The sequence below is a fragment of the Mesorhizobium sp. LNJC394B00 genome (assembly GCF_000502555.1).
In the GTDB taxonomy this organism is placed as follows: domain Bacteria; phylum Pseudomonadota; class Alphaproteobacteria; order Rhizobiales; family Rhizobiaceae; genus Mesorhizobium.
In genome coordinates, this window is the sequence record NZ_AYWH01000002.1 from 120,001 (window position 1) to 234,937 (window position 114,937).

At 63.2% G+C, this 114,937-nt stretch carries 102 protein-coding genes, 1 tRNA gene and 2 rRNA genes (2 of these 105 running past the window's edge); 46 read left to right on the forward strand and 59 right to left on the reverse strand.

Annotated features, from left to right (window positions below; genetic code table 11):
* The 3 genes from X751_RS158495 to X751_RS158485 form a co-directional block, all read left to right on the forward strand.
* Nucleotides 1-2,135 (forward strand): 23S ribosomal RNA (locus X751_RS158495); it begins 667 nt to the left of the window's first position.
* A 202-nt stretch (nt 2,136-2,337) separates the two neighbouring features.
* A 5S ribosomal RNA gene (gene rrf / locus X751_RS158490) occupies nt 2,338-2,452 on the forward strand.
* A 257-nt stretch (nt 2,453-2,709) separates the two neighbouring features.
* Nucleotides 2,710-2,786: transfer RNA gene (locus tag X751_RS158485), tRNA-Met, on the forward strand.
* Between the two features lie 539 nt (nt 2,787-3,325).
* Here the strand turns inward: X751_RS158485 and X751_RS158470 are convergent.
* Entirely contained in the window at nt 3,326-4,120 is a 795-nt protein-coding gene (locus X751_RS158470) for a SapC family protein (RefSeq protein ID WP_023685704.1), read from the reverse strand.
* Between the two features lie 238 nt (nt 4,121-4,358).
* Between X751_RS158470 and X751_RS158465 the strand changes: the two genes are divergently transcribed.
* Both X751_RS158465 and X751_RS158460 read left to right on the forward strand, forming a co-directional pair.
* On the forward strand, nt 4,359-4,628 hold the full coding sequence (locus X751_RS158465) for a hypothetical protein (protein ID WP_023672960.1): 270 nt from the start codon (nt 4,359-4,361) through the stop codon (nt 4,626-4,628).
* A gap of 72 nt (nt 4,629-4,700) precedes the next feature.
* Nucleotides 4,701-5,279 carry a 2OG-Fe(II) oxygenase gene (locus X751_RS158460; protein WP_023744038.1) on the forward strand — a complete coding sequence of 193 codons (579 nt, stop codon included), beginning with the start codon at nt 4,701-4,703 and terminating at the stop codon, nt 5,277-5,279.
* A 16-nt stretch (nt 5,280-5,295) separates the two neighbouring features.
* Here the strand turns inward: X751_RS158460 and X751_RS158455 are convergent, their stop codons facing one another.
* From X751_RS158455 to X751_RS1000000167810, 5 genes are all read right to left on the reverse strand, one after another.
* Entirely contained in the window at nt 5,296-5,739 is a 444-nt protein-coding gene (locus tag X751_RS158455) for a GNAT family N-acetyltransferase (protein WP_032892665.1), read from the reverse strand.
* Between the two features lie 94 nt (nt 5,740-5,833).
* On the reverse strand, nt 5,834-6,361 hold the full coding sequence (locus tag X751_RS158450) for a tail fiber protein (protein WP_023672957.1): 528 nt from the start codon (nt 6,359-6,361) through the stop codon (nt 5,834-5,836).
* A 9-nt stretch (nt 6,362-6,370) separates the two neighbouring features.
* On the reverse strand, nt 6,371-6,892 hold the full coding sequence (locus X751_RS158445; RefSeq protein WP_023744040.1) for a tail fiber protein: 522 nt from the start codon (nt 6,890-6,892) through the stop codon (nt 6,371-6,373).
* A 12-nt stretch (nt 6,893-6,904) separates the two neighbouring features.
* On the reverse strand, nt 6,905-7,411 hold the full coding sequence (locus X751_RS158440) for a tail fiber protein (RefSeq protein WP_023672955.1): 507 nt from the start codon (nt 7,409-7,411) through the stop codon (nt 6,905-6,907).
* A 118-nt stretch (nt 7,412-7,529) separates the two neighbouring features.
* Nucleotides 7,530-19,799, reverse strand: a complete 12,270-nt coding sequence (locus X751_RS1000000167810) for a hypothetical protein (protein ID WP_155923609.1) — start codon at nt 19,797-19,799, stop codon at nt 7,530-7,532.
* Between the two features lie 261 nt (nt 19,800-20,060).
* On the opposite strand from X751_RS1000000167810, the gene X751_RS158435 reads away from it, so the two are divergent.
* The gene (locus X751_RS158435; protein WP_031196023.1) at nt 20,061-20,609 is read left to right on the forward strand and encodes an invasion associated locus B family protein; all 549 of its coding nucleotides are present in this window, start codon (nt 20,061-20,063) and stop codon (nt 20,607-20,609) included.
* 55 nt (nt 20,610-20,664) lie between these two features.
* On the opposite strand, the gene X751_RS158430 is transcribed toward X751_RS158435, so the two are convergent.
* From X751_RS158430 to X751_RS158390, 9 genes are all read right to left on the reverse strand, one after another.
* Complete coding sequence (locus tag X751_RS158430) at nt 20,665-22,173, reverse strand: aldehyde dehydrogenase family protein (RefSeq protein ID WP_023726406.1); 1,509 nt, start codon at nt 22,171-22,173, stop codon at nt 20,665-20,667.
* A gap of 20 nt (nt 22,174-22,193) precedes the next feature.
* A complete protein-coding gene (locus X751_RS158425) occupies nt 22,194-22,538 on the reverse strand; it encodes a cupin domain-containing protein (protein ID WP_023672951.1) in 345 nt (114 codons plus the stop codon).
* 23 nt (nt 22,539-22,561) lie between these two features.
* Nucleotides 22,562-22,903, reverse strand: coding sequence for a cupin domain-containing protein (locus X751_RS158420; protein ID WP_023672950.1), 342 nt, complete (start codon nt 22,901-22,903; stop codon nt 22,562-22,564).
* Nucleotides 22,904-22,924: 21 nt separating this feature from the next.
* The gene (locus X751_RS158415) at nt 22,925-23,275 is read right to left on the reverse strand and encodes a cupin domain-containing protein (protein WP_023744042.1); all 351 of its coding nucleotides are present in this window, start codon (nt 23,273-23,275) and stop codon (nt 22,925-22,927) included.
* Nucleotides 23,272-24,546 carry a glycosyltransferase gene (locus X751_RS158410; protein WP_023744043.1) on the reverse strand — a complete coding sequence of 425 codons (1,275 nt, stop codon included), beginning with the start codon at nt 24,544-24,546 and terminating at the stop codon, nt 23,272-23,274. The genes X751_RS158415 and X751_RS158410 overlap by 4 nt, the downstream gene beginning before the upstream one ends.
* A 10-nt stretch (nt 24,547-24,556) precedes the next feature.
* Complete coding sequence (locus tag X751_RS158405) at nt 24,557-25,630, reverse strand: ABC transporter ATP-binding protein (protein WP_023744044.1); 1,074 nt, start codon at nt 25,628-25,630, stop codon at nt 24,557-24,559.
* Nucleotides 25,627-26,418 (reverse strand): ABC transporter permease, encoded by a 792-nt coding sequence (locus tag X751_RS158400; RefSeq protein WP_023744045.1) that lies wholly within the window; start codon nt 26,416-26,418, stop codon nt 25,627-25,629. Before X751_RS158400 ends, X751_RS158405 begins: the two co-directional genes overlap by 4 nt.
* A 186-nt stretch (nt 26,419-26,604) precedes the next feature.
* Entirely contained in the window at nt 26,605-27,447 is an 843-nt protein-coding gene (locus tag X751_RS158395; RefSeq protein ID WP_031246953.1) for an ABC transporter permease, read from the reverse strand.
* 235 nt (nt 27,448-27,682) lie between these two features.
* A complete protein-coding gene (locus X751_RS158390; protein WP_023685711.1) occupies nt 27,683-28,747 on the reverse strand; it encodes a spermidine/putrescine ABC transporter substrate-binding protein in 1,065 nt (354 codons plus the stop codon).
* A gap of 233 nt (nt 28,748-28,980) precedes the next feature.
* On the opposite strand from X751_RS158390, the gene X751_RS158385 reads away from it, so the two are divergent.
* The 5 genes from X751_RS158385 to ggt are packed head-to-tail and all read left to right on the forward strand — an operon-like array spanning nt 28,981 to nt 35,533.
* The gene (locus tag X751_RS158385) at nt 28,981-29,919 is read left to right on the forward strand and encodes a GntR family transcriptional regulator (RefSeq protein ID WP_023698838.1); all 939 of its coding nucleotides are present in this window, start codon (nt 28,981-28,983) and stop codon (nt 29,917-29,919) included.
* Between the two features lie 10 nt (nt 29,920-29,929).
* The gene (locus tag X751_RS158380) at nt 29,930-31,213 is read left to right on the forward strand and encodes a glycosyltransferase (protein WP_023698837.1); all 1,284 of its coding nucleotides are present in this window, start codon (nt 29,930-29,932) and stop codon (nt 31,211-31,213) included.
* A 6-nt stretch (nt 31,214-31,219) separates the two neighbouring features.
* Entirely contained in the window at nt 31,220-32,602 is a 1,383-nt protein-coding gene (locus X751_RS158375) for a glutamine synthetase family protein (RefSeq protein WP_023744047.1), read from the forward strand.
* Between the two features lie 2 nt (nt 32,603-32,604).
* Complete coding sequence (locus X751_RS158370; RefSeq protein ID WP_023744048.1) at nt 32,605-33,906, forward strand: FAD-binding oxidoreductase; 1,302 nt, start codon at nt 32,605-32,607, stop codon at nt 33,904-33,906.
* Nucleotides 33,907-33,946: 40 nt separating this feature from the next.
* On the forward strand, nt 33,947-35,533 hold the full coding sequence (ggt, locus tag X751_RS158365; protein WP_023744049.1) for a gamma-glutamyltransferase: 1,587 nt from the start codon (nt 33,947-33,949) through the stop codon (nt 35,531-35,533).
* A 22-nt stretch (nt 35,534-35,555) separates the two neighbouring features.
* Here ggt and X751_RS1000000166795 read toward each other — a convergent pair whose 3' ends face one another.
* The 5 genes from X751_RS1000000166795 to X751_RS158350 all read right to left on the reverse strand — a co-directional run bounded on the left by X751_RS1000000166795 (nt 35,556) and on the right by X751_RS158350 (nt 39,942).
* Nucleotides 35,556-35,720 carry a hypothetical protein gene (locus tag X751_RS1000000166795; protein WP_023701459.1) on the reverse strand — a complete coding sequence of 55 codons (165 nt, stop codon included), beginning with the start codon at nt 35,718-35,720 and terminating at the stop codon, nt 35,556-35,558.
* Entirely contained in the window at nt 35,717-36,772 is a 1,056-nt protein-coding gene (locus X751_RS158360; RefSeq protein ID WP_023685718.1) for an ABC transporter ATP-binding protein, read from the reverse strand. The genes X751_RS1000000166795 and X751_RS158360 overlap by 4 nt, the downstream gene beginning before the upstream one ends.
* A gap of 11 nt (nt 36,773-36,783) precedes the next feature.
* Complete coding sequence (locus X751_RS01000000163560; protein WP_050588581.1) at nt 36,784-37,380, reverse strand: carbohydrate ABC transporter permease; 597 nt, start codon at nt 37,378-37,380, stop codon at nt 36,784-36,786.
* 251 nt (nt 37,381-37,631) lie between these two features.
* Nucleotides 37,632-38,561, reverse strand: a complete 930-nt coding sequence (locus X751_RS158355; protein WP_155923309.1) for a sugar ABC transporter permease — start codon at nt 38,559-38,561, stop codon at nt 37,632-37,634.
* Between the two features lie 67 nt (nt 38,562-38,628).
* Nucleotides 38,629-39,942 (reverse strand): sugar ABC transporter substrate-binding protein, encoded by a 1,314-nt coding sequence (locus tag X751_RS158350; RefSeq protein WP_023672935.1) that lies wholly within the window; start codon nt 39,940-39,942, stop codon nt 38,629-38,631.
* A gap of 237 nt (nt 39,943-40,179) precedes the next feature.
* Here X751_RS158350 and X751_RS158345 point away from each other — a divergent pair, with 237 nt between their 5' ends.
* The 5 genes from X751_RS158345 to X751_RS158325 are packed head-to-tail and all read left to right on the forward strand — an operon-like array spanning nt 40,180 to nt 45,217.
* Nucleotides 40,180-40,857, forward strand: coding sequence for a 4-hydroxythreonine-4-phosphate dehydrogenase (locus X751_RS158345; RefSeq protein WP_023672934.1), 678 nt, complete (start codon nt 40,180-40,182; stop codon nt 40,855-40,857).
* Complete coding sequence (locus X751_RS158340; RefSeq protein ID WP_023714147.1) at nt 40,857-42,314, forward strand: FGGY family carbohydrate kinase; 1,458 nt, start codon at nt 40,857-40,859, stop codon at nt 42,312-42,314. Before X751_RS158345 ends, X751_RS158340 begins: the two co-directional genes overlap by 1 nt.
* Before the next feature lie 14 nt (nt 42,315-42,328).
* Nucleotides 42,329-43,621, forward strand: coding sequence for an iron-containing alcohol dehydrogenase (locus X751_RS158335; RefSeq protein WP_084013567.1), 1,293 nt, complete (start codon nt 42,329-42,331; stop codon nt 43,619-43,621).
* Between the two features lie 7 nt (nt 43,622-43,628).
* Nucleotides 43,629-44,432, forward strand: a complete 804-nt coding sequence (locus X751_RS158330) for an HAD-IIB family hydrolase (protein WP_023692036.1) — start codon at nt 43,629-43,631, stop codon at nt 44,430-44,432.
* Nucleotides 44,433-44,434: 2 nt separating this feature from the next.
* The gene (locus tag X751_RS158325) at nt 44,435-45,217 is read left to right on the forward strand and encodes a DeoR/GlpR family DNA-binding transcription regulator (RefSeq protein ID WP_023744050.1); all 783 of its coding nucleotides are present in this window, start codon (nt 44,435-44,437) and stop codon (nt 45,215-45,217) included.
* 10 nt (nt 45,218-45,227) lie between these two features.
* Here the strand turns inward: X751_RS158325 and X751_RS158320 are convergent, their stop codons facing one another.
* From X751_RS158320 to X751_RS158295, 6 genes are all read right to left on the reverse strand, one after another.
* Complete coding sequence (locus X751_RS158320; protein ID WP_023744051.1) at nt 45,228-45,740, reverse strand: L-2-amino-thiazoline-4-carboxylic acid hydrolase; 513 nt, start codon at nt 45,738-45,740, stop codon at nt 45,228-45,230.
* A 58-nt stretch (nt 45,741-45,798) separates the two neighbouring features.
* The gene (locus X751_RS158315) at nt 45,799-46,575 is read right to left on the reverse strand and encodes an ATP-binding cassette domain-containing protein (RefSeq protein ID WP_023744052.1); all 777 of its coding nucleotides are present in this window, start codon (nt 46,573-46,575) and stop codon (nt 45,799-45,801) included.
* Nucleotides 46,572-47,573 (reverse strand): ABC transporter ATP-binding protein, encoded by a 1,002-nt coding sequence (locus tag X751_RS158310; RefSeq protein ID WP_031246955.1) that lies wholly within the window; start codon nt 47,571-47,573, stop codon nt 46,572-46,574. Before X751_RS158310 ends, X751_RS158315 begins: the two co-directional genes overlap by 4 nt.
* Entirely contained in the window at nt 47,570-48,400 is an 831-nt protein-coding gene (locus tag X751_RS158305) for an ABC transporter permease (RefSeq protein ID WP_023726421.1), read from the reverse strand. Before X751_RS158305 ends, X751_RS158310 begins: the two co-directional genes overlap by 4 nt.
* Complete coding sequence (locus X751_RS158300) at nt 48,397-49,383, reverse strand: ABC transporter permease (RefSeq protein ID WP_023726422.1); 987 nt, start codon at nt 49,381-49,383, stop codon at nt 48,397-48,399. The genes X751_RS158305 and X751_RS158300 overlap by 4 nt, the downstream gene beginning before the upstream one ends.
* Before the next feature lie 249 nt (nt 49,384-49,632).
* Entirely contained in the window at nt 49,633-51,237 is a 1,605-nt protein-coding gene (locus tag X751_RS158295) for an ABC transporter substrate-binding protein (RefSeq protein ID WP_031246956.1), read from the reverse strand.
* Between the two features lie 363 nt (nt 51,238-51,600).
* Between X751_RS158295 and X751_RS158290 the strand changes: the two genes are divergently transcribed.
* Nucleotides 51,601-52,791, forward strand: coding sequence for a Xaa-Pro peptidase family protein (locus X751_RS158290; protein WP_023744055.1), 1,191 nt, complete (start codon nt 51,601-51,603; stop codon nt 52,789-52,791).
* A 169-nt stretch (nt 52,792-52,960) separates the two neighbouring features.
* Here X751_RS158290 and X751_RS158285 read toward each other — a convergent pair whose 3' ends face one another.
* Genes X751_RS158285 through X751_RS158275 form a run of 3 tightly spaced genes read right to left on the reverse strand, consistent with a single transcriptional unit; the run spans nt 52,961 to nt 55,443 of the window.
* Nucleotides 52,961-53,377 (reverse strand): cupin domain-containing protein, encoded by a 417-nt coding sequence (locus tag X751_RS158285; RefSeq protein ID WP_023737504.1) that lies wholly within the window; start codon nt 53,375-53,377, stop codon nt 52,961-52,963.
* Nucleotides 53,378-53,381: 4 nt separating this feature from the next.
* Entirely contained in the window at nt 53,382-54,236 is an 855-nt protein-coding gene (locus X751_RS158280; RefSeq protein ID WP_023737505.1) for a phosphoenolpyruvate hydrolase family protein, read from the reverse strand.
* Between the two features lie 13 nt (nt 54,237-54,249).
* The gene (locus X751_RS158275) at nt 54,250-55,443 is read right to left on the reverse strand and encodes a Tm-1-like ATP-binding domain-containing protein (protein WP_023744056.1); all 1,194 of its coding nucleotides are present in this window, start codon (nt 55,441-55,443) and stop codon (nt 54,250-54,252) included.
* Between the two features lie 111 nt (nt 55,444-55,554).
* On the opposite strand from X751_RS158275, the gene X751_RS158270 reads away from it, so the two are divergent.
* The 8 genes from X751_RS158270 to X751_RS158240 all read left to right on the forward strand — a co-directional run bounded on the left by X751_RS158270 (nt 55,555) and on the right by X751_RS158240 (nt 63,616).
* Entirely contained in the window at nt 55,555-56,238 is a 684-nt protein-coding gene (locus tag X751_RS158270) for a TetR/AcrR family transcriptional regulator (protein ID WP_023744057.1), read from the forward strand.
* Nucleotides 56,239-56,540: 302 nt separating this feature from the next.
* Nucleotides 56,541-57,653: an ABC transporter ATP-binding protein gene (locus tag X751_RS158265; protein ID WP_031205525.1), complete on the forward strand. Its 1,113-nt coding sequence runs from the start codon at nt 56,541-56,543 to the stop codon at nt 57,651-57,653.
* 46 nt (nt 57,654-57,699) lie between these two features.
* Entirely contained in the window at nt 57,700-59,133 is a 1,434-nt protein-coding gene (locus tag X751_RS158260) for an ABC transporter substrate-binding protein (protein WP_023728574.1), read from the forward strand.
* A gap of 80 nt (nt 59,134-59,213) precedes the next feature.
* Entirely contained in the window at nt 59,214-60,275 is a 1,062-nt protein-coding gene (locus X751_RS0132785) for a sugar ABC transporter permease (protein ID WP_023835039.1), read from the forward strand.
* Between the two features lie 3 nt (nt 60,276-60,278).
* Entirely contained in the window at nt 60,279-61,217 is a 939-nt protein-coding gene (locus X751_RS158255; RefSeq protein WP_023728572.1) for a carbohydrate ABC transporter permease, read from the forward strand.
* 1 nt (nt 61,218) lies between these two features.
* Nucleotides 61,219-62,307 carry an ABC transporter ATP-binding protein gene (locus X751_RS158250; RefSeq protein WP_023733630.1) on the forward strand — a complete coding sequence of 363 codons (1,089 nt, stop codon included), beginning with the start codon at nt 61,219-61,221 and terminating at the stop codon, nt 62,305-62,307.
* Complete coding sequence (locus X751_RS158245) at nt 62,304-62,744, forward strand: hypothetical protein (protein WP_023728570.1); 441 nt, start codon at nt 62,304-62,306, stop codon at nt 62,742-62,744. The genes X751_RS158250 and X751_RS158245 overlap by 4 nt, the downstream gene beginning before the upstream one ends.
* A gap of 80 nt (nt 62,745-62,824) precedes the next feature.
* Entirely contained in the window at nt 62,825-63,616 is a 792-nt protein-coding gene (locus tag X751_RS158240; RefSeq protein WP_348524262.1) for an ABC transporter ATP-binding protein, read from the forward strand.
* A 27-nt stretch (nt 63,617-63,643) separates the two neighbouring features.
* Here the strand turns inward: X751_RS158240 and X751_RS0132790 are convergent, their stop codons facing one another.
* A complete protein-coding gene (locus tag X751_RS0132790; protein WP_027048960.1) occupies nt 63,644-64,054 on the reverse strand; it encodes a DUF4437 domain-containing protein in 411 nt (136 codons plus the stop codon).
* A gap of 217 nt (nt 64,055-64,271) precedes the next feature.
* Nucleotides 64,272-64,619: a GFA family protein gene (locus tag X751_RS158235; RefSeq protein WP_023669842.1), complete on the reverse strand. Its 348-nt coding sequence runs from the start codon at nt 64,617-64,619 to the stop codon at nt 64,272-64,274.
* A 116-nt stretch (nt 64,620-64,735) separates the two neighbouring features.
* Here X751_RS158235 and X751_RS158230 point away from each other — a divergent pair, with 116 nt between their 5' ends.
* Nucleotides 64,736-66,031 (forward strand): amidase, encoded by a 1,296-nt coding sequence (locus X751_RS158230; RefSeq protein WP_023737510.1) that lies wholly within the window; start codon nt 64,736-64,738, stop codon nt 66,029-66,031.
* Nucleotides 66,032-66,053: 22 nt separating this feature from the next.
* On the opposite strand, the gene X751_RS158225 is transcribed toward X751_RS158230, so the two are convergent.
* The 5 genes from X751_RS158225 to X751_RS158205 all read right to left on the reverse strand — a co-directional run bounded on the left by X751_RS158225 (nt 66,054) and on the right by X751_RS158205 (nt 70,286).
* On the reverse strand, nt 66,054-66,431 hold the full coding sequence (locus X751_RS158225; RefSeq protein WP_023692018.1) for a hypothetical protein: 378 nt from the start codon (nt 66,429-66,431) through the stop codon (nt 66,054-66,056).
* Between the two features lie 3 nt (nt 66,432-66,434).
* The gene (locus tag X751_RS158220) at nt 66,435-67,415 is read right to left on the reverse strand and encodes an NAD(P)-dependent oxidoreductase (protein ID WP_023744060.1); all 981 of its coding nucleotides are present in this window, start codon (nt 67,413-67,415) and stop codon (nt 66,435-66,437) included.
* 85 nt (nt 67,416-67,500) lie between these two features.
* Nucleotides 67,501-68,217: a FadR/GntR family transcriptional regulator gene (locus tag X751_RS158215; RefSeq protein WP_023740800.1), complete on the reverse strand. Its 717-nt coding sequence runs from the start codon at nt 68,215-68,217 to the stop codon at nt 67,501-67,503.
* Between the two features lie 2 nt (nt 68,218-68,219).
* A complete protein-coding gene (locus X751_RS158210; protein WP_023700157.1) occupies nt 68,220-69,389 on the reverse strand; it encodes a mandelate racemase/muconate lactonizing enzyme family protein in 1,170 nt (389 codons plus the stop codon).
* A gap of 9 nt (nt 69,390-69,398) precedes the next feature.
* Nucleotides 69,399-70,286, reverse strand: a complete 888-nt coding sequence (locus X751_RS158205) for a sugar phosphate isomerase/epimerase (protein ID WP_023669836.1) — start codon at nt 70,284-70,286, stop codon at nt 69,399-69,401.
* Nucleotides 70,287-70,685: 399 nt separating this feature from the next.
* Between X751_RS158205 and X751_RS158200 the strand changes: the two genes are divergently transcribed.
* The 3 genes from X751_RS158200 to X751_RS158190 all read left to right on the forward strand — a co-directional run bounded on the left by X751_RS158200 (nt 70,686) and on the right by X751_RS158190 (nt 73,924).
* The gene (locus X751_RS158200) at nt 70,686-71,741 is read left to right on the forward strand and encodes a sugar phosphate isomerase/epimerase (protein ID WP_023744061.1); all 1,056 of its coding nucleotides are present in this window, start codon (nt 70,686-70,688) and stop codon (nt 71,739-71,741) included.
* A gap of 18 nt (nt 71,742-71,759) precedes the next feature.
* Nucleotides 71,760-72,947, forward strand: a complete 1,188-nt coding sequence (locus X751_RS158195; protein ID WP_023744062.1) for a Gfo/Idh/MocA family oxidoreductase — start codon at nt 71,760-71,762, stop codon at nt 72,945-72,947.
* Nucleotides 72,948-73,072: 125 nt separating this feature from the next.
* On the forward strand, nt 73,073-73,924 hold the full coding sequence (locus X751_RS158190) for a sugar phosphate isomerase/epimerase (protein ID WP_023683013.1): 852 nt from the start codon (nt 73,073-73,075) through the stop codon (nt 73,922-73,924).
* 80 nt (nt 73,925-74,004) lie between these two features.
* On the opposite strand, the gene phnE (X751_RS158185) is transcribed toward X751_RS158190, so the two are convergent.
* From phnE (X751_RS158185) to X751_RS158150, 8 genes are all read right to left on the reverse strand, one after another.
* Complete coding sequence (gene phnE, locus X751_RS158185) at nt 74,005-75,372, reverse strand: phosphonate ABC transporter, permease protein PhnE (protein WP_023669832.1); 1,368 nt, start codon at nt 75,370-75,372, stop codon at nt 74,005-74,007.
* A complete protein-coding gene (gene phnE / locus X751_RS158180) occupies nt 75,373-76,329 on the reverse strand; it encodes a phosphonate ABC transporter, permease protein PhnE (RefSeq protein WP_023669831.1) in 957 nt (318 codons plus the stop codon). It lies immediately after the preceding gene.
* Nucleotides 76,330-76,385: 56 nt separating this feature from the next.
* On the reverse strand, nt 76,386-77,294 hold the full coding sequence (gene phnD, locus X751_RS158175; RefSeq protein WP_023669830.1) for a phosphonate ABC transporter substrate-binding protein: 909 nt from the start codon (nt 77,292-77,294) through the stop codon (nt 76,386-76,388).
* 148 nt (nt 77,295-77,442) lie between these two features.
* On the reverse strand, nt 77,443-78,300 hold the full coding sequence (phnC, locus tag X751_RS158170) for a phosphonate ABC transporter ATP-binding protein (protein WP_023669829.1): 858 nt from the start codon (nt 78,298-78,300) through the stop codon (nt 77,443-77,445).
* A gap of 130 nt (nt 78,301-78,430) precedes the next feature.
* Nucleotides 78,431-79,048, reverse strand: a complete 618-nt coding sequence (locus X751_RS158165) for a DapH/DapD/GlmU-related protein (RefSeq protein ID WP_023744063.1) — start codon at nt 79,046-79,048, stop codon at nt 78,431-78,433.
* Entirely contained in the window at nt 79,045-79,752 is a 708-nt protein-coding gene (gene phnL / locus X751_RS158160; RefSeq protein WP_023669827.1) for a phosphonate C-P lyase system protein PhnL, read from the reverse strand. Before phnL ends, X751_RS158165 begins: the two co-directional genes overlap by 4 nt.
* A 208-nt stretch (nt 79,753-79,960) precedes the next feature.
* The gene (gene phnK, locus X751_RS158155; protein ID WP_023744064.1) at nt 79,961-80,737 is read right to left on the reverse strand and encodes a phosphonate C-P lyase system protein PhnK; all 777 of its coding nucleotides are present in this window, start codon (nt 80,735-80,737) and stop codon (nt 79,961-79,963) included.
* Nucleotides 80,734-81,633, reverse strand: a complete 900-nt coding sequence (locus tag X751_RS158150) for an alpha-D-ribose 1-methylphosphonate 5-phosphate C-P-lyase PhnJ (RefSeq protein ID WP_023726432.1) — start codon at nt 81,631-81,633, stop codon at nt 80,734-80,736. The genes phnK and X751_RS158150 overlap by 4 nt, the downstream gene beginning before the upstream one ends.
* A 65-nt stretch (nt 81,634-81,698) precedes the next feature.
* Here X751_RS158150 and X751_RS158145 point away from each other — a divergent pair, with 65 nt between their 5' ends.
* Nucleotides 81,699-81,917: a hypothetical protein gene (locus X751_RS158145; RefSeq protein WP_023699000.1), complete on the forward strand. Its 219-nt coding sequence runs from the start codon at nt 81,699-81,701 to the stop codon at nt 81,915-81,917.
* A 2-nt stretch (nt 81,918-81,919) separates the two neighbouring features.
* Here X751_RS158145 and X751_RS158140 read toward each other — a convergent pair whose 3' ends face one another.
* From X751_RS158140 to phnG, 3 genes are read right to left on the reverse strand one after another with little or no spacing between them, the layout of a single operon-like run.
* The gene (locus X751_RS158140; protein ID WP_023744065.1) at nt 81,920-83,032 is read right to left on the reverse strand and encodes a carbon-phosphorus lyase complex subunit PhnI; all 1,113 of its coding nucleotides are present in this window, start codon (nt 83,030-83,032) and stop codon (nt 81,920-81,922) included.
* On the reverse strand, nt 83,033-83,644 hold the full coding sequence (gene phnH, locus X751_RS158135) for a phosphonate C-P lyase system protein PhnH (RefSeq protein WP_023744066.1): 612 nt from the start codon (nt 83,642-83,644) through the stop codon (nt 83,033-83,035). It abuts the gene before it with no gap.
* Complete coding sequence (gene phnG / locus X751_RS158130; protein ID WP_023744067.1) at nt 83,644-84,105, reverse strand: phosphonate C-P lyase system protein PhnG; 462 nt, start codon at nt 84,103-84,105, stop codon at nt 83,644-83,646. The genes phnH and phnG overlap by 1 nt, the downstream gene beginning before the upstream one ends.
* Before the next feature lie 97 nt (nt 84,106-84,202).
* Between phnG and phnF the strand changes: the two genes are divergently transcribed.
* Nucleotides 84,203-84,973, forward strand: a complete 771-nt coding sequence (gene phnF / locus X751_RS158125; RefSeq protein WP_245261350.1) for a phosphonate metabolism transcriptional regulator PhnF — start codon at nt 84,203-84,205, stop codon at nt 84,971-84,973.
* A gap of 99 nt (nt 84,974-85,072) precedes the next feature.
* Here phnF and X751_RS158120 read toward each other — a convergent pair whose 3' ends face one another.
* The 7 genes from X751_RS158120 to X751_RS158090 all read right to left on the reverse strand — a co-directional run bounded on the left by X751_RS158120 (nt 85,073) and on the right by X751_RS158090 (nt 92,677).
* Nucleotides 85,073-86,092 (reverse strand): zinc-binding alcohol dehydrogenase family protein, encoded by a 1,020-nt coding sequence (locus X751_RS158120; RefSeq protein WP_023744069.1) that lies wholly within the window; start codon nt 86,090-86,092, stop codon nt 85,073-85,075.
* Nucleotides 86,093-86,166: 74 nt separating this feature from the next.
* On the reverse strand, nt 86,167-87,132 hold the full coding sequence (locus X751_RS158115; protein ID WP_023683015.1) for an ABC transporter permease: 966 nt from the start codon (nt 87,130-87,132) through the stop codon (nt 86,167-86,169).
* A gap of 23 nt (nt 87,133-87,155) precedes the next feature.
* A complete protein-coding gene (locus tag X751_RS158110; RefSeq protein WP_023744070.1) occupies nt 87,156-88,679 on the reverse strand; it encodes a sugar ABC transporter ATP-binding protein in 1,524 nt (507 codons plus the stop codon).
* Nucleotides 88,680-88,826: 147 nt separating this feature from the next.
* Nucleotides 88,827-89,819, reverse strand: a complete 993-nt coding sequence (locus tag X751_RS158105) for an ABC transporter substrate-binding protein (RefSeq protein ID WP_023744071.1) — start codon at nt 89,817-89,819, stop codon at nt 88,827-88,829.
* A gap of 12 nt (nt 89,820-89,831) precedes the next feature.
* On the reverse strand, nt 89,832-90,047 hold the full coding sequence (locus tag X751_RS158100) for a hypothetical protein (protein WP_023669815.1): 216 nt from the start codon (nt 90,045-90,047) through the stop codon (nt 89,832-89,834).
* Nucleotides 90,048-90,120: 73 nt separating this feature from the next.
* On the reverse strand, nt 90,121-91,119 hold the full coding sequence (locus tag X751_RS158095) for an aldo/keto reductase (protein ID WP_023744072.1): 999 nt from the start codon (nt 91,117-91,119) through the stop codon (nt 90,121-90,123).
* 52 nt (nt 91,120-91,171) lie between these two features.
* On the reverse strand, nt 91,172-92,677 hold the full coding sequence (locus X751_RS158090) for an altronate dehydratase family protein (RefSeq protein ID WP_023744073.1): 1,506 nt from the start codon (nt 92,675-92,677) through the stop codon (nt 91,172-91,174).
* A gap of 254 nt (nt 92,678-92,931) precedes the next feature.
* Here X751_RS158090 and X751_RS158085 point away from each other — a divergent pair, with 254 nt between their 5' ends.
* The 5 genes from X751_RS158085 to X751_RS158065 all read left to right on the forward strand — a co-directional run bounded on the left by X751_RS158085 (nt 92,932) and on the right by X751_RS158065 (nt 97,189).
* Nucleotides 92,932-93,831: a GntR family transcriptional regulator gene (locus tag X751_RS158085; protein WP_023735133.1), complete on the forward strand. Its 900-nt coding sequence runs from the start codon at nt 92,932-92,934 to the stop codon at nt 93,829-93,831.
* Nucleotides 93,832-93,950: 119 nt separating this feature from the next.
* Complete coding sequence (locus tag X751_RS158080; protein WP_023713447.1) at nt 93,951-94,307, forward strand: DUF2946 family protein; 357 nt, start codon at nt 93,951-93,953, stop codon at nt 94,305-94,307.
* A 105-nt stretch (nt 94,308-94,412) separates the two neighbouring features.
* A complete protein-coding gene (locus X751_RS158075; RefSeq protein ID WP_023712310.1) occupies nt 94,413-94,952 on the forward strand; it encodes a copper chaperone PCu(A)C in 540 nt (179 codons plus the stop codon).
* Between the two features lie 39 nt (nt 94,953-94,991).
* Entirely contained in the window at nt 94,992-95,510 is a 519-nt protein-coding gene (locus X751_RS158070; protein WP_023683022.1) for a YcnI family protein, read from the forward strand.
* A 53-nt stretch (nt 95,511-95,563) separates the two neighbouring features.
* Nucleotides 95,564-97,189, forward strand: coding sequence for a copper resistance CopC/CopD family protein (locus X751_RS158065; protein ID WP_023686611.1), 1,626 nt, complete (start codon nt 95,564-95,566; stop codon nt 97,187-97,189).
* Between the two features lie 25 nt (nt 97,190-97,214).
* On the opposite strand, the gene X751_RS158060 is transcribed toward X751_RS158065, so the two are convergent.
* The gene (locus tag X751_RS158060; protein WP_023692002.1) at nt 97,215-97,652 is read right to left on the reverse strand and encodes a VOC family protein; all 438 of its coding nucleotides are present in this window, start codon (nt 97,650-97,652) and stop codon (nt 97,215-97,217) included.
* 206 nt (nt 97,653-97,858) lie between these two features.
* Here X751_RS158060 and gndA point away from each other — a divergent pair, with 206 nt between their 5' ends.
* Nucleotides 97,859-99,286 carry an NADP-dependent phosphogluconate dehydrogenase gene (gene gndA, locus X751_RS158055; RefSeq protein ID WP_023692001.1) on the forward strand — a complete coding sequence of 476 codons (1,428 nt, stop codon included), beginning with the start codon at nt 97,859-97,861 and terminating at the stop codon, nt 99,284-99,286.
* 33 nt (nt 99,287-99,319) lie between these two features.
* On the opposite strand, the gene X751_RS158050 is transcribed toward gndA, so the two are convergent.
* A complete protein-coding gene (locus X751_RS158050) occupies nt 99,320-100,363 on the reverse strand; it encodes a LacI family transcriptional regulator (RefSeq protein ID WP_023683027.1) in 1,044 nt (347 codons plus the stop codon).
* A gap of 392 nt (nt 100,364-100,755) precedes the next feature.
* Between X751_RS158050 and X751_RS158045 the strand changes: the two genes are divergently transcribed.
* The 7 genes from X751_RS158045 to mgrA all read left to right on the forward strand — a co-directional run bounded on the left by X751_RS158045 (nt 100,756) and on the right by mgrA (nt 108,126).
* Nucleotides 100,756-101,994 (forward strand): ABC transporter substrate-binding protein, encoded by a 1,239-nt coding sequence (locus X751_RS158045; protein ID WP_023683028.1) that lies wholly within the window; start codon nt 100,756-100,758, stop codon nt 101,992-101,994.
* Nucleotides 101,995-102,075: 81 nt separating this feature from the next.
* Nucleotides 102,076-102,969 (forward strand): sugar ABC transporter permease, encoded by an 894-nt coding sequence (locus X751_RS158040; RefSeq protein ID WP_023683029.1) that lies wholly within the window; start codon nt 102,076-102,078, stop codon nt 102,967-102,969.
* The gene (locus tag X751_RS158035) at nt 102,962-103,897 is read left to right on the forward strand and encodes a carbohydrate ABC transporter permease (protein WP_023669802.1); all 936 of its coding nucleotides are present in this window, start codon (nt 102,962-102,964) and stop codon (nt 103,895-103,897) included. Before X751_RS158040 ends, X751_RS158035 begins: the two co-directional genes overlap by 8 nt.
* A 5-nt stretch (nt 103,898-103,902) precedes the next feature.
* On the forward strand, nt 103,903-105,003 hold the full coding sequence (locus tag X751_RS158030; RefSeq protein WP_023744074.1) for an ABC transporter ATP-binding protein: 1,101 nt from the start codon (nt 103,903-103,905) through the stop codon (nt 105,001-105,003).
* 118 nt (nt 105,004-105,121) lie between these two features.
* Nucleotides 105,122-105,868 (forward strand): sugar phosphate isomerase/epimerase, encoded by a 747-nt coding sequence (locus X751_RS158025; protein ID WP_023683031.1) that lies wholly within the window; start codon nt 105,122-105,124, stop codon nt 105,866-105,868.
* A gap of 11 nt (nt 105,869-105,879) precedes the next feature.
* Nucleotides 105,880-107,022 carry a Gfo/Idh/MocA family oxidoreductase gene (locus X751_RS158020; RefSeq protein WP_023744075.1) on the forward strand — a complete coding sequence of 381 codons (1,143 nt, stop codon included), beginning with the start codon at nt 105,880-105,882 and terminating at the stop codon, nt 107,020-107,022.
* Nucleotides 107,023-107,079: 57 nt separating this feature from the next.
* Complete coding sequence (mgrA, locus tag X751_RS158015; RefSeq protein ID WP_023669798.1) at nt 107,080-108,126, forward strand: L-glyceraldehyde 3-phosphate reductase; 1,047 nt, start codon at nt 107,080-107,082, stop codon at nt 108,124-108,126.
* Nucleotides 108,127-108,206: 80 nt separating this feature from the next.
* Here mgrA and X751_RS158010 read toward each other — a convergent pair whose 3' ends face one another.
* Entirely contained in the window at nt 108,207-109,298 is a 1,092-nt protein-coding gene (locus X751_RS158010; RefSeq protein ID WP_023744076.1) for a trypsin-like serine protease, read from the reverse strand.
* A gap of 402 nt (nt 109,299-109,700) precedes the next feature.
* Between X751_RS158010 and X751_RS158005 the strand changes: the two genes are divergently transcribed.
* Complete coding sequence (locus tag X751_RS158005) at nt 109,701-110,780, forward strand: serine protease (protein ID WP_023733608.1); 1,080 nt, start codon at nt 109,701-109,703, stop codon at nt 110,778-110,780.
* A 188-nt stretch (nt 110,781-110,968) separates the two neighbouring features.
* Nucleotides 110,969-112,771, forward strand: coding sequence for a hypothetical protein (locus X751_RS158000; protein ID WP_245260787.1), 1,803 nt, complete (start codon nt 110,969-110,971; stop codon nt 112,769-112,771).
* A gap of 29 nt (nt 112,772-112,800) precedes the next feature.
* Here the strand turns inward: X751_RS158000 and amrB are convergent, their stop codons facing one another.
* Together amrB and X751_RS157990 are read right to left on the reverse strand one after the other, a co-directional pair.
* Nucleotides 112,801-114,519 carry an AmmeMemoRadiSam system protein B gene (amrB, locus tag X751_RS157995; protein ID WP_023733606.1) on the reverse strand — a complete coding sequence of 573 codons (1,719 nt, stop codon included), beginning with the start codon at nt 114,517-114,519 and terminating at the stop codon, nt 112,801-112,803.
* A 149-nt stretch (nt 114,520-114,668) separates the two neighbouring features.
* A protein-coding gene (locus tag X751_RS157990) for a caspase family protein (RefSeq protein WP_023744077.1) crosses the window boundary here: on the reverse strand, nt 114,669-114,937 show its 3' portion. It continues 2,755 nt past the right edge of the window; the window shows 269 of its 3,024 coding nt (coding positions 2,756-3,024); its start codon lies beyond the right edge, outside the window; it ends in the stop codon at nt 114,669-114,671.

Consider the following 114,937-nt stretch of genomic DNA (forward strand, 5'->3'; position numbering starts at 1 on the left):
GCGAAAGCGAGTCTGAACAGGGCGTTCAGTTCGTCGCATTAGACCCGAAACCGAGTGATCTAGCCATGAGCAGGTTGAAGGTAAGGTAACACTTACTGGAGGACCGAACCCATAACTGTTGCAATAGTTCGGGATGACTTGTGGCTAGGGGTGAAAGGCCAATCAAACTCGGAAATAGCTGGTTCTCCGCGAAATCTATTTAGGTAGAGCGTCGACCGAATACCCCAGGGGGTAGAGCACTGGATGGGCTAGGGGTCCTCACCGGATTACCAAACCTAACCAAACTCCGAATACCTGGGAGTACTAGTCGGCAGACACACGGCGGGTGCTAACGTCCGTCGTGAAAAGGGAAACAACCCTGACCTACAGCTAAGGTCCCCAAGTTATGGCTAAGTGGGAAAGGATGTGAGGATCCCAAAACAACCAGGATGTTGGCTTAGAAGCAGCCATCATTTAAAGAAAGCGTAACAGCTCACTGGTCTAAATAAGGGTCTTTGCGCCGAAAATGTAACGGGGCTAAAGCCATACACCGAAGCTTAGGGTTTGGTCCGCAAGGGCCAAGCGGTAGCGGAGCGTTCTGTAAGCTGACGAAGCCATACCCGTGAGGGGTGGTGGAGGTATCAGAAGTGCGAATGCTGACATGAGTAACGTAAGGGGAGTGAGAGACTCCCCCGCCGAAAGACCAAGGGTTCCTGCTTAAAGCTAATCTGAGCAGGGTTAGCCGGCCCCTAAGACGAGGCGGAAACGCGTAGTCGATGGGAACCACGTTAATATTCGTGGGCTTGGAGGTAGTGACGGATCGCACAAGTTGTCCAATCTTATCGGATTGAACGGGCAGCGGAGCGGTTCCAGGAAATAGCTCCTCCTTATAAACCGTACCCGAAACCGACACTGGTGGTCAGGTAGAGTATACCAAGGCGCTTGAGAGAACTATGCTGAAGGAACTCGGCAAATTGCACGCGTAACTTCGGAAGAAGCGTGACCCTTTTCTACGCAAGTAGAGGAGGGTGGCACAGACCAGGGGGTAGCGACTGTTTATCAAAAACACAGGGCTCTGCGAAGTCGCAAGACGACGTATAGGGTCTGACGCCTGCCCGGTGCTGGAAGGTTAAGAGGAGGGGTGCAAGCTCTGAATCGAAGCCCCAGTAAACGGCGGCCGTAACTATAACGGTCCTAAGGTAGCGAAATTCCTTGTCGGGTAAGTTCCGACCTGCACGAATGGCGTAACGACTTCCCCGCTGTCTCCAGCATAGACTCAGTGAAATTGAATTCCCCGTGAAGATGCGGGGTTCCTGCGGTTAGACGGAAAGACCCCGTGCACCTTTACTATAGCTTTACATTGGCATTCGTAGTGGCATGTGTAGGATAGGTGGTAGGCTTTGAAACCTGGGCGCCAGCTCAGGTGGAGCCACCCTTGAAATACCACCCTTATTACTATGGATGTCTAACCGCGGCCCGTTATCCGGGTCCGGGACAATGTATGGTGGGTAGTTTGACTGGGGCGGTCGCCTCCTAAAGAGTAACGGAGGCGCGCGATGGTGGGCTCAGAACGGTCGGAAATCGTTCGCTGAGTGCAATGGCATAAGCCTGCCTGACTGCGAGACTGACAAGTCGAGCAGAGACGAAAGTCGGTCATAGTGATCCGGTGGTCCCGCGTGGAAGGGCCATCGCTCAACGGATAAAAGGTACGCCGGGGATAACAGGCTGATGACCCCCAAGAGTCCATATCGACGGGGTTGTTTGGCACCTCGATGTCGACTCATCGCATCCTGGGGCTGGAGCAGGTCCCAAGGGTATGGCTGTTCGCCATTTAAAGCGGTACGTGAGTTGGGTTCAGAACGTCGTGAGACAGTTCGGTCCCTATCTGCCGTGGGTGTAGGAATATTGAAAGGATCTGTCCCTAGTACGAGAGGACCGGGATGGACGGATCTCTGGTGGACCTGTTGTGGCGCCAGCCGCATAGCAGGGTAGCTATATCCGGACGGGATAACCGCTGAAGGCATCTAAGCGGGAAACCCACCTTAAAACGAGTATTCCCTGAGAACCGTGGAAGACGACCACGTTGATAGGCCGGGTGTGGAAGAGCGGCAACGCTTGAAGCTTACCGGTACTAATAGTTCGATCGGCTTGATCGTTCTCATTCCTTATGCTCATCGTGAAACACGATGATCTGACCAGCGCTCACGCATGAGCGGCCCTTACAGGGCCTATGCTCCGCGAGGGCGCCGGAAAACCGGCGACGCGCAGTCGCGCTTGCGGGCTTACGCCCGTAAGCAAAACACAAACGTCGCCTTGGCACGAAAAAACAGCTTCTCGATATAACGTGCGTTTTGCCGACCTGGTGGTTATGGCGGAGCGGCTGCACCCGATCCCATTCCGAACTCGGCCGTGAAACGCTCCAGCGCTGATGGTACTTCGTCTCAAGACGCGGGAGAGTAGGTCGCTGCCAGGTCTGCAAAACGCACGTTGAACTCTCATCCGCAAACCGGATGAAACTGAATCTTCTCTCTACGAAAAGGCCCGCCAAGGGATCACGGGCCGCGCAAGCGGCCCTTTCATTTGGTCAGCCATATACCTATCTGTAAGCCATCCTGTTCATAGGCCCAGGCTTACATCCAGATAAGCAAGCAAACGCTTGCTTCAGATCCGGAGCAGGCAAGAGCTTGCCCTGGAAAGTCCGGAGCAAGCAAGAGCTTGCCCTGGAGGTGACGCGGGGTGGAGCAGCCCGGTAGCTCGTCAGGCTCATAACCTGAAGGTCACAGGTTCAAATCCTGTCCCCGCAACCAACAAAAAAAGGGTCCATTCCGGACACATAGGTTACGGTTTATATCGGAGACATGGGTAACACTTTTGGCCCGAAGGGGTTTTTGGAGTGGTTCGAGCCTGCATGTCTCATCATCGAAGTAGCCCAAATCATAATCCATGAAGGAAGCCAGCCAGNCAGCCCGGTAGCTCGTCAGGCTCATAACCTGAAGGTCACAGGTTCAAATCCTGTCCCCGCAACCAACAAAAAAAGCCCGCTTCACGCGGGCTTTTTGCGTTCGGACCGTGATCGATGGCCGCGACCGGATATTCAACGATCGAGGAGGGCAGCAAGGCTGGCGTGCTCGACTTTATTGACAGGTCCGCGAACCGGGGGGTGATGCCGCCTCGGCGCATTTCGGCGAGAGCTACACGTCGAGCATTGGGAGTTCGCCAGCCCGTCATGGCAAGCGATCTGCACGACAACAGCATGATTCGAGCGGCGGAGAGATCGTCGTACGAAGGCGCGAACCGTTGATTTAAACAACCCGCGCCTTGCCGAAGCTTTTCGTCGCGGGCCGCGTCAGCCAGCTCGCCGCAATGACGCCTGGAAGACCAGCGAGGTCCAGCTGTTGCTCGAGGCGAGATGGCAATAGAGCAGCGCAAGCGCGCCGGATTTCCTGAGATCGAGAAACGCCTCGTCGCTCAATTTGTTGAAGGCCGGCTCGTCGATCACCTGAAAGTCGGTGAGGTTGAGGGTCTCGCCGCCCTCCAGCGTCACCTTGCTCTGCCGCGGCGCGAACAGGCCGTGCGCGTCGATCTTGTCGATCATGGCGCGAGTCGCATTGAAGTCGGTCTGGAACTGGCTGCAGAAGGCGAGCGCCTGCTTCGAGGCCTCGGCCGGCTCGTTGCCGTCGAAGAAGGGCGCGATCTCGTCGCTGTCCTTGGACGAAGGCATCTGCTCGACGACGCGTTCGCTGGCACGGTCGATGCACAACGTCAGGCGGCCGGTCGTTTTCGATTCATCGGCGAGGATGAAGGGGTAACGGCGGACATAGGCGGGAATGTAATGCGGCTCCGCCCATTTGCCGTCGGCGCCTACGAACAGGTTCTGGTCCTGGCGCAGACCGGTGATGATGACAGGCGCCTTGGCGTCGCCAATGAAAACGATCGGATAGGAGCGCATCGCCGCCGGCATTTCCGATGCGACGACGGGGATGGCGTGCGCGGTGCGGGCAAAGGAGAAATCGGCCCGCGCCGTAAGGCCGAGTGAGCCGTGCCGCAGCGGATTGAGCGCCTCGGGTTTTTTGTAGAACAGCGGCAGCGCGTTTGTCGCGGTGCTTCCGGCCGGGGCCGTGTCTGTTTTCGCGTCAGTCATCCCTAGTGTTCTCCTCTTATACCATTCCGGTTTATGCCAGTGGCTGCCGGTGCGCAACGCGTTGACGGCTGCTTCACCCTACGTGGCCAAGATAAATCTATCTGTTTGTTTGATCGTGCTCTTTTGTACTTCTGGAGATCGAGCTCTATAGACAGCACGCCATGAAGCGGCGAGATTGGCTGACGGGATAGACATCTCAAGAGAGCCGTCTGAAAGACAGACGAACCAGGGCAGGCGCATGGCATCGCTTTCGGATTTCGAGCAGGGGCAGAGCTTTTCCGTCGAAGCCGGCGGTCAGACGCTCACGATGGAACTGAGCGCGGTGCAGCCCATTGCCAACAGCCCGCGCGACGGCGGTGGCTTCACGCTGCTGTTCAGGGGGCCGCGCGACGCGGCGCTGCCGCAGGCTATCTATCGGTTCAACGGCAAAAGCGGCGCCCATGAGATCTTCATCGTGCCGATCGCTGCCGATGAGGCAGGGCGGCTTTACGAGGCGGTATTCAACTGATTTTTTTCGACCGGATCGGCCACGGGGACGCTCCGGCCATCAGGACGATTTGGCAGCGCGGCGGCTCGACATATGATCGACTATATCGAGATTGCGGACGTATTTGACGGAGCGGCGTGTAGCGCACTGTGCGCGGAAATTCGGGCGGCCGTGGGCCGTCCGGCCGGCCTGCTGGGGCGTGCCGACCAGAAGATGGCATGGCCGGAGATCCGCAAGACCGTGCGCGCCGAGGTTTCGCAGGCCACTGAAGAGCGGGTGAGTGCCCTGTTGGCGCAGCAGAAGGCGGCTCTGGAGCGGCATTTCGGGCTGCTGCTGGGCCAGGTCGAGAAACCTCAGTTCCTTCACTATCGGGAAGGCGATTTCTTTGTGCCGCACCAGGATGGCAACACGCCGCTCATTCACGACGAGTCGCGGTTCCGAAAGATCTCGGTGGTGATCTTTCTCAACCGCCAATCGGACAACCCTTCGCCAGAAACCTATGCAGGCGGCTCGCTGGTCCTGCATGGGCCTTACAGCGGCCCGGACCTGCGCATTGCCATGCCGGCATTGCCGGGCTCTCTCGTCGCCTTTCGCTCGGAAACGACGCATGAAGTCACCCCGGTCACGTGCAACGAACGTTTCACCATCGTATCCTGGTATCGCGGCGCGTGACGACCAACACGGCCCCTTACGGCGAACGGATCATCAGGTCGTAGACGCCCTTGTCCTCGGCAACGGTGAAGCCGAGGCGTTTGTAGAGCCGCCGCGCTGGATTGTTCTTCTCGACATGGATCGAGACCGACTTGCCGACGGCGGCGGCCTCATCGATGAGATCGGCGAGCAACGCACCGCCAGACCCCTTGCCGCGATGCGCCGGCAGGAAGGCCATATCTATGATGCAATGCTCGCTCGCCGAGCGCTCGATATACAGGCGACCGATATCTTGCCTTGCCTGCTCGATCACCAGCCAGTCGGCGTTGGGATAGTATTTCTGGTAATGCGCGTGCTGCGCTTGAAACTGCATGTCGAGGAACGCCGTTTTCTGCGCATCGCTCCACGGCGTGACGGCAAGTTCTTCGGCGCGGGTCGAGGCGTAGAGCGCCGACAGGAACGGCAGATCGGCGTCCGCCATCGGGCGGAACGTCAGATCAATCCGCGCCGCGCGCACCCAGCAAAATATAACAGGCCCGTTGTCCACAATCGGAAGCTGGATCATGGAGTGGCGTTTACGGACGCGCCGGATAAACGCCTTGCATGGCAATGATGAACGTCATCGCCAGATAGGGAGGCAGGTTGTTGTGAGGCAACGTACTGCCCGTCATGCTCAGTGCCTGGGGGTCCATCTGGACCAGATTTTGCGAAGTGTTGTTCTGATACAGCGTTCCGCCCCCCGACTTCCCCAGAACAACCGCATCGGTAAGAGTTCCCTGGGCGCCACTCTCGGTGGATATCGCGACAAAATGATTATGTTGCGGCATTTCCGTTTGCAGAAGGGTGATGGACGTTTCGCCACCCGTCTCGCCGAGAAACCGCTCCGACAAGCCATTGCCCTGTCCTTGCCCCATGGGCGCGGAGCCAGCCATATTCGGCAACGCGAAGGTCGACTTGCCGTCGCCGCCGTAAACTGTGCCCAGCAGCGAAAACAGCGCCGTATTCTGCGAGATTGGCAAGAGCTGGCCATCGCAGGTCGCCCACCCCGTCGGGGCGAAATCTCCGGCAAAAATTCGAATTTCGGCGACGAACGGATTGGTCATGGCAAGTCTCTAGCTTTGCTGGGGGAAGATGCCAAATAGCGAGATGATGAAACTGACGGCGAGGAACGGCACCATATTGTCGTGAGGCTGGCTGCCGCCGGCCGGCGAAATGGCTCCGGCGGCCATGTTGCCATCAGGTGCGATACCCACATAGGGCGTCAGCAGGCTCGATGTCGCCAGGACACCGCCGGACGGACCCGGATTCTTGGCGATATTCGACGAACCGGTCCAGGTATGGGAATGGTTCGGCATTTGTTGGGTTGAAACAGTGACGGATTCGACCCCGCCCAGTTCTCCGATGATATAGGTCTGGCTGACCAGCGGGCCCTTGCCAGCATGGACGGGGATGCGGGATGCGAGGTTGGGCAGGGCGAATGTTTTCTCCCCGTCGCCGCCATAGGTCGTACCGATCAGATTGAACAAGGTTTCGTTCTCGGAGATCGGCATCAACTGGCCTTGGCAGAACGCCCAGCCATTCGGAGGGAAATTGCCACCGAACATCCTGATCTCGCCGACAAAAGGTTGGCTCATCGAAGCGTCCTCTTAATTTCGCGACGGGAATATGCCTTGCAGGGCAATGATGAAATTCAAGACGAGATAGGGCGATCTGTTCTCATGCGGCTGGCCGCCACCGACGAAAGTGATGTTTTCCTTCGCCATAGCCACCGCGCTGCCAGGCGGCTGATAGATCGGGCTGGCGTTCGCCCCCAACAGCGCGCCGGATGGATTGTTGACGTTGCCGGCAGTGTTCGATGCGTTGACGAAATGGTTGTGTGTCGGCATTTCGCCGAGCGTGAGCGTGTGAAACTCTTCGCCGCCCTGGCCGCCGACAATTGCACCGATAGGGCCGCCCGTATGAACCGGCGCACGTCCCCTCATATCCGGAAGGGCAAAATTTGTCTGGCCGTTGCCGCCGTACCTGGTGCCAAGAAGTGAGAACAATGGCTGGTTCTGGTTAAGCGGCAACAACTGGCCGTTACAAAATGCCCAGCCGCGCGGTGCATAGTTCCAGGAAATGATCTTGACTTCACCTAAATAAGGCTCGCTCATCCCCGTTCCCTTCGTTGGCGGCTTACTGTCTGAATTCTTGTATTATGCCTAAGTAAGACAACAAGTCGATATCAGATTCATAAAATATATTTCCTAGGACGAAATCCAAGGTTGCTGACTACGGTGTCGCGGCAGGCAGCAGTGGCAGCGGCTGGTTGAAGAACGTCCGGGTGTCCGTCAGTGCCGTTGCCCCGCCATTGACGGTTTCGATACCGGCCTCGCTCGCCTGCGGTACGTTGATCGTGCCGTCGGCGCCGCCGAGGCCGTCCGCGAGGAAGCGGATGGCATTGGCGTTGTTGACGTTGGTGATGGTGTTGGCATGAACGTCGGCATTGATGATAGCGCCGGCAAATGTGGCGGTGACCGTGATGCCGCGGCTGTCGGCATTGTCGCGAATGGTGTTGTTGGTGACCGCCGCGTGCACGGTGCCCGGCTGCACGAGCTGCGTGATCGAGACGCTGTCGCCACCGCTTATGCCGTTGACGCCGATGCTCTGGATAATGTTGTTGTCGATCAGCACCTTGGCGACGCCGAGGCTTTCATGCCCAACCCTGATGCCGTTGCCGGTTCGCGATCCCGAGGTTGCTACGCCTTGCGTACCGATGACGTTGTTGGCGATTGTGCCGTCAAGCGTCCGTGCGAGGTCGCCGCTGCTGAACACGTTGATGGCCGTCGAGTCGCTGTTGGTGACGGTGTTGTTCCGGACGGTGAAATTCAGATTGCCGCCCGTGCCGGCGCCGGAATTGCTGCTCTGGGTGAGGTTGATGCCGTTGTTCAGATTGTTGAATAGATTTCCCGTGGTCTCGCCGATGTGAGCGTTGACGGTGCCGTCATTGGCAATGACGAACAGACCGGTTCCAGGGATGACTCCCGGTCCGGGATAGGCGTTGTTGCCGGTGAAGGTTGCGCCGTCGACGGTCAGCGTCATCGTCGGCGCGCCGGCGACACCGGCGCCGTCCGCCTCGAAGATGAAGTCGCTGCCGGCATTGTTTGAGGCGCCGTTGTTCGAGAACGTGCCGCCGCTCACCACCAGGTTCGCCAACGTGCCGCCGGAATTGATGACCTGCACGTTATGGGTGAATGAGTTGGAGACCGTGAGGTTGGTGAACGTGGTGACGTGCGAGGCGTTGCCGGTAAGTTCGTTGAACAGGATTCCGGACTCGGTGTTGGCATCGGCATTGCTGTTCAGGGTCAGACCGTTGAGCACCACACCGTTGACGCGCAGGCCCTTTATGCCGTTGCCCGCATTGTCGCTGATAATCATGTTGCTCAGGCTGACATCCTGAGTGTCGGTCAGGCTGACGCCATCGCCGGTCGAGTTCTGGATCGTGCCGCCGCTGCCCCCCGTCGCGCCGGTGCCGGTCACCACCAGATTGCCGCTGGTGCCGGTGTTGTTGAGCACGATGCCGTTGGCTGCACCATTGGACGCAATGCTCCTGAACGTCACGTCGCCGGCGCCGATCGTCGTGTTGGCGACATTAAGCGCCGTGCCCGTGCCGGACGCGATGGTGTTGCCGGTGCCCTGCACCGTCACCGTGCCGCCGCCGGTGGCATTGAAACCGGCGCCGCTGGTGGTGGCGATGACCAGCCCGCCATTGGTGAAGTTGATCGTCGCACCGGTATTGTCGCTCAGGCTGACGCCAGCCGCCGTGGTCGAGGTGATCGACTTCGACGCGCCGGAGAAGGTGATGATGCCGGCGACATTGTCGTCCAGCAGGAGGCCGATCTGGCCCGCCGCATTATGCGTGATGTTGCCCGACAGGGTGATGTTGCCGGCGGTCAGGGCGCGATCCTGGATGTTGACCGCCTGGCCGGTGCTGCCGCTGGTGATCGCGCCGGCATAGGTGAAGGCCGCCGTGCCGCCGCTGTTGGCGGTGCCTAGGCCATCGCCGATACGGATCACGGCGCTTGTTCCGCCCACCAGCGCGCCGGTGCCGAGGTCGATCGCTCCCGAACCGGTGACGGTATCGAGGATGACGGCGCTGGTGCCGCCGGCGCCTTTGTTCGTGGAAGCGAAGGTCACGCCGCCCGCCGCGATGGCAACGCTGTCAAGGTTGACCGCGACGCCGCTGCCGGTCGAAATCGTGTTGCCCGAGCCGATAACGGTCACGGTGCCAGTACCGTTGCTCGTGGCGTTGAAGCCGGTGCCGGAGGTGGTGGTGATGGCCAGGCCGCCGCCGGTGAAGTTGACCGCGGTGTTGGTGTTCGCCGTCAGGTCGACGGCATTGTTGGCTCCGGTGGTCAGTATCTTGCTGGCGCCGGAGAAGTTGATCGTGCCGCCGGTGTTGGCGTTGACGAGGATCCCGTTGGCCACGCCGCCGGTGGCGCTGAGAGTGCCCGACAATGTCGTGGTGCCGGCGGTGCGGGTGGAGATGCTGACGACGTTTCCGGCCGTGGTCTTGGTGACCGAGCCGGCATAGCTGACATTGGCCGAGCCGCCGGTGACCAGGAAGGCCGCGCCGGTCGCGCCGCCGAGCGCACCGGAGCCGAGGCTGACAGTGCCGGCGCCGGTGACATTGGTCAGCGACACGTTGTTGGTTCCGCCGGTCGAATTGGTCGAGGTGAAATTGATGCCGGTGGTGGTGGCGATGCCGTTGAGGTTGACCGCCTGCGCGGAAGTGGAGCTCACCGTGCCGGTCGTCACATTGACCGTGCCGCCATTGATGGCGCTGAATCCGGTGGTGCNCGCGGAAGTGGAGCTCACCGTGCCGGTCGTCACATTGACCGTGCCGCCATTGATGGCGCTGAATCCGGTGGTGCCGTTGGTGACGATGTCGAGGTTTGCGAAGCTGACGGTCGAGGCCGTGGCGCCGTTGTTGATTGCGACTGCGGTGCCGGTCATCGGCGTCGTGGTGCCGAGATCGACCGTACCGGTGAAGCTCACCGTATTGGCCGCCGTCGCGCCGGAAATACTAATGCCGCTGGCAGCGCCATTGGCGATCACCGAGCCGGCGAAGGTGAAACTGCCGCCAGCGCGGGTCGAGATCGTGGCCGCCGCGCCCGACGTGCTGATGATAGAGCTGGCGCCGTCGAAGCTGATCACCGCGTTGCCGCCGGTCACCGAAAGGCCGCTGCCGCCCGATATGTCGACATTGGTACCGGCAATCGTGCCGCCAGCGCCCGACGCGCCACCGAAGGCGATGCCGGTTCCGGTCGCCGCCGTGGTGATGTTGACGTTGGTCAGCGTCGTCGTGCCGGTGGTGTTGTCGAGTTTGAAAGCAATGCCGGTGGCGCCGGTGCTGGTGACGTTGGTGATGGTGGTGTTGGACGCGTTCAGCCACACATCGCTGGCGTTGCCGGAGAAAGTAACGTTGTTGATCGTCGTGCTGTTTGACGGCGTGATCTCGATACCCTGCGTGGCGAAATTGCTGATGGTCATGTTGCTGATGACGGTATTCGCAGCACCCGCGCCATTGTCCTTGACGCCACGCGCGGCACCCGCCGGGCTGCCATTCAGGATGAAGCCGTCGATGATGTTGCCGCTGGCGCCGAGCGTGATGACATTGTTGCCGGCGCTCGTCGTCAGCGTCGCGGCGCCATTGGGCGTCTGGTCGATGATCGAGATGCTGTTGCTGGCGAGCTGGATGGTGGAGGGCACCGTCAGCGCCAGATTGATGTTGCCGTTGCCGAAGCCGCGCACCTGCTCGCCGGTGGCGAGAGCCAGCGTGTCGTTGCCATTGCTGCCTGCCGCGGTGATGGTGCCGCCATCGTTGACGAGAACCAGAATGTCCGTCGCCACGGCTGCTGCTTCGGCGGTGGCCAGCGTCGCGAGATTGTTCTGGTCGCGACCGCTGCCGTCACCGGTCGCGGACGCGCCGACGAAATAGACCTTGCCGACTCCGAAGCCCAGGCCGGGAGCCGACTGGAAGTTCACATCCTGGAAATTGTAGGTGCCGGCAACCGGCGCACTGGATGCGTCGATGCCTACATTGGCGCCGATGGTCGAGAGCTGGTCGGTCGCCGATTCGCCGTCGCCATAGGTGAAAGCGAGGTTGGTGGCGCTGTTGAGGAACACGCCGGTGTTGACGCCGGCAATGCTGGAGCTGGCGCCGCCGACAACGGCATCGCCGAGGCGTACCGTCTGGCCGCCAGTGGTGCCACGCAGGTCGACGCCTATCGAGGTGCCGGCGGCGGCGGCATTGGTGACATCGAAGTCATTGGCCGTCACCGCCGCATTGATGGTGGCACCGTTGAGGTCGAAGGCCACGCCCGTGGTGCTGTTCAGGCCGATGTCGAGATCGTTGAAGGACAGCGCCGCGCCAAGCGTGCCGGAAACATCGACACCACGCGTGGTGATGCCTTGCAGGTTGACCGTGCCGAGAATGATGGCCCCGCCGCCGGACGAGGCGATATTGGTCAGCGAGATGCCGGTTGCGGCGGCAGTGGCCGAAACACTGTCGAAATTCATGCCCGCAGCGCCAATCGTAACGCCATTGAGGTTCAACGCGGTGCCGCCGGCCGTCGTGGTGATGCTGTTGTCGCTGAGGAGCGCGCCGACGCTGACCGTGCCACCGCCGCTGGCGTTGAAGCCCGTGCCGGAGGTGGTGGTAATCACCAGGCCACCCGTATCGAAGTTGATCGTCGCGCCGGTGTTGGTCGTCAAGTCGACCGCCGTATTGGCGCCAGTGGTCAGCGTCTTCGTGCCACCGCTGAGAGTGATGGTCCCGCCGGAGTTGCCGTGGACATAAATACCATTGTCGAAACCGCCGGTGGCGCTGAGCGCGCCGGACAGTGTGACCGTGCCGCCGGTGACGCCGGAGATGTCGACGATCTTGCCGGCGGTGGTCTTGGTGACCGAGCCGGCATAGCTGACGGTCGCAGCGCCGCCATTGACCAGGAACGCAGCACCGGTCGCGCCGGTGAGCGATCCGGACCCGAGGCCGACTGTGCCGGTGACATTGGCCAGGCTGACATTGTTGGTGCCGCCGGCCGACGAGGTCGAGTCGATCGCGATGGTGGCGGTGACGCCGGTCAGGCTGATCGCCGGGCCGAGGGTCGAATTCACCGTCTCGCTGCCGCCGGTGGCGGTGATGCCCATCGTGCCGCCGGTGCCGAAAATGGCGGTGCCGAACGTGGTGTCGATGGTCAGGCCGCCGGTGAAGCTGGTGGTGCCACCGCTCTGCGAAAGGCCGATGCCGTTCGTCGTATCGATGTTGGCGAGGCCGGTGACGTTGACCGTGCCTGATACCACATGGATGCCGCCGCCGGCCGTGGCGGTGTTGTTGACCGTCACCGCGCCGAAGGTGAACGTACCGGTGTTGGCGCCGGTGACGTCTATGCCGAAGCTGCTGGTTCCGGTGATGCTGGTCGCGCCGGAGACATTCACCGCCCCGGTGACGCCGTTGAGGATGATGCCGCTGGTGGCGCCGCTCGAGGTGATGCTGTCGAAATTGACACCGCCGGCGCCGAGTGTGCCTTGCAGCGACAGCGCTGTCTGGCCCGTCGCGTCGATCGTCGTCGAACCGGCATTGGCGACGGTCAGGACATTCAGCCCCGAAAGGCTGAGGCCCGTGGCGAGCGATGTCGTGATGTCGAGGCCGCCATTGAAGTTGACCGCAGCTGCCGCGCTGCCGCCCGAAATCGAAACGCCATTGCCCCCGGTGATCGTCACCTGGTCGGTGAAGGTCACCGCGCCGCCGGTGCGGTTGGCGATATTGATGCCGCCGCCGGTCAGTGTTCCGGCCGGCCCGCCATTGGGCAGGAAGCCGCGCGACACCGAGAGGGTGCCGGTGCCGCCATTGACGTCGAGCAGCGTGCCGGCAACGTTGATGTTGTTGTTGATGACCGACAGGTTGCCATTGAGGCCGGTAACCTGGATGGCGGTCTGGCCGGCGGCGACGTTGCTGATCGTCACACCTTCGATGGTGATGCCGCTGGCATTGCTGAAGCCGACCGCGCTCTGGTCGACGAGGAAGGCGGCGCCGGTTGCGCCGGTGAAGTCGAAGGTGGTGTGGCGCACGGCATTGTCGCCGAGCAGATGCATGAAGTCGCCGGTGCCGCTGACCACGGCCTCGTCGCCGGTGATGTTGCCACCGGTGGCGCCGAGATTGCCCTGGACATTGGCCGGCTGGATCGTGCCGGTCGAAACCACATTGCTGTTGCCGAAACCGGTGATCGTCTGGCCGGAATCGAGCGTGAAGGCGGTGGCGCCGAGATTGATCGTGCCGACGAAGGCAAAGGTCTGCGCCCCGGTCAGCGCATCGGCGGCGGCAAGCGAAATGGTGTTGACGCCCTGGCTGAGATTGCCGGTCGTCCCGCCTGCGATGAACCCGCCCGACTGCGAGACCATCGTGACCGAGCCAGGCGCTACGGGCAGGTTGGCGCTGCCGGTGAAGAACACGTCGTCGAAATCGTAATTGCCGAGCGTCGGATCGAGACCGACCGTGTTGACGGTGAAGCCGCCGGGCGCGGTGATGGTGATCTTGGATTGCAGCCCGTTGACCGAGGTGCCGTCGCCGAAGGTGAAGTTGGCGTTGGCCGAGGTCGCGGTGGTGCCGCCGGACGACAAGTCGACGCCGATGCCGACAGTCTTGATCTCGGAGCCCGCCAGGAAGGTGACGACCTTGTTGCCGGTGGTCGACGACAGGTCGATGCCGCGCGAGGTCAGGTCATTCGTGCCGGTGATCGTCGTCAGGCGGAAATCGGCCGTCGTCGAGGAGCCGCTGAAGTCGATGCCCGTCTGGTTGGCGCCGACGTCGTCGATGGTGGTCGTGCCGAAGCTGACATCGTTGTTGGTGCCGGCGAAGTTGATGCCGGCAGTGCCGCTCGTGGTGCCCAGCGTGACCTGGGTCGTGCCGAAGGTCACCGGGCCGGCATTGCCGACAATGTTGATGCCGATGCCGCCGGCGCCCGTCACGGTCACCGCCCCGAAGGTTGCCGATGCGGTGCTCGCGACACCGGAGATGGACAGGCCGGTGCCCAAGGCATTGGTGATCGATAGCGGGATGGTAACATTCAACGTTGCGGTGCCGATCAGGCCACCGACCACCGCGCCGCCGCCACCGCTCGCCGACAGGGTCGGGCCGGTGAAGCTGAACGCACCGCCTGCCGGGGGCAATGTCGAGCCGATGGCGAACAGATTTCCGGTGCCGGTTGACGTGACGCTGCCGCTGAACTGGGCCGAGCCGCCGATGGTGCCGTCGATCTTGACCGCCGTTCCTGGTGCTGTTGCCGAGCTGGAGATGTTGGCCGAGACCGTGATCGCGGCGCTGCCGCCAAAAACCACGACGCCGTTGCCGGTGCCGGAATTGGTGATGGTGCCGCCGATGTTGATCGTGCCGGTGTTGTTGGTCAGGCTGACGTCGTCGCCCGAAACCAGCGTCGTCACCAGATTGTTGACATTAACCGTCGCGGCGCTGCCTTGCACCACGAAGCCGGGGCCACCGCCAACAACCGTGTCGATCGTCGTCGTGCCATTGAAGGTAACGGCGTTGGCCACGTTGGTGAGGCGGATGGCGTCGCCATCGACGCGATTGATGTCGACAGCGCCGAAGGTGACGCTGCCGCCGCTGGTGTTTTCGATGAGGATGCCGGTCTGCACGGCGCCGCCTGAGCCGTCGACGGTGATGCTGTCGAAAATGACGCCGCCTGCGCCGATGGTCAAACCGCCGGCGCCACCGAGATGGATGCCGTTTTCGACAGGGCCGAGCCCAGATGCGGTCGTGTTGGTGCCGGTGACGGTGAGCGTGCCGCCATTGATGGCGCTGAAGGCAAGGCCGCCATCGGTGGTGAGGTCGAGCCCGCCGGTGAAATTGATCGTGCCGCCGGCATTGCCGGTCAGGTCGATGGCGTTGGCCGCGCCGGTGCTGGCGGTGATTTGGCCGGCGAAGGTGGCCGACCCGCCGGTCATGCCGCTGATCATGACAGCGCTCGCGGCACTCGTCTGATTGATGGTGCCGTTGTAGGTGAGGTTAGGCGTTGCTCCAAGAATGCTGAGCGCCGTGCCCGTCGTGCCGGCGATCGAACTCGCATTGTCGAAGGTCAGCGTGCCCGTGGAACCGCCCGTGACGCTGACGCCGATACCGGCGCCGGTGATGTCCAAATTGTTGAAGGTGCCGGTGCCGCCGAAGTTGCTGGCCAGCAGGCCAGTGCCGCTGACGCCGCCCATCGTCGTGTTGGTGATGTTGATCGCACCCGTTGCGCCGGTCAGGTCGATGCCGGTTACGGCGCTGCTGATCGTCACCCCGGTGATGGTGGCCGCGTTTACATTCGATCCGTTGATCGCCGAGCCCGAACCTGCATTGCTGACGCTGAGGTCGGCGACGCGGTTGCCGTTGGCGAGATCGATGGTGCTGCCGGCCGAGTTGTTGAGAGTGGCGGCGCCATTGCCGAACGGATCGACCTGGGTGCCCGACGTAACCACCTCGGCGCCGGTGACGTTGGCGGGCGGCCCGCCGAGAGCGACGGTGTTGCCGTTGGCGAAGGAGACGATCTGCTGGCCGTCGGCAAGCGTGAAGCCGTCGGCATCGGTGTTGATGGTTCCAGCGCCGTTGTTGACAAGGACGAAGATGGTGTTGGCGTCGGTCGTCAGACCGTCGGCGGCGTCGGCGTTGATAAGGTCGCCAACGCTCGCGCCGGAGCCCGTTCCGGTGTCTGCGGCGCCAACGAAGACGATGTTGGCGGCATCGAACAGCTGCGGTCCGACCAGATGAGTGGCGTTGAAGGCATAGGTGCCGCTGCCGGCCATCAGGCCGCGCATGTCGAGCGAAGCGGTGGTGCCGGTGATCGTGCCGCCGCCGAACGAGAAGGTGGTGTTGGCGGTGGTGCCGGCTGCGCCATGTGTGCCCATCTGCACGCCGGTGTCGGCCGTAATGGTGCCGGTGCCGATGGTGACCGAGCCGCCAGTAGTGCCCGACAGGTCGATACCGGTCGACGTGGCGCCACCGAAGACGGTGAGCGAATTGGCGCTAAAGGCCGACTGGCTGCCCGACAGGTCGAGGCCGGTGGCCTCGACGCCGCCAATATAGATTGAGTCGAAGCTGATCGTGCCGTTGACGCCTTGAACGTCGATGCCATTGAGGCCCGGCGCACCGATTTCCGCATAGCCGAAGCTGACGGCGCCGGTGTTGCCGTTGAGCGCGATGCCATTGCCAAGCACCTGGCTGATGAGCACGTCGCCGCTGAAGCCGACCGTTGCCGTGCTGCCGCTGATCGAGATGCCGTCGCCGGTGGTGCTGCCGATCGTCGTCGGGCCGGTAACGCTGACGCTGCCGCTGACGCCCGAAAGGCTGACGCCGGTTGTGCCGCCGACGTGGCCGATGTTGGAGAGCGTGACACCGAGCCCGATATTCGACGCCGTAAAGGCGGATGTGGTGTTGTTGTTGACGGTACCGCCGTCGATCGAAAGCGAGCCGGTGCCAGTTGACGTGGCCTGGACGCCGCTGCCGCCATTGCTGGTCGCGTTGAGCGTCTGGAAGCTGGTGATGGCATTGCTGTTGATCAGCAAGCCGTCGCCGGCATTATCCGACACCGTCGTCGTGCCGGTGAAATTGTAGGTGCCGTCGCCCTGGATCGACAGCCCAGCGCCGCCATTACCGGTCGAGCTCAGATTGCTGCCGGAAACGTCGTTGGCGCCATCGAACAGCACGCCATTGAGGGCGGCCCCCGACACGGTCATGCCGGTCAGCACGACGCCGGTAACGCCGCTGCCATGGATGCCGTTGGCGGTACCGCCGGAGATGTTGAAGTCCTGGAGCGAGGTATTGTTGGCCAGCGTGACGACGTCGCCGCTGCCCGAAGCGGTCAGCGTTGCGGCGCCGGCCGCATCCGAGATGGTGCTGCCGTGATCGACGTTGTCGCCGGTCACATTGATCGGCAGGCCGCCGAGCGAGAAGGTGCGGCCGTTGCCGAAAGAGGCCAGGGTCTGCCCCGCTTCGAGCGTAAAGCCGTCGGTGTCGTCGATGACACCGCGATTGACCAGCACGAAAATCGCGGTGCCGTCGGTATTGTTGTCGGCGTCGGTGATCGAAGCCAGGTCCGAAAGCGAGGTACCGTCGCCTGTGCCGCCTGCGGCGACAAAGATCAGCTGCGTCTGGTCGAACAGTTGCGGCCCGTTGAACGTCGTCGTGCCGAATGCGTATTGGCCCGAACCGGAATTGAGGCCGCGTGCGTCGAGCGAGGCGAGGTTGCCGCCGATCGAGCCGCCACCGAAGGTGAATTGGGCGTTGGCGGTGTCGGCCGGCGAGCCGGCAATGCCGAGCCGCACGCCGGTGCCGACATTGGCGATGGTGCCGCCATTGGTGATGATGATCGTGCCGCCGTTGGTCTGGACAAGGTCGATGCCGATGGACGTCGTGCCGCCGGTGCCGTTTATGTTCAGGGACTGCGCGGTGAAATTCGTCTGGCTGCCGGAGAAGTCGAGGCCGATGCTGGAGCCGAGCCCCGAGATGATGATGTTGCCGGCGATGACGGACGCATTGACGCCGGTAAACACCATGCCGTCGGTGCCGGGATCGGTGATGTTGATGTCGCCGAAGCGGATCGCGGCCGGCGAATCCGTGATCGCGATGCCCGGTCCGGTCGTGTTCGAGATCGTCGTCGAGCCGTTGACGGTGAAGCTGCCCGAAAGATTCTCGAGCACGACGCCCGATGCGCCGCCCGTCTGGGTGATCGAATCCAGCACGATATGGGCGGTGATCGGATCGATGAAGACACCGACGCCGTCGTCGCCGAGCGCCTTGTTGGCCGACACCTGGCCGCCGCTGATGGTGATCGAGCCGGCGACCCCGGTGCCCTTCACGGTAATGCCGGCATCGTTGTTGTCGAGCGAGTTGAGGGTGGCGAAAGTGTAGGTGCCGTGGCCGGTTATATCCAGGCCGTCGTCGCCATTGCCCTGCAGTAGCGTCGTGCCGGTGAAGTTATAGGTGCCGTCGCCTTCGATGTGCAGTCCGTCGAGGCCGTTGCCGGTCGCGGTGAAGTTCGAGCCATTGACGCCGGTCGATGTACCGGTGAAGTCGGCGCCGTGGCCGCCGGTGCCGGTGACCGTGACGTTGGTCAACGTGGCGCCGGTGATGTTGTTGCCGAAGATGCCGTCCTTGCCGCCTGTGATGATGATGCCGCTCAGCGTGTTGCCGTTGGCGAGCGTCAGGACGTTGTTGGCGGGGTTGGTGCCCTGGAGGGTGCCGTTGGATCCGCCGAAATTGTAGGTGCCGATGCTGCCGTCGACGAGCCGCGCCTGGACGCCCCCGCCACCGCCGATGACGGTCTGGCCGTTGGCGAGCGTCACACCGGCTGTCGTAATGTTGCCCTTGCCGCCGAGCGCGACGACGACGGCGTTCGCGCCGGCGCCGGCGACCGCATTGTCGAGCGTGGTCGGGTCGCCGATCGTGCCGAGGCCGAGCGCGTCGTTGTCACCATCGGCAAAGAAGAACTGGCCGAATGCCGTGTTGGTGGCGGCATTGATCGCCACCCGCGTCGACGTGCCGGTAACTTTGTCCTGGCTCTCGATGCGAACGCCGATGTCGCCACGCACGCGCTCGTTGACGCGTTTGCGCAGGCCGGGGCTGACCGGATAGACCGGCTCGGCGCCGTCATCGGCCGAAGACGAGCCCTTGTCGAAAGCGTTGAGCGGCACCGTCAGCCGGATGCTGCCGGCGAACTGGGTGTCATCGCGGTTGTCGTTGCGCACCTCGCCGGTGAAGGTCAGCGACGTGCCTTTGCCGATGACGTCGCCGATCGAATATTCCAGGCCGGCCTTGGCGCCGGTGATGCTGCCGTCGTCGCCGTCGGGATCGCCGAAATGGTAGGCGCCGAGATCGAAACGCAGTGAATGGTTCTCGGGCAGGTTGAGCGGCACCTGAACGCCGACCTCGCCCTCGATGCCCCAGGCCGCGTAATCGCGGTGGGCGATGGCCGATATCTGCTCGATCAGCTGATGACCGACCAGCGACAGGCTCGACTCTTGCCCGGCCGTGCTGCGGTCGCCGCTGATCGGCAGATAGACGTTTACGTGCGCATCGTATTTTGAGGTGATGGCCTCGAGGCCGAGCGTCGAGGCGACGAACTGGTGACTGTCGTGGTTCTGGATGTTGAGATAGGCGTAGCCGCCGATCATCAGATCCGGATTCACGATGCGGCGAACGCCGAGGCCGACGTCCTGGCCGAAGCCGTCGTCGAAATCGTATTTCGAGCGCACATCGAGAAAGAGAACGGATTCGAGGTTCTGCTTCAGCGGCAGGAAACCCTCGATCGCCGTGTTGCCGCCATTGTTGTTGGCGCCGATGATGGCGCGGACCTGCGGCTGCCACAGTCCGGTGTCGCCGGCATGGGCGGCTATGCCGGAAAGGGCAAGTGCCAGAGTGGACAGCGCAGTCGTCTTCCAGAGATGCCTGGAAAAACCTGACCGGCGATACTTGCTATTCGCCCGGAAGCTTCTTCCGTGCGTCGCCATGTCATTGATCTGCCGAGTTTTCTCGGTCGTCTCCATCCCTTGCGAACCCCGACGAGTACACGCTCCGTCGCTAATACTATCCGAATCCCAGTGTATAGCGAGCATGATTGTTTGCTTTACACGTACAAGATTTCAAAGTTGTTTATTGTGACAATTCAGCAACAGTAATTTAGCCTGAGCTCATGTACCGTATTGGCTTCCCCGCCAGGCTCGGCTGTTGTATCAACGCGCTCGGCGAAACCCTGACACGACGAGGATCGGGTGGCTTCATTGCTGAGAACCGTTTGTGGCCGGGCCGCCTGGGTCGGCGCGCTATGGCTGGTCGTGACGGCAGGGTCGGCGCTTGCCGAAGAGCCGAAGTCAACCACATCTGCCGAGACCAAGCCTGCAGAAGGCAATCCGTGGGCGCTAAACTGCGCCAGCGGATCGGCCGGCATCGAGCTTCAATGCCAGGTCTCCCAAAACCTTACCGAGGCCAAGACGGGGCAGCGCGTTCTTACCGTTACGGTTCGCCGCGACAACGGCAATGGCAACCTCGCCATGCTGCTGGCCTTGCCGCACGGGCTGTTCCTGCCTTCCGGCGCCTCGTACCAGATCGACCAGGGGCAGAAGACGACCATTGCCATCCAGACCAGCGACCAGAACGGCGCCTATGCCGCGACCCCTTTGTCGGCGGACCTCGTCAAGGCGATGAAATCGGGAACCAACCTGAACATCGGCATGGAGTCGGTGACGCGCAAGCCGGTGACCATTCCGGTCTCGCTTGCCGGATTCACTGCCGCGATCGACAAGCTTCAAGCGTTGAAATAGCCGGCCTATCTCGGCAGATGCGTAAGCATCAGCTTACGTTATGGACTGGCCGGGCTCACACGTGCTTGCGGCCGCCTGTCTCGCGGAACCAGCTGTCGGGGTAAGGATACCACCAGTCCTGGATCGCCGGTCTGTGGTCGATGATGACCATCTTGGAGCGTCGGAAGGCGTCGAGTCCCTGGCGTCCCAGCTCGCGGCCAAGGCCTGATGCCTTCCAGCCGCCGAAGGGCAAGGCGTCATTGTCGATCAGCGGGTTGTTGACCCAGACCATGCCGGCCTCGAGCCGCTCGGCCGCCTCATGCGCCTCGGCGAGGTCGGTGGTGAACACCGAGGCGCCGAGGCCGAACGGGCTGTCATTGGCAAGCCGGATCGCCTCGTCGAAATCCTTGACGCGGCAGATCGCGGCGACCGGTCCGAAACACTCTTCGCGCACGATCGCCATATCGGGGGTGACGCCGGTCAGGATCGTTGGCTCGTAGAACCAGCCAGTGTTGTGCGCCGGCGGAATGCGCCCGCCGGCAACGGCTATAGCGCCGTTGCTGATAGCATCATCGACCAGCCGCATCACTTTCGCCCGGGCGGCTTCGCTGACCAGCGGGCCGATCTCGGTCTTGTCCATGCCATTGCCGATGCGCAGCGCCCGCGTCTTCTCGGCGAACAGCTCGACGAAGCGATCGTGAACCGAGTCGACGACAAAGAAGCGTTCGGCCGAGGTGCAGACCTGGCCGGTCAGGTGGAAGGCGGCGGTGACGCTGCCGGCTGCCGCCACGTCGAGCGGCGCGTGCTCGCTGATGATCAGCGGATCGCTGCCGCCGGCTTCGATGACGCAAGGCTTCATGCGCTCGGCGCAGGCGACTGCCACGGCTTTGCCGGCGGCGACCGAGCCGGTGAAGGCGACAGCGTGGGTGCGCTCGGAGGCGATCAGCGCCTGCGCGGTGGCGGCCGTGCCGGGCAGGCAGGAGACCAGCCCTTCGGGCAGCGAGCGGAACACGGTCATGTAATCGAGTGTCGACAGCGTCGTGGCTTCGGCCGGCTTGATGATGCAGCCATTGCCGGCGGCAAGCGAGGCCGCAACGGTCCAGCACATCAGCAGGATCGGGAAGTTGTAAGGCATGATGTGCACGGAGACGCCATACGGCTCGTAGCGCGCATACTGGAACGACCCGGCCTGCGTCGTACCGGCGATCTTGCCGGCGTCGTCGCGCGCCATCTCGGCATAGTAGCGGAAGATCGGCGCGCAATTGGCGATCTCGCCGATCGCTTCGGGATAGGGCTTGCCCATCTCGCGCACCATCAGCTCGGCGCAGCGCGTGAAGTCCGCCGCCTCGATGGCGTTGGCGACCGCATGCAGATGCTTTGCCCGGCTCTTGGCATCGAGCTGCTTCCAGGCGGCTTGTGCCGTGGTTGCGGCACACAGCACCGCATCGACCTCACCGTCCGTTGCGGCGGAGATCGAGCCGACGGTCTCCAGCGTCGCCGGATCGATCACCGGTTTTGCCGTGCCGGTCATCGGCCGGTAGTCCGGATTGACGAAGAAAGCCGGCCGTTCAGCGGAGAATTGCATGGTCGTCCTTTCAGGTCCGCTCAGCGGATCATGTAGACCTTCTTGATGGTCTCATGGACGGTGCAGACGCCTTTCCAATTCTGAGGAAAGAACGCCGCCGTGTCCGGCTCGATCTGGATGACCTCGCCCGATTCGTGCACATAGGTGCAGCGGCCCTCAAGGAAGTGGCAGAACTCGTCGCGGGTGACATGGCAGTGCCATTTGCCGGGGGTGCAGACCCACAGGCCGCATTCCGAACGGCCCTCCGGCCCCTTGTAGAGCAGCTTGCCCGAGGTGTGGGACACGCCCTCGATCATGGTCGGGATGACGCCCCAGTCGACGAGGTCGGTGATGGCAAGCGGGGATTGCATGATGGGCGTGGTCATGGCGATTTCCTTTAAAAAAGTGCTCAGCGGCACATGAAGGCCTTGGTCAGTGTTTGCGTGATGGTGGAGGTGCCGGCCCAGCCGGCGGGGAAGAACACCAGCATGCCGGCCTCGACCGGGATCTCTTCGCCATTCTCGCGGACATAGGTCCCGCGGCCCGACAGGAAATGGCAGAACTCGTCGGCGGCAAAGGTAACCTTGCGGCTGCCTGGCGTGCACGACCACAGGCCGCATTCGCTTGAGCCGTCCGGGTTCTGCGAGAGGATCCTGCCCGAGGCGCGCGGCGAGCCGGCAAGCGTGTTGCTGCCCCCGCCCCAGTCCTCCAGTTTCACGGTCGAGGCCTTTGGCCAGTGCGGTGTCGGCATATTGGGAAGCTCCGTTGCTGTTCAAGCCAGCATGTAGACGTTGCGCATGGTCTCATGCACGGTGTATTCGCCTGTCCAGCCGGCAGGGAACATGACCACGGTCCCGGCTGCGACTTCTACCACCTCCCCGGCATCCGACCGGTACGTCGCGCGGCCGGCGACGAAATGGCACAATTCGTCGCGCGGAATCGAGAGCCGCCAGCGGCCGGGCGTGCACACCCAGATGCCGGATTCCGGCTGGTTGTTGGGCCCCTTGTGCACCAGCCTGCCGGTCGAGTGCGACGCGCCGTCCAGCGCGTCGGACTGGGCGCCCCAGTCGACGAGGTCGGTGCGGGTGGAGGCTTGGTAGAGGTGTGGGGCGGAGGAGGTCACAGCAGCGCCTCCAGCAGCCCGGCTGCCTTCTCAGGCCCGTTCTGGGCCTGCATCTGCGCCGAGGTCTTCGCCAGCCTGATCTTCATCTTGGGGTCAGTCAGGCAGGCTTCGATCCTGCTGATCAGCTGGGCGTCGCTCCAGTCGTAGCGCGGCATGCCGAAGCCGTGGCCGGTTTCCTGGACGCGGGTGGCGTTGTCGTGGCCGTCCCAGACATAGGGCATGATGATGGCCGGCTTGCCGAAATAGAGGCACTCTGTGAACGAGTTGTTGCCGCCATGGTGGATGACCGCATCGACTTGCGGAATGACCGAAGGCTGCGGAAACCAGCTCTCGACGATGACGTTGCCCGGCACATCCGTGTACTGGTCCTTGTAGCCGCCGACATTGACCAGCGCGCGGTAACGGGTCTTGCCCAGTGTTGCGATTATGCGCTTCAACAAATCGACATCGCCAGCGCCGAGGCTGCCGAAGGAGACATAGAGCAGCGGCCCGTCATTGTTCTCGGCGAAGGTCGGCACGGCGTATGGCTTTTCCTGCCGCACGCAGCCTTCGAGATACTGGAATTTCGTCGTATCAAGCGGATGGCGGCGTTTGAACTTTGCCGCTTCGGGATAGAGCAGCAGATTGAGATAGGGCGAGGCCTCGAAGAACTGACCGACCGGGTATGGCGCTTCATTGTTTGCGGTGAGGAAGGCGTTGAAGTCGTCGTGGATGGGCTTGATCACCGCATTGAAATGATCGCGATAGCGCTGGTGGCCGACATGGTCGTTCTCGCCGCAACCGGAGAGATGCGGCGGGATGTCCTCATCCTCGATCTCGTTTTCCGAGCAGGAGATGACGCGCACCCAGGGCTTGCCGAACTGCTTGATGGCCGGGAAGAGGATGACGTTGTCGACGCAGATCACGTCCGGCTCGATGGCGGCCAGAACGCGCGGCAGATCCTTCTGCGCCCACTTGGCGCTGTCGACGATCGCCGTCCAGCAATCCTTCACATAATTGTCGACCTGGTCGTAGGGCGATTTGCGGAAGTTCGGGATGTGGCCGTTGATGAAATCCTCCCAGAATTTGGCCATCTGCTCGGGTGGCATCGGTTCCGACAGGTTCACCGGATGCGCCTCGAAGCCGTAGCCCTTGTAGACATCGACGAAGCCGGGGTCGGACAGGAACACAGCCTTGTGGCCGCGCGCCTCAACCGCTTGCGCGATGCCGACGGAATTGAGCGCCGGGCCGTAGGCTGCCTCCGGAAAAAACGCGATCGTCCTCTGCGCCATAAGGCTTCTCCTATTCTGCAAAAATTCTGACATCGGCGGCGTCCCAGCCGAGTTCGACCTGGTCGCCCGACGAGGCCGGCCGGCGGTCGGCGGCATCGGCGGTGACGCGCACCAGGAACGGTTTTGGCGACAAGGGCGTGCGGACATGCAGCTGCAAATCGAGCCCGTGATAGGCCAGTGCCTCGACAGCGCCGGTGGTGCGGTTCGCGGTCTCGGGTGACGGGAACAGCCGGATGCGTTCGGGCCGCACCGAGGCCACGGCGGAAGCGCCGGGTGTGAGCGCGGCGGGAACCTTGCCGGCAATGCGCGCGCCGTTCGCGGCGATCACGCCATCCGCAGACACCTTGCCCGGTACGAAATTCATCACGCCGATGAAGTCGGCGACGAAACGGTCGGCGGGATGCTCGTAGATCGCATGCGGCGCGTCGCATTGCAGCAGTCTGCCGTCCTTGAGCACCGCCATGCGGTCGGCCATGACGAGTGACTCTTCCTGGTCGTGGGTGACGATGACGAAGGTGATGCCGACTTCGTGCTGCAGGCGCTTCAACTCCAACTGCATGGCGCCGCGCAGTTTCTTGTCGAGCGCTCCGAGCGGTTCGTCGAGCAGCAGCAACCGAGGCCGTTTGACCAGCGCGCGGGCGAGCGCGACGCGCTGCTTCTGGCCACCCGACAATTGCTCAGGCTTACGGTCGGCGAAGGGGACAAGCTCGGTGGTGGCCAGAATGGCGTCGACGCGGGAACGGATTTCAGCTTTCGGCAAGCGCTCCATCTCCAGCCCGTAGGAGACATTGGCGCGCACGCTCATATGCGGGAACAGCGCGTAGGACTGGAACATCAGATTGACCGGCCGCTTGTTGGGCGGGGTGCGGGCGATGTCCTTGCCATCGAGCAGTATGCGGCCGTCGGTTGGCGTCTCGAAGCCGGCCAGCATGCGCAGCAGCGTGGTCTTGCCGCAGCCGGAGGGTCCAAGCAGCGCGAAGAACTCGTTTTCGCGGATGTCGAGCGAGATGCCGTCGACGGCGGTGACCCGGCCGAACTTCTTCGAAACGTTATCAATGGCCAGCAGCGTGCGCGGTTGGCTCATTGGCCGATTATCCCACGGTTGAGCCGCTGCGACAGGGTCAGCGCGGTGATCGATACCGCCATGACGATGGTCGCCAGCGCGTTGATCTCCGGCGTGATGCCGAAGCGGATCATGGCGTAGATCTGCATCGGCAGCGTGGTCGAGGCGCGGCCGGCACCGGCGGTGAAGAAGGCGATGATGAACTCGTCGACCGAGAGCGTGAAGGCAAGCAGAGCGCCGGCAATCACTGCCGGCGCGATCACCGGCAATGTCACACGCCGGAAGGTGGTCAGAGCCGAGGCGCCGAGGTCGGCGGAGGCCTCGACGATCGACCAGTCGAAACTCTTTAGCCTTGCGCGCACCACCGAGCAGACGAAGGCGAGGTTGAAGACGACATGGGCGAGGATGATGGTGTGCAGGCCCATGGTCAGGTTTAGCATGGAGAAGAACGACAGCAGAGCGATCGCCAGGACGATGTCGGGGATGATCATCGGTGCGAAGACCAGCGCCTCGAGACCCCTGCCGTATTGCCGGCGCATCTCGATGCCGATGGCCAGCAGCGTGCCGAGCAGCGTGGCGATGGCCGTGGAGACCAACGCCACGATCAGCGTGTTGAGCGCAGCGGAAAGGATGGCGGAGTTGCCGGCCAGCGAGGCATACCATTTCAGCGAAAAGCCCGACCATGCCGTCGGCAATCCGCCTTCGTTGAAGGACAGCGCCACCAGCACGGCGATCGGGATGTAGAGGAAGGCGAAGACGAGGGTGAGGATCGTCCGCATGCCGAGCGTACGGGTGAAGGAATGGGTCATCGCCGGCCTCCGACAATTGGAAGGCAAGCGAACGACCAGAGTCCTTCTCCCTGTTCACGGGTAGAAGATACCGGCAGGCAGATGAGGGGCAGCGCTGAGCGTCGCAAAGGTTGACGCCGCCCCTCATCCGCCCCTTCGGGGCACCTTCTCCCGGTGAACGGGGAGAAGGCAAGAATTGCGCAGCGCTCAGCCATCGGCGTCACCCTTTGCCTCAGCCGCACGCCCCGCGGCGCGGTCGGCGGCGAGCGCCTGCGCGATCAGCACCAGAAGCATGATGGCGATCAGCGCCATCGCCAATGCCGCGCCAAACGGCCAGTCATTGGCGGTCAGGAACTGGTCGTAGACGAGGTTGCCGATCATCTGGAAGCGGCCGCCGCCAAGCAGCGCCGGGGTGACGAAATTGCCGATCGACAGCACGAAGACGAAGACGGCGCCCGCAGCGATGCCGGGCACGGTCAGCGGCAGGATGACACGTCGGAAGGTGGTGGCGGCCGAAGCGCCGAGATCGCGCGATGCTTCGGCCAGTTCCGGGTTGAGGCGCGACAGCGGCGCGTAGCAGGCGAGGATGACGAAGGGCAGATAGTTGTAGACGAGGCCTGCGATGACCGAGCCTTCGGTATAGAGCATCGAGGGCGGTTCGCCGGTGTAGCCGAACCAGCGCAAGAGCTGGGTGATCAGCCCTTCGCGGTTCAGCAGCACGATCCAGGCATAGGTGCGGATCAGATAGTTGGACCAGAACGGCAGCACGGCGAAGAACAGGAAAATTGGCTGCCACCGGCGCGGTGCGGCCGCGATCGCATAGGCTGCGGCATAGCCGATCACCACCGCAATCAAGGTCGCGGTGCCGGCGATACGTGCTGAGTTGAGGAAGATGCCGGCATAGAGCGGGTCGAAGACCAACCCGAAATTTTCCAGCGTCAAAGTGTAGTCGATGCCGCCATAGACGCCGCGCCGGAAGAAGGCGAGCGCCAGCACCAGGGCGCATGGAATAACCATCAGCGCGGTCAGCCAGACCAGCGCCGGGGCCATCAGCTGAGAGGAACGGGAGGTCCGCGTCACGCCGCACCCCCCTCTGCCCTGCCGGGCATCTCCCCCTCAAGGGGGGAGATTAGCAGTTCCAACCTCTCGCTTGCTTTCAAACATCGAAGATCGGCGAAAGCGACGCCACAGCCGATCTCCCCCCTTGAGTGGGAGATGACCGGCAGGCCAGAGGGGGGCGTGAAGGAACGCAAGCTTGCTTCCAGCAATCGAAGTGGCAGGCCGCTTACTGCGCGGCCTTGATCTCGCTGACGATCTTGGAATAATCGCGCTGGGCTTCGCCGACGTCACGCAACTGCTCGAACTTGACGAGATCGGCCACCGGCATCGCCATGTTGGGGAATTTGGCCAGGAAGTCGGCCGGCAGGCTTTCCATCGCCGGCTTGTTCGGCACCTTGTAGTCGATGTTCTGCGCCGCCCAGGCGTGGTTCTTGGCGTCGAGCATGAAGTTGATGAACTTGAAGGCGTCGTCCTTGTGCTCGGACGCCTTCATCACCACCATCGTGTCGACCCACAGGTCCGAACCTTCTTTAGGGATGACGTATTTGATCTCCGGCTTGTCAGCGATGCCGTAATTGCACCAGCCGTCCCAGGCCTGCACCATCAGCGCCTCGCCGGAAACCAGCTTGGAATAGAAGGTGGTGTCGTCATAGGCGAGCAGGGTCTTCTTGGCGGAGATCAAGAGGTCCTTGACCTCGGCCATCTTGGCCGGGTCGGTCTCGTTGACCGAATAGCCCTTGTCGAGCTGCCCGGCGGCCAGCAGCCAGCGATCGGTCGCCAGCATGGTGGTCTTGCCCTTCATCTCGTCGGAAGGGGCGAGCAGGTCGCTCCAGCTCGTGGGCGCCGTCTTGACAAGGTCAGAGCGGTAGCAGAGGCCCGTCGTGCCCCAGGTGTAAGGCACGGAGAAAGCGTTGCCGACATCGTGCGGCAGCTTGGTCGCTTCGGGATAGAGGTTGGCGAGGTTGGGGATCTTGGCATGGTCGATCGGCTCGGTCAGGCCAAGCTTGTTTAATACTTCGGCGAAGGGCGAGGAGACGAAGACCACGTCATAGCCCTTGCCGCCGGCGGCAATCAGCTTGCCCATGATCTCTTCATTGGTGGCGTGCACCACCACTTCGCCGGCAACGCCGGTGGCGGTCTTGAAAGCGGCCATGGCGTCGGGTGCCATGTACCCATCCCAGTTCGAAATAACGAGGTCGGCTGCGGCGGCCGGCACCGAGAGCGTCAGAGCGAGACCGAGAGCGATTGAGGATGTATTGAGCGCACGGCGCCGCAGGCTGGTAGCGGTCATGGCAGTCTCCCATTCGGTTTGATCGTCGAAATCATTTGCCGGACCAAGGCCGGCGACGCGCGCCTGCCTCGATCCTGTTCCCTCGGTCTTTTCTTGCCGATTGTGCCGACAGTACTATTGCAGAAAAAAGTACGTCAATCCATAATCTGTCAACCGACGGAGGAATTTGGCCGATTGTGCCTGTTCCGGCGATCAGCCAGACCAATGCGCCACATTCGCATTCGAGAAAAGTCATGCAAGCCGTAGCCAGACGACCTCGCACCAACCATCTCGATCTGGCGCAACGCATCCTGGATGTGGCGCGGCAGCGTGGCTTCGAGCCTGGCGCCCGCCTGCCCGAACAGCAGATCGCCTCGCTGTGCAATGTCTCGCGCACGCCCGTACGCGCGGCACTCGGCCTGCTCGCGGAACGGGGCGTGGTGCGCTGGGAGGCCGACAGCGGTTATCATCTGACGGTCGACCTCGCCGCCCAGCCCGCCATTGCCGCCGAACTACCCAGTGCGGAGGAAGACGAGCTCGCCGAAGCCATCCTGCGCGACCGCTCGGCGCGACGGTTGGACCAGACGGTGACCATCGCGGGGCTGATGCGACGCTACGACGCTGATCGCAAGACGGTACTAAAAGCACTTAACAAACTGACCGACGAGAATCTTCTGGATCGTGCGCCTGGGCAATCCTGGTTGTTTCGCCGCGCGCCGGACGATCCGGAGGCGCAAGGCGAAAGCTACGAGTTCCGCCTGGTGCTAGAGCCGGCGGCCATCCTGACGCCAGGCTTTCGGCTGGACGGGGCGCGGGCAGCAATGTTGCGGCAAGGCATGGAAGCGCTTGCAGCGCTGCCGGACGAGACATTCGACACGCGCGAGTTCCAGCGGCTGGACATGGATTTTCATGGCATGATCGCCGAGGGCTGCGCCAACCGTTTTGTGTCGGATGCATTGGCCGATCATCTCCGCCTGCGCCGGCTGCCGGGCATCTATTCCGGCGTCAACGTGTTTCGGCTGCGGCAATCGTTGCGCGAACACTCGGGCATACTCGACTATCTTGAAAGCCGGCAGTATGAGGTGGCTGCCGATCTGCTTCGCATCCACCTGCGGCTCTCCCGCAGCCAGCGACCGCAAGCAGCCAGCCGCGGAGCTCCCGCACTGTTCAGCATGATCAGCCGGCCGGATTGAAGAGGAATAATTGACGCGTAAAGCCAGCCCGACCATCGCGCTGTTTCCCGAAGCCAGTTTCGGCGCCGCGTTGAATTGCGTCGGTATCGCACAGGCATTGCGCGCACGGGGCGCTCGCCCCGTCTTCATCTGCCATGCCGGCTTCTCCGGCGTCTTTACCGACTATGGCTTCCAGGAATACCATCTGCCGACGGATGAGCCGCTGAGCGACAGCGACCGCCAGAGCTATTGGCAGGCCTTCGTGCGCCGGCACCTGCCGCATTTCCGGCTGAGCCCGATCGACCAGCTCGAGACCTATGTCGCGCCGACCTGGCAAGCGATCGTCGACACCGCCGTCAACGCCGAGGCGCCGCTGCGCCAATTGCTGGCGCGGCTGAAGCCGGACGCGGTGGTGCTCGACAACGTCATCATGTTCCCGGCGATCGCCGCCGCCGGCTGCCCGTGGGTGCGCGTCGTCTCCTGTGCCGAGACGGAACTGCCGGATGCCGAGGTGCCGCCCTATCTCTCGGGGATGGGTGCCGACGACCCGCAACGTGCGGCGTTCGAAGCGCGCTATCTCGCGGCCTCCGCACCCGCGCATGAGCGCTTCAACCGTTTTCGTGCGGATGCCGGCCTGGCGCCGTTGCCCAAGGGCCTGTTCCTCGAGACATCACCCGACCTCAATCTGCTGCTGACGCCAGCGATCGTACGGCGTGAGCGGGCCGAGCCGCTCGACCCCAAACGCTTTGTCTATCTCGAAGGCTGCGTGCGTTCGGAAGGGCCATTCGAGGTGCCGGTGTTTCCGCGCAATGGCGGCCCGCTGGTCTATGTCAGCTTCGGCAGCCTCGGCGCGATGGATGTCGGGCTGATCGAGCGCATGCTCGCCGTCTTCGACAGGCTGCCGGCGCGCTTCATCGTCAATGCCGGCGGCCTGCGCGACGCCTATCGCGCGGTGCCGGACAATGTCTATCTCGACGCCTGGTTTCCGCAGCCTTCGGTGGTGGCGAAGTCGGACCTGTTCATCCACCATGGCGGCAACAACAGCTTTTGCGAGGCGCTGCGCTTCGGCGTGCCGTCGCTGATCATGCCCTATTGCTGGGACGGTCACGACAATGCGCAACGCGCGGGAGAGACAGGTGTCGGCGACCATATCGGCCGCGACGCCTGGACGGAAGGGGGATTGGAGAGAGCCATTCTCGGCCTGCTGGCCGACGATGCGATGCGCGCCCGCCTCAGGGACAATGCTGCCAAGATGGCGCTGACCCCTGGAACGGATGTGGCCGCGCAAGCCATACTCTCTCTCATAGGTACGTGAACCAAAATGCAGGACAAAAATACCAACACCGCTCTCTTCACCGGCAACGATCCCAAGGCCTGGCTCGCCCAGCACGGCATCACGGAGGTCGAGTGCCTGGTGCCCGACATGAATGGCGTGCTGCGCGGCAAGGCGCTGCCGACAGCAAAATTCCTCAAGGCGCTGGAAGACCGCGCACTTTACCTGCCGAGCAGCGCTTTCCTGGTCAGCATCGATGGCCGCTACTCCGGTTCGATCGACGAAGGCTTTGCCTATCAAGACCCGGATATGCGCATGGTGCTTGATATGTCGACGCTGTGCCTGGCGCCGGGCGGTGGCGCTGGCAAAGCCTATGTCTTCGCCGACGCCTTCCACATGGAAGGCAAGCCCTGGATGGCCTCGCCACGACATGTGCTGCGCGCCGTGCTCGATCTCTACCGGAAGCGCGGTTGGCGCGCGGTGGTGGCGCCGGAAGTCGAATTCTATCTGACCGCGCCCAATCCGAATCCCGACCAGCCGCTGACGGCACCGGTTGGCGCCAATGGCCGCGCCGAGGGCTCGCAGCATCCCTATGACATGGTGGCGCTGGAAGAATTCGAGCCGGTGATAAGGCGCGTCTATGATTATGCCGCAGCCGCCGGCCTGCCGCTCGACACGCTGATCCATGAATCGGGCACCGCGCAGCTGGAGATCAATCTGCTGCACGGCGACGCGGTGCCACTCGCCGACCAGGTGCTGCTGTTCAAGCGGCTGACGCGCCAGGCAGCGCAGCAGAGCGGCATGCACGCCACCTTCATGGCCAAGCCGATCGCCGCGCAGGCCGGCAGCTCGATGCATCTGCACATGTCTGTCGTCGATGAAACGACAGGCGCCGCGCTGTTTTCCGACAGAGATGATGCAGATACCGAAATGTTCGGCCATTTCATCGGCGGCCTGCAGAAATATGTGCCCGAGATCATGCCGCTATTCGCACCCAACGTGAACTCGTTCCGCCGCATCCGGCCGAACCACAGCGCGCCGGCCAACATCGAATGGTCGCATGACAACCGCTCCTGCGGCCTGCGCGTGCCGGCAGGTGGCCGCGCCGCCCGGCGGGTAGAGAACCGCTTGCCGGGTGCGGATTGCAATCCCTATCTGGCGATCGCCGGTTCGCTGCTTGCCGGCTATCTCGGCGTCGAGCAGAAGCTGGCGCGCTCGGCTGAGGCCTCGGGCAATGCCTACAGGATCAAAAGCACGCTGCCGAAAACGATGGAGGAGGCGCTTGATCGTTTCACTGCTTGCGAGCCGGTGCGGGCATTGCTCGGCGAGGATTTTTTCCAGACCTATCTGCGCGTCAAGAGCGTCGAACTCGACCTGTTCCAAAGCGTGGTGACGAGTTGGGAACGCGACCATTTGCTGCTGAAGGTGTGATCATGGCCTCCGGCTCAACGGGTTTCAATTCGGGCCTCGATATCGGCAAATCCTACTATGTCGCCACCGCCAATCCGGCGCCGGACCATCCGGCGCTGGTGGGAGATGTCGGCGCCGATCTGGTGGTGGTCGGCGGCGGCTGCACCGGCCTGTCGGCCGCCCTTCATGCCGCCGAGCGCGGCCTGAAGGTGGTGCTGCTCGAAGGCGGCAAGATCGGCTGGGGCGCGTCGGGCCGCAATGGCGGCCAGATGATCCCCGGCCTGCGCAAAGGCGCCAAGGGGCTGGTCAAGCTCTACGGCCCCGAGCGGGCGAAGGCGCTGTTCGACCTCGCCTTCGAGGCGCGGGGCCTGGTGCTCGACATCATCGAGCGCCACACCATCGACTGCGATCTGCGGCTGACCGGCCATCTCGTCGGTGCCGTTAATGGCTCCGACCTCAGGGATCTCGAAGACGAGGCCAAATGCCTCGAGAGCGTGATGAAGTTCCACGACGTCGAGATCCTGTCGGCGGCGCAGGCACGCGGCAAGGTGGACACGCCCTATCATGGCGCCATGTATGAGCCGCTTGGCGGCCATATGCATCCGCTGAACTACACGCTCGGCCTTGCCCGTGCCGCCGTGGCGGCCGGTGTCGTCATCCATGAAAATTCCGTCGCGGTAAAGCTGGAGCGCGAGCCTTCGATCCGGGTCTCGACGGCGCAGGGGTCGGTAAGGGCCAAACATGTCGTGCTGGCCGGCGACGCGTTGCTGCATGGGCTGGAGCCGCGCGTCAACAGCCGCATCATGCCGGTCGGCAACTACATCGTCGCCACCGAACCGCTGGAGGGCAAACACAATGTCATCCCGGCCAATGTCGCGGTGTCCGACACGCGCTTCGTCGTCAACTACTACCGCATGTCGGCGGACGGTCGGCTGCTATTCGGCGGCGGCGAGCGCTACACGCCATCGCCGCCGGCCGACATCGCCGGCTTCGTGCGGCCGCACATGGAGGCCACCTTCCCGCAACTGAAGGGCTGCCGCATCGATCATGCCTGGGGCGGTCTGGTGTCGGTGACCACGTCGCGGCTGCCGCATGTCGGGCACTATGGCGAGGTCTATTTCGCGCATGGCTATTCCGGCAAGGGCGTCATCCTGTCAACGCTGTCGGGCAAGCTCTTGGCCGAAGCGATTACGGGCGACGCCTCGCGGCTGGACCTGTTCTCGACGCTGACGCCGATGCCGTTCCCGGGCGGTACGGCGCTGCGGGGCTTGCTCTATGTGCTGGGGATGTTGTGGTACGCCATGCGCGACCGCATCAAGCATTGAGGCTGCTGCCGGCGGGCGCGAAATCATTGGAGGCGATTTCATGCGTGATTTTCAGTTCCCCGGACGCTCGCCGGTTCGCGCGACAGAAGCGATGGCGGCGACATCGCATTCGCTGGCGACGCTGGCCGCCATCGACATGCTGCGCTCCGGCGGCAATGCCATGGATGCCGCTGTCTGCGCTGCGGCGGTGCAAGGCGTCGTCGAGCCGCAATCGACCGGCATCGGCGGCGACTGTTTTGTGCTCTACAGCCCCAAAGGCGAGGGCGAGGTGCTGGCCTTCAACGGCTCGGGGCGATCGCCTGCTGCTGCAAATGCCGATTGGTTTCTGGAGCGGGGCCATGGCGAACTGCCTGGAACCGGACCGCATGCCGTCACCGTTCCGGGCGCCATCGACGCGTGGTGCCGGCTGCTTGAAGATCACGGCAGGAAGGGCATCGACGCCGCGCTGGCTCCGGCCATTCGCTATGCCGAACAAGGCTATGTCGTTCATGATCGCGTCGCCTTCGATTGGGCTGACGAGGTCGCCCTGCTCGCCGCCGACGAACATGCGGCGCGGATCTTCCTGCCGAACGGCCGGGCACCACAGGCCGGTGATGTGCATCGGCAGCCGGAACTCGCGGAAACCTTGCGCATAATCTCAAAGCAAGGTCGCGCCGGCTTCTATGAGGGCGAGGTCGCCGGTGATCTGGTGGCGCGTCTCGGCGCGCTGGGCGGGCTGCATGCGCTGGACGATTTCGCTGCAACCAAGGGCGACTACGTCACGTCGGTGAATACGTCCTATCGCGGCTACGATATCCATCAGATGCCACCGAACAATCAGGGCATGACGGCGCTGATCATGCTGAATGTGCTTTCGGGCTTCAGCCTTGGTTCGTTGGAGCCGAACAGTGCCCAGCGGCTGCATCTCGAGATCGAAGCCGGCCGGCTTGCCTACCAGGACCGCGATACTTTCATCGGCGACCAGGATTTCGTCCAGGTCCCCGTCGAACAACTGCTGTCGGCAGCCTATGCGGAGCGGCTGCGCGCCGCCATCGATCCGGCCCTCGCCATGACGCATCTGCCGCGGCTTGAGCTGCCGCGCAGCGACACCGTCTATATCTCCGTGGTCGACCGCGACCGCAATGCAGTCAGCTTCATCAACTCGACCTTCGGTTCCTTCGGCAGCGGCGTCGTCGGTCCCAAGACAGGCGTCGTGCTGCAGAATCGCGGCAGCAGTTTTCGCCTCACGGAAGGCCATCCAAATCGTATCGCGCCGCGAAAGCGACCGATGCACACCATCATGCCTGGCATGGCGACGCGAGGGGGTAAGGTGGTGATGCCGTTCGGGGTGATGGGCGGCGGCTACCAGCCGTTCGGCCATGTCCATCTGTTGACCAACATGATCGATTTCGGGATGGACCCGCAGCAGGCACTGGATGCGCCACGGGTGTTCTACAAGGACAATGCCGTGCTGGCCGAGCGCGGGATTCCGGCTGAGGCGATCGCCGGCCTGCGTCAGCGCGGTCATCAGGTTTCGATCGCCGAGGAGCCGCATGGCGGCGGCCAGCTGGTGCTGATCGATTGGGAAAAGGGCACGCTCACCGGTGCCTCCGATCCTCGCAAGGACGGTTGTGCGCTGGGCTACTGATCTGCGTTGCTGGAATGCGCATTCAGAACCAGATCAGCCAGACAAGCTGCAGGGTTACCAGTGCAATGGCGTCCCAGAAGATGAGTTCGCCTGTCGAGAACCAGCGCCGCGACCGGTTGAAGCTGTAGAACAGCCACCAGACCAAGGCTGCGGCGGCCAGCGGCACCAAAGCGAGCAGCGTGCTCACGGCAGCCGCGCTCCCGACACAGCATCGAACGTGTGCAGCGCTGCCGGCGGAAAGCGTAGATAAAGCGGCTGGCCGGGATCGAAAGCGCGATCGTCATTCACAGTCCTGACGATCAGCGCGTTGGCCTCGCTATTGGCGAAGATCAGCACGTCCGGCTCGACCGGTTCGACGACGTCGACGGCAAACAGGATGGCGTCGCCGGCAGTCGCGTCGACAAGCTGGATCTGCTCCGGGCGAATGCCGAGCACGATGGGACCATCAGGCTTTCCCGGAAGCGGGCAAGTGAAACCGCTGGCGTGGAAGACGCCGGCGCGGACATCGCCATCGAACGTGTTCATCGCTGGACGGCCGATGAATTCGGCGATGAAGCGATTGGCAGGCCGCCGATAGATCTCGCGCGGGTCGTCGTACTGGATCAGTGCGCCTTCGCGCAACACCGCGACCCTGGTCGCCAGCGTCATCGCCTCTTCCTGGTCGTGGGTGACGAAGACGAAGGTCTTTTTCAGCTCGCGATGCAGACGCTTCAGCTCGGTGCGCATGTGGAGCCGCAACAAGGCGTCGAGATTGGACAGCGGCTCGTCCATCAGACAGAGGCTCGGCTGCCAGACGAGTGCGCGGGCCACAGCCACGCGCTGCGCCTGGCCGCCCGACAATTGCGAAGGGCGGCGGTCGAGGTAACGGGTGATTTCGAGCAGCTCGGCCATGGCGCGGACGCAGCGGTCAAGCTCGGCGGCCGGCATCTTTCGGATGCGCAAGGGATAGGCGATGTTCTCGTAGACGCTCTTATGGCTGTAGAGCGCATAGTTCTGGAACACCATGCCCATGCCGCGCAGGCGCGGCGGCAGGTCGGTGACATCGAGGCCCTCGACCATGATGCGCCCGGCGGTCGGCCGCTCCAGCCCGGCGAGCAGCCGGCAGGCTGTCGTCTTGCCGGAACCGGACGGGCCGAGCAGAACCAGGAATTCGCCGGGCTCGAAAGCAAGATCGAGCGCCTGCAGCGCCACCGTCCCGTCCGGGAAGGCCTTGGTGACGCCGTCGAAAACAATTGCCATACAAGATCCCTTCAACCCTTGACCGCGCCGAAGGTGAGGCCGCGGACGAGCTGTTTCTGGACAAGGAACGTGAAAAGCACGATCGGCAGCGTTGCCACGATCGCGACTGCCGCGACCTGTCCCCAGAGCGTGCCATGCGGCGTCACCAGCCCCGGTATGCCGACGGTCAGCGGCCGCCCGTCGAAAGCGACGAGGATGAAGGCATAGAGGAACTCGTTCCACGACAGGATGAAGCAGAGCACCGCTGTGGCGCCGATGCCGGGTGCGGCCAGCGGCGCGACGACGAAGAAGAATGCGCCGAGCCGCGAGCGGCCGTCCATCATCGCGGCCTCGTCGATCTCCCTGGGGATTTCGGCGAAGAAGCCGCGCATCATCCAGACGACGAGCGACAGGTTGAAGGAGGTGTGGGCGATCACAACGGCGTAGATGGTGTCGATCAGGCCCAGCGAGGTGAAGAACAGGAACAGCGGCACGGCGATTGAGATCGGCGGCGCCATGCGCGTGGTCAGGAAGAAGAAGAACAGGTCTTCCTTGCCGGGAAAATCCGAGCGGGCAAAGCCATAGGCCGCTGGCGCGCCGATGACGATGCAGAGTATGGTCGACGACACCGNCCGAGATCAGCACCGAATTGATCGCCAGCGGCCAGTATCCCTTGTCGATGAAGACGGCGGGATAGTTGGCAAGCGTCGGCGAAAAAATCCATTTCGGCACAGAAGACAGAAGATCGACGCGGTTCTTGAACGACGCCAGCACCATCCAGACATAAGGCGTCAGCGCCACCACGACGGCGACGAGCAACACCGCCCAGGCAAAGCTTTTCCAGGCGCGGTTGGTGGACTGATCGATCATCGCAGCGCCCTCAAAACGCCCCCACCTGCTTGCGGCTCGACCAGTAGACGGCCTTGTAGAAGACCGAGCACAGGATCAGCACGACGAGATAGATCATGAAGGCGACCGCGGCGCCGTAGCCGAGGTCCCAGTTACGGAAATTGACGCGGTAGGCGTAGATCGAGACCAGCTCGGTCAGCGTTCCCGGTCCGCCGCCGGTCATCAGGAAAACCTTGTCGAACTCCTTGAAGGCGTCGATGCCGCGCAGCAGCAGCACGAGCGCGATGACCGGCCGCAGCAGCGGCAGCATGACGTTTCGGAAAATCTGGAACGGTTTGGCGCCATCCATCATCGCCGCCTCGAACGGCGCGCGCGGCAGGCTCATCATCCCGGCGAGCATGATCAGGGTGACGAAAGGCGTCCACTGCCAGACATCGATGGCGACGATGGTCGGAAACACCAGGTCGGGTGCCGAAAGCACCGCCGAATTCTGCGCCAGCAGGCCGACCTTGCGCATGTAGAAGGTGAGCATGCCGAAATCGCCCTGCAACAGCAGCCGCCAGATCAGCCCGACGGCGACCGGCGCGATCATCATCGGGATGAGCAGCAGTGTGGTGAGAAGCCGCTGGCTGGCGACGAAGCGGAAGATCAGGAAGGCCAGCGCAAAGCCGAGCAGGAATTCCAGGCCGACGGCGATGATGACGAATTTCAGCGTCAGCAGGAACGATGCCCAGAAGAATGGGTCGTTGCGCATCAGCTTGCGGAAATTGTCGAAACCGACGAAGGCGCCGGCATGGCTGGCGTCGGCGAAGCTGAGGTCGGTCAGCGCGGTGTAGACCATGTAGTAGAACGGGCCGACCAGGAAGACGACGACGAGCAGCGTCGCCGGCAGCATCAAGAGCGGCCCCACCCCACGGTCGAGAAGCGGCATTCCGCGCGGCGATGGAGTGCGGTTCGTCACGGGCGTTTCCTGCGGACAAGAACGGCTACCCGCTTGTGCGGGTAGCCTCTGCGCGACATCTCAAGGCCTATCGTGCCGGATAGGTCATGGGTGCGCAAGAACCGAGCAGTGTCGAGATGTCGGTGGCGGCGGTGTCGAGGGCGGCCTGCGCCTCCTTTTCGCCGGCGAGGTAGGATGACAGTTCGCGCACTAGTATGTCGGTCATCTCGGCCGATTGCGGCAGCGTCGCCTTCGGCACCGCATGCTCGTTGGCCTCCATCGAAGCCTTGGCATAGGGCAGCTTCTGCACCTCGGCGGAGGCATAGACATCCGGCCGACCTGAAGCGCCGCCATTGAGATGCTGTTCGAGCTGGCGGTCATAGCCCATCATCCACTGGACGAAGAGGAAGGCGGCCTGCTGGTTCTTCGAATAGACCGGGATGAGATAGGTCCAGCCCTCGACCTGGCCGATCTTCCCGCCGTCGCCTTGCGGCACGAGATCGAAGCCAACCTTGCCGACCACGGTGGAGGCCGTGGTGTCGACCGACACGGCATAGGTTGCGTCGTTCCACATGATCAGCTCGGCGACCTTGGCTTGCTGCATCAGCGCCATGACATCATCCCAGAAATAGTTGAGGCTGTCCGGCGGCGAGAATTGCAGCAGGCTCTTGTAATATTCGAGCGAGGCGACGGCCTTGGGGCTGTTGACGATGACCGGGCCGCAGGCCGAGCCGCTCTTCACGTCGAGCACGTCGCCGCCGAAGGAATAAAGGAAATTGAGCCACTCATACCACAGTGCCTCATGGCGCTTGCCCTGCAGGGCGGTGCCGTAAAAACCCTGGTCGGGGCGATAGAACCATTCGGCGATATCGCGGTATTGCTTCCAGTCCTTGGCGGGAGCGAGGCCGTAGCCATACTTGGCCTTGAAGCCTGCCTGCTCCTTGGGATCGGCGAGCAGGTCCGAGCGATACCACATGAACATGTTGAGCACTGTGAAGGGGAAGCCGTACTCCTTGCCGTCATACCAGGAGATTTCGTGCCAGGCGGTCTGGTAGAGCTGCTTCTCCGGCTCGAAGCTCGGATCGCGCAAAGCCGGGTCGGCCATCATCTTGGCGATTTCGACCAGATGGTTGTTGGTGGCGAACTTGCCGAGTTCGCGATGCGGCTGGATGATGACGTCGTAGCGGCCGCGGTGCGAGTTGAGATCGAGCTGCACCTTGTTGACGGCTTCCGAGTGCTCGTACATCTCGACTTCGACATGGATGCCGGTCTGTTTTTCAAACTCCGGCGCCATCTTCTTCAGCGCTTCGAGCGGCGGCAGCGCCTCGCCGACCATGCGGATGGTCTGGCCGCTATAGGGTTTCGACGCCTCTTTCAGATCCCACGCGTCCGCTTGTGTCACTTGCCACGTCAGGGGCCACACAAATACGACTGCGACGAGCAGTCTGGACGCGGTACGTCTCAGCGGCTTGAGCATTCTTCCCTCTCCCTAGAAGTCGTGCCTGGCGGGCCGGCGCCCGTTTTGTCATAAAATGTGTGGTACTGCAAATCAAAATGTGGCACCTTGCAACAAATGGTTGGGAGGTGTTAACAGACCGGCAGCAAACCGGCTTTCCCGACCAGGCGAGGGACCTTTCGGATGGACTTCATCTTCATGCTGACGCGCAACGATCGCACGGTCGAGGACTGTCTCGACCTGGTCGATTTGATTGAGCCGGTCGGCCTGAAGCATGTCGGCTTCAAGGATATTGGCGTCGCGCCGGATGTGCTGCGCAAGCTCGCTGTCGCCATTGGCCGGACAGGCGCCACCACTTACATGGAAGTTGTCTCGACGACGGCTGAGGCCTGCCTTAATTCCGCGCGCATCGCCAGGGATCTCGGCATCCAGCGCCTGCTCGGTGGTACCCAGGTCGACGAGATCATGGCGTTGCTGGAGGGGAGCGGCACCGAATACTACCCTTTTCCCGGGCGGCCGGTCGGCCATCCGACCAAGCTCGGCGGTTCGGCCGAGGATGTCGAGGCCGACTGCCGGGCCTTCGCCGAGAAGGGTTGTGCGGGATGCGACATCCTCGCCTATCGCGCCACCGAGGCCGACCCGGCCGAACTGGTGCGCGCAGCCCGGCGCGGGCTTGGTCCGTCGCGGCATCTGATCGTCGCCGGCGCTGTGGCATCAGCCGATCGGATCAAGGCAATCAAGCTGGCCGGCGCCAACGCTTTTACCATTGGCACAGCGGTTTTCGATGGCTCCTATTCGCCGACGAAAGGTTCTATCCTCTCGCAACTGCGGGATGTCCTCGCGGATTGCGAGCGTGTCTAATGCCAGTCATCGGCATCGATCTCGGCACACAAAGCCTAAAGGCGATCGTTGTCGATGACGAATTGCGGCTGCGTGGCGAGGCCGCTGTGTTGTACCAGCCGGCCTTCCCGGCGCCCGGCTGGGCCGAACAGAACCCGGCGCTGTGGCTGGCGGCGCTCAAGCCGGCCATTGCCGGCGCGCTCGACAAGGCTGGGCTTGCGCCGTCCGACATCAAGGGTATTGCCATTGCCGGCCAGCTCGACGGCTGCGTCGCGGTCGATCGCAATGGTGAGGCGCTGGCTCCGTGCATCATCTGGATGGACCGGCGGGCGGCAGGAGAGATCGCCGCCATCGACCCGGACTTCATCCGTGAGCGCACCGGTCTCGTTCTGGACGCCACCCATATGGCGGCGAAAATCCGCTGGGCCGCGCGCAACCTGCCCGAAGCGCGCCGAGTGGCGCTCTGGCATCAACCGGTATCATTCGTGGTCGCAGCGTTGTGCGGTCGTGCCGTCATCGATCACGCGCTGGCCTCGACGACCATGCTCTATGGGCTGAAGGAGCACAATTATGCCGGCGATCTGCTGGCGGCCTTCGACATCGATGCACATAAATTGCCCGGCATCGACGATGCATCTGAGATCGCCGGCGCCTTGACCCACGCCGGCGCCGAGCTCACCGGTCTTCCTGTGGGCACGCCGCTGGCGGTCGGCACCGGCGATGATTTTTCGGCCGCCATAGGCGCCGGGGTTGTCGTGCCCGGTGTCGTCGCCTGCAATCTCGGCACGGCCGAAGTGGTCGGCGCGGTGTCCGGCACGCTTCGCCTCGACCCCGGCGGCCTGGTCGAGACCCATGGCTTTCTCGGCGACGGCTATTTCATCTCCAATCCCGGATGGCTCTCGGGCGGCGCGGTGACGTGGTTTCTAACAACCTTCGGCGTCGATTCGCCGGCGGCGATGTCGGAACTGGCGGCGACGGTGGTTGCCGGCAGCGACGATTTGCTGTTCTTGCCCGCGTTGTCCGGTGCCATGGCGCCGCGCTGGATCGCCGAAGCGCGTGCCGCTTTCTACGGCCTGACATCCTTCCACGGCAAAGCCGCTTGTGCCCGTGCCGTGCTGGAGGGCTGTGCCTTTGCCATGCGCGACGTGGTCGACCGGCTGGACGATCTCGATATCGCGACGGATCGCATCCGGCTCTCAGGCGGTGGCGCGCGCAGCCGGGTATGGGCGCAAATCCGTGCCGATGTCAGCGGCAGGCCGGTCGAGATCGCGGGTGCGGCCGATGCCTCGCCGATCGGTGCGGCAATCCTTGCCGCCGCAGCCATCGGCCTTACCTCCTCAGTGCAGCAGGCGGCTGAAAGGCTGGCCGGCCACATCGAGACGATCGACCCTGATCCTTCCGCCAAGGCCGCCTACGACAGAAGTTACCGCCGGTATCGCACCTTGTTCGATGCCCTGACCCCGCTTCATGCTGATTGACCGGACTGCATCCTATGTCCAGACAAATGCTCGATCGCCTTATTGCCGGCACGCTGCCTGACCCGGACAGCCAGGGAATGCTGTCGGTGCCGCTGAAGACCATCGTCATAGGGCGCGGTCTCGGCGACGAGGCCGATGCGCTGGTCAAGCCGCTGCCGCTCGGCCGCAAGCTCGCCGTGGTCATGGATCCCGACACAAGGCTGGCGCTGGGTGAGAGGGTGTCGATCGGACTGCGTGGCAGCAGCGATGTCGACAAGATCATCCTGCCGCGCCATCCGCATCCGGACATGGACGCGGTGCGATCGGTGATCGCACGCACGAAAGACGCCAGCGGCCTGGTCGCGGTCGGATCTGGCTCGATCAACGACATCACCAAATATGCTGCCCATCTCACCCAAAAACCTTATGCGGTGTTCGGCACCGCGCCATCGATGAACGGCTACACCTCGGTGTCGGCGGCAATCACCGAGGACGGCCTGAAGAAATCGCTGACGGCCAGCCTGCCGGTCGGCGTCTTCCTCGATCTCGATGTCATGGCGCGGGCGCCGCACCGGCTGATCGCTGCCGGCTTCGGCGATTCGATGGCGCGGCCGACCGCGCAGACCGATTGGCTGATGGCGCATCTATTGCTCGGCACGCCCTACAGGCAGGCGCCGTTCATGCTTCTGGCCGAGGACGAGAAGGCGCTCATCGCCAAGGCCGGCGAACTCGGGACCGGCGACCTTGAGGCGATGGAAGTGCTGGTGCGCACGCTGGTCATGTCCGGTCTCGGCATGACACTGTGCGGCGGCTCTTATCCGGCCAGCCAGGGCGAACATCTGATCGCCCACTATATCGACATGCGGGGCCAGGGATTGCCTGAGGCGCATCACGGCGAACACGTAGCGGTGACGACGTTGACGATGGCGCGGCTGCAGGAGCGCGTGCTGGCACTGCCGGAGCTGCAGCTCGCGCCGTCCGCGGATACGCCAGAACGCTTCATCGAGATCTTCGGCGAAACGCTCGGACGTTCCTGCTGGGCGGCATTCAAGCCCAAGCTGCTGGACCGCGAACGGGCAAACGCCATCAACACCATGCTGGCCAAGCAATGGCGCTCGCATCGTGAAAGGCTGGTGCGGGTGGCACGCCCGGCGCGCGAGATCGCGGCAGCACTGCGCGCCGCCGGCGCGCCGACCACGCCGCAGGAGGTTGCCATACCGGCTGGCTTCTACGACGAGGCGGTCGCCAATGCCCGGCTGATCCGCGACAGGTTCACCATGCTCGACGTCGCGGCTGCCTCGCTCGAAACGGTTGCGGCGGGAGCCTGAGCGGGTGCTGCGTCCGCTTGCCGACTTCACCGCGCTAGACCGGCGCAACATCGCCGTCGTTCTGACCGATATCGACGACACCTTGACCGACAAGGGACGGCTGCCGGCAAAAGCCTATGCGGCGCTCGAGCGGCTGAAGCAGGCCGGCTTCCTTGTCGCGCCGGTGACCGGCCGCCCTGCCGGCTGGTGCGACCTGATCGCGCGGCAATGGCCGGTCGATGGCGTGATCGGCGAGAACGGCGCTTTCTATTTCCGCTATGACGGCACTGCCAAGCGCATCGTTCGTCACTATGCCAGGAGTGCCGGGGAAAGGCAGGCTGACGCGGCGCGCCTGCGCGAGATCGAACGCGCCGTGCTCGCGGAAATTCCGGGTGCGGCGGTCGCCGCTGACCAGGCCTATCGCGAAGCCGATTTGGCGATCGATTTTCGCGAGGATGTCGCGCCGCTGCCCAAATCTGAAGTGCTGAAGATCGTCGCTATCTTTCAGCGCTATGGAGCGGCGGCGAAAATCTCGTCCATCCATGTCAATGGCTGGTTCGGCAAATACGACAAACTGTCAACAAGCCGGCTATTCTTGCGCGACTGTTTTGGTATAGACATAGACCACGACAAGGACAGCATTGTCTTCGTCGGCGATAGTCCAAACGATGCGCCAATGTTCGGCTTCTTCCCCAACAGCGTCGGTGTCGCTAATGTGCTGGACTTCGCCGGCGAACTTCCGGCATCTCCTGCCTTCGTCACAAGCGGGCGCGGCGCGCAAGGGTTTGCCGAGCTTGCCGACGCACTGATTGCTGCAAAGGGAATGGAATAATCATGGATCAGGGCCGACTGACGAAGAAGGAGCGGCACGCGCTTATCCTTTCGGAAGTGCGCCGGTCGGCGTCCATCCGCATCTCCAAACTTGCACGGCGCATCGGCGTCGCCGGCGAGACCATCCGCCGCGATCTCATCGAACTCGGCGATGCCGGGCTGATCAACCGCACCTATGGCGGTGCGACGATCTCGCTGGTGACATCAGAGCCGGTGATTTCGGAGCGCGGCCTGACCCTGGTCGAGGAGCGCGCCCGCATCGGCCGCGGCGCAGCGGGCCTGGTCCAGAAGGGCCAGATCGTGATGATCGATGGCGGTTCGACCACTTATGAGGTGGCGCGCAACCTTTCGCAGCTGAAGCGCGACCTGACCATCATCACCAATTCCACCGGCGTGGCCTCGGTGGCCGGCGCCAATCCGACCTTCCGCGTGCTGCTTTGCCCCGGGACCTATGACAGCCGCGAAGGCAGCGTGCTTGGCGAAGACACCGTCGAGTTCCTGCGCCGCTACAATGCCGACGTCGCCATTATCGGGGCATCGGGGATAAGCGCCGATGGTCCGAGCGACATGATCTCGGGCGCCGCAGCCGTTAAACGCGCAATGATATCGCGTTCACTGTCGGCGGTGCTGGTGGTGACCCACGACAAGTTTGGCCGCAGCAGTCTGGAACGCATCTGCGGGCTCGATGACATTGCCGATATCGTCACCGACAGCGAACCGAAGGCCGACCTGCGCACTGCTGCCGAACAGGCGGGCACGGAGCTGCATGTGTTTGCCGCCGACTGATCAGCATTGGCTATCCGGCGGCATCCCGGTTGGTCAGCGCGATGTGGCAGCAGCCGGGGCCGTGGCCCGGCGTCCAGGTGACATTGTCGAAGCGCACGCCCGTTGCCTTGAACAGACCACGGTCGAAAGCGCCGGCGATGCGGCAGAGCGTGGCGAGTTTTTCATCACCGACACCGGCCTCGACCCAGGCGTCCTTCAGCGGACAACGCTTCACCTTGAAGGCGATGTGGTCCGGCCCGCGCTCGACATCGGTCGGATACATCAGGCCGCCATCCGGGCTGACGGCCAAAAATGCCTCGCCGATGGCCGGCGCGTCGTTAGGTCCGAAACGGGCGAAGGCGGCCGCCGCCACCTCCTTGCCGCGCTGCTCGATGGTGCGGATCATGATCGCCTCGGCCTTTTCCGCGCCGAGTTCGCCGGTCAGCTCGTCGAGAAACAGGCGGTAGAGATCGGCGCGGTTGCGGAAGGCGGAATCGAGTTCGCGCGAGAGTTTTTCGGCTCTGGGTGCTTCGGGATCGGTCATGATGTGTCCTTGCCTTTGACCATGATCTTGTCCGCAAACGGGTTTGCACTTTGCGGGATCATGGCCGGATCCTGTTCAATCTTGGCGCGGCCGCCACCAGCGCCTTGCCGACCGCCGATTGCGGCCCGTCGATGATGGTGCGGGCGTCGCCGCTCTCGGCGATCCGCCCGGCGTCGAGAAGGACGACGCGGTGAGCGATCGCACGGACCACGCCGAGATCGTGCGAAATGAAGAGATAGGCGATCCGTTCCCTGGCTTGCAGGTCGAGCAGCAGTTCGAGGATCTGTCCGCGCACCGAAACATCGAGCGCCGACACTGCCTCGTCGAGCACGATCAGCGACGGGTTTGTCGCAATGGCGCGGGCGATGGCGACGCGCTGGCGCTGGCCGCCGGAGATTTCGTGAATGGCGCGCGGGGCGAGATCGGCTGCCAGCCCGACGCGATCCAGCAAGGCAGCAATGCGGGCCGGCCTCTCGGCGCGGGAAGCGATGGCATGGATGCGCAAGGGATCGTCAAGCACGCGAGCCACCGTGGCGCGCGGGTTGAACGCGGCGAGCGGATCCTGGAACACCATTTGCAGGCGCGCGCGCTTGGTGCGCAGGGCCGCACCCTTCAAGAGCAGAAAGTCATCGCCTTCGAACTGGACGGTGCCGGCGTCCGGCTCGATCAACCTAAGCACCAGCCGCGCGATCGTCGACTTGCCGCCGCCGGAGGGCCCGGCCAGCGCCAGCGTCTCGCCGGGTTCGATGGCGAAGGAGACACCGTCGACGTGCGCGATGGCCTTGCCGCCACGACGGTATCGCTTGGTAAGACCGGAGACGGTGAGCAAGTTCATGCCGGCGCCCGTCGTAGCAGCGGATCGGCGTCGAGGCCGAGATGGGCGTCGAGCAGCGTTCGTGTATAGGCATGGCGCGGGGCGTTTATGATTTGCTCCGTCGGGCCGAGTTCGATCAGTTCGGCGTTCCGGAATACAGCGATACGCTCTGCGAGTTCGGCGGCCAGCGCGATGTCGTGGCTGATGAACAGCAGCGTCATGCCGTCCTCCGCCACCAGTTGCCGAATGAGGCTGACGATTTCGGCTTGCACAATGGTGTCCAGCGCGCTGGTCGCCTCATCGGCGATCAGCAGTTTCGGACCGGCTGCAATGGCCGCGGCAACAGCAACGCGCTGCTTCTGGCCGCCGGAGAGCTGGTGCGGGAAAGCACGCATGGCGGTTTGTGGGTCGGGCAGCCGGACACGTTGGAGCAGGGTTTTGGCTTTGGCGTAAGCTTGTGGCCAGTCGAGGCCGAGGTGGGTGCGGGCGACTTCGGCGATCTGTTTGCCGACGGTCATGACGGGGTCGAGGCTGGCGGAGGGGTCCTGGAAGACGAAACCAATGTCGCGACCGGGAAGGGGGAGCGTACTGGGTTCGGTTAATTTGAGAGGTCGGCGTTCCGTCACACCCCCCTCTGTCCTGCCGGACATCTCCCCCGCAAGGGGGGAGATTGCTCTCTCATCTCCGCCTTCGCCAACCACGAACGTTGCAGAAGGGAAGCCGTCGGCAAAGCTGCTGATCTCCCCCCTTGCGGGGGAGATGTCCGGCAGGACAGAAGGGGGTGGGAAGGATCGCGGCGCCTGAAATTGCCACTTGAAATGCCCTTCAATCTTGGCGCTCGCCGGCAGCAGTCCAGCCACCGCCAGCGCCAGCGTGCTCTTCCCCGACCCGCTTTCGCCAATGATCGCCAGCCGCTCGCCGGCAATAACATCCAGGCTGACCCCCTTCAGCGCCGTCACCTCGCTGCCATCTCGCCGATAGCGCACTGACAGATCGCGTATCTCAGCCAGTGCGGTCACGACAGGCTCCTCCGCACCGCCGTCGTTTCGACCACGCCTTCGCCGGTGAGATAGACGCCAAGCACGGTCAGCACCAAGGCGATGCCCGGAACGATCGACAGAAAGGGCGCGGTGCGCAGCACAGTGCGGCCCTCGGCGATCATGCCGCCCCAAGTGACGCGATTGGGGTCGCCGAGACCGAGGAAGGACAGCGCTGCCTCGGTGAGGATCGCGGCGGCCACGATCACCGAGGACAAGGCCAGCACCGGCGGCAACGCGTTGGGCAACACCTCGCGAAAAGCGATCTCAAGCGGATGCATGCCGATGACGCGAGCGCCGGCGACGTAATCGCGCTCGCGGATCGACAGCACTTCGGCGCGCGCTACACGCGCCGGTCCGGTCCAGGCGCCAAGCGCTATTGCCGTGACGACGACGCCGAGCGACGGCCCGACGACGCTGACGAAGGCCAGCGCCAGGAGAAAACTCGGCACGGTCTGGAAGGCATCGGTGATGCGCATCAGCCCCTCGTCCACAAGGCCGCCGGCAAAGCCGGCCAGCGTGCCGACGACCGCGCCGATGAAGAGTGCCGCCGCTGCCGCCGCCAGGCCGACCGCCAGCGAGGTGCGGGCGCCGTGGAACAGTTCGGACAGCACGTCACGGCCGAGCCGGTCGGTGCCGAGCGGCAGCGACCAGTCCTGGAACGGCGGCAGCAGTGCTGGTCCGGCAATGGCCTGCGGGTCGCCGGGGAAGAGCAGCGACGCAAACAGCGCCATGGCGAACAGAAGCGCCAGGATGATCGCGCCGGCGACCGCTTCCGGCCGGCGCAGGAACCGCGGCAGCGCGCTCACGCGCTGGCCTCGCTGGCGCCGACGCGCGGGTCGAGGAAGGCGTAGGCGATGTCGACTGCAAGGTTGACGGCAATGACGAGGACGGCGCTGGTGAGGATGATGCCGAGCAGCAGCGGCGTGTCGCGCGAAGCGACCGCTTCCTGCGCCAGCCGGCCGAGCCCGGGCACGGCAAAGACGCTTTCGATGACGACGCTGCCGCCCAGCATCTGCGCCGATTGCAGGCCGAGCATGGTGACCAGCGGCAAGAGCGCGTTGCGGGCGACATGGGCGAGCACGATGCGGCGGCGTGACAGCCCCCTGGCGCGGGCGGCGAGTACAAAATCCTGCCGCCACGCCTCGGCCATGCCGGCGCGCATCATGCGCAGATAGAGCGCGAGATAGATGAAGCCGAGCGCGGAAACCGGCAGGACGAGGTGGACGGCGATGTCGGTGGCGCGGTCAAAACCGGTCTTGTCCGAGGCCAGGCTCTCGATGCCGCCGATCGGCAGCCAGCGCAGGTCGACGGCAAAGACGACGATCAGCACCAGGCCGAGCCAGAAGCCCGGCACCGCATAAAGCGCCAGCGAGCCGATCGACAGGAAGCGGTCGCGAAAGCTGCCGGGTCTGGCGCCGGCGTAGATGCCGAGCGCCGAGCCGAGCCCGAAGGAGAGCGCGGTGGCGGTGACCATCAGGAGCAGTGTCGTCGGCAGGCGTTCCAGGATAACATCGCGAATTGGCCGCGAGAAGGTAACGGACTGGCCGAGGTCGAAATGCAGCAGCGCCCAGAGATAGTTGGCGAGCCGTGTCAGCTCGGACTGGTCGAGGCCCCAGCGATGACGCAGCAATTCGATCATGCCGGCGTCGCCGCCGGTCGAGACGATGTAGGCGTCGACCGCGTCACCGGGGGCGGCTTCCAGGAGGAGGAATGTGCCGATGATGACGATCAGCAGCACGAAGATGCTGCCGACGAGGCGACGGCGAATGAGGGTGAGGGCACGGGTCATGGCTGCCTTACCCTCCCCCTTGTGGGGAGGGTCGATCCGCGAAGCGGAGCGGGGTGGGGGTTCTCGTAGGGCGCTACCCCCACCCCGTCGAGCGGCTGCCGCTGCGCAGCAACCGCTCGCCGACCCTCCCCACAAGGGGGAGGGTGAAGGTTGGCGCTATCCGGCAGGACAGAACAGAGGCGTGAAGGAACTCTCATCCCTGATGATGAGCATTCGTCCAACCGATGCGCAAGCATGCCGGGCTGATCGCTAGCCAGCCAGATAGGTGTCCGCCCAGTTCGACACCGCCCATCGCGGGTTGTTGGCGATGTTGCCCACGGTATCGCGCGCGACGCTGATGAAGCTCCATTCGGCGACGTTGATCAGCGGCAGGTCCGCCGCGACCTGTTTCTGGAATTCCTTGTAGAGGTCGGTGCGCGCTGACGTATCCAGCGTCTCCGAAGCCTTGGCGATCAGCGCGTCGAGCGCGGCGTTCTTGTAGCCGCCCTGGTTGGAGAACGGCACGCCGTCGGGAATGCCGCTCTGCACCAGGATGGTGGTCGAGATCGCCGGGTCGCCGCGGAACACCGGCGGGCCGACGGCGAGGTCGAAGGCGTGGTCGGTGTAGACGGCCTTGATGTGCGCGGCCGAGTCGTTGTTGACGATCACGGCGTCGATGCCGATTGCCGCCAGCGCCTGGCGCAGATAGTCGCCGAACTGCTTCGTCTCGTTGAAATAGGGTGCCGGCAGGAGTTTCAGCGCAAAACGCTTGCCGTCATCGGCGCGCTTGTACCCCGCGTCGTCGAGCAAGGCGTTGGCCTTGGCGACGTCGAATGGATAGATCGGCACGTCGGCAGTGTAGAATTGCGGATCGTTCTTCGGCACCGGGCCGGTGGCGGTGGCGGCATAGCCGAGGAACACCGTCTTGACGACGAAGTCCTTGTCGATGGCATGCGCGATCGCCTGGCGGACCTTCACGTCGGCCAGTTCCTTGCGGCGATGGTTGATCTCGACGACGAGCTGATAGGTCAGCCCCTCATAGCCCTTGGAGATGACCTTCAGGCCCGGCACCTTGGAGATGCGGTCGAGATCGGCGAGCGGCACGGCGGAGAAGGCGGCGAGCTGGATCTCTTCGGCCTCGAGCGCCGCTGCAGCCGACGTGCGGTCGGGCAGCACCTGGTAGATGATCTCGTCGAGATACGGCTCGTCCTTGGCCCAGTAATCCGCATTCCTGGTCAGCTTGTAATACTGGCCGGCCTTGTATTCGCCGAACTTGAACGGTCCGGTGCCGATGGGTGCATTGTTGGCCGGGTTGTCCTCGATCTTGCCGACCTCGTAGATGTGCTTCGGCACCACGCTTGACAGCGCCGGCAGCGCGTTGCGGATCAGCTGGAACGGCGTTGGCTTGGCGAATTTGAAGACGGCGGTCAGATCGTCAGGGGTGTCGACGCTGGCCAGATCCTTGAACACGGTGCGGCCGAGATTTTGCAGCGGCTTCCAGATCTGCAGCGCCGAGAAGGCGACGTCGGCCGAGGTGAACGGCTTGCCGTCATGCCACTTGACGCCGTCGCGCAGTTTGAAGGTCACCGACAGCCCGTCGGCAGCACCTTCCCAGGAGAGCGCAAGGCGCGGTTCCAGTCCGTCCTTGCCTTCGAACGAGGCTTCGGCCAGCGTTTCGACGATCTTGCTGGAGATGAAGAAGACGCCGTTGGAGGCGACGATGGCGGGATTGAGGTTGCGCGGCTCGGAATCGGCGGCAAGCACGAGGCGGCCGCCCTTCTTCGGCGTCTGCGCCCAGCTGAATGTGGGCATGGCGGTGGAGGCCAGCAGTAAAACTGAGCCGCCTAGCAGCGTGCGTCTGGAAATATCCGACATGATCAACCTCCGTCCTCTCCGCGACCAGATGGGCGCACCCCTCGAAGCTGGCCGCACCCGCCAGCATCCTCGCGGCGATTATGGCCCTTGCCAAGGGTTTCGCCAGAGACGGAATTGGCGCATCCTTGCTTGGCTTTGAAATTTTCGTCCTCTGGACCAGTTTTAGAGGTGGCCCTTTCATTCTGGTATTCTGGTAGGACCAGATTGCCTTAGTGTGCAGCAATGACGAGTGGTGACAGCCTGCCGAAGCAATCTAACCTGTTTCTGGCTGGACCAGAGTTAACGAAATGGTGCAGATTTGATCGAAGCCAAGGGATTGGACGCAGTACGGCCGGCGATCCCACTGATATCAGGGAGAGAAAGATGAACATCGCCCCGGGCAAGAGCGCCGTCAGCAATATCCCGTTCGATCAGGTGAGGGTCGACCGGCTGATGGAAGAGGCCGGCATCGATGTTCTGCTCGCGACCTCCAAGCACAACACGCAGTATCTGCTTGGCGGCTACAAGTTCATCTTCTTTGCCGCCATGGATGCGATCGGCCATAGCCGTTACCTGCCTATCGTCCTCTATGAAAAGGGCGGGCCCGGTCATGCCGCCTATATCGGCAACCGCATGGAAGGCGCCGAGCACCAGAACAGCCCGTTCTGGACGCCGACGCTGCATGCCGCCTGCTGGGGCACGCTCGATGCTGCCAATCTTGCGGTCGAGCACATCAGCAAGATCGGCAAGGCCGGCGCCCGCCTCGGCATCGAGCCGGCCTTCCTGCCGTCGGACGCCTATGCGCTGATCCGCAAGGCGTTGCCGGATGCCAGGCTGATCGACGCGACCGGCATGCTGGAGAGCATGCGCGCCATCAAGACGGACGCCGAGCTGGAAAAGCTGCGTATCGCCTCCGAGCTGATCACCGATTCCATGTTGGCGACCATCCGGTGGGCGCATGAAGGCACGACCAAGGCGGAGATCATCGAGCAGCTGCGGCGTGAGGAAACCAATCGCGGCGCGCATTTCGAATATTGCCTGCTGACGTTGGGCGCCAGCTACAACCGCGCGGCGTCACCGCAGGCGTGGAAAAAGGGCGAAGTGCTGTCGATCGATTCCGGCGGCAATTATCACGGCTATATTGGCGATCTCTGCCGCATGGGCATTCTGGGCGAACCGGATGCCGAGCTTGAGGATCTATTGGCCGAGGTCGAGACGGTGCAGCAGGCGGCGTTCTCGAAGGTGAGGGCGGGCACCATCGGCGGCGACATGATTTCGCATGCCGAGGGTGTGCTGAAGGCCTCCAAAGTCGCGCCCTACACGGATTTCTTCGCCCACGGCATGGGCCTGATCACGCATGAGGCTCCGTTCCTGATGACCAACCATCCGGTGACCTATGAAGGCACCTATGCCGCCAAGCCGCTGGAGACAAACATGGTGCTGTCGGTGGAGACGACCATGCTTCACCCGACGCGGGGGTTCATCAAGTTGGAGGACACGTTGGCGGTGACGGATGCGGGATATGTGATGTTTGGGGATCGGGCGCGGGGCTGGAATAGAGGTGGGATAGCCTAGCTCGGCGCTACCCCCTCACCCGGATTGCCATCCGAATTGCGAAGGGCAATTCGGGCTATCCGACCTCTCCCCGAGGGGAGAGGAGTTTGCGCCGGCGCTGGCTCCTGCCTCTTCTCCCCTCGGGGAGAAGGTGGCCGCGAAGCGGCCGGATGAAGGGGGCCTTTCGCGATTACTTCCCCGCCGGGATCAGCCTGAAATCCGGCAGCTCCCGCAGCACCAGTTCCGGTCCGGCCGGCGAATAGACGACGAAGAGCTGCATCGGCCCATCGCCGGTATTCAGCGTCGAATGGAAACGGCTTTCCGGCACATAGATGGTGCAGCCGGGGCCGACCTTGGCGACGACCGGATTGCCCTCCTCGTCCTCGACCATCTGCTCGCCATTGCCCGACATAACGAAGATGATCTCTTCCGCGCCGGGATGGTTGTGGCGCGTGTGTCCCTTGCCTGAGGGCAGGTCGACGACACCGCCGGAAAAGCGCTCAGCGCCATTCACTTCAGGCGCGACTGTCAGCGACAGCTTGCCCCAGTCAAAGCCGAAGGCGCTCACGTCCTTCGGGTATACGAACACCTTGCTCTTGTCGGTCATGATCTCATCCCTTCTTTTTCTTCTGGTCGTGCAGCGTGACGGCCTTGAAATCCGCCGTCTGCCTGGCGATCGCGGCTTCAGCCGGCAGCCGTTCCATCGAACTCGCGCCATAAAAGCCATGCAGGCCCTTGCAGCGGTCGAGGATGTAGCGGGCATCATCCGGCATCGAGATTGGCCCGCCATGGCAAAGCAGGATGACATCCTTGCGCACCGAGCGCGCCGCGTTGGCGATGGCGTCGATCTCGACCACGCAGTCGTCGAGCGACTTGGCCGACGTGGCTCCGATCGAGCCGCCGGTCGTCACCCCCATATGGGCAACGACGATGTCGGCGCCGGCTTTTGTCATGGCGCGCGCCTCGTCGGGGTTGAAGACATAGGGCGTGGTCAGAAGATCGAGCCTGTGCGCCTCGGCGATCATGTCGACCTCCAGCCCGAAGCCCATGCCGGTTTCCTCAAAACTCTGGCGCATGCTGCCATCGAACAGGCCGATGGTCGGGAAATTCTGCACGCCGGAAAAGCCCATCGTCTTCAGCTCGGCAAGCAGCAGCGGCATGATGACGAAGGGATCGGTGCCGTTGACACCGGCCAGCACCGGCGTCTTTTTGACCACCGGCAGCACCTCGTAGGCCATTTCCTTGACGATCTCGTTGGCGTTGCCATAGGCGAGCAGGCCGGCAGCCGAGCCGCGCCCGGCCATGCGGTAGCGGCCGGAATTGTAGATGATGATGAGGTCGATGCCGCCGGCTTCCTCGGCCTTGGCCGACAGGCCGGTGCCGGCGCCGCCCCCGACGATGGGCACGCCGTCGGCGATCATCGCCTTGAACTTCTTCAATATGTCTTTGCGCGGTATTGCGGGCATTTGTTGGCTCTCACTATCTGGCGATGTCGAGGAAGGCCGCGGTTGCGGCTTTGGCAAATTCCGGATCGTTGATGTGCAACGGCAGGCGTGTGACGCGGCGCGCGGCGTTCGGCTTGATGGTGCGCTCGACGGCATCGAACAGCACGGCGTCGGCTTCGGGGTCGAAGAAGGCGCCGCCCTCGATGTCGAGTGCCGAGACGCCTTTTTCGGGGATCAGGAAATGCACAGGGCCCTCGCAGCGAGCGAGCCTGGTGCCGATCCACTCGCCTATACCGCGGCATTCGTCCACCGTGGTGCGCATCAGTGTGACGTTGGGATTGTGCTCGTAGAACAGCCGGCCCCTAAACTTCTCGGGAATGGTCGGCGGCGCCCAGAAATTGACCATGTCCAGCGCGCCGACCGAGCCTACATAGGGCAGCTTGGTGCGGGCGATAGCGCCGAAGCGGTCCTCCGTCGCCGGCAGCACGCCGCCGAACAACAGGTCGCAGACTTCCGTCGTGGTGATGTCGATGACGCCGGCGAGCAGGCCCGAGTCCGCGAGCTTCTCCATCGAGCGGCCGCCGGTGCCGGTGGCGTGGAAGACCATGCAGTCGTAGTTGGCGCGCAACTGATCCGCGATGGCGGTCACGCAAGGCGTGGTGACGCCGAACATGGTGAGCCCGAGTGCCGGCTTGCCAGTGGCGACTGGCGCCGGCCTGGCGGCCATGCCGGCGATTGCCTGCGCCGCATTGTGCAGCACGACGCGTGACAGCCGGTTCAGTCCCGCCATATCGGTGACCGATGGCATCATGATGATGTCGGAGACGTCGACATAGGCCGCGGTGTCGCCGGAGGCGAGCGTCGAGACCATGATCTTGGGCAGCCCAAGCGGCAGCGCGCGCATGCCGGCAGTGATGATCGACGTGCCGCCGCCGCCGCCAATGCCGATCACGCCTGATATGTCGTCGCGCGACGGAATGAAATTTGTGAAGGCGGCGCTCATGCCGGCCACCGCCGTGCCGCGATCGACGATGCCGAGCACGCCACTGGCTCCATCCGGATGATGCGCCGCGACCTCGCTGGCCGGGATATCGACCGGCACGGTGGCGCCGCGCGTTCCGATGTCGACACGGGCAACCGAACTGCCGGTGGCGGCAATAGCATCGGCCAGGAAGGCAAGTTCCTCGCCCTTGGTGTCGGCTGTGCCCACCACGTAGATGCGCTTCATCGCGTTTCTCCCGTCACCGGCCGACCGGCGCCGGGCCGCCTGTCGCCCTTTGCCGGCCTTTCGGTAGGCAAAGGTCATTGCAATTTTTTGAGACGCGCGTATCGTATTGACATGGAAGTCTCACGTCAACAAGCCGCTGGGAACGACGACGCCAACGAGGCTGCCGAACGCGGCCCGCGGGCCCGCACAAAACGGCTGATGCTGGAGACGGCGACGCGGCTGATGCAGGCGGGCGTCACCCCGTCTGTCAGCGAAGTCGCGGAGGCGGCGCAAGTGTCGCGCGCCACCGCCTATCGCTATTTCCCAAGCCAGGCAGCCCTGGTGCAGGCGGTGGTCGACGAGGGGCTTGGGCCGATCCTGACCTGGCAATCGACGTCCACCGATGCCGGGCGCCGCGTCGCCGAACTGTTCGACACCGCCATGCCGCGCATCGAGGCTTTCGAGGCAACTTTCAAGGCGGCGCTGAAACTGTCGCTCGACCAATGGGCGCAGCGGCAGGCGGGCACGTTGGACGGCGAACCGCAATTCACGCGCGGACATCGCGTCCAGCTGCTGAAGGACGCCATCGCACCGCTCAAGGGCCGGCTGCCGCCGCGCGAGTTCAAGCGACTGGCACAGGCGCTGTCGATGATGTTCGGCGTCGAAGTGCTGATCGTGCTGAAGGATATATGGGAGCTCGATAGCCGCGGCATGCGGTCGGTCGCGCAATGGGCGGCGGGCGCGCTGGTGCGCACGGCGATGGCGGAATCAACGGCTGAAACCGATGCGGCCCTGCCAGCGGCATCGGCGAAATAGCGCCAATCTGGTTCGACCAGATTTGAACGACCACTACTGATGTTAACCAGGATGTAGATGCCGAAACAAGGCTCTCCTATATCAAGGAGTAGGAAAATTAAGGGAAAACAGTCGGATACATGAAGAATCCGGTTATACAAGCTCCGATAGCGATCCAAGAAAGAGCTTGACGGCTATCCAAAATTGGTAATACCAGATTAGGAAAGAAAAGGCGGATCGAGAATGACAGCCGCAGTCCATTTCGGCAGGGCGAGGAGAATCATACGGATGGCGCGTGTTCCGTCCGCACGAGGTGGCGCATCGTGACGCAGACGTCGCCTCGCGCCAGTGACGGCAAGGGGATTGCGCTGCGCCTCGATGGGCTCAGCAAGGCCTATGGATCCGTGCGCGCCATCAACGACCTGAGCTTCGCCGTCGACGAAGGCCGCTTCTTCGTACTCTTCGGGCCGAGCTCCGTTGGCAAGACGACGACGCTGCGCACTATCGCCGGCCTCGTCCAGGCCGACTCCGGCACGCTTGAGATCGGCGGCCGCGACATGGCCCATGCGCCGATCGCCGGCCGAGGCATCTCGATGGTCTTCCAGTCTTTCGCGCTTTACCCCCACCTCACGGTCTATGACAATCTCGCCTACCCGCTGCGCGAGGAGAAAGCCGCGCGCGCCGAGATTGACAAGCGGGTGAAAGAGACCGCCGAGATCCTGAAGCTGACACACCGCCTGAAGGCCAAGCCGGCAACCCTGTCCGGCGGAGAGCAGCAGCGCGTCGCGCTCGGCCGCTCCCTGATCCGCCGGCCAAAGATTCTTCTGCTCGATGAGCCGCTCACCAATCTCGACGCCAAGCTTCGGCACGAGACGCGCGCCGAGCTGAAGCGGCTGCACCGCCAGTTCGGCATGACCGTGATCTATGCCACGCCCGACGAGATCGAGGCTCTCTCGATGGGCGAGACGATCGCCGTCATGCGCGATGGGGGCATCGTCCAGATCGGCACGCCAGACGAGCTTTACGAGCAGCCGATCAATACCTATGTCGCCAGCAAGATCGGCTCGCCGCACATGAATCTGTTCACGGCCTCGGTGCGCGCCGACACCAGATCTTTCGACACGCCGCTCGGGACTCTGGTTCCGGCGACGGCGCCAAAGACTGCCGATGCCAACGAGGCCGCGCTGATCGGCATTCGCCCGAGCGACATTCGGCTCGCCGCCAAGGGCGAAGCCGGGGTTGCCTCGAAGGTGCATCTGGTCGAACCGCTCGGCGACATAACGATCGTCTCGGTCGAGGCCGGCGGCGAGATGTTGCGCATGGTGCTGCCGGAAGCGATCGCCGCCAGCATCAGGACCGGCGATTCGGCATCGATCGCCATCGATAACAGGAAAATCCACGTCTTCCGCGCCGCGAGCGGCCAGGCAATGACCTGACTCGAACGGCGAGAAGCAATCCGGTTAACCAAGGGAGGAAACGCGAATGACGGCGATGACCAAACTGAAAGGGCTAGCGACAGCCGCAAGCTTCGCTGCCACACTACTGGTGGGAGGCGTGACCTATGCCTCTGCCGAAGAAGTGACGTTGACGATGGCGGTGCCGGATTGGCCCCCGACCCGCATTATGAAGAAGTTCTTCGACGAGCAGTACAAGCCGAAGTCTGGCAATACTGTGAAGCTCGATGTGGACTTCATTCCGTGGCCGGATTTCTACACCCGCGTCAACGCCTCGTTGACCTCGGGCGAAAAGAAGTACAACTTCATCGTGTCGGACTCGCAGTGGCTGGGCGCCTTCGTCGAAGGCGGCTACTTCCGCAAGATCAACGATCTCATCGATGCCGACCCGGAACTCAAGGCGACGATGGAGTCGATGCATCCCGCCGTGCTCAACGCCTACTCGACCTATCCCAACAGCACGCCGAACTACTACGGCTTCCCGCAGTTCCCGGACGTGCTGGTCACCTACGGCCGCAAGGACGTGCTCTGCAACAACGACGAGCAGGCCGCCTACAAGGCGAAGTACAATGAGAAGCTGCCCTGCACCGGCGAAGAAATCGACGCCATGGACTGGAACACGTTCGAGCATGTTGGCGAATTCTTCCAGCGCAAGAAGGGCGACAAGCTCGCCGGCCAGGTGCTGGATGACGATTTCTATGGCATCGCCTATCAGGCAGGCAAAGGCTACGACTTCTCGACGAGCTCGGTCCACACGTTCGTCTGGGAGCATGGCGGCGGCATCTGGGATGAAACCAAGGCCCCGACCGGACATGCCGAAGGCGTCGTAAACTCCCCGAAGTCCATCGAGGGCATGGAGCATTTCCTCAAATTGCTGAAGTTCATGCCGCCGGTGGTCAAGACCGGCACCATGGACATCTTCGTCTCGGACCAGTTGTTCCGTGAAGGCAAGGTGGCCATGAACATCGACTGGATCGGTCTCGCCGAAGCCTCGCTCGATCCCAAGACGTCGAAGGTTGCCGACAAGCTGGTGTTCGGATTGGCGCCAGGCCTGCGCGGTGCCGACGGCAAGGTGAATCGTACGTCACAGATCGGCGGACAGCCTTTCGTTCTCACCACCTGGACGACGCCTGAGCAAATCAAGGAAGCGGTTGGCTTCGTGAAGTGGTGGCTCTCGCCTGATATCCAGCACCAGTTCGCCGCCGGCGGCGGCCAGTCCGCGATCAAGTCGGTCTACAGCGATCCGAAGTATGTGACCTATCGTCCGTGGGACCGCGCCTGGGCGAACTCGCTCGACTGGCAGAAGGACATGTGGCACGTGCCGCAGTTCTTCGAACTGCTCACCCAGCAGCAGGACCAGTACGACCTAGCCATCACTGGCAAGCAGGACGCCAAGACCACCTTGGATAACATCGCCAAGTTCCAGGAGGACCTCCTGAAGAACGATGGTCTTATCCAGTAACCTTCCGACATAGCTGCGGGGAGCGGGCAAAAGCCGCTCCCCGTCATTGCCACTTCAGGCGCTCCATATTTCGGACTCCCATGACCGCTGTTTCAAGCACGCTGCTGACACCACGCCTTACCGCGGTTGTTGCCCACAACTGGAAACTCGCCATCGCTGTCGCTGTCGTCGTGTCGGCCATATCAATGGCGGGCTTGCCTGCGGCTGTCTCCTTCTGGGTGGTGGGCGCCGCGGTGGCGTTGGTCGCGGCCGCATTTACCGTCAACGCGTATCGCCGCCACTACTTCGGCGCCTTGCTGGTCGCTCCGGCAATCGCCGTTCTGTTTGTGATGAATATCTTCCCCCTGCTGTGGTCGCTGGGCCTTTCGTTCTTCGCCTACCAGGCAAACCAGCAGACGATCCGCTTCGTCGGACTCGGGAACTACATCCGGATCCTTACCAACGATCTCGCTGCTCACGCGACTTGGGGCGCGCTGATCAATACCGCCATGTTCGTCGTGTTCACCGTCTCCGCGCAGATGATCGTCGGCTTTCTGCTGGCCATCCTGTTCGCCAAGCAATTTCCGCTGCGCAAGTATTTGTTGATCCTGGTGCTGACACCGATGATGCTTTCGGTTGTCGCCTCTGGCGTGTTCTTCACCTACTACTATGACCCGACATTCGGGATTCTCAGCTACGTCATCAATTCCATCTCCGGCAACCAGTTCATCCTGATGAGCAACAAAGTCGGTGCCGTGGCGGGAATCGTTTTCGCCGACGCATGGATGTGGTCGCCCTTCGTCATGCTCCTTGTGCTGGCGGGCCTCGTCTCGGTGCCGAAATACCTTTACGAGGCCGCTGCCATCGACCGTATTTCCAGCTGGCGGCAATTCTGGATGATCACCTTCCCCTACATCCGCGGCCTTCTGATGTTGGCCCTTCTCTTCCGCACCATCGAGGCATTCAAGCTGGCGGATCTCGTCATCCTCCTCACCAAGGGCGGCAACGACACGCTGACGATCTCCTATCACTTGATCCGCATCGCCAACGAGCAGAACAAGACGAGTGAGGGCGCGTCGATCTCCTATCTGATGCTGTTCATGGTGATCGTTCTCACCAACCTCTACCTGTACCTCGCAAACCGCCGTACGCAGGGAGCCTAACCCGTGACCGAATCGATATTGGGAAAGCTCGGCTTCCGCAGGGCCAGCGGAGTAGACGAGGCCGGCTGGGGGCGGACGCTCGCCGTGGCCGTCGTCGCCTTTATCTATTTTCTGCCGGTGCTGTTCATCATATTCACCGCCTTCAAACCGCAGGGCGACGCGCTTCTGGTGCCTCCGACGCTGTCGCCCACGTCGCTGTTCGGCTTGATTCCGGATCATTTTGTGTTCAAGCCCACGCTCGAAAATTTTGGGTCCGTCTTTTCTCGCTCGATGACGTCGGGCGGTGCCCCGGAAGCGACAGGATTCGACCGTTATTTCTTCAACTCGATCTTCATCGCCTCGGCTTCGGTGCTGCTGGCGCTGGTCATCGGCACCCTGGCGGCCTTCGGCTTCTCGCGCTATCCGCTGAAAGGCAATGACACCTACCTGTTCATCATCCTGACCACGCGCATGCTGCCGGCGATTGTGGTGATCATTCCGGTGATCCTGATGTTCCGCGTAGTGGGCCTGTCGGGCTCGTATCTCGGCATCATCATGCTCTACACCGCCTTCAACTTGGCCTTCACCATCTGGATGATGAAGAGCTTCTTCGATGAATTGTCGCCAGACGTCGAGGATGCCGCCCGCCTCGACGGATCGTCCGGAATGCGGGTGTTCTTCAAGATTTGCCTGCCCCAGGTCATTGCCGGGCTCGCCGCCACGTTCGTGTTCGGCCTGATCCTCACCTGGAACGAGTTCCTCTTCGCCCTCTTGCTCTCGGGGCCTGACACGAGGACGGTCCCGGTCGCCATGAACCAGGCCGTGTCGTCGGGTGGACGCGGCACCGACTGGACTTTGCTTGCCGCCATCGAAACCCTGTTCCTCGTCCCAGTCTTCCTGGTCACCTTCTTCTTGCAAAACCATCTGTTGCGCGGTGTTACCTTCGGCACGGTGAAGCGCTGAGATGTCAACCATCGAACTCCGCAAAGTCACCAAGCGCTTCGGCTCCTTCACCGCGGTCAAGGACGTTGACCTGTCGGTGGCCGCCGGTGAGGTCGTCTGCCTTCTCGGCCCGTCCGGCTGTGGCAAGACGACGACCTTACGCGTCATCGCCGGGCTGGAAAGCGTCACTGACGGCGAGGTCGTCGTCGCCGGCAAGGTGATGAACAAACTGCCGCCCGAAAAGCGCGACATCGCCATGGTGTTCCAGTTCTACGCGCTCTACCCGTCGGCATCGATCGCCGAGAACATCGCCTTCCCGCTCTATCATGACGGCATTTCCGGGGCTGAGCGGACTGCCCGCGTCAACCGCGTCGCCGCGATCCTTCACTTGGAGCACGTTCTCGACCGGCTGCCGAACCAGATATCCGAGGGCGAAAAGCAGCGCGCCGCCATGGCCCGCGCCATCGTCCGCGACCCCAATTGCTTCCTCTTCGACGAGCCCTTGTCGCGTCTCGATGTCGAACTGCGCCAAACCATGCGTGGCCAGATCAAGGAAGTGCTGCAGGGCCTCTCCAAAGCGACCGTGATCGTGACCCATGACCAGCTCGAAGCGCTCACCATGGCCAACCGCATCGCCATCATGAAGGACGGCCTGATCGAGCAAGTCGGCTCACCGCACGAGGTATTTGCCAAGCCCGCCAATGCTTTCGTGGCGAGCTTCATCGGCACGCCGCAGATGAATCTTCTCGAGGCCGACCTCAAGGCCTTCGCCGATGGCACGGCGGACATGACCGTTGCCGGCATTAGTCTGGCGATCCGCACGGACGCGGCGGTCGCGCGCCTGCAGCCCGGCAAGGTGACGATCGGTGTCCGCCCCCGTGCTTTCACCGTGACCGATACGGGGGACCGTGGCACCATCTCCGCCAGAGCCGAGCTCATCGAGCCCATGGGCGCCGAAACCCTTATTCATGCCCGCACGGCGGCAGGCGCCGACATCCGCGTCGTGGTGACGAGAAGCCAGTGGGTCAAGGTCGGCGAGGCGCTGAATCTACGCCCCGATCCCAGGCAAACCCATGTCTTCGATGGCGCCGGAAAGGCGGTGCGGTCATGAGCGACAGTTCTTCCGGCATGAGCCGCGCCGGCGCGTTCCGCCTCGAGCTCTTCATCATTGGCCTCGGCGTCTTGGCGCTGGTGCTGATCTTTCAACCCTTTTCCATCGGCCTGTACGCGGTCGGCAGCGGTCTCGTGGTGCTTGCCGGGCTCATCAACAACCTGCTGCCGTTGGCCCAGCCGGGCGTCAAGGTGCGCAGTGTGGTGACCGTAGCGCTGGTCGTGGCGCTGGTCTTCTGCATTGCGCTGCTGGTATCGATCACGGCGGCGCATCTCTACGGCGTCTTCTTCCTCAATCCACCGGACCCCAACACTCTCGCCGGCAAGGCGCAGCTCGCCACGCCGCCTTTCTACAAGCAGGCTTTCGTGTGGGAAATCGCCGCCGCGGCGGTGATTCTCGCGCTGATCGTCACCGCTCTCAACAAGACAGCGCGATGATCAGCAGCTGACGCTATCCGGCAGGTCGCGCTCGCGCCCGTCCGCGACGGTCGGTGTGCGTCGCCCTCTCAACTCTCACGCTGTCATCCTCCGGCTTGACCGGAGGACCCGACGCCGAGATCAAGGATCGTGTCGACCGCGCCGCCAAAACACTCAGGATCGAACATCTGCTCGACCGCAAGACCGATCGTCTGTCCGGCGGCGAGATGCAGCGCGTTTCGATCGGCCGCGCCATCGTGCGCAAGCCGCGCGTGTTCCTGATGGACGAACCGCTGTCGGCGCTCGACGCCAAACTGCGCGAGGCGCTGCGCACGGAACTGAAGAACCTGCAGATCCAGCTTGGCGCCACCTTCCTGTTCGTCACCCACGACCAGATCAAGGCGATGTCGATGGGCGACAAGGTGGGCGTGCTCAACCATGGCCGCATCATCCAGACCGGCACGCCGCACGAGATCTATAACAATCCGCGCGATACCTATGTGGCCAGCTTCGTCGGCTCGCCGCCGATGAACCTGATCGATGGCAAGCTGGTCAACGGCCGCGCGGTGATGGCGCCGCTAAATTTCGAACTGCCTTTCTCTGGGGGTGCCAAGGCGGGCGGTGCGACCGACGGTCGCCCGCTCGTCTTCGGTATTCGACCTGAGGATGTGTATCTTGAAAGCGGTGCGCCGGTCGAGGCACGCGTCCACGATGTCGAGAACCATGGCGTGGAAAAGATCCTGACTCTGCGGGTCGGCGACACGACGCTGCGCGCCACGGTGCCGGCCAGAACCGATGTCCAGATCGAGCAGCCGGTGCGCTTTGCCTGGAATCAGGACAAGGTGGTGCTGTTCGACAAGGGCAGCGGCGTGAGCTTGCGGCACGCCAGCTAGTTGCGGTCGAACGACGGCGCCGCCTGACTATTTCTGGAAGTAGGTCTCGTAAGGCGTATCGTTGATCAGCAGGATCACGCACTCCGTCTCTGAGAGGCAGGCGTCGTCGTGCATCTCGTTGGCCTTCTGGGTCCAGTAGGATCCCGGCGGCAATTCGACCTTCGTCGCTTCGCCGCCGTCCATTTGCCAATGCGCCCACAGTCCCTTGATGACCACCGCGCGATAGTCGGCGGTGTGCGCATGAACCGGCGCGCGCCAGTTGCCGGGAACTTTCAGCAAGGTGCCCGCCGGGCCTTTGGCCCGGTCACCCCACAACGGGCCAAGGCGATGCGGCTGGTCTGGCACTTCGGCGACATAGGGGATCTTGTCGGCCGGGAGATAGCTGTCCTCGAGGGCAAAGGCGCGAGCGGGAAAGACGCAAGAAACGGCGAGCGCCAGAAACGCGCTGTCTTCGGCGGCCTGGTGGTCGACAATGCCGGTGTGGCCAGCGCCTTCGCCTATTGTGGCGCTGCGACCTTGCTGGCGGCGATCGTTGTGTTCGCGCGCGGCCCTAAGCGCGTCGAATAGCCGATAGCCATCCTTGGCTGAAGCAGCGGGCCCGAGAACTATCAAGGTTTTCGGGGCGTTGCTTTTGTGGTGAGAGGCCACCGTAGGGTCAGACCGCGCGGCCGTCGAAGTCGAAGACCGGCAGGCCGGTGGGATCGAAATCGGCGACGCAGTTGAGGTTGATGTAGGCGCTGCGTTCGCTGCCCTGACTGACATCCTCGGCAAAGGGATGGATGCCGCAGGTGCGGCAGAAGCGATGCGCCATTGCATGATTGCCGAATGTGTAGGTGCCGAGATCGTCGCCCCACGCCAGCACCGTCAGGCTGTCATGCGGGATGGCGGCCAACAGCGCGCCCTTGCGCGAGCAGATCGAACAATTGCACCGCACGGCGCCGGTCAGCTGCGCCTTGAATTCGAACGCAACCTTGCCGCAGTGGCAGCTGCCTTTGTACAGCATCAGTCCCTTCCTATCGCTGGCAGGTGCAAAGGCACGCTGTCCGGGCTATTCCTTCCGCTGACCTAGCGGCCCATATGCCTTAAAGACGCTCCACCTTGACGGAATCCGACATCGACATGCAATCAATCCGCGATCGTCTCGAGATCATCCTGTCACGTCTTGCCAGTTGCGCGGCAGGCGAGAAGGTGTTCACCAAACTCTATGCCGAGGCGGCGCGCGCAGCGGCCGAGGCCACCGATGCGCGCAAGAAGGCCGGCGTATCGCTCGGGCCGCTTGACGGCACCATCGTGTCGATCAAGGATCTGTTCGATGTCGCCGGCGAGCCGACCACGGCCGGGTCGCTGATGCTGAGGGACACCGCGCCCCGTCGGCACGACGCTGCGGTCGTCAGCCGTCTGCGCCAGGCCGGCGCCGTCATCATCGGCAAGACCAACATGACCGAATTCGCCTTCACCGCTATCGGCGACAACATGCACTACGGCACACCGGGCAATGCCGCCGACACCAGCCGCATTCCAGGCGGTTCGTCGTCGGGCGCCGCCGTGTCCGTTGGCGAGGGGACGAGCGACATTTCCATCGGCTCCGACACCGGCGGTTCGGTGCGCATCCCGGCATCGCTGAACGGCGTCGTCGGTTTCAAGCCGACGGCGCGGCGCGTGCCGCTGACTGGTGCCTATCCCCTTTCCGCGACGCTGGATTCGATCGGGCCGCTGGCGCTGAGTGTTGCTGCGTGTGCCCTGGCTGACGCCGCGATGACGGGCGAGCAGATGCCGCAACTGCACCTGCCGTTAGCGCTTGCCGGGCTTCGTGTCGGCATTCCGCGCGGCCTGCTTTTCGAAGACACGGAAACGGAGATTGCCGCCGCGTTCGATCGCAGCCTTGCCGGGATCGAGCAGGCAGGCGCGTGGCTCACGGACATTTCGATCGACGACCTCATTGCCGATCTGCGCCTGGCCACCAAACGCGGCTCGATCGCGGCCATGGAAGGTTCTGAAATCCATGCCGACTGGCTGGCGACGGGCGCATCGGTGCCGGTCGATCCCCATGTCAGCGGGCTGCTGTCGCGGGCGGCGGCCATACCGACGCCGGTTTATATCAGGGCAATGCGTCGTCGCGCGGCACTGTGCATAGCCATGGACGAGCGGTTGGGTTCGGTCGATGTGCTGGCTCTGCCGACCACGCCGGTGACAGCGCCGACTATCGTTTCGATGGCCGAGGATACGGCTCTGCGTGAACGCACCGAAGGTCTGCTGCTGCGCAATACCCAGGTCGCCAACCAGTTCGACCTCTGCGCGATCTCGCTGCCGATGCCCGGCATGACGCTGCCGGCCGGACTGATGCTGGTGGCGCGCAATGGCCACGACCACCATCTGCTGCGCATCGCGGCTGAAGTCGAGCGGCTGCTCCGATAGGCAGCGAGCCGTAGGTCGGCAGTCAACGTGCCGCGCAGCGCTTGCGCTCGCTTTTCTTGGAGGAGCGTTCGATTTTGGTAACGACCAGCATCGGCGGATCGTTCGGCTGGCCGCGATGCTGGATCGATCCTCGGACGACGAGTTTTCCAGCATAAAGCTTGTCGGAGAGGTCAGGTGCCGATCTGTCCAGCGGCGGCAATTCCGTAGTGTTGAGCTCCACGCCTTTAACGACATTGCCGGTGGTCAGATCCAGCGCATTGCCTGACGGGCAGGGCGCCATCATGCAGACGATCCCATTGCTGCAATAGACATAATCGCTGCTTTGTGCCGCCGCGAGCGAAGGTAAGGCCACGATCGACGACACTGCGAGAACCAGAGATGCGAAGCGAAAACCGGACATGGTTCACGCGTCCGCCGGGAACCGTCTGCGGTAATGCTCGACCACGTCGGGATTGCGCAGATTGACAGGCAGCCGGTTGGCCAGCACCAGCAAGGTCTCGCCGGCCGCGCCCACGCCCATGCGCATCATCGATTGCTCGGTAATCCCCGCCATATGCGGGGTGACGATAACATTGTCGAAACCGAAATAGGGATGGTTTGCCGGCAGCGGCTGCGTGGCAAAGACGTCGAGTGCGGCGCCGCCGATCCGGTCTTGGCGCAAGGCCTCGATCAGCGCCTCGTCGTCGATCACCGGTCCGCGCGAAATGTTGATCAAAAGCGCGTCCGGCTTCATGCGGGCAATGCGTTCGCGGCTGATCAGGCCGCGCGTTTCCGGCGTCAGCGGGCAGCAGAGCACGATGATGTCGCTCTGTTCGATCAGCGCATCGATCGACAGGAAGCCGATCCTGTCGGGTGCCGGCTGCATGCTGCGGGTCGTCGCCACGACGTCGAGGCCGAAGCCGTGCGCGGCGATATGGGCGACCGCCTGACCGATGGCGCCGAAGCCGATGATGCCGATGGTCTTGCCGGCAAGCTCGCTGGCATGGCTGGCGTGGTCGCGGCCGGCATTCCAGCCCTTGGCGCGCAAGTCGCGGTCTACCGAACGGAAGCGCCGAAGCAGGGCAAGGGCCGCGAACATCACATATTCGGCGACCGAACGCGCATTGACCGCCGGCACGTTGGCGACCAGCACGCCGGCCGCGGCCGCGGCCTCCATCGGCACCATGTCGAGCCCGGCACCGTGGCGGACCGCTGCTCTGAGTTTCGTGGCGTTTTCGAACAGCGACGGCGGCAGCGGTGCGCGAACGATGATGACGTCGGCATGCTTCGCCTCGGCCGTCAGCGTTGCCGCATCGAGCGCTGAGGCGACGACGAGTTCGCCGGCGCCCGCCAGCATGGCGGAGGCACGCGGGTGCAGCGTGTGCGTCGACAGGATTCTGTGCATGGGGCTCTCGCTAGTCGCAATTCTCAAAGGAAAGCGCCGCGCGCTTTTCCCAGAAAAACCGTTTCACACCTTTCCTGGAATTGCACTAGACCTTCTCAAGTGCCAGGCTTTGCGCTTGCGCCTCCCGGCCCTCGATGATCCCCTTCCAGTAGCTTTCCGCGCCTTGCAGGTGGGCGCTCATCAGCGCCTGGGCGAGATTGCCGTCGCGACGCAGCAGCGCCTCGTAGATCTGGATATGCTCGGCATGCGAGCGCACTGAGCGCTCGGGATCGTTGAAGTAGATCGGCAGCCGCTGCTCGCCCATCAGGTAATAGACACTGCAGATATTGTGGAAGACGCCGTTCTTGGTCGCCCGCACGATTTCGAGGTGGAATTCGCGGTCTTCCTTGGCGAGGCCTTCGCCGGCGGCGATGCACTCCTCCGAGGCTTTCAGGATCTCCCGCAGGCGTTCGAAATTCTCTTCGGTGGCACGCGAACAGGCAAGTTCGGCGGCCTTGATCTCGTGGATCTTGCGCAGTTCGACGGTCTCGTAGATCTGCACCGGATCGAGCGGCAGGCCCGCGCGGGCGAAAAGAGCCAAGGCTTCTACACTGGCCTGCCTGGTGTCGACATAGATGCCGGATTTGGCGCGGCGCTCGACGATGCGCATGGCCTCCAGAATGGCCAGCGCCTCGCGGATCTGGCCGCGGCTGACACCGAAATGCTCCGCCAGCTCGCGCTCCGAGGGCGTGCGGCCGCTCTCCTTGTCCGAATGGGCGAACAGATAGGCGGCGAGTTCGGCGAGAAGGTTCTTTTCTTTCATCGTCAACCGCGTTGCGCGTGCGCCTCCAGGAACCGCTCCGAAATGGTGAATCCCAGACCCGGCTTTTCAGGGATCGCTATCATACCGTCCCTTGCTTCGACAGTCTCTTCGATAAGATCGTGGATCATGGGGTTGGCGCCGAGCGAATATTCGACGGTAAAACTGGCAGGCGAGGCCGCACAAACATGCAGGCCGGCGAAAAAGCATGGCGCGCCGGCCCACAGATGCGGGGCAAAGCGCAGATTGAAGGCACTGGCGATGGTGCCGATCTTCATCGCCTCGCTGATACCGCCGCAAAAGGCCGGATCCGGCTGGAAGATGTCGGCGGATTTCAGCACCGCGAGATCGCGGAAAGCGTAGCGCGTCGCTTCGCTTTCGCCGGTGGCGATCGGGATCGAGCCCGAGGCGCGCACCTCGGCCATACCAGCCTTGTCGTCGGCGATAACAGGCTCCTCGAACCAGGCGAGGTCGAGATCGCTGGCCAGGCTGATGAAGCGCTTGGCCTCGGCCACCGTATAGGTGCCGTGCGCGTCGACCATCAACTCGACGTCAGGACCGAGCGCCTGCCGTGCGGCGCGGACGCGGGCGGCGGAAATGTGCGGGGCGCCGTCCATGGCGCCGACGCGCATCTTCAGCGCCCTGAAGCCGCCTTTGGCGATGTAGGATTTGAGCTGCTCGCCGATAGCCTCGGCGGCAGCCCAGCCGCCCGAGGCGTAGGCCGGCATGCGGTCGAGCTTGCGGCCGCCGATGAGCCGCCACACCGGCTGTCCCAACGACTTCCCCAGAATATCCCAGAGCGCGATGTCGACGGCGCTGATTGCCGCAATGCTCATGCCGCGCCGCGCCAGCTGCGGCATGGCATGGCCGGCGCGCGCGGCACTGTCATGGCGCACGCCGTTGTAGAGCATCTCCCAGATCATGCCGATGTCGGCGGGGTCGCGGCCGATCAGCTGCGGCCCGACCTCGTGATTCAGCATGTAGACCAGCGCACCATAGCTGCCGGCGCTGCCGGCGGCGTTCTTGCCCTCGCCCCAGCCGATCAGCCCGTCGTCAGTCTCAATGCGCAGGATGGCGGCGTCGAACGTCGTCACCTGGCCAAAGTCGCTGCGATGCTGCTTCGCGGCCTCAATCGGCACGCGGACCCACCACGCCTGGACCGTTTTGATGCGCATCCCGATCGGCTACTTGATCAGCGGCAGCAGCGTTTCGGCCGTGATGCGCATCTGGTCGGTGTAGAATTTCTCCGTCAGCACGCTGGAGCCGTGATCCTGGATGAACTTCAGCTGTTCGGGAGAAATGTCGACCGGATTCCGGTCGACCATGTCGGGATAGGGCGCGGCGGGTGTGCGGTCGACGGGCGCGACGAATTCGTTGGTCAGCGCGCCGTCATAGCCGACTTCCTTCAGCGTCTGCACGATCCGTGGCCAATCGATCTGGCCAAGGCCGGCGGCAAAGCGGTTGTTGTCGGCGACGTGGAAGTCGAACAGCCGTTTGCCGACCTGACGGATCGCGTCATGGACGTTAAATTCTTCCATATGGATGTGATAGGCGTCGAGGCAGACGCCGCATTCGGGGCTGACCGCATCGGCCAGGGCCAACGCCTGCGCGCCGCGGTTGAACAGATAGGTCTCGAAGCGGTTGAGCGGCTCGACCGCGATCTTGACGCCGACCTTCTTGGCATGGGTGAAGCATTCGCGGGTGGCGTCGACCACCCACTTCCATTCCTCTTCCTCGGTGCCGTCCGGCACCACTTTGCCGACGGTCGCGGGCACCAGCGTTATGATCTCGCCATCAAGTTCGCTGACCATGGTCAGCACGTCCTTGACGTACTGCACCGAGCGTTCGCGCTGGCCCTGGTCCCTGGCGGCAAGGTTGCGTTCGCCCAGCATCAGCGTCACCGACCCCCAGCAGCGGATGCCGTATTCTTTCAGCAGCGCGCGGGTCTCCTTGGTCTTGTATTGCTCGGGCTCGCCGGAAATCTCGATCGACTCGTAGCCGAATTTCTTGATGCGCTTCAGCGTCACCTCCAACGGTTCCGCGCGCATCCAGTTGTGCGTCGAAAGATGCATGGTCTATCCTTCCCAGAATTCGTCTGTGCCAGTTCGCCTGCGATGCGCCCCACAAGGCGCGTCGCGTGTTTCCTCCCCAAGGCGCTCCAGCGTTTTTGCGCAACTGGTTCGACCAATTGGGCCCTAATGGAGGTCTACAGCAATTTTTGTCGCGCGGCAAGAACCGCCGCCATGCGATATCGGCATCTGTGTACCGTATTGATTATGCTGGTATATATCGCCAAAAATGGAATGCCCTGGCAGCTTTGCGCGTGAGTCAAATGGCTTGACCGATTTTCGGTATTTGGTAATACCAGAATGCCGATACGAGAATGCACATCGCAAGAGACCAAAGAGGCTGGCCCTGCTTTCATCAGGCGCTATGCTTGGTCCTTGGAAAAATGAATTGGGAGGATGCCGATGCCGTCGACAATGAAGGGTCCGGGGCTGTTTCTGGCGCAGTTCGCGGGGGATACCGCGCCGTTCAATTCGCTGGCCTCGATCACCAAATGGGCGGCCGGTCTCGGTTACAAGGGCGTGCAGATCCCGACCTGGGATGCACGCCTGTTCGACCTCAAGAAGGCGGCATCTTCCAAGACCTATTGCGACGAGGTGAAAGGCATCTGCGCGGATGCCGGCGTCGAGATCACCGAACTGTCGACGCATCTTCAAGGGCAGCTGGTGGCGGTGCACCCGGCCTATGATGCCCAGTTCGACGGCTTTGCACCGCCTGCGGTGCACAACAACCCCAAGGCCAGGCAGAAATGGGCGGTCGAACAGATGGAGTTCGGCGCCAAGGCCTCGAAGAATCTTGGCCTGAAAGCCTCGGTGACGTTTTCCGGCGCTCTGGCCTTCCCGTATCTCTATCCCTGGCCACAGCGGCCGGCCGGGCTGATCGAGGAGGCCTTTGCCGAACTCGGCAAGCGCTGGAAGCCGATCCTCGACGTCTATGACGAGAACGGCGTCGATGTCGGCTATGAGATCCATCCTGGCGAGGACATCTTCGACGGCGCCACGTTCGAAATGTTCCTCGATGCGGTTGGCGGCCACAAGCGCTGCAACATCAACTACGACCCATCGCATTTCCTTTTGCAGCAGCTCGACTATCTCGAATTCATCGACATCTATCACGAGCGGATCAAGGCCTTCCATGCCAAGGATGCCGAGTTCAATCCGACGGGGCGGCAAGGCGTCTATTCCGGCTATCAGAGCTGGACCAATCGCGCCGGCCGCTTCCGCTCGCTTGGCGACGGGCAGGTCGATTTCGGCGGCATCTTCTCCAAGCTTACCCAGTATGGCTACGATTCCTGGGCGGTGCTGGAGTGGGAGTGTTGCCTCAAGCATCCGGAGGACGGCGCGGCCGAAGGCGCGCCCTTCATCCAGCACCACATTATCCGGGTGACGGAAAAGGCCTTTGATGATTTCGCCGGCGGCACCACCGACAAGAAGATGCTGCGCGCCATGATGGGTATTTGAGACAAGCAGGAGAAAGACATGGTCGGCGCATCGAATTCGGAAGCGGGGGGCGGCCCGATCCGCTATGGTATGGTCGGCGGCGGCCAAGGCGCCTTCATCGGCGCGGTGCATCGGATCGCGGCGCGCATGGACAATGACTTCGTGCTGGTGGCCGGCGCCCTGTCGGCCAATCCCGAGCGCGCCAAGGCTTCCGCCGCCGAACTCGGTCTCGACCCGGCGCGCAGCTACGCCTCCTATGCCGAGATGGCCAAGGCCGAGGCCAAGCGCCCGGACGGCATCGAGGCGGTGGCGATCGTCACCCCCAACAATGTGCACGTGCCGGCGGCCAAGGTCTTCCTCGAGGCGGGCATCCACGTCATCTGCGACAAGCCGCTGGCGACGACTTTGGCCGAGGCCAAGAAGCTCGCGGCCGTGGTTGAAAAGACCGGCAAGGTGTTCGTGCTGACGCACAATTACACTGCCTATCCGATGATCCGGCAGGCGCGCGAGATGGTGGCCAAGGGGCAGCTTGGCGACATCCGCATCGTTCAGTCCGAGTACCCGCAGGACTGGCTGACCGAAGATCTTGCCGCCACCGGCCAGAAGCAGGCGGCGTGGCGCTCCGACCCCAAGCAGGCGGGCGCGGGCGGCGCGCTCGGCGACATCGGCACGCACGCCTACAATCTGGCGCGCTTCGTCTCGGGTCTGGAGCTCGATTCCCTGTCGGCCGATCTCGACGCTTTCGTGCCGGGGCGGCTGCTCGACGACAATGTCAATGTCATGCTGCGCTTCAAGCCGGTCGGCAAGGTGCATCCGGCCAAGGGCATGATCTGGGCGAGCCAGGTGGCGCCGGGCCACGAGAACGGGCTGAAGCTGCGCATCTATGGCTCTAAAGGCGGGCTGGAATGGGTGCAGGCCGATCCGAACTATCTCTGGTACACGCCGTTCGGCCAGCCCAAGCAGTTGCTCACCCGCAACGGCGCCGGCGCGCTGCCAGTTGCGGGACGCGTCAGCCGCGTTCCGTCTGGCCATCCGGAAGGCTATCTCGAAGGCTTCGCCAACATCTACCAGGAGGCGGCGCGGGCGATCCGCGCGGCACGCAAGAAGGGCGGCAAGCCGGGCAAGGACGTGGTGTTCCCGACCATCCAGGACGGCGTCGAAGGTATGGCGTTCATCGAGGCCTGCGTTAAGTCATCGAAGAAGAACGGGGCGTGGACGAAACTTTAGGGAGCGCCGGCGCCAAGTCTCTTCTCCCTTCGGGGAGAAGGTGGCCGCGAAGCGGCCGAATGAGGGCGCATGGTGCGAGATGCGAAAGAAACCAGCGCGCGCCGTCAAACGGGGAGGGGCTGTCGATGAAAATCGGCATGTGCATGTTTTTGTGGACGACTTCCGTGTCTAAGAAACACGAGCCGTTGCTGCGCGACATCAAGGCGACCGGCTTCGACGGCGTCGAGATACCGATCTTCTCAGGCACGCCAGAGGACTACAAGAACCTTGGCGATCTGCTCGACCGCATCGGGTTGGAGCGCACGGCTGTTACGGCGATGGGCGACCCGGCGATGAATCTGATTTCGCCGGATGCCGCGACCCGCAAGGCCGGCATCGGCTACATGAAATGGGCGATCGATTGCGCCCAGGCGCTCGGCGCGAGTACGCTGAGCGGGCCGCTGCATTCGACGCTCGGCGCCTTCTCCGGCAGCGGGCCGACCGCTGCCGAGAAGAAGCGCTCGATCGCCTCGCAGCGCGCCATTGGCGATCATGCCGGCAAGCGGAACGTTACCATCGGGTTGGAGGCGCTCAACCGTTTCGAGTGCTATCTGCTGAACACGATGGCCGATCTGTCCGAGCACGTCGATGCCATCGACCGGCCGCACATCAAGGCGATGTACGACACCTTCCACGCCAATATCGAGGAAGCCGACCCGATCGGCGCCTACATGAAGCACCGGCGGAATGTCGTGCACATCCACATTTCGGAGAACGATCGCGGCGTGCCGGGGCGCGGGAACATTCCGTGGAAAGAGACTTTCGCGGCCATCCGCAAGAGCGGCTATGACGACTGGCTGACGATCGAGGCGTTTGGCAGATCGCTGAAGGATCTGGCGGCGGCGACCAAGGTGTGGCGGGATTTTTCCGAGACGCCGGAAGCGGTTTATCGCGAGGGATACAGGCATATCAGGGATGGGTGGAAGCGGGCGGCTTAGCCGCGCCGCCCAAGGAGTGCTGCGTTCCTTCACACCCCCCACTGTCCGGCAGGACAGAGGGGGGTGCTGTCCCTCGCACGTCACCCCTCCTCGGCCTGCATCCTGTTGTAATCATGGATGGTCCGGCTGAGCCGGCGCCTCAGGAAATTCGAGATGTTGTCGAACACAAACACGACGAGCAGGATCAGCAGCACCATGTAGAAGACGTTGGCCCAGTTGGAATTGGTGCGCATGGCTTCCCAGAGTTTCAGGCCGATGCCGCCAGCGCCGACGGCGCCGATGATGGTGGCGCCTCTTGTGTTGGATTCCCACTGGTAGAGCGTCTGGCTGATGAAGACCGGGATCACTTCCGGCATGACCCCATAGCGCTGCACCAGCAGGCCGTTGGCGCCGGTCGACTTGATGCCCTCGCGCGGTTTGTCGTCGATGTTTTCCAGGCTTTCCGAATAGATTTTGCCGAGCGTGCCTATTTCGGTGAAGAAGATCGCGGCGCTGCCGGCGAGCGGTCCCGGGCCGAAGGCGCGGGTGAAGAACAGCGCCCAGATCAGCATGTCGACCGATCGCATGAAATCGAAGAAGCGCTTGAGCACCTGGCCGAACAATCCGCTCGGCGTGATGTTGCGGGCGGCGAAGAAGGCGAGCGGGAAGGCGACGAGGCCGCCGAGCAAGGTGCCGAGAAAGGCCATGACGATGGTCTGCAGCAGTTTCGTCCAGACGTCGCCATGCTGCCACTGCGCATTGTTCCAGATGTTGTCGCCGGCGAGCGCGAGGTTCGAGGTGCCAGGCTTAAGTTCCGGTCCGGACCAGATCAGCGAGATCACTTCACTGGCCGATTTGCCGAAGAAGGGCGAGCGCGTGTCGAAGACGAAATTTGCCCAGCCGAGGAAGCGCTTGCGGACCTTGACGCGATCGACGGTGACGCGCACTTCGCCGACAAAGCCCATCCTGGCGACGATCTCGTCGTCATGCGCGGTGATCCAGCCAGGCACCGGACCTGTAATTACCGGCTTACCGCTGGTCAGCGCCACCGGCACCATCTCGCCATTGGCGACGATCGTCGCTTTGGTCTTGTCGAAGGTGACGGACCTGGCCGCGCCATCGATCAGGACGGTGAAGGTGCCATCCGCGTTCTTGACAACCCAGTCGGGATCTGGGTTCTCGCCGAGTGCTGAAAACCGCGGGTATTTCGGCGTGATTTCAGGCTGGTCGAGGCGGAATTCAGGCTGCAGATCGTAGCTGATCCATTGCGTCAGGAAGAGCGGCAGGCGCTCCCAATGCGAGTCGCGCATCACCTGCGGCAGGTTGAAAAACCACAAGGCGTAAACGAGGTAGAGCAGGATGCCGCCGAACAGGAACAGCGGCGCGAATCGCTTGTAGGCCGGCCGCCGAAAGATTTGCGGATAGCGTTCCTCGATCGACTGGACCTGATCAGTGGTCAAAGCGGTCATTTAAGCGCTCATCAGAAAAGCTTGCTCGCCGACCAGCTTGCGGCGCAGCCAGGCGGAGAACTGGTCGACGATGAAGATCGTCGTGAACAACAGCAGCACCAACGCCACCGTCTTGGCGCCGAAACCGCGCGATATCGAGAGCTTCAGTTCCTCGCCGATACCGCCGCCGCCGACGGCGCCGATAATGGTCGAGGCCCGCACGTTGATCTCGACGCGCAGCAATGTGTAGGACATGAAATTGGGCAGCACCTGCGGCAGGTCGGCGAAGCGCACGCGCTCGAACCAGTTGCCGCCGACCGCTCTCAGGCCCTCTTCGGCGCGCATGTCGATGTTCTCGTTGATTTCATAGAACAGCTTGCCGAGCGCGCCGATCGAATGCAGGCCGATGGCGATGATGGCTGCGATCGGCCCGGTCGAGACAATGGCGGCGAACAGGCCGGCAATGACGATTTCGGGAAAGGCGCGCAGCAATTCCATGAAGCGCTTGACGACGAGCCGCAGCGCCGGATGCGGCGTCAGGTTGCGCGCGGCGATGAACGAAAACGGCACGGCGAAGATGAAACCGATGAAAGTCGAGACCAGCGCCACGTTGAGTGTGGTCAGCATCAGCTCGAAATATTCGGGGATGTAGAAGCCGCCCCAGACATAGACGCGGCCGAGCGGGAAGTTGAACTCCTGGGTGCCGGTGTCATGCGGCGAGGCGATGTCGAACAGCGCCCGCCAGACGTCGTTCCAGTCCTTCGGGATCAGCCAGCTGAGGAAGTCGAATATATGCGGCAGCCGGTCCCAGAAGTGACCGGCATTGGCCTCGTCGGCGAACCACATGCTCGACAGCGTCGCCGCCAGCAGCAGGCCGATGCCGAGGATGGTATAAAGCCGCCGCAACGATATCTGGCGCTGCCAGGCGTTGGCTACCTGCAGGGTCGCGTTGGAGCGGGCTGTTGCTGAGATGGTCATGATCGGGACATGCAAAAAGGGCGGCGTTTTTCACGTCGCCCTTTCTGATTTTGCCGTCAGCCGCCGATGGCTGCCTTACGGGCTTCGACGATGACGTTGTAGAAGTCAGGCTTGACCGGGACGTAACCGGTGAAGTCGCCGCCTTCGACGCCTTCGAAACAGGCCTTGTCCTTCTTCGGCAGGTCGGTGAAGAAGGCGGCAAGCTTGGCGGTCATGTCGTCGCCGAGCGCGGTGCGCACGACCAGCGGGCCGTTCGGGATCAGGCCCGAGCGCCAGACTTCGACGAAGTCGTTGGGGTCGACGGCGCCCTTGGCGGTGACCTTGTGGAAGGTGCCGGAGGTGTAGCCGTTCTTGAAGTCGCCGATGCCGGAGGAATCGTCAACCGCAACGTCGACCTTGCCGTCGCGAACGGCGAGGATGTTGTTTTCATGGCCGCCATTGAACTGGGTCGAGGCGAAGTAGGCGTCGTTCGAGGCGCCGGTGTCCTTCGGGATCTGGGTCAGCGGGATCAGGTAGCCCGAGGTCGAGTCCGGATCGGCGTAGCCGAGCTTCTTGCCCTTGGCCGACTTGATGTCGGTAATGCCCGAAGACTTCAGCGCCAGGCCGATGGAATAATAGCCGGTGGCGCCGTCGGTCTGCTGGGTGGTGAGGATCGGGGTGACCGCCTTCGGGTCCTTGATGTAGACGCTGGCGTAGCCGGAAGCGCCGAGTTCGGCGAAGTCGAGCGTGCCGCCGAGCAGGCCCTGGATGACGCCGTCATAGTCGGCGGCGGGGAACAGCGAGACCTTTTCGAAGCCGAATTCGGTCTTCAGGTGATCGGCCAGGCACTGATAGTTGCGCAGGCGGTCGGTTTCGTTCTCTCCGCCGAGGATGCCGACGCGGAATTCCTTGAGGTCGGCCGCATGCGCGGCGCTGGTTGCCATGGCGAGCGCCGAAACGGCGCCGAATACCATCTTCCTGAACATTTGATGTCTCTCCTGTAAGTTCCGGCCCCGCGCCGGCAGCGTTCTTGATTTTTGCAAGTGCCCTTGACGCGGGCGGTCGATCCAGTGCGGCTCAGTTTTGGTCCATGATCTTTTCCGAAAACCGGTATCCACTTTTCGGGATCATGGATCAGTACCCGGGGAATGCGGGCTCGAGCGGGCTGGCGGATGCGGCGATCTTTTGCTTGTAGGCGATGCTGGTCGAGGTGATGGCCTCGGAGATATCGACGCCGTTGCCGTCGGCGCCATAGACCAGGCGCACGGCCTCGCGGTTGAGCGCTTCCGGCGGACCGTCGAAGACGATCTTGCCGGCAGCCATGCCGATGATGCGGTTGCAATAGGTGCGGGCGGTGTCCAGCGTGTGCAGATTGGTGACGACGGTGATGCCTTCGCGCAGGTTGATGTCCTGCAGCGAGTCCATCACCACCTTGGCGTTGAGCGGGTCGAGCGAAGCGATCGGCTCATCGGCGAGCAGCACCTTGGGCTGCTGCATCATGGCGCGGGCAATGGCGACGCGCTGCTGCTGGCCGCCAGACAGCGTGCCGGCTGGCTGCAGTGCGGTGCGGGCGATGTCGAGGCGCTCGAGTGCTGCAATCGCCTCAGCGCATTCGGCGCGGGTAAACATGCCGAGCAGGTTGGAAAAGGTCGAGCGATGATTGAGACGGCCGAGCAGCACATTGGTCAGCACATCGAGGCGCGGCACCAGGTTGAACTGCTGGAAGATCATGGCGCAGTCGCGCTGCCAGCGTCGCAGCGGCGAGCCACGCAGCCGCGAGACCTCGGCACCGTCAAAAAAAATCGATCCCTGGCTGGGGTCGATGAGACGGTTGATCATGCGAAGGAGGGTGGATTTGCCGGCGCCGGAACGACCGATGATGCCGACCATCTGGCCCTGCGGGATCGACAGGTCGATGGCGCTGACGGCGGTGTTCTTGCCAAATCGGCGCGAGACGCCGCGGATTTCGAGCGTGGCAGGGGTCGATAACATCGAAGAGTTCCAGACCTGAATTGATCGTCTGGTTCTCGCCTAGCGCAGCGACATGAACCTGCCATGTCATCACGATGTCAGTTTTGTTACGCTCCACAGCCGTGCGGCAAGTGGGGGTGATCGCACCCGATCAGGCGCCGTATTTCTCGAGGAACGCGTCTGCCTCGAGTACGCGAAAATCGTCGAGCGCGGCGCGCAGCCTGGCGTGGTCCCAGTCCCACCAGGCGAGCGCCTGGTAGCGTTCGGCCTTGCGGCGATCGAAACGCTCGCGGATCGGCTTGGCTGGCACCCCGCCAACGATGGTGTAGGGCGCGACATCCTTCGACACCACAGCGCCGGCGCCTACGGCAGCACCATCGCCGACGGTGACGCCGGGCAGGATGGTCGAGCCGTGGCCGAGCCAGGTGTCGTGGCCGATGGAGACGCGTTTGGCGCGGCGCTGGGCGAAGAATTCTGTTTCGTGCTCGGCGTCGTCCCAATAGTCGGAGGCGCGATAGGTGAAGTGATGCAGCGTCGGCCGCCAGGTCGGGTGGTTTGTGGCGTTGATGCGCACGGCGGCGGCTATGTTGGAGAACTTGCCGATGGTCGCGCACCAGACGACGCAGTCCTGCATGATGTAGGAATAGTCGCCGAGGATGCTTTCGGACACGCGGCTGCGGTCGGCGATCTCTGTCCAGCGCCCCAATGTCGAGTTCTCGACCTGCGCCGTGGCGTGGACCAACGGCGCTTCCGATAGTTTCCTGCTCATGCAGCGATTTTTCCGGCGGCGAAAGAGGTCACGTCGATGATGCGATCGGCGACGGCGTCACGCACATCCGGGTCATGGAAGATGCCGAGCAAGGCGACACCGCCGGCCTTCTTGGCGGCGATCAACGCAACCACAACGTCGCGGTTTTTCGAATCGAGCGAAGCTGTCGGCTCGTCGAGCAGCAAGACCGGATGCTCGGTGATGAAGCCGCGCGCGATATTGACGCGCTGCTGCTCACCTCCCGAGAAAGTCGCCGGCGGCAGCGCCCAGAGCTTTTCCGGCAAATTGAGCTGCCCCAGCAAGGTGCGTGCTTTTTTCCGCGCGCTCTCGCGGTCCTCGCCGCGTTCGACCAGCGGCTCGGCGACCACGTCGAGCGCGGAGACGCGCGGCACGGTGCGCAGGAACTGGCTGACATAGCCGATCGTCTGGCGGCGCACGGAAAGCACCGTGCGCGGGCTGGCGATGGCGAGATCGATCAGGCCGCCCTCATGCTGAACGATGATCTGGCCTTCATCGACGGCATAATTGCCATAGAGCATTTTCAGGATCGAGCTTTTGCCGGCGCCGGAAGGCCCGCCGAGCACGGCGCATTCACCGGCCCGGATCGAGAATGAGACGCCGGCGACAACCGGCAATCTGATGCCGTCGCGCAGATGCATGGTGAAGCTTTTGGCGACGCCGGAAACAACGAGGGGCGTCGGCATCAGAAGGTTCTCCAATCGTTGTTCGTCCGCGGGCCAACACCCCCCTCTGCCTTGCCAGGCATCTCCCCCTCAAGGGGGGAGATTGGCTGTCGCGTTCGACTTCGCCATTCTTCTGCATCGTAGAAGGGGCGGGACATAAAAGCTGCTGATCTCCCCCCTTGAGGGGGAGATGGCCGGCAGGCCAGAGGGGGGTGCCTTGGCGCCATCTTCACACCTGTAGAATCGAGGAAACAAGCAATTGCGTGTAAGGCGCGCGGGGATCGTTGAGCACGCGATCCGTCAGGCCGCTTTCGACGACACGGCCGTCTTTCATCACCATAATACGCTGCGACAGAAGCCGGGCGACGGCGAGATCGTGGGTGACGACGATGGCCGCCAGGCCGAGATCGGTGACCAACCCGCGCAGCAAATCGAGCAGGCGCGCCTGCACCGAGACGTCGAGGCCGCCGGTCGGCTCGTCCATGAACACCAGCCTCGGTCCGTTGACGAGGTTGCGGGCGATTTGCAGGCGCTGGCGCATGCCGCCGGAAAAGGCGCGCGGCTCGTCGTCGATGCGGTCCTCGTCGATCTCGACGCGCGACAGCCAGTCGACGGCAGTGGCGCGGATCTTGCCGTAATGGCGGTCACCGACCGCCATTAGCCGCTCGCCGACATTGGCGCCGGCAGACACCGTCATGCGCAAGCCGTCGGCGGGGTTCTGATGAACAAAGCCCCAGTCGGTGCGCATCAGGAAGCGGCACTCGGCCTCGCTCATACGGTAGAGTTCGCGGAACTGGCCGTCGCGCATGCGGTAGCTGGCGGTGCCAGAAGATGGTAGCAGCCGCGTCGACAGGCAGTTGAGCAGCGTCGTCTTGCCGGAGCCGGATTCGCCGACGACGGCCAGAACCTCACCCGGCCACAGGTCGAAGGTGACATTCTCGCAGCCGACGCGCGAGCCGTAGAATTTGGACAGTTCGGAGACGCGCAGCAGTGGGTCGCCGGTCATTCTGCTGGCCTCATCTTTCCTGCGGTAACATGGCTTTCAGCCGCAAGGTGGCCGCGATGTCCTTCGGCGCGCCGCTTCTCGCAATGGTCGGTGTCGGAGCAGACGAACATGTGGTCGCCATGGTCGTCGAGGATGACCTCGTCGAGATAGACATTTTCCGCCGCGCACAGCGCACAGGGCAGGTCGAAGGTCTGGACCTCGAAGGGATGATCCTCGAAGTCGAGGCTGACGACATCGGTGAAGGGCGGCACGGCATAGATGCGCTTTTCGCGCCCGGCTCCGAACAGCTGCAGGGCCGGCGAACGGTGCATTTTGGGGTTGTCGAATTTCGGCGTCGGCGAGGGGTCCATGACATAGCGGCCCTCGACCTTGACCGGATAGGCATAGGTGGTGGCGATGCGGCCGTGTTTGGCAATGTCCTCGTAGAGCTTCACATGCATCAGGCCGTATTCCTCGAGCGCGTGCATTTTGCGCGTTTCGGTTTCGCGCGGCTCGAGGAAGCGCAACGGCTCGGGTATCGGCACTTGGTAGACTAGAACTTGGCCGGCGCTCAGCGGGTGTTCCGGGACGCGGTGGCGGGTCTGGATGATGGTGGCGCTGGCGGTATCGGTCGTCACCGCGACGTTGGCTACCTTCTTGAAGAAGGCGCGGATCGAGACGGCATTGGTGGTGTCGTCGGCGCCCTGGTCGATGACTTTCAGCACATCGTCCGGCCCGATAATCGAGGCGGTGACCTGCACGCCGCCAGTGCCCCAGCCATAGGGCATCGGCATTTCGCGCGAAGCGAAGGGAACCTGATAGCCAGGGATGGCGATGCCCTTGAGGATCGCCCGGCGGATCATCCTTTTGGTCTGCTCGTCGAGATAGGCGAAGTTGTAGGTGGCGATGTCGGTCATGGCGATCAAATCCACTCCCTGCTATTGCATTGACGCCCAGAAAACGGAAATAAAGGCGAAGTCGAATGACTCAGACCGGTTGGATCCAGATTGCAATTCTGCTTCTGGCGTTTGTCTGCGTGGTCGGTTTTGTACCTCGGCGCTTGTTTCTGCCTGCTTCCAGAGATGGCGCGCATGTCACAGGCGGAAACGGCAGCTACGTCGGCGGGCATAGCAGCCATTCCCATGACGGCGGCAACGGGGATGGCGGCAACGGGGGTGGCGGCAATGGCGGGGGCGATTAGGCTCATTCGGCCGCCTCCCGCGTCTCTTCCACCTTTGCAGGGTTCTCTCGAGCTTCGTATTCGGCGCGCATGCGGCGCACCAAATCGAGCTCGGCCTGGAAGTCGACATAGTGCGGCAGCTTCAAATGCTCCACGAAGCCGGTCGCCTGAACATTGTCGGAGTGCGAGATGACGAACTCCTCGTCCTGCGCGGCGGCGACGACATCTTCGCCGAGTTCCGTTGCGCGCAGCGCGCGGTCGCACAGCGCCATGGCCATCGCCTTGCGCTCGCTTTGGCCGAAGACCAGTCCGTAGCCGCGGGTGAATTGCGGCGGCGCCTTGGCCGAGCCCTTGAACTGGTTGACCATCTGGCATTCGGTGACGCGGACCTTGCCGAGCAGCACGGCGAAGGGCAGTTCCGGCACGTCGAGTTCCAGCTCGACCTCGCCGATACGCACCTCGCCGACAAAGGGGTGGTTGCGGGCATAGCCGCGCTGGGTGGAATAGCCGAGCGCCAGCAGAAACCCTTCATCGCCGCGTGACAGCGCCTGCAGGCGGATGTCGCGCGCCATCGGAAACTCAAGCGGCTCGCGGGTGATGTCGCCGGGGACATGGTCCTGCGGCATGTCGCCATCCGGCTCGATCAAGCCTTCGCGGGCGAGGATGGCCGAGACGCGCGGCATGGCCTGCGTTTCCGTCTCGCGCTGCAGCGGTTCGGCGACATCGGCGCCGGTGGCGAGTTCCGGGTCGAGCAGGCGGTGGGTGTAGTCGAAGGTAGGCCCAAGCAGCTGGCCGCCGGGCAAATCCTTGTAGGTCGCCGACACGCGCCGCTCGACCAGCATGGCGCCGGTGTCGATGGCGTTGGTGTAGCCGAAGCGCGGCAGTGTGGTGCGGTACGCGCGCACCAGGAAGATCGCCTCGATCATGTCGCCGCGCGCCTGGACTATGGCGAGTGCAGCCAGTTCCCGGTCGTAGAGCGAGCCTTCGCTCATCACCCGGTCGACGCCGAGCGCCAGCTGTTCGACGATCTGGTCGAGGCGCAGTGCCGGCACCGAACGGTCGCCGCGACGGCGGTCGGCAAGCAGGCTGTGGGCATTGGCGATTGCGGCTTCGCCGCCTTTTACCGCGACATACATTTATGCCTCCATCGTCTTGATGCGCGTCGTGCGCGGCAGGCAGGCGATGCCGTCGGGCGCCGCCAGAATGATGTCGACGCCGCGCGGAAAGCGTTGACTGTTCTGCTTCCACTGTTCGACGAAATGACGGGGCATCTGTGCCGGCGCGATGGTCGCGCTGGTTTCGATCCCGGGACCTTCGAGCAATAGCGGCGCGCCGGAGGTGAGATCGCTGACCTGCAGGATCAGTGTCGTCGAACGGTCGGGATAATCCTGCGTGCCTTGCGAAAAACCGTCGAGGGCGGCCATCTCGGCCGGCGTGCCGACCAATGCGAAATGCGCATCGGCCGGCGTGTTGGCGAGTGGCACGCCGGCGTGGAAGCCGAGCCAGGATTTGATCGCTGCCGATGCCTGCAAAGCAGGATCGAGCCAGAGCGGTGTGTCGTTGTCGCAGAGCGAAAGTGCAATGGCGCCGGCGGTTGCGGACAGCGGCGAAGGGGGGCGGGCGAAGGCAGGCAGAGGCCGCTCGCTGCCCGGCCGCGCCATGGCATCCATGACCGCGCGGAAGACCGCCTGGGCGTTGAACACCGGATCGGCGAAGCCGCCGTCGATCCATTGGGCTGCGATGTCCATCAGTCTTCTCCGCGCACCATGGTGAAGAAATCCACTTTCGTTGCCGCCGTCTCGGAGCGGCGCTTTTCGCGCGCCTCGCTTTGGGCGGCGCGCAGCGGTGCGACCAGCGCACTCTCGACCGTCTGCCGATGGGCGGGATCCTGCCAAAGTGCATCGGCGATTGCCGCAAGCTTCGCCTTCTGCCTGTCGCGGCCGAGCATGTAGCTGTGGCCGACCTGTCCGGAAGAGAGCCGGACGGTGGCGCGGGTGACGGTCACTTCACCGACATTGAAGGGCGCGCCGCCGCCGCCGATGCGGCCACGCACGGTGACCAGACCGGTTTCCGGGCCGCGCAAAAGCTCTGCTTCCGAGATCAGGCCGGCCTCATTCCACAGCCGGGCGATGTTATCGCCACTGGCCTGCGCCAACGTCGTCATGACGGCTTTGCGCTCGGCCTGGTCGCGGGCTTCCTGTCCTCGCATGGATAACTCCCTGAAATGTACATAATTTGTCTAGTGATATAGACAATTATACAAATTGTACCTATTATCTAACTTGTGTCCATGACGGGTGGATGACATGGGCGGGAGCGTGGACGAAATGGTGGCTCAAAAGGGCGCGAGCAGCATCGAACGCCGTAGCGGTGTCGCGCTGTGGCGGCAGATTGCGGACCTGATCCTGCATTCGATCGCCGCCGGCGATTTTGCCGAGAATGCCGCGCTGCCGCCGGAAATGGCCTTGGCCGAACGCTACGGCGTCAATCGCCACACGGTGCGCAGCGCCATATCGGCCCTGGTGCAGGACGGCGTGCTGCGGGCCGAGCAGGGACGCGGCACCTTCGTCTTTTCGCGCAAACGGCTGTCCTATCCGATCGGCGCGCGCACTCGGTTTTCGACCGGTCTGCAAGGGCAAACATCGGAACGGCACATCGTGCTGCTAGCTTCTACAGTTGAGTCGGCCAGTCAGCGCGTCGCCGAGGGGCTTGGTCTGGCAAGAGGGGCTGAGGTGATCCGCCTGGAGACGCGCGGCGAAGCCGATGGACGGCCGGTGTCGCGCGCCGCCGCCTGGTACGAGGCGAAGCGTTTCGCCGGCATCAATGCTGCGATGGCCGAAACCGGTTCGGTTACCGCCTCGCTCAAGCGTTTCGGCATTGACGATTATCTCAGGCAATCGACGGTGCTGTCGGCCCGCCATGCCGATGCCGCCGATCTCGCCGACCTCGATCTGCAGCCCGGCGCAATCGTGCTGGTGGCGGTCGCCGTCAACGTCACACCGGACGGCCAGCCGATCCAGTTTGCCGAAACACGGTTTCCGGCGGAGCGGGTCGAGCTGAAACTGTCGGCGCTGTAGCGGGGTCGCGCCTATTTTTCAGCGGCCTGGCGTTTTGAGGACGGAGTGGGAGTCAACCTGCGCGGGTCGTCGTCATTCGGGCCGGGACCACCTGCGATGTTATGCCCCAACCTCGATCACAGCCTTGATCAACCCCGATTTCTCATGCGCCCAGCGGGCGAGATCATCCGGCGTGCCGGCCAGCGTGGTGCGGTGGGTGACGAGTTTTGCCAGAGGCACGGCGCCGTTGCGTATCGAGGCGGCGACGTGATCGAAATCGACTTTCAGCGCGTTGCGGCTGCCGATCAATGTCATTTCGCGCTTGTGGAATTCCGGGTCGGAAAAGACGATGTCGTCCTTGACGACACTGACCAGCACGAGCGTGCCACCATGCGCGACATGTGCGAAGGCCGACTGCACCGAGGCGGTGTTGCCGGTGGCGTCGAAGACGATGTCGAACCCTTCGCCGCCGGTTGCCTCGCGCACCAGTTCGGCTGCCGCTTTTTGTGAGCCGTCGAGCGTGGCGAAGCCAAGTTCGCCTTTTGCAAAATCCAGCCGCTCCGTGCTCATGTCGAGCAGGCTGACATCGAGCCCGGCGATGCGCGCAAACAGCGCTGCGCCAAGGCCGATCGGCCCGGCGCCGATGACCAGCGTGCGGGCGCCTGGTTCGGCGCGAGCGCGCCGCACGGCATGCGCGCCGATGGCGAGGAATTCCACCGCCGCCGCATCGGCCAGCGACAAGCCGTTTGCCGGATAAAGATTCTGCGCCGGCACCAGGATCTTCTCGGCCATGGCGCCGTCGCGATGGACGCCAAGCACTTCGATCCTGAGGCAGCAATTCGGCTTGCCGTGCCGGCAGGCGATGCATTTTCCGCAAGCGAGATAGGGATTGATGATGACGGGCTCGCCCATGGCAAGGTCGACATCTTCGCCGGTCTCGACGACGGTGCCCGACACTTCATGGCCCATGATGCGGGGATAGGCAAGGAACGGGTGCTTGCCTTCGAAGATGTGGTAGTCGGTGCCGCAGATGCCGACATGGCTGACGGCGACCAGCGCCCAGCCGGCAGGCGGCGCTCCTGGCGCCGGCCGGTCTTCCAGGACAAGCTCGCCGGGCGAGCGGCAGACAACAGCTTTCATTCGGCAATTCCAGTGTTTCTCAAAAAAGGCGCCGGTCCGTTGTTAAGCAGGCCGGCGCAGAAGGTCAGGGAGAATTACTTGCCGCGACGGCGCAGCCCGTCGAAATAGACGATGATTATGATCAGCGCGCCGGTGATGATGCGCTGCCAGAACGAGTTGACGTTGAGCAGATTGGCGCCGTTGTTGATGGTGGCCAGGATGAAGGCGCCGAGCAGCGGGCCATGCACCGAGCCGACGGCGCCGAACAGCGAAGTGCCGCCGATCACCGATGAGGCGATCGCCTGCAACTCCCAACCTTCCGCCTGGGTCGGGTTGCCGATGCCGATGCGCGCCGCCAGCAGCACGCCGACGAAGGCCGCGCACAGGCCCGACAGCGTGTAGGCCATATAGATGGTGCGCTGGACATTGACGCCCGAGAGGCGCGAGGCCTCGGCATTGGATCCCACAGAGAAGAGATAGCGGCCCCAGCGGCTGTGGTGCAGGAAGATGTAGGCCGGGATACCGACCAGGATCACCATCCAGAACAGATTGGGGATGCCGACAAAGGAACTGCGCGAGAACGCGGTGAAGCTGTCGCTGTTGATGTTGATCGAATTGCCGTTGGTCATCAACAGGCCGATGCCGCGCAACGAGGTCAGCGTCGCCAGCGTGATTATGAATGGCGGCAGGCCCATCTTGACGATGCCGAAGCCGTGGAACAGGCCGATGGCAACGCCGACCAGCAGCGTCACCAGAATGGCGACCCAGATCGGGAAGCCAGCATTGATCATCATGGCGACAATGACGGTGGCGAAGCCGACCACGGCGCCGACCGAGAGGTCGATGCCGCCGGTGATGATGACGAAGGTCTGGCCGACCGCCATGATGGCGATCATCGAGCCCTGCCGCAAAAGATTGGCGATGTTGTTGGAGGAGGCGAAGCTCGGCGTCGCCACCGACAGCACGATCCAGAGCAGAACCAGCAACGCCAGAAGCGTCAGCCCGAACAGGACGTTGTAGTTCCGTTTCGGTTTTTCGATCGCGACGGTTTCGATGCTCATGGTTCCTCCCGTTTCTTGTTTTGTCAGCCGATCGCCTGCGTCAGCACGTCTTCGTGGCTAGCGGCGCGAAAACCGTGGCTCGCCACCAGTTTGCCGCGCCGGAACACGTGCAGCGTATCGGCGAGCTCGTAAACCTCGGGCAGATAGGACGAGATCAGGATGATGCCGGCGCCCTTGGACAACAGTTCCCCGAACAGGCGGTAGATCTCGGCCTTGGTGCCGACATCTACGCCGACCGTAGGCTCGTCGAAGATGAACAGCTTGGCGCCGTGCGCCAGCCATTTGCCGATGACGATCTTCTGCTGGTTGCCGCCGGACAGGCTGGAGGCCAGTGCGCCGCGTGTCGGCGTCTTGATGCGGAGGCCGGCGATCTGGCGATCGGCTTCAGCCTTTTCCTTCGTGTTCGAAATCAGCAGGTTGTTGGAGATGCGCTTGTAGATCGGCAGGTTGAGGTTGAGGCCGACCGGCAGGTTCAGGCACAGGCCCTGGTCGCGGCGGCTTTCCGGCGCCAGCGCCATGCCGAGCTTGATCGCGTCGTGCTCGGAATTGATGTGGACCGGCTTGCCTTGCCAAAGGACCTGTCCGGCCGACTTCTTGTGGCGGCCATAGAGCGTGGTGACGAACTCGCTCCGCCCGGCGCCGATCAGGCCATAGAGCCCGACGATCTCGCCGGCGCGCACCGTCATCGAGACGTCTTCGAAACCCTTGCCCGACAGGTTTTTCGCTTCAACGATCACGGCACCGGGGGTGAAATGCTCCTTATGGTAGACTTGGCCGATCGAGCGGTTGATCATCATCTTGACCAGCTCGGCGTCATTGGTCTCGGCAATGTTGCGGGTGCCGACCAGCGTGCCGTCGCGCAGCACCGAGACGCGATCGGCGAGTTCGAACACCTCTTCCATGCGATGGCTGATGTAGATGATGGTGACGCCTTCGCCCTTGAGCCTGCGGATCAGCGTGAACAGCTGGTCGGCTTCCTTGCGGGTGAGATAGGCGGTCGGCTCGTCGAAGATCAGGAATTTGGTGCCGCGCACGGTGGCGCGGGCGGCGGCGATCAGCTGCTGCTGGCCGATGGTGAGGTCACCCAGCATGACATGCGCCGGCAGGTCGAAGCCGAGACCGTCGATGATCTTCTGCGCTTCCTTGACCATGGCGCGCTGCTGCAGGATGCCGAAGCGCGAATTCTCCTCGCCGAGGAACATGTTGGCGGCGACGGTGAGATGGCGACAGAGCACGACCTCCTGATGCACGGCGTTGATGCCCAGCGCCATTGCCTCGTGCGGGGTTGCCAGCGCTGCCGGCTTGCCCTCCCAGATGACATCGCCGGAGGTGCGCGGCATGACGCCGGTCAGAAGCTTGATCAAGGTGGATTTGCCGGCGCCGTTCTCGCCGACGATGGCGTGGATCTCACCTGCCTTGAAGGCAAGGTGAACGGGCTTCAGCGCATGCGTGCCGGGATAGCGCTTTTCCAGCCCGTGCAGTTCGAGGATCGTCCTGCCGGGCGCTAGCGTTGGGGCCGGGTGCAGTTCCTGCGCCATGGGCGTCATGACAATCCTCCCAGATTGGCCTTACGATTGGCACGTCGCGATGCAGTCAAGCCGCATCGTCGAGGTGATTCAAGCCGGTGGATATTCAAGCTTGTATCCGGTGTTTCCGGGGCGCGAGGCCCCGGAAAGGATTTTTGCCTGACGGGCTCAGAGCTTCGGGTTGAGCAGGGCGTCGATCTTGGGGTCTTTCATGTTTGCCTTGGTCACCAGGTTGGCGCCGGTGTCGACATTGGCCTCGACCTTCTCGCCCTTCGAGGCGGCGAGCGCGGTCTTGATGCCGTCATAGCCCATCCGGTACGGATCCTGGACGACGAGCGCGGAAATGACGCCGTCATTGAGGAACTTGATCAGCTTCTCGTCGCTGTCGAAGCCGACCAGCGCCAGCTTACCGCCAAGGTTGTTCTCGGCGACAGCCTGACCGACGCCCTGCGCCATGATCAGGTTGGACGCGAAGATGCCCTTGAGGTTCGGGTTGGCGGTGATCAGGTCGGTGGCGATGTTGAGACCGGTCGTTGCCTGGCCGTCGGCATATTTGTCGGCGACGAGCTTGAGCCCCGGATATTTCGCGGCCAGCTGCTCGGTGAAGCCCTGCTTGCGCTGCTCCAGCGAACCGGCGCCCGGTGCGTTGGTGATCAGGGCGACGTCGCCCTCGATCTTGCCGCCATTGGCTTCGCCGATGGCTGCTGCAAGACCGTCAGCGGCGACGCGACCGCCCTGCACATTGTCGGTGGTCAGGAACGAGGTGAACGCCTTGGAGTCGGCGCCGGAGTCGATGCCGATGACCTTGACCTTGCTGGCCGCTTCATCGATCGGCTTGCCAAGCGCCTTGAATTCGGTCGGCGCGATGACGATCGCGGCCGGGTTGCCCGCGACGGCATTCTCGAGGATCGAGACCTGGCCGTTGACGTCGGTTTCAGCCTGGGCGCCGAGTTCGGGTACGTTGACGCCGAGATCCTTGCCGGCCTTGCGGGCGCCGGCCAGGACGATCTGCCAGTAGAAGGACGTGGTGTCCTTGACGATGATCGGAATGGTCACGTCCGCCGCCGAAACCGGCGCCGTGTGCAGCGTGCCGGCAAGCATCGAGGCGGCAGCTAGTGCCATCAGTGAGCGGCGGTTGAGAATGCTGGTCACGAATTTCATTAGGAATCCTCCCTAGATCGCCCGGTGAAGGTTACGGAAGCTCCATTTGGATAGGCGCGGCCCAAACAGAACTTTATCAATAAAAAACAGTTGCCGCTTTTTGATAGTGCATCGGTCCGGCCGACGCAAGCGGTGTTTCATATCGGCCTGCGCATGGCTCGGCGGGGAAACCTCCCTGCCGATCCTCAGTGCCACGTCCAGACGCTCCCGATCCTCCTTGATCATCATGGAATATTAATTCCACCGTCGAGTCAATATGGAATATTTATTCCTTCTTGAGAACCGTGATCGTGGCGTTTCGTCAGCCGAGCTCCTGCACGATGGTGTAGGGAGCGTAGCGGGCGAATTCCGCTTGCGGCACCTGGACGTCGAACAGGTCGAGGTTGCGCGTCAGGTTGGCGGGCTTGGCCGTTCCGGTCAGCACGCTGGCCACGACAGGCTCCTGCAGCGGAAACTGCAATGCAGCCGCCGCCAGCGGATATCCGCCCTCATCAGCGATTTTCTCCATCGCCCCGACACGATCGAGTATGTCCTGCGTCGCCGGCAGATAATCGAAATGCGCGCCATGCACCGGTCCGGTTGCCAGGATGCCGGAGTTGAAGACGCCGCCGATGATCAGCGAAGTCTGTCGCTCACGACACAGCGGCAGCAACTCGGCTTCAGCCGAGCGGTCGAGCAGCGAATAGCGGCTGGCCAGCAGGATGCAGTCGAGCGGCGCTTCGCGCAGCACGTCGAGGCAGATCTGCACCTCGTTGACGCCGAGCCCACAGGCGGAAATCACGCCGGACGTTTTAAGCTCTTCCAGCGCCTTCAAGCCGCCGTCCATCAGCTGGCGAAAGTGCAGCTTCGTCCTCTCGACGCCATGTGTGTAGGTGCCGATGTCGTGCACAAACAGGATGTCTATCCGGTTCAGCCCGAGCCGGGCATAGGAGAACTCGACCGAGCGCATGATGCCGTCGTACGAGTAGTCGTAGTCGAGCGCGAAAGGCAGCGGGTCGACATAGGAATGATCGGGAACCTGGTCTTCCGGCACCGGGCGGAACAGGCGGCCGACCTTGGTCGACAGCACATAGGAATCCCTCGGCTTGTAGCGCAGGAAATCGCCGGTCCGCCGCTCCGACAGGCCGAAGCCATAGAAGGGCGCGGTGTCGAAATAGCGCAGGCCGGCATCCCAGGCTGTCTGCAGCGTCTCCATCGCCGCTTCGCGCGGACAGGCCCGGTAGAGCCCGCCGATCGCCGCTCCGCCGAAGCTTATCTCAGTGACCTCGAGCGCAGTCGTGCCGATGCGGCGTTTGTCCATCCAAAGCCTCCCCTTGTGGGCAGTCGTTGCAGCCCGCTTTTTTCGTCGGTGGTTAGAGCGTCGCGCCGAGGTGCCACGGCACGAACTCGTTGTCGCCGTAGCCGAACGCCTCGCTCTTGGTCTTGCGGCCCGATGCCGTCTCGACGATGAGTTCGAAGAGTTCCCGGCCCATGCCGGCGATGGTCTTCTCACCCGAAGCGATGACACCGCAATTGACGTCCATGTCCTCTTCCATCTGGTGGTACATGGTCGAGTTGGTGGCGACCTTGATCGACGGCGTCGGCCGGCAGCCGAAGCAGGAGCCGCGGCCGGTGGTGAAGACGATGATGTTGGCGCCGCCCGCCACCTGACCGGTCGCCGAGACCGGGTCGTAACCGGGCGTGTCCATGAACACCAGGCCACTGCCGGTGACCTTTTCGGCATAACCGAAGACGCCGTTGAGCGGAGTCTGGCCGCCCTTGGCGACGGCGCCCAGCGACTTTTCCAGAATGGTGGTCAGGCCGCCGCGTTTGTTGCCGGGCGAGGGGTTGTTGTCGATCGAAGCGCCGTGCTTGGCAACGTGGTCTTCCCACCATTTGACGAAACCGTCGAGTTTCTTGGCGATCTCCGGCGTTGCCGCGCGATAGGCGAGCAGATGTTCGGCGCCATAGATCTCCGTCGTCTCCGACAGGATGCCGATGCCGCCGACGCCGGCCAGGATGTCGACCGCCGCTCCCAGCGCGGGATTGGCGGTGATGCCCGACATGCCGTCGGAACCGCCGCATTGCAGACCGACGACGATCTCCGAGACCGGGATCGGCTCGCGCTCATACTGGCCGACTTCCTCGGCGATTTCGGCGAGCACGCCCATCGCCTTTGCGACCGATTTGCGCGAACCGCCGGCGTCCTGGATATTGAAATGGCGTTTTCCCGCCGCCGCACCCTTCTGGCCGTAAAGGGTGAGCTGGTTGACCTCGCAGCCGAGGCCGACCATCAGCGCGCCACCGAAATTCGGGTGGCGGGTGTAGCCGGCGAGCGTGCGGTGCAGCACCATCATGCCGTCGCCGGTGCCGCTCATGCCGCAGCCCTGGCCATGGACGATCGGGACGAAGCCGTCGATCCCCGGATATTTCGGCAACAGCACGCGGTTGGCCTCGTCGGCAATGGCGTGGCAGACGGTGGCCGAGCAATTGACGCTGGCGATGATGCCGATGAAGTTGCGCGTGCCGGCACGGCCATCGGCGCGACGATAGCCCATGAATGTCCGGGCGCGGTCAGCTTCGGTGGCGTGCTCCGCTTCGCTCGGCGGCACCACCGGCAGGCGGCCGGATTCAAAAACCAGATTGTGCGAATGGACGTGGTCGCCGGGCGCGATGTCCTGGGTGGCGCGGCCGATGGCCTGGGCATACTTGACCACCGCCTCGCCGGCGGCGATAGGCTTGATCGCCACCTTGTGGCCGGGCTCGATCAAGGCCGTGGCGACGGCGCCGCCGGGCAGAGGAGTGCCGATCTCGATGCGGCCATTGGCGACCGCGACATTGTCGGCGGGGGACAGAAGAATGCTGTTCGAGGCGTTCACGGGCAGTTTCCTGGGTCTGTTCCTGGGGATGCGCGGATTGACACGCGTCTGTTTACATATAATGTCTTTTATCGTGAAAAAACATTTGTGCGTCAATTGTTTTTTGAGGAGGAGACCATGCGTCCGATGGACGCTTGGCTGTGGGGAGCGGCGTCTGACACGCAGAGCGTTTTGCTTAGCCGGGTGAGCGCCAGGACATATGATATCGCGCTTCAAGCCAGCCACAGCAAGCGCCGGCGCGCAACGGGGCAGGGATGTCGAAGAGCAACAACGTCTACAAGGACGCTTACAATAGGGGTCTGCGGCTGCTCGATGAGACGCAGAGCCTGCCGTCAGAGCCGGAGCTGGGCACTTTGCTTGGCGTCAGCCGTACCACCGTGCGCACCATTCTGGCGCGCATGGAAGAGACCGGGCTGATCGCGTGGAACAAACGCAGCAAGACAGTGCTCAGGACGCCGAAGCCGGATGATTTCTTCCCCGAGGAGGAGACAGACACACTGGCCCAGATCATCGAGCGGTCGTTTATGCGCAGGTTGCTGGCCGGCGGTGCAGAGGCCGGCATGCAGATCAACGAGCTCGAACTGGCGCGCGAGATCGGCGTCGGCACCACCAGCGTGCGCGAGTTCCTCATCCGCTTCTCCCGCTTCGGCCTGATCGAGAAGCGGCGCAACAGCCACTGGGTGCTGAAGGGGTTTACGCGAGCCTTCGCGCTCGAACTCACTGAAATCCGCGAGATGTTCGAGATACGCTCGGCGGCGGCCTTTGCCGCCTTGCCTGGGGATAGTCCGGTCTGGGCGGATCTCGACCGGCTGGAAGACGAGCACCGGCTTCTGGCCAGCGAAATCGCCATCCGCTTCAACGAATTCTCGGAGCTAGACGAGCGCTTCCACCGGCTGATCCACCGGGCGTCGCACAACCGCTTCATCGTCGATTTCTACGACGTCATCGCCATGATCTTTCACTACCACTACCAGTGGAACAAGGCGCAGGAGCGCGAGCGCAACGAAGTCGCGGTGAGCGAGCATCTCGCCTACATCGCGGCGCTGAAATCGCGCGATCTCGGCAAGGTCGACGCCGCCTGCCGCAAGCATCTGAAGTCGGCACGCCACACGCTGTTGACGTCGATCCCGGAAATCGGTCGGATTGCTTCTTAACGCGCCGCGTTGCCGCAGCGATGATTTGGCGATTTTCCGCCGACATGCCGCGTGCTAGATATCCAAGCGTTGCTGCGTGAAGAGGCAGGTCTTTGGACTTCCGGCGTAAGAGATGGAGCATGATGGCCGCCTTTGTCGCGGCCTGTGTGCTGCTGCTCCAGTCGACGCTCGGCGTGTTTGCTTTCGGCATTGCGCCGGATGCCTCGCAACTCGACGTTTTCGGCAACGTCATCTGTACACATGAGGGGGCGGTCCAGCTTCCCGGCGGCGATCCGCACCAGCCGCACATGCCGGCATGCTGCATGCTCGGCTGCAGCATGGCCTCCGTCGCCTATGCGCCGCCGGCAGGCGTCGGCGTGGCGCCGGTGAGCCTGTCTTTTGAAACAGTCGCGTTTCTTCCGCCGGCAGTCAGGCATCCCGACGTTACGCGTGAGCGCTCTCCGGCCAATCCGCGCGCCCCGCCGCTTGCGGGCTGAAAAACCGCCGCTCGCTTGGCGTAACCCGCGCGGGCGATAATCATCCAATGACAAACACGTTCGCAGCCCGACAAAGGCGCGACCTCATATTCATGGAGCCTACCCATGTCCCGTTTTCGTCATGCCGGCGCGTTGCGCCGCAGCACCCCTATCTTCACCACTATCGAGCAGCGTCTCGGCAGCGCCCTCTTTGCCTTTGCACTGTTGTTCGTCGGCGCCCATTCCGTCCTTGCGCATGAGTTCAAGGCCGGTGACATCGAGATCGAGCATCCCTGGTCCCGTGCCACGCCAGCCGGCGCCAAGGTTGCCGGCGGCTATTTCACCATCGTCAACAAGGGCAGCGCACCAGACCGGCTGCTGTCGATTTCCTCCGACATTTCGGGGAAGGCCGAACTGCATGAAATGGGGATGAAGGATGGCGTCATGACCATGCGCCCGGTCAGTGGCGCCCTGGACATTCCGGCGGGCGGCAAGATCACGCTGGGTCCTGGCGCCTACCACGTGATGTTCATGGATTTGAAGCAGCCGCCTAAAGAAGGCCAGATGTTTGCCGCCACGCTGACTTTCGAGAAGGCCGGAACCGTGACCGTCGAGTTTGCCGTGCAAGCCATAGGCAGCGCGCCACCCCTCGAAGACAACGACTGACCAATCAATTTGCCAACCGATTTTTCGAGAGGGACCATCATGAACAAGTATCTTTTGCCGGCCGCTGCATTCCTTGTCCTGGGGACAAGCGCTGCCTTCGGCCATATCACGCTCGAAACCCAGGAAGCGCCGGTCGGTTCGACCTACAAGGCCGTGCTGCGCGTGCCGCATGGCTGCGAAGGCAAGGCGACGATTGCCGTGCGCGTGCAGATCCCGGAAGGGGTGATCGGGGTGAAGCCGATGCCCAAGCCCGGCTGGACGCTGCAGGTCAAGAAAGGCAAGTACGAGAAATCCTACCAGCTCTATGGCGAGGCGGTGACCTCGGGCGTCAAGGAAGTCGACTGGAGCGGCGGCAGCCTGCCGGATGAATTTTATGACGAGTTCGTCTTCCGCGGCACGTTGGCCGCCGATCTGCCGGCCGGGCAAAAACTCTATTTTCCGGTGGTGCAGGAATGCGATGGGGCCACCACGCGTTGGATAGAGATTCCGGCGGCTGGTCAGGATGAGGATGCGCTGGAAGATCCGGCGCCCGGCCTCAACCTGCTGCCGAAGAAATGATGCATTGGCGGCGCGCTGCTTCGAAGCGGCGCGCCACTGTTTTGGTGGATGGCATGAACGTGGCCTGTTTTCAGCGGATAGAACGGACAGCCGGCAGGTGCTTCGGCCTGCTGGCCGCGATCCTGCTGCTTGCCGTCCTTGCCACGCCAAACCAGGCCTTTGCTCATGCGGCGCTGATCAAGGCCGAGCCTGCCGACGGCGCGGTTCTGGAGCGAGCGCCGACGCAATTTTCGCTGACCTTCAGCGAGCCTGTGTCGCCGCTGGTGCTGACCTTGGTGCGGCCCGACGGTACGCCTGTCGCTTTGACCTCGTTTCGGTTGAGCGACCAAACGGTTGAGATCGACAATCCACAAAAGCTCGGGCCGGGCACCCATGTCTTGAGCTGGCGGGTGATTTCCGCCGATGGCCATCCGGTCGGCGGCTCGGTGCTGTTTTCCGTTGGCGCGCCAAGTGCGGCGCCGGCGGTGGGGGAAGCTGTCGATATAGATTTGCGGTCAGCGATCTGGACCGGCAAGGTTCTTCTCTACATCGGGCTTTTCCTCGGCATTGGCGGCGCCTTCGCGCTGACATGGCTGGCGCAAGGCCAGCGCTCAGGCCAGCGCTTCGTCATTGCCGCCATCCTGTGCGGGCTGGTCGCAGCACCCCTGTCGCTCGGGTTCCAGGGGCTGGACGCGCTGGGCGCGCCACTCGCCCGGCTGGCGCAACCGGTGGTCTGGCGGACGGCGCTTGGCACCAGCTTCGGCTGGACGGTGCTGATTTCGCTGGCGGCGCTCGGGCTTGGCCTGCTGTCGTTGGTCGGATCGCGTGCTGGCGCCAGGCCGTTGGCGCTCGCCGGGCTGGCCGGTGTGGGTGCAGCCCTTGCCGCCAGCGGCCATGCCAGTGCAGCCGAACCGCAATGGCTGACGCGGCCTATGGTGTTCCTGCATGGCGCCGGCATCGCTTTCTGGGCTGGAGCACTGCTGCCGCTCGGCCTGGCGTTGAGCAGCCAATCGGTGGAAGCCGGGGCGTTCCTGCGGCGGTTTTCGCGCGCGATCATGCCCGTGGTGGTAGTGCTTGCCGCCGCCGGTGTGGTGCTCGCCATCATCCAGGTGCAGACACCGGCGGCACTGGTCAACACCGCCTATGGCCGGCTGCTGCTGATCAAGCTGGCGCTGCTGGTGTTTCTGTTCACGCTGGCGGCGGTCAATCGATGGCGGCTCACCGCCTTGGCCGAGGCCGGAGCGACGGAAGTGCGGCGACGGCTTAGCCGCTCGATCTCAGTCGAAATGCTGATCGTGCTCCTGATCTTCGGCGTTGCCGCCGGCTGGCGCTTCACGCCGCCGCCACGGGCCCTGGCAATCGCCGCGGCACAACCGACGTCGACCCATATCCACACTATGAAGGCGATGGCCGACATCGACATCACGCCCGGCCATACCGGGGAGGTCACCGCCTCCATCGTCATCATGGATGGCGATTTCGGCCCGCTCGACGCCAAGGAAGTGACGCTGGTGCTGTCCAAGCCCGATTCGGGGATCGAGCCGATCAAGCGTCCGGCGACCAAGCCAGGCGACGGCACCTGGCGCGTCGATAATCTCGTCATTCCGATTCCAGGCCGCTGGACGGCGCGGCTCGATATTCTGGTTTCGGATTTCGAAGTGGTAAAGATCGAAGCGCCGATCGATATCCGCGCCGAGTGATATTCAGCCCGCCTGCGAAGGGCGCTCAGCCGAGTTCCTGGGCTAACCCGATGAGATGCCCTTCCGGCCCGCGGATGTAGCAGAGCCGATACACGTCCTGGTAACGGACGACTTCACCGGCCAGCTGCGCGCCACGCTTGCGGAGCCTTTCAAGCGTGTCGTCGATGTCGTCCACGGTAAACATGACGCGCAGGTAGCCCAGGGCATTGACCGGGGCGTTGCGGTGATCGGCGACGACCGTCGGCGTGAGGAAGCGGGAGAGCTCGAGCCGGCTATGGCCATCCGGTGTGCGCATCATGGCAATCTCGACGTGCTGATCGCCGAGCCCGGTGACACGTCCGGCCCACTCGCCTTCGATCGTCGCCCGCCCTTCCAGTTCGAGGCCGAGCTCGCGAAAGAAGGCAATCGTCTCGTCGAGGTCATCGACGACGATTCCGACATTGTCCATCCGTTTGACTGCCATAAGTTCAACCTAACGTCATATGTTCGATCGGCAAGGCGTCGCCTGGTCACCAACTGACCCTTCCTGACTCGGTCTGACACAACGCCGACGCAACACAATTCGGCGAGGCGGTTGACGTGGCGCGAAAGGCCCGTCAATCATCTCGCCGAAAAATGGGCATCCCGAAAAACGCGGCCTCAACAAAATCCGAAAGCAGGGAAGAAACGATGGAAAAAGCCGAAATAGGCCTGATCGGCCTTGGCACAATGGGCTCCAACCTCGCGCTCAACATTGCCGAGCACGGGCACCGCATCGCCGTCTTCAACCGCACCAAGGCGCGCACCGATGCCTTCCTCGAAGGCGCCGGTTCGCTCAGGGACATGGTGGTGCCCTGCTACAGCCTGGAGGAACTGGCAGCTGCGATCAAGCCGCCGCGCCCGGTCATCATCATGGTGCTGGCCGGCAAGCCGGTCGACGAACAGATCGAAGCGCTGCGCGGCGTGTTGTCTGACAACGATATCGTCATCGATGCCGGCAACGCCAATTTCCGCGATACGATGCGGCGCTTTTCGGAACTGTCGGGCTCAGGTCTCACCTTCATAGGCATGGGCGTATCCGGCGGCGAGGAAGGCGCGCGCCATGGACCGTCGATCATGGTCGGCGGCACCGAAGACTCCTGGAAGCGCGTCGAACGCGTGCTGACCGCGATCTCGGCTAAGTTCAAGGATGAACCGTGCGCTGCCTGGCTTGGCACAGACGGCGCCGGGCATTTCGTGAAAACCATCCACAACGGCATCGAATATGCCGACATGCAGATGATCGCCGAGATCTACGGCATCCTGCGTGACGGTCTCGGCATGGGGCCGAAGGAGATCGGCAAGGTCTTCGAGGACTGGAACAAGGGCCGGCTCGATTCGTATCTGATCGAGATCACCGCCAAGGTGCTGGCCGCCGACGATGCAAAGACCGGCAAGCCGGTGGTCGACATCATCCTCGACCGTGCCGGCCAGAAGGGCACCGGCAAATGGTCTGTCATCGAGGCGCAGCAGCTCGGCATTCCGGCGACGGCCATCGAGGCGGCGGTGGCGGCCCGCGTGCTGTCGTCGATCAAGGATGAGCGGCAGGCGGCCGAAAAAGCCTATGGCAATATCGGCGTCATCAAGATCTCCGGCGACAAGGCGGCACTTCTGAAAGACCTGGAGCTGGCGCTGCTCGCCGGCAAGATCGCCGCCTATGCACAAGGTTTCGCGGTGATGAGCGCCGCCTCGAAGGAGTTCAACTGGAACTTGCCGATGCCGACCATCGCCAAGATCTGGCGTGCCGGCTGTATCATCCGCTCGCAGATGCTCGACACCATGGCGGAAGCCTTCGGCTCGGGCGGCGCGTCCACCAACCTTTTGATGGCGCCGGCTTTCACCACCATGATGCAGGAGGCGCATCCGTCGCTCCGGCGCATCGTCGCAAGAGCGTCGGAGGCCGGTTCGCCCGTGCCGGCGCTGGCGTCGGCGCTTGCCTATTTCGACAGCTACCGCCAGGGCCGCGGCACCTCGAACCTGATCCAGGCGCAGCGCGATTTCTTCGGCGCGCATGGTTTCGAGCGCATCGGCGAGCAGGGGGCTTTCCATGGCCCATGGGGCAGCGGCGCTGCCGGCTAGGGTCAGGTGAGGCGGCCTCTCAGGTCGTGCCAGTCAGCCCTGATACGCGACGACGTCGCCTGGCTTGACCACAGTCTGCAAAGAGCCAGGTGCCGCGCCGCCTATCCAGCCCAGCACGGCGCGGGCAAGCTCGGTGCCGGCGAGGCGGAAGTCTTCGTTGACGATCAGCAACTCCCGGCGGAACAGATGCAGCAGTTCCGACGATTGCTTGGACACGACATCGACGTCGCGGCCGAGTTTCAGGCCGGCATCCTCGATGCCGGCGACGATGGCCAGCGTTGCTGCGGCGGCGCTGCTGACGAAACCGTCCGGCCTGACGTCGCGGCGCATCAACTGCGCGGTCCGCGTCCTGATCTGATCGATCGACTGGTCGATCGAAACAGCGTTGAACGGCACTTCGCTGGCGTCGACCTCGCTCAGTGCGTCGGCAAAGCCATTGACCGTGTGGTCGTAATAGGTGAGCCCGACCGGCGGCGCTACCAGCGCCAGCCGGCGCCGGCCGACGCTGGCCAGATGGCGCACCGCTTCGGCGGCGAAGGCGTAATTGTCGAAGTCGTGATAGGGGTGGACAAGCCCCATATCGGTGCGGCCATGCGTGGCAAAGGGTATGCCACGCTCCAGCATGTAGCGGGCGCGCGGATCGTTGGGCTGCGTGCGTGAGATGATGACGCCATCGGCCGAGCCGGACTCGACCAGATACTTTACCGGGTCCAGCGGATCCTGCGAGCGCGAGTAGGGCGTGACGATCAGGTGATAGGGTGTGTCGGCAATGACCTCCGAGACGCCGTAGATGATGTCCGAGACAAAGCTCATGATCTCGCGCTCGGTATTGAGCACGAGGCTGATAACATTGGTCTTGCCAGTCCGCAGGCGCACGCCGGCGCGGTTCGGCCGGTAGCCGATCTGCCTGGCGACGAGTTGAACCCGCCGCCTGGTCTCGGCGCCGATCTCGGGTGCATCCTTGAGCGCGCGCGAGACGGTGGTGACGCCGAGCCCGGTCATGAAGGCAAGCGTTTTCAGCGTCGGCCGCTCATGCGCCGACGCCTCGTCGTCCTTCTCCGTCTGGTCCCTGTCCATTCGTCCCGCCCCGTCAGGCGCATAGCAGCCGCCGGACCAGCCGACAATCGCTTCGATGACGATGTGGCACGGTTCTTCGCCGTCAGGCCTCAATATACTGAAACGTTACAGATTTCCACCATCGCAGCGCGTGGGTCTCTCAAGCCATGGTTTTGGCAGGGTTTTGGCGGCCAGAAACGTTGCGCGACAATCAGGTTCGAGACGGTTTTCTTGCGCTGCAGCATGATTTTGCAGCGCAGCACCCGGTTTTGCGCGCAGTTTGCCGGTTCGCACGCAACGAATTTGTTCGCGCCTCGAAAAAACATTCGAGCGCGTTTATCTCAGGGGTTGCACGCACCGCATAATTGCCGTATCGAAAATCTGTAACGTTTCAGATTCTGGGAGGAACCGAAATGCGCTATAGACTTTTGACCGCTGCCCTTGCCGCGACGGCCGCGCTTCAGCTTGCCGGCCCGGCGGCCGCCACCGACCTGGAAGTGACCCATTGGTGGACATCGGGCGGCGAGGCGGCGGCGGTTGCGGAATTCGCGAAGGCTTTTGACGCGACCGGCAATCATTGGGTCGACGGCGCCATTGCCGGATCCGGCGGCACGGCACGGCCGATCATGATCAGCCGCATCACCGGCGGCGATCCGATGGGCGCCACCCAGTTCAATCACGGCCGGCAGGCCGAAGAACTGGTGCAGGCCGGCTTGATGCGCGACCTCACCGATGTGGCCACCAAGGGCAAGTGGACGGAAATCGTGCGGCCGAAGAGCCTGCTCGACAGCTGCACCATCGACGGCAAGATCTATTGCGTGCCGGTCAACATCCACTCCTGGCAGTGGTTGTGGCTGTCGAACGAAGCCTTCGAGAAGGCCGGCGTGCCGCTGCCGAAGGACTGGAATGAATTCGTGGCGGCAGCGCCCGCCCTGGAAAAGGCGGGCATCATCCCGCTCGCTGTCGGCGGACAGGCCTGGCAATCTTCCGGCGCCTTCGACGTGCTGCTGGCGGCGGTCGGCGGCACCGACGCGTTCCTTAAGGTCTACAAGGACAAGGATGCCAAGTTCGCCGCCGGGCCCGAGATCGCCAAGGTCTTCAAGGCCGCCGACGATGCCCGCAAGATGGCGAAGAACACCAATGTGCAGGACTGGAACCAGGCAACCAATCTCGTCATCACCGGCAAGGCCGGTGGCCAGATCATGGGTGACTGGGCGCAAGGCGAGTTCCAGGTTGCCGGCAAGGTCGCCGGCAAGGACTATGCCTGCTTGCCGGGCCTCGGTCTGAACGAAGTGATCGCCACCGGCGGCGACGCCTTCTATTTCCCGCTGCTCAAGGATGCCGACAAGTCCAAGGCGCAGGAGGTGTTGGCAGAGACGCTGCTCGACCCTAAGACTCAGGTCGCCTTCAATCTCAAGAAGGGCTCGCTGCCGGTGCGTGGCGACGTCGATCTCAATGCGGCGAACGACTGCATGAAGAAGGGTCTGGCCATCCTCGCCAAGGGCGCCGTCATCCCGTGGACGGACCAACTGCTTTCGCAGGATACCCAGAAGCAGAAGGAAGATCTCTTCGCCGAATTCTTCGCCAAGCCGGACCTGACCATCGAAGACGCGCAGAAGCGCTTCGCCGACCTCATCGCTTCGGCAGACTGACGTTGGAGGCAATACACCTCGCTCCCGGCCTTGCGAAAGCAGGGCCGGGATCGCACCGCCCTTACCCAGCCGGCTGACGAGATGAGCAAGAGCGAACGCCCCAACCCGCTGTTCCGCAACATCAATGCGAAGGTCGCCTCGATCCCGATGATCCTCACCGCGTCGGTGGTTTTCGTCGGCGGCACCGTCTGGACGGTGTTCTATTCCTTTACCAATTCGAAGCTGCTGCCACGGCTGAATTTCGCCGGGCTCGACCAGTATTACCGGCTGTGGGCGACGCCGCGCTGGCTGATCTCGATCGAGAACCTTTTGATCTACGGCGCGATCTCGCTGGTGTTCTCACTGGTCATCGGCTTCCTGCTTGCAGCGCTTCTCGACCAGAAGATCCGTTTCGAGGACACGTTCCGCACCATCTTCCTCTATCCGTTCGCGCTTTCCTTCATCGTCACCGGCCTGGTCTGGCAGTGGCTGCTCAATCCGGATTTCGGCATCCAGCATGTGGTGCGGGACCTCGGCTGGACGAGCTTCAACTTCGACCCGCTCTACAATTCCAGCATCGTCATCTACGGCATTTCGATTGCGGCGCTGTGGCAAGGCACCGGGCTCATCATGTGCTTGATGCTGGCCGGCCTGCGCGGCATCGACGAGGACATCTGGAAGGCGGCGCGGGTAGACGGGATCCCGATGTGGAAGACCTATCTGTTCATCGTCATCCCGATGATGCGGCCGGTTTTCATCACCACGCTGGTCATCATCGCGTCGGGCATCGTCAAGGTCTACGACCTCGTTGTCGCCCAGACCAGCGGCGGCCCCGGAATCGCCTCCGAAGTGCCGGCCAAATATGTCTACGACTACATGTTCTTCGCACAGAATCTTGGCCAGGGCTTTGCCGCCTCGACCATGATGCTGCTCTCGGTGGTGATCGTCGTCGTGCCGTGGGCCTACCTTGAATTTGGAGGCAGGAAGCGTGGCTGACCCGGCCGTCCCTTTGCCCGCCAGCGCGGGTGCCGCCGAGCGCGAAGCCTCCGGGCCGCGCGGGCCGAAGCCGCGGCATGTCTTCTCGCGCCGCAATATCTTCCTCTATGGCACGCTGATCGTGGTGGCGGTCTACTATCTGCTGCCGCTCTACGTGATGGTGGTCACCTCGCTTAAGGGCATGCCCGAGATACGGATGGGCAATATCTTCTCGCCGCCGCTCGAAATCACGTTCGAACCGTGGGTGAAGGCGTGGGCGACGGCCTGCACCGGCCTCAATTGCGACGGGCTTTCGCGGGGCTTCTGGAATTCGGTGCGCATCACTGTGCCGTCAGTGCTGCTGTCGATCGCGATCGCCTCGGTGAACGGCTATGCGCTGGCCAACTGGCGCTTCAAGGGCGCCGACACATTCTTCGTCATCCTGATCGTCGGCGCCTTCATCCCCTATCAGGTGATGATCTATCCGATCGTCATCATCCTGCGCGAGATCGGCCTCTACGGCAGCCTCAGCGGCCTGGTGATCGTCCATTCCATCTTCGGCATGCCGATCCTCACGCTTTTGTTCCGCAACTATTTTGCCTCGATGCCGGAAGAGCTGTTCAGGGCGGCACGGGTCGACGGCGCCGGCTTCTGGGGCATCTTCCTGCGGATCATGGCGCCGATGTCGCTGCCGATCTTCGTCGTCGCCATCATCCTGCAGGTGACCGGCATATGGAACGACTTCCTGTTCGGCGTCGTCTACACCCGCCCCGACACCTATCCGATGACGGTGCAGCTCAACAACATCGTCAATTCGGTGCAAGGCGTGAAGGAGTACAACGTCAACATGGCCGCCACCATCCTGACCGGGCTCGTGCCGCTCATCGTCTACTTCATTTCCGGCAAGCTTTTCGTGCGCGGCATCGCCGCCGGTGCGGTGAAAGGGTGATGGCGATGACGGCAGCCAACGGCACCAGCGTTTCGATCCAGGACCTGTCCCTGAATTTCGGCTCGGTATCGGTGCTGCAGACCCTCAATCTCGAGGTCGCAGAGGGCGAGTTCATCGTGCTGCTCGGTCCCTCGGGCTGCGGCAAGTCGACCTTGCTCAACTGCATCGCCGGGCTGCTCGATATTTCCGAAGGCCGCATCTTCATCAAGGGCAAGAACGTCACCTGGGAAGAGCCCAAGGATCGCGGCATCGGCATGGTATTCCAGTCCTATGCACTTTATCCGCAAATGACGGTGGAGAAGAACCTGTCGTTCGGCCTGCGCGTTGCCGGCGTGCCCAGGGACGAGATCGCCAAGCGCATCGCCCGCGCCGCCGAGATCCTGCAGATCGAGCCGCTTTTGCAGCGCAAGCCCGCGGCCTTGTCCGGCGGCCAACGCCAGCGCGTGGCGATCGGGCGGGCGCTGGTGCGCGACGTCGACGTCTTCCTGTTCGACGAGCCACTATCCAATCTCGACGCCAAGCTGCGCTCGGAACTGCGCGTCGAAATCAAGCTTCTGCATCGCAAGCTGCAGAACACCATGATCTACGTCACCCACGACCAGATCGAGGCGATGACGCTGGCCGACCGTATCGCGGTCATGCGCGGCGGCGTCATCCAGCAGCTTGACGCGCCGCAGACGATCTATAACCGGCCGGTCAACCGGTTTGTCGCCGGCTTCCTCGGCTCGCCGGCGATGAATTTCCTCGAAGGGGAGCTGGAGGCCAGTGCTGCTCCAGTGTTCAGGACCGACCGTGTTTCGGTGCCGCTCGATCGCTATACCTTTGACGGCACGGAGCGCCCGGCCGGCGCTTGCGTGCTGGGCATCCGGCCTGAACATATCGCTTTCGGTGACGCGGCTAAGTCGATGCCGTTTTCCGCCGGCGGTTCGGTCGAGATCGTGGAGCCGATGGGTTCCGACACGCTGGTGTGGACGAAGCTTGCCGGCCGCAACCTCTCCTTCCGCGTCGAGGCGGAACGGACGCTGCGCAGCGGCGATCCGATCCAGTTCGGTTTCGATCCGGCGCGCGCCTCGCTGTTCGACGCTGCGACCGGCAATCGCCTGTGACCCTCTAGAATCATCCGCAAACCATCCTCCCAAGAACGATCCCCCTAAAACGATCTCGCGAAAACGATCCCCCGAAAACATCCCCAAGCCTTAACCACCCAAGAAACGGACAGAGACGATGAACTGGTCATTCCAACTCTACAGCGCCCGCAATTTCCAGCCGTGGGACGGCATCCTGAAAATGCTTGGTAAGCTCGGCTACAAGGAAGTCGAAGGTTTCGGCGGCGTCTATGACGACCCCAAGGCGTTCCGCGCCGAACTCGACAAGAACGGGCTTTCGATGCCGACCGGACATTTCTCGATCGATGCGCTGGAGAATGATTTCGACGGCGTACGCAAAACAGCCGACGCACTCGGCATCACGCTCGTCATCTGTCCCTATCTGCTGGCCGAGCAGCGGCCGGCCGACGCTGCCGGCTGGCGCGGCTTTGGCGAGCGTCTGGCCAAGGTCGGCGAGACCGCAAAAAAAGCCGGCTACGGCTTTGCCTGGCACAACCATGATTTCGAGTTCAAGACACTCGCCGACGGCTCGGTGCCGCAGGATCACATCCTGTCGGCTGCGCCCGACATCGGCTGGGAGATGGACGTCGCCTGGGTAATCCGCGGCGGCGTTGATCCGCTGCCGTGGATCGAAAAGCACGGCAAGCGCATCAGCGCCGTCCATGTCAAGGACATGGCCAAGTCAGGCGAAGGCCTTGACGAGGACGGCTGGGCGGATGTCGGCCACGGCACCATCGACTGGGCCGGCCTGATCAAGACACTTCAGGCGAAGAGCGCGGCCAAATATTACGTCATGGAACAGGACAACCCCAACGACATCGAGCGCTTCGCCAGCCGCTCGCTCGCATCCGTCAAGGCTTACTAGGAACAATCATCATGGCAAAGAAACTGGGTATCGGCGTCATCGGCTGCGGCAACATCTCGAAAGCGTATTTCTCGCTGGCGCCTCTGTTTCGCGGCATCGAGATGCGCGCCTGCGCCGACATCAACATGGACGCGGCCAAGGCACGGGCGAAGGAGTTCAAGCTGCGCGCCGAGACCGTCGAAGAACTGCTCAAGGATGACGAGATCGACATCATCGTCAACCTCACCATCCCGGCGGTGCACTACGGGGTGTCGAAGCAGATCCTCGATGCCGGCAAGCACGTCTATTCGGAAAAGCCGTTCGTGCTGTCGGTCAAGGAAGGCCTCGACCTCAAGAGCCGGGCCGAGAAGAAAGGGCTGCGCATCGGTTCGGCTCCGGACACTTTCCTCGGCGGCGCGCACCAGCTGGTGCGCAACCTCATCGACACCGGCGCGCTCGGCAAGATCACCAGCGGCACCTGTCATGTGATGGGCCACGGCATGGAGCACTGGCACCCCAATCCCGATTTCTTCTTCCAGCCGGGCGCCGGGCCGGTGCTCGACATCGGGCCCTACTACATCACCAACCTGATCCAGCTGATCGGGCCGGTGAAGCAGGTGGCGGCCTTCGCGACGACGCCTGCCAAGGAACGCACGATCTCGTCGAAACCGCGCGCGGGCGAAAAAATCCCGGTGAACACGCCGACGACGATCCACGGCCTGCTGGAGTTCGAGAACGGCGCCGTGATCACGCTCAACACCAGCTGGGACGTCTGGGCGCATGGTCACGCGCCGATGGAACTCTATGGCGAGACGGGCACGGTGTTCGTGCCGGATCCGAATTTCTTCGGTGGCGACGTGCGCATAACCAAGGCGGCAAAACCGGTGAAGAAACTGCCGAAATGGCAGCATCCGTTCGGCGTGCCCAACGAAATGCACGGCCAGGGCATGATGGCCAACTACCGCACCGCAGGCCTTGCCGACATGGCGCTGGCGATCGCCGAGGGCCGGCCGCATCGTTGCTCGATGGAGCTCGCGCTGCATGCCGTCGATGTCATGACCGGCCTGTTGCGGTCGGGCGAGACCGGCAAGTTCGTCGCCATGCAGACCAGCTGCGAGCGGCCGGCTGCACTCGGCGTCAAGGACGCAAAAGGACTGTTGGCGAAGCAGAAATGAGGTAGAAGGGTGTCGGCGCGCTCGCGCCGACACCCATACAATCCAGGATCTGTACCCATGCGCTGGCAGCCGGCTGAACACCGCTATGAGAAAATGCTCTACAACAGATGTGGGCGATCCGGCCTGAAACTGCCGGCGATCTCGCTCGGCCTGTGGCACAATTTCGGCAACGACACGCCGCACAACACCAAGCAGGCGATCGCGCGCAAGGCCTTCGATCTCGGCATCACCCATTTCGATCTCGCCAACAATTACGGCCCGCCGCCCGGCTCGGCCGAGATCGCCTTCGGCGAGATATTGCGCACCGACTTCGCCGGCTATCGCGACGAGCTGATCATCTCGACCAAGGCGGGCTATGAGATGTGGGCAGGGCCTTATGGCGAATGGGGCAGCCGCAAATATGTGCTGGCGAGCCTCGACCAGAGCCTGAAGCGGATGGGGCTCGACTATGTCGACATCTTCTATTCGCACCGCTTCGATCCGGATACGCCGCTTGAGGAAACGATGGGCGCTCTCGACCATGCGGTGCGTTCCGGCAAGGCGCTCTATGCCGGCATCTCGTCCTACAATTCGCAGCGCACGCGCGAGGCCGCCGACATATTGAAGCAGCTCGGTACGCCCTGCATCATCCATCAGCCGAGCTATTCGATGCTCAACCGCTGGGTCGAAGAGGACGGACTGCTCGATACGCTGGAAGGGCTCGGTGTCGGATCGATCGTGTTCTCGCCGCTGGCGCAAGGCATGCTGACCGACAAATATCTCGGCGGCATCCCCGAGGGTAGCCGCGCCAGCCAAGGCAAGTCGCTGCGGCCCGCCTTCATCAACGAAAAGACCATCGCTAACATCCAGGCGCTGAACGCGATCGCCGGCAAGCGTGGCCAGACGCTGGCGCAGATGGCGCTGGCCTGGGTGCTGCGCAAGGGCCGGGTCACCTCGGCGCTGATCGGCGCCAGCCGGCCCGAACAGGTCGAGGACTGCGTCGGCGCGCTCAAGGTGCTCGAGTTCAGCGATGCCGAGCTCGCCGAAATCGACACTTACGCACGCGAGTCCGACATCAATCTGTGGGCGGCGTCGGCCGAGCGCAAAGGCCCGCCGCGGAAGTAAGCGGAACAGCCGGCACCGGACATGAATCAAAACGGCGGGAAAGATCCCGCCGTTTTGCGTTTATCAAGCTTCGGGCCCGTTCAGGGCTTCTTGGCCGTGCCGAGACCGGCCTTGGGCGCCGCCGCGGCTGCGGGAGCCGGGGTCTTCATCTTGGCTTCGATCCAACCCGTATAGTTGGCCAATCGCGTGTAGATGCCATAGGCATTCTTGTGGCCGCAAGCGGCGGTGCCGTCGGACGGACCTTCGCCCCAGGAGACGACGCCGACCTGGACCGGACCGCTGGCGCCGGTCATGAACAGCGGACCGCCGCTGTCGCCGTTGCAGGCGTCGCGTTCGCCGCTGTCGGTGCCGGCGCAGATCATGTTCTTGGTCAGCGGATCCGACATATCGGCGGCGATCGCATTGGCGGCGGCATCGATGCCCTTTTCCGAATAACGCATCCGGTGGGAGAGATCGCCAAGTGCCGCCTTCAGGTCATGCGCATAGATCGACTTGATGCCGCTGTTGCAGGCTGCACTCGGCTCGAGATCGAGATCGGCCACCATCAGGGCGGTCGGGAAGGTGCCGTCCTGCATCTTGCCCCAGCCGATGACCGTGGTCTTGCCGCTGTCTGGCGTCGGCTCATTGGTGATCTTGATGACCGGCGCATCGGCGGGCTCCGCCAGCCGGAGCAGGCCCAGATCATTGTCCAGCGTCTGTTCGCTGTAGCCCTCGTTGACGATGACCTCGACCACCTTGTAGCGCTTGCCTTCGGTAAGATCGGTGGCGCCGGTCAGCACGGTCACCGTGTCGGGCGAAATCGGCCGGCCCTTGTCGTTGAGGCAGTGCGCCGCCGTCAGCACCCATTGCGGCGCGATCAGGCTGCCGCCGCAGAATTGCGCGTTTGGCTGCGAGGCCGGGCTGGGGTCCAGCCGGGCGCTGGTCAGCAGCGCCACCTGGAACGGATAGGCCCCTTTGTCGGCTTCCTTGCCGCCATAGACGCGGTCGGCGCCGTCGGGGTTCTCGGCCTTGGCCTTGTCCCGGGCTTCGGCAACGCGCTGCATCGGCGAGACCGCCGCTTCCGGCCTGACGGCGTCGTCGGCTGCATAGAGTGTGTTGACGGCGGGGAAAGCGGCCGCGATGCCCAGCAGCGATGCAGCGGCAAGCGGCCTGAACCGATGGATAATGTTCACCTTGAAACCCTCCTGAGATGAAAATTGCCGAGCCATGCCGCCATGACGCATAACCAACAGAAGCGGTACCGGTACCTCGATCGCCTTCCGCCAGAACGAACGACGTCCGCGCGGCCATAAAACCGAAATACCACTTTTGCTAATCGTGCCCCATCGGGCAGAGCCCACCCAAACCCTATAGCCCCCCACTGCCTACGTGGAAGCGATTTGTCATTGCCAATGTTGGATTATTTTAGGCAGTATATCGACGCGGGTGCGTTTGGCGGAGGGCTTTAACGAGGCCGCCCGGACCGATGATCCGATACGGGCGGGTAACCAAACTAATTTTTTAACTCCACCACGATCTCGACAATATTTCTGTATTTTGCTCCACTCCTTGCTGACTTTTGGGAGAGTCTCACCATGACGAAACTGACAAGCACTATCATTGCGTCCGCACTGCTATCCACCGCACTGTGGACGATGCCTGCCTTCGCCGCCGATCCCGGCTCAGCGAATGCCGGCAATGGCGAAAGCATGCGCGATCTCGGAACGGGCGACTACCAGCCCGGCCGGGCAAAGCCGATCGCGCCGCCGAAACTGACCGAAGATGAAGCCAGCCGGGCAGCGCCGCTGACCGACGAGGGCACGGCGGTCAAATCCTATGGCATCGTCGGACGTTCCGCCGATGGCAAGGACATCAAGATCGATGCAGGCGAGACGCTGAAGGACCTTGTCATCAAGGAATTGAACGCGCCCGCCAACACACCGAACGCCGACAAGACCGGACTGACGGGCGGCGACGAAGCCGGCCGCCAGGTGTTCGGGGCCGACGACCGCGAGCAGATCAAGAACACCAAGACCTACCCGTTCACCGCGATCGGCTATATCGAAGGCAAAGCCAAGAGCGGTTACGGCAGCTGTTCGGGGACTTTGATCGGTCCGCGCACGGTGCTCACCGCCGCGCATTGTCTCTACAGCAATGAAGACAAGGCTTGGCTCGACGACGTCATCTTCGTGCCGTCGCTCAACGGCAACACCGCCGACGATGCACCGTTTGGCGCTTTCAGCTATGAGAGCGTCTACATCCTGCAGGGCTTCATCGACAATTATCAGGGTTACTACGGCTCGGTCATTCCGTGGGACCTCGGCATCATCACGCTGAAGCAGGATGTCGGCACCAATCTCGGCTGGCTGGGTTATGCCAACTATGAGAACCTCGGCGATTTCACCGCCAACATCGTTGGCTACCCCGGCGACAAGCCGATGGGTACGATGTGGAAGGCGACCTGCGAAGTGAAAGCCGAAAACATCGGCGCGGAGTATTTCCAGTACGACTGCGACACCTATCCGGGGTCGAGCGGCAGCTCGGTCTACGCCTATGACAATGGCGCCAAGCAGCGCGTCGTCACCGGCGTGAACGTGGCCGAAAGCCCCAACGCCAACACAGCGGTGCGCCTGAACGCTGCCAACGTGGCGTGGATCAACAGCCTGTACAAATAAGGCCCGATCTTTCGCCGGCAAACAGCGGCGAGAAACAGCATTAGCAAACCGGCGGCGGGACGTTCCTGCCGCCGGTTTTTTTGTATCGGAACACCTCTCTTGCACTGTGTTACAGCGGTGCTTACGCTAGGCGATCCAAGGGGTTGGGTAAGATGGCGCGGGCAAGAATGATCTTCGGAGTCAAAGCGATGGCGGCTGCATCCATGCTGGCCGCACTGACATGCTTTTCCGCTATGGCCGATCAAGGCGGTGCCACACCCGATGGCGCCTGGGCCGAGCGGGTGCAAATCCTCTATAAAAGCGAAACACGTTCGGTGCTGCGCAAGAATGTACGGGTCTGGGATTCCCACCCGGAATTGGGTCTTGATTTCACCTGGGAGCCGGCAGCCGGCGTGTCGCCGGACCGCACCGTCGCAGCCGACGGCACCGTCAACGGCAAGGGCAGGCTGGTCTGGCGCGTACGCGGCTCGGCGAGCTATGACCCCAAGACGATCTATTCCAGCTATTTCGGCGAGATCAGGAATGGCCGCCCCGAAGGACAAGGCCGGCTGGAGCTGCGTTCAGGCGAGATTCTCGACGGCCGTTGGGTCGCCGGCCAGCTCTACGGCCATGCGATCCATGTCGATGCCGACGGCAATCGCTATGAAGGGCAATTCAGGGCCGGTGTGCCGAATGGCGAGGGCAGGCTGGAGACGAAGACAGGCGAGATATTCGTCGGCTCTTTTGCCGATGGGCTGAAGGACGGCAAGGGCCGCACCCGGCTGTCCGGCGGCACCGTCTACTGGTCGCAATGGGCGATGGGCAAGGAGATCGGCGGTGCGCGCCCCGACGTGCTGGCCGATGCCAGAGTGGGCGGGTTGCTCAAGGCGCAGACCGGCGGCGGTTCCGCCGACAAGGTCGAGATCGGCATTGCCGTCGACCAGCGCATGACGCAGCAGGCCGACATGCAGTACCAGCATCTGGTGCGCGACGAAGACATCGCGATCTATCCGGTGTCGGACCAGTACAACGATGCCTGGAACGGCACCGGAGAGATTCGTACCGGCAATGTCTATGAAGGCATGGACTGGGAGACGGCGCCGGCCTTCGCCGAAGTCGACCTCAAGACCACCGACCGGTCGAGGGTCAAGATCGACAGCCTGGAAATGAAGGTGGCCGCGAGCGAGGCCTACCGCAAGCCGATGCTGTCGATCAGCGAGCACTATGGCTGCGTCGGCTTCCGCCCCGACTTCTCGATCGTCAACAATGGCTGGGGCGACGTGAAAGACATGAAGATGTCGATCCAGTTCACCAGGACCGACGAGGAGGACAACGCGACCGGCGAGCCGAGCCGCATGTTCACGAAGGACATCGGCACTTTCGGCGATGGCGTCGACGTCTCGATCAAGGACGTGCTGACTGAAGCCGGCGTCGACACAACCACGCTCGAGACCGAGCGCTTCACCTGCCCGTCAAGGGACAGCCTGGATGTCTGCCGCGCCCAGGTGGCCAACAAGGTCAAGTTCGGCGACGTTGCCGATTACATCAGCGGCAGCGTCGAGAAAATGAGCGTGACCGGGATTGGCAAGCTCGATTATTCCTGGGCGGACGATCAGGGCGCTGTCTACCAGCAGAGCGAGCCGTTTCGCGTCATCGTCTCGCTGGTCAGCATCGAGGTCCCAGAATCGCTCGCCGAATGCGGCGATGGCGGCGGCGCGTCGCCCGAAGCGCTGCGCTACCAGAACATCGAATTTCCGATCGGCAAGACCGATTACAGCATCCCCATGCCGGTGCGCGGCAACAAGAATCTCAGCGCCTACACGGCACGGCTGAAAATGTGGTCGTCAATGTCGTCGATCCATCGCTTCAGCATCGCCGCCCATTTCGCCGATGGCAGCACACGCGAGAGCAAGCCGGCCACGTTCTTCTATTTCAGGCCGAAGCAGTCGCTGTTCGAAACCAGCACCAAGCCGGCGGTCTGCTATCTGCCGGAAGATCTGCAAGGCTGTTGAGGTCCTGTCACGTCCTTTCGGGAATCGCGTCATTTCGAGCCCATCTCGAAAAAATTGGGCAGCGGGATCAGCCGGGCAAAGATCGTGCCTTGGCTGAACACCCTGAGTTCCAGCATCGACCCGGACGATCGTTCGGCTTTCTGGTCGAACAGGAAATTGCCGAGCGAATAGATCTCCGCAACATCGCCGCCGCCGAGCGGCAGGATCGCCTCGCTCGATACATGTGGATGACCGCCGACGATTGCCGTGACGCCGCGCAGCCGCATCTGGTCGGCAAGCATCTCCTCGCGCGGCGACGGCTCCGTCTTGTACTCGCGGCCCCAATGGACGAAGGCAATCACCGGCCGCTCGGCATTGTCGTGCAGCAGCCGGTCGAGCAAAGCAGGCGTCAGAAGGTCGGTGTTCCTGGAGCCGTTGGTATCGATGTCGGTCAGCCCGACCAGGTCGAGATCGGCAAGCGCCAGCGTCTCGCCCTGCCCGAAATGGGCGATGCCGGCCGCATCGTGTGCGGCCAGCGTCTCGGCATAGCCTGACGGGCCGAGGTCGTAGGCGTGATTGTTGGCGAGGCTGACAGCGGCGACATGCAATTTCTTGAGCATGTCGATGGCGAGGTCTGCGGGCATGGCCAGCGTCATGTCGTCGATCGCCTCAGGGACGTTGGGCAGGATCACGCCTTCGAGATTGACGATCAGCGGCCGCGAGCGGGTCAGGGCCAGCACGCTTTCGACGATCTTCTCGGCAACACCGTCGCGGACCAGGATCTTCTTCATGGCGCGGGCGAAATTCACGTCGCCCGCGAAATAGTAGAGCTTGTCGTCGGGACGGGCAGGATTGTTGAAGCCGGGGCCGAAGGCGCCGAACAGCGCCACGACATAGCTGGTGGTGCGCTCGACATAGTCGCTTGAATGCGCCTGCGAGTTCTCGTTGGCGACGACCAGCGGCGCAGCACCGAACAGTTCGCGCTGCAGCCTGGTCTGGATATAGAGCGCACCGACCGAATCGGCGTGATCCGGCTGGCGCAGCGCCGCGATGCCGTCGAGCGACCCGGCGGCGAGCATGTTCAGCGTCTGCTGGTCGAAACGCCTGGCTTCGTGCTGCGGCAGATAGTGGGAGAAATCGGTGGATTCGACGATCAGCGTGTCCTTGTCGACGATCGCTTTCAGCGCCTGCGCCAGCCGGTCCCAGTCGGCTCGCTTGGCTTTGACCGACATCGCCACCGGCACGATTTCAGCTTCGGGGAAATAGTGATGCAGGAAAGGCAGCATCGCCTGCACGCCATGCTCCCTGGCGAACAGGCAGGAGTCTTCGACCATGTCGCGGTTCGCTTCCAGAAGGTGCACGGCTTCCGTGTCGGCCTGGACTGGACCGAGCACTGTTTCAAAACCGCGCGGCGTCGTGGCGAAGAGTTTCTGCGTCTCGTGGAAATGGTCCGGCGACAGGATGACGATGCGCTTGTAGCGGAAGCCGGACGCGGCGTGGAAACCGAGTGCGACGAGATCTGCGACGAGCAGGTGGTGGGGGACTGTGATGCCGGTGAGGCGTTGGTTGGACGGCTCGATTCTGGCGACGGCGGCGATGGCGTCGGTGAAGAGTGTGGGGTCGGAGTAGAAGGACGGGAAGTTTGTGTCGCCGGGCGGGCAGGTGATGGGGGCGGCAGACGCTTGAAGCACTGAGAGGATAAGCAAGGCGGTGGCAAAGACCAGAATGCTGGTCCGTGCCCAGGCACCCCCCGCTGTCCTGCCGGACATCTCCCCCGCAAGGGGGGAGATTGGATGTCGCCTCGACTTTCGCCAATCATCAACCTTGAAAATAGATCTCCAGCAATGAAGAGACTGATCTCCCCCCTTGCGGGGGAGATGGCCGGCAGGCCAGAGGTGGGTGCCTGGGTGCCGACCTCTCACGGCTCAGCCAGCACAATGTTCTCCACGCCGCCGACATAGTAGAACGGCTTCTGCTTGGACGCGGTCAGCCGCAGCACTTCGCGCGAGATGTAGTCGGCGAGGCCGAACAGCGTCACGCCGCCGTCGGAGGTCTTGGCCCGGCCGCGCAGGCCTTCGAGGATCGAATAGGTGAAGACGCCATGGCCGAGCTCGGGCAGTTCGGCGGCGGTGTTGTTGGCAGCGGTGGCCGAGAAGACGACGATGCGTGCGTCCTGCGCGTCTTTTT

What these genes read in the sequence shown, in the direction of transcription:
- X751_RS158300 (WP_023726422.1), bottom strand. Translation starts at nt 49,383, where the DNA reads ATGACCCGTGCCCTCACCCTCATTCGCCGTCGCCTCGTCGGCAGCATC.
- phnG (WP_023744067.1), bottom strand. Translation starts at nt 84,105, where the DNA reads ATGCGAGGACAGGAAGCCCGCGACCAGGCCGAGCGCAAAGCCGTCATG.
- X751_RS158385 (WP_023698838.1), top strand. Translation starts at nt 28,981, where the DNA reads ATGCAAGCCGTAGCCAGACGACCTCGCACCAACCATCTCGATCTGGCG.
- X751_RS158340 (WP_023714147.1), top strand. Translation starts at nt 40,857, where the DNA reads ATGCCAGTCATCGGCATCGATCTCGGCACACAAAGCCTAAAGGCGATC.
- X751_RS158430 (WP_023726406.1), bottom strand. Translation starts at nt 22,173, where the DNA reads ATGCAATTCTCCGCTGAACGGCCGGCTTTCTTCGTCAATCCGGACTAC.
- X751_RS158075 (WP_023712310.1), top strand. Translation starts at nt 94,413, where the DNA reads ATGTCCCGTTTTCGTCATGCCGGCGCGTTGCGCCGCAGCACCCCTATC.
- X751_RS158095 (WP_023744072.1), bottom strand. Translation starts at nt 91,119, where the DNA reads ATGGACAAACGCCGCATCGGCACGACTGCGCTCGAGGTCACTGAGATA.
- X751_RS158450 (WP_023672957.1), bottom strand. Translation starts at nt 6,361, where the DNA reads ATGACCAATCCGTTCGTCGCCGAAATTCGAATTTTTGCCGGAGATTTC.
- X751_RS158320 (WP_023744051.1), bottom strand. Translation starts at nt 45,740, where the DNA reads ATGACCGATCCCGAAGCACCCAGAGCCGAAAAACTCTCGCGCGAACTC.
- X751_RS158020 (WP_023744075.1), top strand. Translation starts at nt 105,880, where the DNA reads ATGGCAAAGAAACTGGGTATCGGCGTCATCGGCTGCGGCAACATCTCG.
- X751_RS158315 (WP_023744052.1), bottom strand. Translation starts at nt 46,575, where the DNA reads ATGAACTTGCTCACCGTCTCCGGTCTTACCAAGCGATACCGTCGTGGC.
- X751_RS158100 (WP_023669815.1), bottom strand. Translation starts at nt 90,047, where the DNA reads ATGATGATCAAGGAGGATCGGGAGCGTCTGGACGTGGCACTGAGGATC.
- X751_RS158335 (WP_084013567.1), top strand. Translation starts at nt 42,329, where the DNA reads ATGTCCAGACAAATGCTCGATCGCCTTATTGCCGGCACGCTGCCTGAC.
- amrB (WP_023733606.1), bottom strand. Translation starts at nt 114,519, where the DNA reads ATGTCCGGCAGGACAGCGGGGGGTGCCTGGGCACGGACCAGCATTCTG.
- X751_RS158370 (WP_023744048.1), top strand. Translation starts at nt 32,605, where the DNA reads ATGGCCTCCGGCTCAACGGGTTTCAATTCGGGCCTCGATATCGGCAAA.
- X751_RS158215 (WP_023740800.1), bottom strand. Translation starts at nt 68,217, where the DNA reads ATGAAAGAAAAGAACCTTCTCGCCGAACTCGCCGCCTATCTGTTCGCC.
- X751_RS158245 (WP_023728570.1), top strand. Translation starts at nt 62,304, where the DNA reads ATGAGCGACAGTTCTTCCGGCATGAGCCGCGCCGGCGCGTTCCGCCTC.
- phnC (WP_023669829.1), bottom strand. Translation starts at nt 78,300, where the DNA reads ATGTTATCGACCCCTGCCACGCTCGAAATCCGCGGCGTCTCGCGCCGA.
- phnF (WP_245261350.1), top strand. Translation starts at nt 84,203, where the DNA reads ATGGGCGGGAGCGTGGACGAAATGGTGGCTCAAAAGGGCGCGAGCAGC.
- X751_RS158375 (WP_023744047.1), top strand. Translation starts at nt 31,220, where the DNA reads ATGCAGGACAAAAATACCAACACCGCTCTCTTCACCGGCAACGATCCC.
- X751_RS158045 (WP_023683028.1), top strand. Translation starts at nt 100,756, where the DNA reads ATGCGCTATAGACTTTTGACCGCTGCCCTTGCCGCGACGGCCGCGCTT.
- X751_RS158105 (WP_023744071.1), bottom strand. Translation starts at nt 89,819, where the DNA reads ATGAAATTCGTGACCAGCATTCTCAACCGCCGCTCACTGATGGCACTA.
- X751_RS158275 (WP_023744056.1), bottom strand. Translation starts at nt 55,443, where the DNA reads ATGAAGCGCATCTACGTGGTGGGCACAGCCGACACCAAGGGCGAGGAA.
- X751_RS158205 (WP_023669836.1), bottom strand. Translation starts at nt 70,286, where the DNA reads ATGCATCTTTCGACGCACAACTGGATGCGCGCGGAACCGTTGGAGGTG.
- X751_RS158465 (WP_023672960.1), top strand. Translation starts at nt 4,359, where the DNA reads ATGGCATCGCTTTCGGATTTCGAGCAGGGGCAGAGCTTTTCCGTCGAA.
- X751_RS158005 (WP_023733608.1), top strand. Translation starts at nt 109,701, where the DNA reads ATGACGAAACTGACAAGCACTATCATTGCGTCCGCACTGCTATCCACC.
- phnE (WP_023669832.1), bottom strand. Translation starts at nt 75,372, where the DNA reads ATGACCGCTTTGACCACTGATCAGGTCCAGTCGATCGAGGAACGCTAT.
- X751_RS158445 (WP_023744040.1), bottom strand. Translation starts at nt 6,892, where the DNA reads ATGAGCCAACCTTTTGTCGGCGAGATCAGGATGTTCGGTGGCAATTTC.
- phnK (WP_023744064.1), bottom strand. Translation starts at nt 80,737, where the DNA reads ATGACCGGCGACCCACTGCTGCGCGTCTCCGAACTGTCCAAATTCTAC.
- X751_RS158260 (WP_023728574.1), top strand. Translation starts at nt 57,700, where the DNA reads ATGACGGCGATGACCAAACTGAAAGGGCTAGCGACAGCCGCAAGCTTC.
- phnL (WP_023669827.1), bottom strand. Translation starts at nt 79,752, where the DNA reads ATGCCGACGCCCCTCGTTGTTTCCGGCGTCGCCAAAAGCTTCACCATG.
- X751_RS158220 (WP_023744060.1), bottom strand. Translation starts at nt 67,415, where the DNA reads ATGCACAGAATCCTGTCGACGCACACGCTGCACCCGCGTGCCTCCGCC.
- X751_RS158470 (WP_023685704.1), bottom strand. Translation starts at nt 4,120, where the DNA reads ATGACTGACGCGAAAACAGACACGGCCCCGGCCGGAAGCACCGCGACA.
- phnE (WP_023669831.1), bottom strand. Translation starts at nt 76,329, where the DNA reads ATGACCATCTCAGCAACAGCCCGCTCCAACGCGACCCTGCAGGTAGCC.
- X751_RS158420 (WP_023672950.1), bottom strand. Translation starts at nt 22,903, where the DNA reads ATGCCGACACCGCACTGGCCAAAGGCCTCGACCGTGAAACTGGAGGAC.
- X751_RS158285 (WP_023737504.1), bottom strand. Translation starts at nt 53,377, where the DNA reads ATGACCGACAAGAGCAAGGTGTTCGTATACCCGAAGGACGTGAGCGCC.
- X751_RS158210 (WP_023700157.1), bottom strand. Translation starts at nt 69,389, where the DNA reads ATGCGCATCAAAACGGTCCAGGCGTGGTGGGTCCGCGTGCCGATTGAG.
- X751_RS0132785 (WP_023835039.1), top strand. Translation starts at nt 59,214, where the DNA reads ATGACCGCTGTTTCAAGCACGCTGCTGACACCACGCCTTACCGCGGTT.
- X751_RS158455 (WP_032892665.1), bottom strand. Translation starts at nt 5,739, where the DNA reads ATGGCGGACGCCGATCTGCCGTTCCTGTCGGCGCTCTACGCCTCGACC.
- X751_RS158080 (WP_023713447.1), top strand. Translation starts at nt 93,951, where the DNA reads ATGATGGCCGCCTTTGTCGCGGCCTGTGTGCTGCTGCTCCAGTCGACG.
- phnD (WP_023669830.1), bottom strand. Translation starts at nt 77,294, where the DNA reads ATGTTCAGGAAGATGGTATTCGGCGCCGTTTCGGCGCTCGCCATGGCA.
- X751_RS158395 (WP_031246953.1), bottom strand. Translation starts at nt 27,447, where the DNA reads ATGGCCCCGGCGCTGGTCTGGCTGACCGCGCTGATGGTTATTCCATGC.
- ggt (WP_023744049.1), top strand. Translation starts at nt 33,947, where the DNA reads ATGCGTGATTTTCAGTTCCCCGGACGCTCGCCGGTTCGCGCGACAGAA.
- X751_RS158325 (WP_023744050.1), top strand. Translation starts at nt 44,435, where the DNA reads ATGGATCAGGGCCGACTGACGAAGAAGGAGCGGCACGCGCTTATCCTT.
- X751_RS158410 (WP_023744043.1), bottom strand. Translation starts at nt 24,546, where the DNA reads ATGGCGCAGAGGACGATCGCGTTTTTTCCGGAGGCAGCCTACGGCCCG.
- X751_RS158060 (WP_023692002.1), bottom strand. Translation starts at nt 97,652, where the DNA reads ATGGCAGTCAAACGGATGGACAATGTCGGAATCGTCGTCGATGACCTC.
- X751_RS158085 (WP_023735133.1), top strand. Translation starts at nt 92,932, where the DNA reads ATGTCGAAGAGCAACAACGTCTACAAGGACGCTTACAATAGGGGTCTG.
- X751_RS158225 (WP_023692018.1), bottom strand. Translation starts at nt 66,431, where the DNA reads ATGTCCGGTTTTCGCTTCGCATCTCTGGTTCTCGCAGTGTCGTCGATC.
- X751_RS158110 (WP_023744070.1), bottom strand. Translation starts at nt 88,679, where the DNA reads ATGACGCCCATGGCGCAGGAACTGCACCCGGCCCCAACGCTAGCGCCC.
- X751_RS158360 (WP_023685718.1), bottom strand. Translation starts at nt 36,772, where the DNA reads ATGGCAATTGTTTTCGACGGCGTCACCAAGGCCTTCCCGGACGGGACG.
- X751_RS158120 (WP_023744069.1), bottom strand. Translation starts at nt 86,092, where the DNA reads ATGAAAGCTGTTGTCTGCCGCTCGCCCGGCGAGCTTGTCCTGGAAGAC.
- X751_RS158200 (WP_023744061.1), top strand. Translation starts at nt 70,686, where the DNA reads ATGCCGTCGACAATGAAGGGTCCGGGGCTGTTTCTGGCGCAGTTCGCG.
- X751_RS158290 (WP_023744055.1), top strand. Translation starts at nt 51,601, where the DNA reads ATGAACATCGCCCCGGGCAAGAGCGCCGTCAGCAATATCCCGTTCGAT.
- X751_RS158425 (WP_023672951.1), bottom strand. Translation starts at nt 22,538, where the DNA reads ATGACCACGCCCATCATGCAATCCCCGCTTGCCATCACCGACCTCGTC.
- X751_RS158145 (WP_023699000.1), top strand. Translation starts at nt 81,699, where the DNA reads ATGACTCAGACCGGTTGGATCCAGATTGCAATTCTGCTTCTGGCGTTT.
- X751_RS158115 (WP_023683015.1), bottom strand. Translation starts at nt 87,132, where the DNA reads ATGAGCATCGAAACCGTCGCGATCGAAAAACCGAAACGGAACTACAAC.
- phnH (WP_023744066.1), bottom strand. Translation starts at nt 83,644, where the DNA reads ATGGACATCGCAGCCCAATGGATCGACGGCGGCTTCGCCGATCCGGTG.
- X751_RS158000 (WP_245260787.1), top strand. Translation starts at nt 110,969, where the DNA reads ATGGCGGCTGCATCCATGCTGGCCGCACTGACATGCTTTTCCGCTATG.
- X751_RS158050 (WP_023683027.1), bottom strand. Translation starts at nt 100,363, where the DNA reads ATGGACAGGGACCAGACGGAGAAGGACGACGAGGCGTCGGCGCATGAG.
- X751_RS158460 (WP_023744038.1), top strand. Translation starts at nt 4,701, where the DNA reads ATGATCGACTATATCGAGATTGCGGACGTATTTGACGGAGCGGCGTGT.
- X751_RS158030 (WP_023744074.1), top strand. Translation starts at nt 103,903, where the DNA reads ATGACGGCAGCCAACGGCACCAGCGTTTCGATCCAGGACCTGTCCCTG.
- X751_RS158280 (WP_023737505.1), bottom strand. Translation starts at nt 54,236, where the DNA reads ATGCCCGCAATACCGCGCAAAGACATATTGAAGAAGTTCAAGGCGATG.
- X751_RS158235 (WP_023669842.1), bottom strand. Translation starts at nt 64,619, where the DNA reads ATGCTGTACAAAGGCAGCTGCCACTGCGGCAAGGTTGCGTTCGAATTC.
- X751_RS158070 (WP_023683022.1), top strand. Translation starts at nt 94,992, where the DNA reads ATGAACAAGTATCTTTTGCCGGCCGCTGCATTCCTTGTCCTGGGGACA.
- X751_RS158390 (WP_023685711.1), bottom strand. Translation starts at nt 28,747, where the DNA reads ATGACCGCTACCAGCCTGCGGCGCCGTGCGCTCAATACATCCTCAATC.
- X751_RS158190 (WP_023683013.1), top strand. Translation starts at nt 73,073, where the DNA reads ATGAAAATCGGCATGTGCATGTTTTTGTGGACGACTTCCGTGTCTAAG.
- X751_RS158400 (WP_023744045.1), bottom strand. Translation starts at nt 26,418, where the DNA reads ATGACCCATTCCTTCACCCGTACGCTCGGCATGCGGACGATCCTCACC.
- X751_RS158270 (WP_023744057.1), top strand. Translation starts at nt 55,555, where the DNA reads ATGGAAGTCTCACGTCAACAAGCCGCTGGGAACGACGACGCCAACGAG.
- mgrA (WP_023669798.1), top strand. Translation starts at nt 107,080, where the DNA reads ATGCGCTGGCAGCCGGCTGAACACCGCTATGAGAAAATGCTCTACAAC.
- X751_RS158405 (WP_023744044.1), bottom strand. Translation starts at nt 25,630, where the DNA reads ATGAGCCAACCGCGCACGCTGCTGGCCATTGATAACGTTTCGAAGAAG.
- X751_RS158040 (WP_023683029.1), top strand. Translation starts at nt 102,076, where the DNA reads ATGAGCAAGAGCGAACGCCCCAACCCGCTGTTCCGCAACATCAATGCG.
- X751_RS158295 (WP_031246956.1), bottom strand. Translation starts at nt 51,237, where the DNA reads ATGTCGGATATTTCCAGACGCACGCTGCTAGGCGGCTCAGTTTTACTG.
- X751_RS158165 (WP_023744063.1), bottom strand. Translation starts at nt 79,048, where the DNA reads ATGAGCAGGAAACTATCGGAAGCGCCGTTGGTCCACGCCACGGCGCAG.
- X751_RS158195 (WP_023744062.1), top strand. Translation starts at nt 71,760, where the DNA reads ATGGTCGGCGCATCGAATTCGGAAGCGGGGGGCGGCCCGATCCGCTAT.
- X751_RS158345 (WP_023672934.1), top strand. Translation starts at nt 40,180, where the DNA reads ATGGACTTCATCTTCATGCTGACGCGCAACGATCGCACGGTCGAGGAC.
- X751_RS158065 (WP_023686611.1), top strand. Translation starts at nt 95,564, where the DNA reads ATGAACGTGGCCTGTTTTCAGCGGATAGAACGGACAGCCGGCAGGTGC.
- gndA (WP_023692001.1), top strand. Translation starts at nt 97,859, where the DNA reads ATGGAAAAAGCCGAAATAGGCCTGATCGGCCTTGGCACAATGGGCTCC.
- X751_RS158440 (WP_023672955.1), bottom strand. Translation starts at nt 7,411, where the DNA reads ATGAGCGAGCCTTATTTAGGTGAAGTCAAGATCATTTCCTGGAACTAT.
- X751_RS158230 (WP_023737510.1), top strand. Translation starts at nt 64,736, where the DNA reads ATGCAATCAATCCGCGATCGTCTCGAGATCATCCTGTCACGTCTTGCC.
- X751_RS158140 (WP_023744065.1), bottom strand. Translation starts at nt 83,032, where the DNA reads ATGTATGTCGCGGTAAAAGGCGGCGAAGCCGCAATCGCCAATGCCCAC.
- X751_RS158025 (WP_023683031.1), top strand. Translation starts at nt 105,122, where the DNA reads ATGAACTGGTCATTCCAACTCTACAGCGCCCGCAATTTCCAGCCGTGG.
- X751_RS158150 (WP_023726432.1), bottom strand. Translation starts at nt 81,633, where the DNA reads ATGACCGACATCGCCACCTACAACTTCGCCTATCTCGACGAGCAGACC.
- X751_RS158250 (WP_023733630.1), top strand. Translation starts at nt 61,219, where the DNA reads ATGTCAACCATCGAACTCCGCAAAGTCACCAAGCGCTTCGGCTCCTTC.